The sequence below is a fragment of the Mesorhizobium kowhaii genome (genome assembly GCF_003253745.1).
GTDB classification, from domain to species: Bacteria; Pseudomonadota; Alphaproteobacteria; order Rhizobiales; family Rhizobiaceae; genus Mesorhizobium; species Mesorhizobium kowhaii.
This window is the reverse complement of the sequence record NZ_MZXV01000013.1, coordinates 57,672-173,014: the sequence shown is the minus strand read 5'-3', so window position 1 is coordinate 173,014 and position 115,343 is coordinate 57,672. Positions and strand designations below refer to the sequence as shown.

The following is a 115,343-nucleotide window of genomic DNA, read 5'->3' as shown; positions in this document are numbered from 1 at the left end:
GCAGCCGCTCGACCTTCTTGTCGAGCTCGGCGGTCCTTTTCTTCTCGGCTTTCACGGCGTCGCGCGCGGCCTTGCTTTCGGCCGCGATCTCCTGGCCGCGCCTGTCCGCCTCCTTGCGCTGGCCGCGCAGCAGCGCGATGTCGCTGGCGAGTTTCTGCATCTCGGATTCGCGCGCCACGAGTTCGATCTGCCGGCTGCTGGAGGAGAAGCTGGCGTCGTCATACATGCGCCCCAGCTTTTCGAGCTCGAGCGCGCGCTTCTCCAGCTTGCGTTCGGTTTCCTTGAGCCGGTCCGACAGACGGTGCAACTCCTCCTCGCGCTGCCGCAGCATTTCGCTCTTGGCACCCAGTTCGCTCAGCGCCTGGTTCTTGTCCATGCGCTCGATCGCCAGGCCCTTCATCGCCTCGTGGCCGCGACTGATCTCGACGAGCTGTTCGGCCGCCTTCTCGCGCAAAGCCTTGACGCTGATTTCGAGGCGGCGCGTCGACATGGCGTATTCGGCGCGGACGCGATCCTTGTCCGCCAGGATCTCGGTTTGCGTCAGAGGTATCGAGGCTTCGATGCGTTTGCGCGTCAGGGCGACGGCACGGCGCCATATCGCCGGAGCAACCATAACCGCCAGAAAGCCGGCGCAGAGAAAGCCGAGGACGAAGAACAGGACCGACTGAACCAAGTGACTACCCGTTTGTGGACGGCAACCGCTAATGCTGGATTGTGCCACGTTGGCATGGCGGAAATCCAGCGTTGCGGCAAGCGTTTGCCGCAACGGAACGGGTTTAGCTCAGAACGGATTCCAAGTGGCGCGTTCGGTAAGCTTCAGATAGCCGAGATTGACGCCGAGCCGGGCACCAACGCCGGTGCGGATCGGCACCAAAAGCACATTGTTGTTCTTCAGCACGTTGAAACCGACGCCGGCCACCACATAGGCCGAACCGGCGACGCCGCCATAGCGGTTGTAGAGGTTGCCCACATCGTCGAGATTGTAGACCAGCATCATCACCCGCGACCCCTCGCCGCCGAAATCCCAGCCGAGCGACGGGCCTTGCCAGAACACTTTGTGATCGCCGGCATTCTTGGTGTAGAGCGTGCCTTCGCCATAGGTCAGGCCGCCGATCAGCGCGCCCGAGCCCTCTTCGCCCAGCAGATAGCCGTTGGGCAGTCCGTAGGAAGCAAAAATCTTCTCGATAACCGTGGCCAGACCGCCCGATGTCGCGCCGAAGAACTTGTGACCGGAATCGACAATCTCTTGAGCGGTATATTCCTGGGCTCGCAGGGTCGAAGTCGAGAAGACGAGAACGCCCATGAGCGCGACCGCCATTGAGACGACACGGACAAATGTCCGGTCTGTGACACGGAAAAAAGTCCGGTCGTAGAATCGGGAAAACATGCTTCCAATCTCCGTCAGGGAGCACTTTCGCCGACGCCTCGCACCCGTACGGCTCTTTTAGCCGGCCGTTAAGGGTAACTGTTACGGGCAAACTATGCCGTAATCCTTTTTCAACCATTAAGCTCGCACATGAACATGGCGGTTCAAAGGCTGTTTTGGCTCGCTCAGGTGGGGTCGGCGGCCTGCGCGAACGCGCCATTTGCCATAACCACAATTTTGGATTTGTTGCTGCACGCACGGGCGCTGTGTATTCAGAAGGCCCGAGGGAGAGCGTGATTCGTGTGGGCGGCGACGAATCGATCGCTCGGCCATGAGTTATGAAATTTTGCAGGGATTTTTGCCGATGGCCGATCTGTTCACCCTTTCCGCACCCGATCTGGCAGCGCTTTTGTGCAGCCGGGTCTGCCACGACATCATCTCGCCGGTCGGCGCGATCAACAATGGGCTCGAACTGCTCGACGAAGGTGGCGCCGACGAGGACGCCATGAAACTGATCCGCCAGAGCGCCCGCAACGCTTCGGCCCGCCTGCAGTTCGCCCGCATCGCTTTCGGCGCCGCCGGCTCGGCCGGCATGCTGATCGATACCGGCGATGCCGAAGCGGTCGCCATCGCCTTCCTCAAGAACGAAAAGCCGGAACTGACCTGGAACGGACCCCGCGCGCTGCTGCCCAAGAACAAGGTCAAGCTGCTGCTCAACCTGCTCCTCGTCGCCAACGCCGCCATTCCGCGCGGCGGCAAGCTTTCGGTGACGTTGGAAAACCTCGAAACCGAGCCACGTTTCGCGCTTGCGGCGAGCGGCCCGATGCTGCGCGTGCCGCCGAAATTCCTCGAACTGCATTCCGGCCACAAGCCGGAGGAACCGATCGACGCGCATTCCGTGCAGCCCTATTACACTCTGCTTCTGGCGCGCGAAGCCAACATGACGATATCGATCCACGCGACGCCGGAAGAAATCGTGCTTTCAGCCGCCTGAAATTCACGCCAACGCCCTAGAGCAGCGAAGTATTTCAATTCGTAATACCTGCTGCGGCATCTCGATCGAGGTGAAATGAGCTTCACCGGGCGGGTCACGCCGAAGCATTGCGAAGAACAGCCCGCAAACGGCATCTTTGCAAAAATTTTACCTAAACGCTTTTCGGCTTCTTTACCAGATCGGCCTATGGTGCCTTTCGGATGCCCCCGACGCTACCGGATTGCCAACAGGCAAAAGGACCCGGAAATGAAACGCTGCATGTTCGTCGACGATTCAAGTGTCATCAGGAAGGTTGCAAAACGCATCCTGGGCGGCTCCGACATGGTTGTCATCGAGGCAGCCAGCGGACTTGACGCGCTGGAGATGTGCGCTGCCGACATGCCTGACATCATCGTCGTCGACGGCGCCTTGCCGGACGTGGCGGCGGTCGATCTCATCCGTCGCGTGCGCGCCATGGAGAGCCCGATAAAGCCGCAGATCCTGATTTCACTGGTCGAGCTCGATATCGCTTCGATCATGCGGGCCAAGCGCGCCGGCGCCCAGGGCTATCTCCTGAAGCCGTTCAACCGGCCGCAACTTCTCGAGCGTTTTCGCACCTTGAAGATCGCCGCCTGAGTCGGCGGCCTGGAACAATTCCAGGAAAAGTGTGTAACGGTTTTCCCGGGAAAGCGCGTAGCGCTTTCCCTTAGGGAATTGCGTAAAAACAAATAGTTATCAGCCCATCACGAAAAAACCCGGCCGGAGCCGGGCTTTTTTGTCGAAGAAAAGTTCGGACGGTGTTCGTCGCTCAGGCGCTGACGCGGATGTCTTCCGGTTCGCGCAGCACATAGCCGCGACCCCAGACCGTCTCGATGTAATTCTGGCCGCCGGATGCCGCGTCGAGCTTCTTGCGCAGCTTACAGATGAAGACGTCGATGATCTTCAGCTCGGGCTCGTCCATGCCGCCATAGAGGTGGTTGAGGAACATTTCCTTGGTCAGCGTGGTGCCCTTGCGCAGCGATAGCAGCTCCAGCATCTGATATTCCTTGCCGGTGAGGTGCACGCGCTGGCCGCCGACTTCAACGGTCTTGGCATCGAGGTTGACCACTAGGTCGCCCGTGGTGATGACCGACTGGGCATGGCCCTTGGAGCGCCGCACGATGGCATGAATGCGGGCGACCAGCTCATCCTTGTGGAACGGCTTGGTCATGTAGTCGTCGGCACCGAAGCCGAGGCCGCGTACCTTGTCCTCGATGCCGGCCATGCCGGAGAGGATGAGGATCGGCGTTTTCACCTTGGACAGGCGAAGCGTTCTCAAGACTTCATAGCCCGACATGTCAGGCAGGTTGAGATCGAGAAGGATGATGTCGTAGTCGTAGAGCTTGCCTAGATCGACACCCTCTTCACCGAGGTCGGTCGTGTAGACATTGAAACTTTCCGATTTCAGCATCAGTTCGATGCTTTGTGCGGTTGCACTGTCATCTTCTATCAGCAGAACACGCATTTCATTCCCCTTTTCTGCTGCCGGACCATTTCACGACCCGTCCGGACCCGGAGCAGTGGTTGCCTTGTGCAGAGGCTGCCATCAAATGGTTAACAAAACCTAATTTCCCGTCCACGACGGTACCAGATTTTTTAACCTCTTTCTACACCCTCTTGAATCTAATAACGAATCACAGAACCCAATTCCTAATGCAACACATTAACAACCTGGACTAAGCGACTCCAGAGACTCATCGACGCGGCTCCCGCATCGGCGGCCGGAATTTTTACCCGGCCTTAAGTCCTGACCCGTATGATTAACAATGCCCGTAAACGAATGGTTACCGCCGGCAAAAAACTTTAGGGTTTTGTTTCCCATAGTTCGGGGAAAGCCGGTGGACACGGGTGACGCTTGGGCCGTTCCAAGTGGTTTGGACGATATGTGCGGGTGTGCGTTTCCGGGAGTACCGAATCATGAAGTCACGTGAAAACCTCGTTCGGCTGAAACAGTTTCAGGTGAATGAGAAGCGGCGGCAGCTGCTGCAGCTCGACATGATGATCGCCGAGTTCGAGCGCATGGCCGTCGAACTGGAGCTTCAGATCACCGCCGAAGAAAAGAAAGCCGGCATCACCGACATCAACCATTTTGCCTATCCGACCTTTGCCAAGGCGGCGCGTTTGCGTCGCGACAACCTCAGAAATTCGCAAAGCGACCTCGCCCAGCAGCGAAGCACTGCCGAATCATTACTCGGCGAAGCTGAAGCGGAGCTTTCCAAGGCTGAAATGCTCGAATCGCGCGACACCAAGATTCGCGAATCCGAGGTCGGTGGCCGCAGCGCCATGATCGGCTGAAGTCGGGTCTGTCCGCGACGTCGGCGTTTGCCGGCGAGCGCAAAATTCGGCTTCCGGCCTTGGCCGGACGGCCACGAAAGGCTCGATTGAGCAGAGCTGAGAGCTCCGCTAAGCGGCCCAATCGCCTTCATTTTCGGCAGCCGCCCGCGCCCTGGCCTCTTTGATGTCGGGCGCATGCTGTTCCGACCAGGACCTGATCTGGTTGAGCAGTCCCGCCAGATTCTGACCAAGGTCGGTCAATTCATATTCGACACGCGGCGGAATGACAGGGAAGATCTCGCGCCGCACCAGGCCGTCGCGCTCGAGCACGCGCAGCGTCTGCGTCAGCATCTTTGGCGTGATGCCTTCGAGCTTGCGGGCAAGCTCGCCATTGCGCAGCCGGCCTTTGCGCAGCGCGCAAACCACCAGATAGACCCATTTGCTGGCCAGCATCTCGAGCACGGTGTGCGAAGCACATGTCCGCCGGTACGCATCATAGCCGAAAGGAGAACCGTCACCACTATCCATGGGGTACCTATATATCAAATAGGTACATACTGGACAAGAGACTATTACTATCCAAGTGATAGTGGCACCAACCAAGTAGGAGACATCCCATGCGTGCCGTTATCCAGAATTCCGTTGGCGGACCCGACGTCCTTGTCATCGCCAATCGGCCTGACCCCACACCAAAGGCCGGCGAGGTGCTGGTCCGTGTCAAGGCAGCCGGCATCAATCCGGTCGATGGCTCCGTCCGCGCTGGCTATTACTCCCTGCTCGGCGAGCCGCCCTTCATCCTGGGCTGGGATATCTCGGGAACCGTCGAGGCGCTGGGCGCCGGCGTCACCCGCTTCAAGGTCGGCGACGAGGTGTTCGGCATGCCGCGCTTCCCCAAGCAGGCGGCCCTTACGCCGAACTGGCGGCTGTGCCAGCCGATGAAATCGCGCTGAAGCCGAAGGGCGCCGACCAGGTCCAGGCAGGTGCATTGCCGCTGGCCGGCCTCACCGCCTGGCAAGGCCTCGTCCGCCATGGCGGACTGAAATCAGGCCAGCGCGTGCTGATCCACGCCGCAGCCGGCGGCGTTGGCCATCTGGCGGTGCAAATCGCCAAGGCGCGCGGCGCTTACGTCATCGCCACCGCCAGCCCGCAGAAGCTCGATTTCGCCCGCTCGCTCGGCGCCGATGAGGTTCTCGACTACACCAAGGGCGATTTCGCCGACAAGGTTCGCGACATCGATCTCGTACTGGAGCCTATTGGCGGCGACCATGCCAAACACTCGCTGAAGGTGCTCAAGCGCGGCGGCGTGCTGGTGTCGTTGCTCAATGTCAGCGACGCGACGAAGACGCAGGCCAGCGCGCGGGGCATCCGGGTCGAGCGCATGTCCGTCGTGCCAGACCGCGAAGGCCTGCTGGAACTCGCCCGGTTGATCGATGCGAACAAGCTCACCGTCCACGTGGCGAAAAGCTTCCCGCTCGAGCAGGCAGGTGCCGCTCACGCCTTTCTCGCCACCAGGCCGATCGGCAAAGTGGCGCTGACGGCCTGAGCGCCAAAAGATCGCCTCGAAAACAAAAGGGCGCGGATTGCCGCGCCCTTTGATCGTGTTTAGACCGACTCTAATGCCGGTATTGCTGGATGCGCGTCGTGCGCAGCCCGGCAAGGCCATACTCGTCGATCGACGCCTGCCAGGACAGGAATTCCTCGGTGGTGAGCTTGTAGCGCTGGCATGCCTCGTCAAGGCTCAAGAGCCCGCCGCGCACCGCAGCAACCACTTCCGCCTTGCGCCGGATAACCCAGCGACGTGTATTCGTCGGCGGCAGATCGGCAATCGTAAGAGGGCTGCCGTCAGGCCCGATAACATACTTGACTCTCGGTCTAATCAGATCGGTCATCGTACTCTCTACAAAAAACTCAAAGACCCAATCCCCGCCACGTTACCGCCACAGCTTTAAAAATTGCCTAAGCAGACCCTAATGACTAGGTAAGGATCATGAACGCCGCGTTAGTCTTTTCGTCGGCATTTGAAACATCAGCCTGGAAGCGCCGGCGCCACGCGGAAAAATCTCTCCATTCGCCAGACCGGTCGCTGCCTGTCGATCGGCCGTGCAAGCTGGCGTAGCCGGAAAGCTTGACCTATATTCCCGTCATTGGCATTCAGGCGCCGCGCAGAACGAAAGAACCATGAACAGCCTCGATCTTCCCGGACGTCCCGAAAACACCCGCATCGTCGTCGCCATGTCGGGCGGTGTCGATTCGTCCGTCGTCGCCGGCCTGTTGAAGCGCGAGGGCTATGACGTCGTCGGCGTCACCTTGCAGCTCTACGACCATGGCGCGGCGACGCACCGGGCCGGCTCATGCTGCGCCGGACAGGACATCGACGATGCCCGCCGGGTGTCGGAGACGCTTGGCATTCCGCACTATGTGCTCGACTACGAGGAACGCTTCCGCAAGGCGGTCATCGATCCCTTCGCCGAGAGCTACGTCGCCGGCGAGACGCCGATCCCGTGCGTTTCCTGCAACCAGACGGTGAAGTTCGCCGATCTTCTGGCCACCGCCAAGGAGCTTGGCGCCGACGCGCTGGCCACCGGCCACTATATCCGCTCCGGCGCCAATGGCGCCCACCGCGCGCTTTTCCGGCCGGTCGACGCCGACCGCGACCAGAGCTATTTCCTGTTTGCCACCACGCAGGCGCAGATCGACTATCTGCGCTTCCCGCTTGGCGGCCTGTCGAAGCCGCAGGTTCGCGCCATCGCCGAGGAGATGGGGCTGACGGTTGCCGCCAAGCAGGACAGCCAGGACATCTGCTTCGTGCCGCAAGGCAAATACTCCGACATCATCGCCAAGCTGAAGCCGACTGCTGCCAATCCGGGCGACATCGTCCATATCGACGGCCGCGTGCTCGGCCGCCACGAAGGCATCCTGCGCTACACGATCGGCCAGCGTCGTGGCATCGGCATCGCATCCGGCGAGCCGCTTTACGTCGTCCATCTCGACGCCGACCGCGCCCGCGTCGTGGTCGGCCCGCGCGAGGCGCTGGAGACACACAAGATCTATCTGCGCAACATGAACTGGCTGGGCGACGGGCCGCTGGCCGATGTCCCCGCCGGCGGCCTGGAGCTGTTCGCCAAGGTCCGTTCGACGCGCCCGCCCCGCCCTGCCGTGCTGCATCACGGCAATGGCGCCACATGGGTGGAACTGGTCGACGGCGAATCCGGCATCGCGCCCGGACAGGCCTGCGTGCTCTATTCCGATGACGGCAACGAAGCGCGCGTGTTCGGCGGCGGCTTCATCGAGCGCTCGGAGCGTGGCGCCGAGGCCGAAGCCATGCTGACCCGGCTTGCCGCCAGGCCGGCGCAGATCCCCGCCGAGTAAACCGCTACCCTCTCAGAGACTGTTTCGAAATTCGCTCTGGCGAGTCATGTGATGGTGGTTCCGTAGCGCAGCGGACACTTGGTCCGTGAGCAACGGAAGCGCAGAAAACGCCATCAGATGGCCGCGAGAGTAGAGTTTCCAAACGGGCTCTCAGGAATTGGACGTGGTGTGCGTGACCGTACCCGCGGTCAGGATACGCAACACCCTGATCGCTTCCTCGCCGCAGGTGCGCGGCTCGGCCCGCGTTTCGATGCACTGGATGAAATGCTCCAGCTCGCGCGTCAGCGGCATGCCTTGGGCAACCGCGACATAGGACGGCTCATTGGTGGTGAAGGCCCATTGGCCGCTGTCCTGCCACACAGCGTGACGGTAGACGGCAAGCTTGCGTTCCCATGGTTCGACGTCATCGAACACCGCCATCGCCTTGGTGCCGACCACGGTCAGCCGCCGCTCGCGATAGGGATTGAGCCGCGAGGTGAAGAGATGGCTGCGCAGGCCGTTGGGAAAACGCATGTGCAGATGCGCGAAGTCACTGAGATTGTCGAGCAGGGCAGCGCCCTCGCCGCGCACCTCGATCGGTTCGGTGCCGGTGATCGCCAGGATCATCGACAAATCGTGCGGCGCCAGGTCCCACAGCGCGTCGTTCTCGGTGTGGAACTTGCCGAGCCCGAGCCGATGCGAATGGATGTAGCGGACTTCGCCGAGCTCGCCCTTGTCGATCAGCCCCTTCAGCGTCTCGAAGGCGGGATGGAAACGCAAGACATGGCCGACCATGAAGACGCGGCCATTGTCCTTGGCCGCCTGCACCGCGCGCTCGGCGTCCGGCACCGTCAGCGCGATCGGCTTTTCCACCAGCACGTCCTTGCCGCTCTCGACGGCGCGCACGGCAAGGTCGGCATGGAATTGCGGCGGCAACGCCATGATGATGGCGTCGATATCGTCACGGACGAACAGCTGGTCGGGCTCGATCGCCAGGCAGTCCTGCTCGCTGGCGAAACCTTCGGCGCGAGCCCGGTTGGCGTCGGAGACCGCGTGCAGCGCGCCGAGCGCCTTGAGGGTGCGGATGTGGTTGCTGCCCCAGTATCCGCAACCGAGGACTGCAATGCGCGGTTTCATCTGTTTCAACTCTAAAAACTCGTGGCCGAGACATAGCGACGTGCCCCTGCGAACTCAACCCCGGCGGCAGCAACCAAATGTCTGCGCGGCAAAGCTTTTCGACAACGACAATAAGCCGGCACGGCGGTTGCTTCGAAGCTTGACAGGCTCACCCTCCCAACCTTATATCCGCGCGACCTTGGCGAACGCCCCGACATGCCTTTCGATTTGAGGCGGATTTCGGGCCTTTCGCCGTCCTGGCGGGGTAGCTCAGTTGGTTAGAGCACGGGAATCATAATCCTGGGGTCGGGGGTTCAAGTCCCTCTCCCGCTACCACCTTCAAAGTCCAAACAATTCTCCGGTCCCCTCACGGCTTCCCGAAAGCCCAGCGTTTGCGGGATGTTCCGCCGAAAGCCGGGGAGAGCGTAAACACCGTTCTCGCCCTAACTGCTCTCCGAATGTCCATCATTCTCCGAAGCTGGGGAGTAGCCCCAAAAATCCCCAGGTTTTGACCCCAGCAATATCAATGCTTTAGCGCCGGCCTTAATGCGAACAGTCTTGCGTTTCGCTCGCTTGTCAAAAACGAACCACAAACTATGCCATTGCTCGCCAGATCGGCTTGCGCCGAAAGCGGCCATCCACACGCGCGGTCTTCAATGACCTCGGTTGGCCGACAGCGGAATGGCGGCTCTTGGCGTCTGAAGAAGATAGCGGACGTTCAGCCCGTTACGGTTGCCGAACAGCGGACTGGCGCCGCATCCGCTTAACGGATGCGAAGGCGGCGCGCTGGTCCCGGCACGTCGATGGGTGTAGGGTTCTCCGCCATACCTTCGAAGTGGCGCGATCATGCCTGTCCCTCCGCTCAACCGTAAGCTGTTGGCGATCCTGGCGGCCGATATGGTCGGCTACTCAAGCGCGATGGAAGCGGACGAGGCCGGCACCATCGCGCGGCTGAGGGCCATTCGCGCCGAACTGACCGATCCCGCGATTGCCAGTCACCATGGCCGCATCGTCAAGCTGATCGGCGACGGCGCGCTCGTCGCCTTCGACAGCGTGGTTGACGCGGTAATATGTGCCGCGGAGATCCAGCAGGCAGCTGCGAAGCGTAATGCCGGCCTGCTGGCGGCAGAGCGGATCGTGTTTCGCATTGGAATCAATCTGGGCGATGTGGCGCTGGTAGAGGGCGATGTCTATGGCGACGGCGTCAACGTGGCAGCTCGGCTGGAGCAGTTGGCCGAGCCGGGCGGCGTGATGGTGTCGGGCACGGCATACGATCATCTCCAGGGCAAGCTTGATTGGCCGCTCGATTTCGCCGGCGAGCAGCAGGTCAAAAACATCAGCCGCCCAGTGCGGACATACCGGCTGAGACTCGACGGCAAACGGATGCGCCGCCCGCTTCTCGGAATGATGCCGCGCTGGACCGGGACGGCTGCGGCGGTCATCGGGGTGCTGGCTCTGGCGGGTGGAGGGACCTGGTGGTTCTTTCAGCCTGCACCACTGGGGGCCAAGCCGTCGGTCGCGGTGCTGCCCTTCAATAATTATGGCAGCGACGAGGCCACCGGGCGTTTGGCCGATGGCTTGACTGAGGATATCATCACCGACCTCGCGCGGTTTCCCGAACTTGAGGTCGTGGCCCGGAATTCGACGGAAGTTTACAAAGGTAAGCCGGTGGACGCCCGCCAGGTCGCAAGCGCGCTCCGTGTCGGCTTCGTGCTGGAAGGCTCTATCCAGCGGCAAAATGGGCGGGTGCGGATCACCGCGCAGTTGATCGATGCAAAAACCGGCAACCATCTTTGGTCGGATCGTTGGGACCGGCCCGCTGAGGATGTGTTCGCCGTCCAGACCGAGATTGCAGAGCAAGTCACCAACCGTCTGGGCGGCGGCGTAGGGTTGATTCAGGCGGCCGGGCGGGCCGCGGCCAAACGTAAACGACCTGAAAACCTGAATGCCTATGATTTCTATCTGCTCGGGACCGAGAAGATTGAAAAGCTCACAAAGGCGGATGAAGAGGAGGCCATCACGCTCCTCAACCGCGCCGTCGAGCTGGACCCCGCGCTGGCCCGCGCCTGGGTGGAACTTTTTCATGCTCATGTTCTATTGGGTATCTTTGGTGTCAATCCCGAGAGCAATTACAAGGCGGCTGCCGATGCGGCCGAACGCGCGGTGCAGCTTGATCCGAGCGACGCTGAAGCACACGTGGTGTTTGGTATGAGTCTTTCCGATAAGGGCGACAACGCCCGCGCCAAGGTTGAGATGGACACTGCCCTTCGTCTTGCTCCCGGTTCGTCTGAAATTCTGACTTTCTATTCCGGCTTTGCAGCACGCTTCGGTGAACCCGAACGCGGCGCTCAGATGGTCGATCAAGTAATGCGGCTCGACCCGAACTACCCGATGTGGACGTCCAACTTCTTCTCCGGTGCTTATTTTATGGCCGGCCGGTATGAGGACGCGTTGAAGATGCTGGAGCGCATGACGCCTAACAACTACCAAAAGTGGAATTGGGTGGTGCGTAGCAGTTCGCTCGCAGGCTTAGGCCGGATCGAAGAGGCGAAGACCTCCGTTATGGAAGCGCTCAAACGCCACCCTGACTTGACCGTCGAGAGCATCATCAACGAGCCGGGCATGAGCGCTACCGAGCGTCGGCGCTACATGGAGACAATGCCGCTCGCTGGCTTCCCGGCGTGCGCCAAGCCCGAGGCGCTGGCAAAGCTCGCCAAACCAGTGCGGCTGCCGGCATGCGAGGCAGCGCAGGCGCAGCCTCTCGGGCAGCCATAGAACGCAAAGGACGTGAGCCGCTGATCGCCGCGGGATTGGCGGGCCGCTGTCGCCGAGGGTTGGACGCGATGACGCATATGGTTGTGACGCCGCGCGAAGCTCCCGCTAGCGAACGAAGAACTTAGGGTCAAACGCTGAAGTGAGGATCCCTACAGTGGACGGCTCAGCAAGTGAATTCTGAGCGTTGCGGCTATGTCAGGAATGGGCCGACAGCGGACTGGCACCTTCAGGCTGCGTATCTTCAAGACCGGACATTCAGGTCGGCGCGGGCATCGTCGTGAGCTGACCCAGGGCAGACGTTCGCATTTTGACGGGGGAGGTCAGCAAAGGGTGGAAAAATGTCGTGCGAGAGGACTCTCGGAACGACTTGATCGCGTCCAGGAGCAGTCACCTATCCCACCGACTTTTCTCCGGCAATCAGTTGCTCTGCGAGTGGTGCCAGCGTCGCCTTCAGGATCTTGCCGGTCGGGCTGGCCGGAATCCTGTCGAGAATGAATATATGTTGCGGTCGCTTGTAGGCCGCAAGCCGGTCGCGAGCATGATCGCGCAGGGTGGTGGCCTGGAGACGCGAACCAACCCTGGCTTCGACGAATGCGATTACCTCCTCGTTGCCGTCAGCCTTACGACCGATGACAGCGCATTGAATGACATCGGGATGGGCATTGAGTGCTGTTTCAACTTCGGCTGGATAGACGTTGAAGCCGGAGCGGATAATGAGTTCCTTGAGGCGACCAACGATGAAGAGGTAGCCATCCTTGTCCCGACGACCCAGGTCTCCGGTCCGAAACCAGCCATCGCCAACCACGGCGGCGCGGGTTGCCAGATCGTCCCGATAGTAGCCTTGCATGAGATTTGGGCCCCTGATTCAGCTCTCTCCGATCTGGCCGTCGGGAACGTCCATGCCATCGGGCCCCACAAAGCGAACGTCGACGCCCGGTAGCGGCAGACCGATCGAGTCGTCGTCGCGCGGTGAATCGACACGCGTGATCGCCACGTTGCACGAACACTCCGTCAAGCCATAACCATTGTTGAGCGGCAGGCCGAAGTACCGCTCGATAGAGCGCTTCCAATCGATGTCCAGGGGCGAACCGCCAGCGGAAATGTAGCGAAGGCCCGGCGCGCGCAACCGCTGACCGGTACTCTCGATATGCTCAAGCAGCTTTGCATACATCGCGGGCACGCCCTGCAGGACGGTGATCCCGGACTGAAGCGAATCCGCGAGCCGGGCGGCATCGAATCGCGGAACCAGCGTGATCCGCGCACCGGCGTTGAGAGTACAGAGCAGGACGGAGGCCAGACCAAATACATGTGCGATCGGCACAAGTTGAATGACGTGATCGCTACGGCCAATTCGGCGCAGGCGGCCCGAGACGGAGGCCGTGAAGAGCAGGTTTCGATGGGTCAGCATCACGCCCTTGGGATCGCCCGTTGTTCCCGATGTGTAGATCATGGCGGCAACCTGGAACGCGCCGGATGATTTGACTGGCTCGGGTGTGGCCGGGAGTCCGGCAACGATGCGGACCGCGCCCGCGATGGTCATCACACTTGTCCCGGCACCGTAGCGGTCGGCATGAGCAGCCGCCTCCTGTGAGACCGTATGGGTAAACGCAATTGCTCGCGGCTGCGAATGCTGGCAGATGCGATCAATCTCGACGGGCGCGAGGCGCGCATTGACCAGGACAGCCCAGGCGTCCAGCCGGCTGGCAGCAAACAGAGCCGCGACCGTCACCGCCGAATTCTCGTTCACGATCAGAACACGGTCGCCGCCACGGACACCGGCGTCTGCCAGTGCAGCGGCCATCGCCGAGACACCGTCACGCAACGCTGCATAGTTCAGGGTCTGGCCATCATGATCGATCAGAGCCGGTGCACCGGGCGTCTCCGCAGCCCAACGATCGACAAGATGATGGATACGCTCCGGCAGCTCCGTCAGGTCGATCGCACCCTCATCCATCTAATCCACTCGCTGGCCGGTTGGCGACAATGAATACTGGGTCGGTTGTCGTCGTCGTCAGACTAGGCTCAACTCCCGTACAACTCCCCAATTCTCCACTCGCAAGCAGGCTTCGGTCGACAGCGCACTGGTCAGCAGCCGACATGAACGATGCTGAAATCATAGCGCCGGTGTTGCAACAACTTCGGAATGAGCGGCAATCCGCGCAGCAACCAGCTCCTGGAGACGCCACAGGTTTCGGTCGTGGACACCTAGGTTCTCTAGTTGTTTGACCGTGTTCATAAGATACTCTGCGCCCGAACCCCAATGACCGACCGCCCTCGAGAGAACCGCCGCTGTTTCCTCCATTGAAAAACTTCCGCTGTAATAGGGACTGGATCGTACGACTGAAAAAACAATGGCCCGGCGCTGTTGGCTACCTGATTGCACTGTAACCCAGCGTGGCCGATTGGTCGGGTGCTCCTTCGATGTTGTTTCGCGCCGCAGCAGTTGATCAAACCGAGCTCGTGCCGTCTTCGCCGCTAGACGCTGGACCACGGCACGGCACGAACCGCCACGGTCGAGTGCCATCATCAGACCCGGATTCTCAGGTGTGCCTCGCCAGCGTGAGATGCGAATGCAAAACTTTCGATGCCACCCATTCAGCAGTGCAATCTCTTGACCGTCGATCTCGCATTCGGGTCTCCACATCAGCGAACCATATGCAAAGATCCACAAGTCGTCGTGAGGTGGGTGGTCTTTCAGTATCTCGTCCGCTAGGCGCTCATAGTCCTCCTCTTCCATTGGCACAAAGCCGGGGTTAGGGCCCGTATCGGGAATTGACCGATGGACCAGAGCAACCAATTCAGGCGTCAGTTTCATACGGCGATTGACAGCCATCCTGGCCAGCCCCTCTTGCGGATGAACTTTTCGTCTAAAGGTTAGTGTACCACAGCTTGCTCGCCTCGACATGTGGGGCACCTCCGACGCCATCCGCCGTTCATTTTCCCAACGGGGTCCCATGGCTGATCCTGGGGCGCGAAACAGCGCATTCGTTCTCGAGAGTCGAACGACTGCTCTTGGCGCACCCACGACCTCCAGTGAGGTCGTCACTAACGTCCGCTTTTAGGCAGTGGCACAGCTAGCTTTAATGACTGAGATGCGGCGCATTGCTGCCATTCGTAGCGCGCACTATGAAGGTCGCCGTTGGGTCAGAGCCAGACCTTCACAAACCAGCAGGCATTGCGCCGTTGGCGCTCCCACTCAACGGGAAACCCGCGCATCAGCGGCTGCAATTGCATCGTCGGAGGCTGTCGCCCGTCGAGGATTGCCTCAACCAGATCCGGCGCCAAGAGCGTCAGTCGAAGCATGTGGGAAACGAACGATCGGTCGAGTTTCAAAGCCGCTGCGAGTTCGCTGATCGTCGCATGCTGCCCTGAGTCCAGCTCATGCTGCCAGTGGAATGCCTGGACAAGGGCTCTCAGCAGCGTGTTGTCGATGCGCGGTCGCGACAGGCCCCAAGGCTCTGCTCCAGCCGGGGAGACGACAAGTTTACGACCGCCACGCTTGCGGATCGCCATCGGAATGGAGACGGTCAGCAAGGTGCCGTCGCGGCTGATCTCGCGGCTGTTCTTCATGCTGCCCTGTCCAGGCTTGGTCGTTCCCGAAGCTCCGCTATGACGCTGGCTATGCCCTCGGTGCGAAGGCGGATAGAGATGCCCTCTACATCGACGTCGATGCGCTCGACTACCAACTGGATGATGCGCGCCTGCTCGGCGGGAAAGAGTTCTCCCCAAAGAGCATCGAACTGAACCAGTGCGTCGCGCACCTCGGTCTCGCTGATCTCGTCGCTGTTGTTGCGCGCGGCCGCCCAGGTCTTCACAATCATCTCTGGCGAGCGGAGCAGGACGCGGACCTGATCGATGACAGCGGCCTCGATCTCGCCGGCAGGCAGGCGCCGTACCGAGCAGGTTTCCGGCCCAAGCTTTTGCACGCTGGTGGTGACGTAGTAGCGGTAGAGACGACCTTTCTTACGCGTGTGTGCCGGCGTCATGGCATAGCCGCTGGGAGCAAAGATCAGCCCCTTGAGCAAGGCGGGCGTCTGCCTGCGGCTCTGTCCTGCCCGCTTGCTCGGGCTTTCCGCTACAATCGAGCGAACCTTGTCCCAGAGATCTTGTGGCACGATCGGCTGGTGCTCGCCGGGATAACTCGTGCCCTTGTGGACGGCGTCGCCGATATACACCCGGTTGCTGAGTAGCTTGTAGAGCAGGCCTTTGTCGAAGGCCTTCCCATTCTTGCGCCTGAGGCCCTCCGCATTCAGGATTCGCGCCAAAATGGTCGCGGAACCTACCTGCAGGAATCGCTCGAAGATCATGCGAATGATGGCTGCCTCTTCATCATGGATGAGAAGCTTCCGGTTCTCGACCCGATAGCCGAGGGGGACGTTGCCGCCCATCCACATGCCCTTGCGCCGAGACGCTGCGAACTTGTCCCTGATGCGCTCGCCGATGACCTCACGCTCGAACTGGGCGAAGGACAGCAGGATGTTCAGCGTCAGTCTGCCCATGGAGGTGGTCGTATTGAATGACTGGGTAACTGACACGAAGGTGACGTCGTTGGCGTCGAACACATCGACCAGCTTGGAAAAATCCATCAGCGAGCGAGACAGCCGGTCGATCTTGTAGACAACGACCACGTCGACTAGTCCAGATTCAACATCGCGCAGCAGCCGCTTCAGGCCGGGCCGCTCCAACGTGGCGCCTGAGATGCCGCCATCGTCGTAGCGATCTGGCACTAGCACCCAGCCCTCCGCCCGCTGGCTGACCACATAGGCCTCGCAGGACTCGCGCTGGGCGTCCAACGAGCTAAATTCCATGTCGAGGCCCTCTTCCGAGGACTTGCGCGTATAGACGGCGCAGCGCAGCTTTCGCACCAACGACTTTTTCTCGGGTGCATGCGTGTTCACTGGCCTTTGCCCCTCTGGCTCTTCAGACCGAAGAAGATCAGGCCGTTCCAGCGCGTGCCAGTGATCGCGCGGGCGATTGCCGAGAGCGATTTATAGGGCCTGCCATCATATTCGTAGCCGTCGGCCAGCACCGTCGCGCAATGCTCGCCCCCCTGCCATTCGCGCATCAGCCTGGTGCCGGCGATAGGTCGGTTATCGGAGCGAATTCCGCGCCCACCCGAGCGGGGTTCCAGATCTTCGGCCAGGATGGCCAGCCGCTTCAGCGTCTCCTGCTTCAGCCCGCCATAGGCGAGTTCCTGCACCCGGTAGGCCAGCCTGCTCTCGAGGAACTTGCGATTGTAGGGCGGCGGCTCCGCGGCAAACAGGTCGCGCCACATCCCCTTCAGGGCAACGATGTCCATCGTCTTGATAGCTGCCAGCCTGCCGATCACCGCGTCCGTCATGCCCCATTCTCCACCGGTTCGAGTTCGGCTGCATGACCGCTCTGGTTGGCGGTGAAGTCCACGAAACTATTCTCCCGCTCGACAGATATTCTCGTTGACTGTCGTGCCTGCAGACGTCTCACGCCGACAGCCAGGATGGTCGCGAGTTCAGCCAGGCGCTCTGCGGCTGTCATTCGTTCTGGAGAAAGAGCGTTCATGCTGTGCGCCGCCGCTGTTTGGAAACGGAGGTAAGCGCGTCTGTTTGAGAAGAACAGCAAGTTCAGAGACTTACGGAACAGTCTCTAAAAAGAAAGTATCCCAGCGAAAGGATTCGAAAACCATAAGACCCGGATTCCAATGATGCCGCGCAGCCGGCTGGCTAACCTGACCCGGTGAGCGATTCGCGCGCACTATTTAGTCTTGGGAACGGCCTGCCCGGAGATGCGCTCCCGCTGCCGGAGGCCGCGAAACGCTTTGTCCCGAACGACCTCTGGGAAACCTATGCAAGCGCGGACAAGCACCGCGCTTCGTTTCCCCAACGCACTGTCAGATATTCCACCTGGATGGAGGGAGAGGAGGCGGCTGCAAAAAATCGCCCGGCCGTTCAGGCGCGTGAAGCCCAGGCGGCGAAAGACAGCGCGTGGCTCACCATTCAACGGGTCTTCCAGACAAGGCTGCTCGAGGGCGTCCTGATCGCCTATGTCAGACGCGATTTCCCTTTTGGAAAATGGGATCCGCTCCCACCTGACTCATGGCGGGCGCTCCGTATCACTGACTGGCGCCGAGGAACAGCGGAGGGTGGAGGGGTGAGATTGACAGACCTTCGTATCGCCCCGGGGTTCCCGAGTGCTAGTAAGGAATTTGCTGCCCAGCTGGTCAACGCAGGAGAAACTTCCGCCTCGACACCCGCAGCTGTCTCGCATGCTGGACGCCAGCTGCAACTGACGATCGATGTCCGGACCTCGAAGATTAAGATCAAAGGTGTGGGCGAGCTGACCGGCGCCCACTACCGGCTTGTCGCAGTGCTTGCCGAAACAGCAAAACAGGACATCTTCGAACTTCTCCCACCAGAAGAGCATCGCTTTGTGAAGGTGCAGCAGCTGACGAAGCGATTGAAGATGGGCGATGAGAGCGTCTATCGAGGAGTGAGCAAGTGTCGCAGGGCATTCGGGGATATGGCCACCGCGGCGTTCGGCGAGCCCGTCTCCAAAGAACTCTTGATTGAGAACTTGCGAAGGCACGGGTTCCGACTCAACCCGAACATCCGCTTCATCGCTCCGAAGAGCGACTGACCCGGTCAACCATATTCCGTTAGACGGACGACCATGCTCCACGCAAACAAGGCTGATCTTGTTGGGTTTTTTCCGGCGAAATGGCCATGTCTATCTTTCCGGCCACCCATAATCCCAGGTGAGCCCATCTGGCAAAATCTTCGCGTCAGTACCCCATGTGCAGCCGAACGGCAGCACGCCAGGACGTGAAGGAGCCGCTACATGCCGGATCAAACGACTGCTTCTCGGCAGGAGAAGACGATACGCCACCTTAATCAGGTAGACCTCTCTCGGCGCTGGAGCCTCAGCCCGCGGACCCTGGAAAGGTGGAGGTGGTTGGGCCAGGGGCCGAGCTTCCTCAAGGTGGGCGGCCGTGTCGTCTACCGCCTTGAAGACATTGAGGCTTTCGAAGCACGCGGCCTCCATTTCATCGAGAAGGACCGCCCCTGATGGCTCGCGCCCACGAACGCGGCCGACTCGGGAGGGAGCTATGCCTTCTTCGCAGGGTTTCGCTGCAACGCGCAGAACCGACTTTGTTTGCGACGTGGTTCGCCATTCTTCGGCAGCGTGGCGGAGCGAAGGAGTTCGTAATGCGCGCTGCTCCGCTACTCGGTACGCCAGGCCTACAGGAGCCATCTCGGTTCGGCTCCCATAGAAAAGGCTGGAAGCGATGAACATCACACAGCGCGAAATTCCGACGGCGGTCTCAGAACCGGACTTCTGCAGTTGGCTGCAAACAGCCGCCCCTGGCAACGCTATCGAATACCACCGCGGCTTTCTCATACTCGATGCCGCCCAGCCATGCCGAGGGAAGCTTGCCCTGCAGAGACAACAGGAGCTTATCCAGCTGCGCCACCTCGCCTACTGGGCAGCCGAACAGGAGCTGGTGCTTCTGGTCCAGCGGCGGCTGGCGCCGGACACGTTCTCCTATTTGGCCGTAAGACGCGTCCGCCGTGACCGATGTGGCAATGCGCCGGCCCACCTTGCTTTGGCGATCGCGACATGAACGCCGACAGTAGAAAACCGTTTTACCGTGCGGGCACGATAAAACGCGATCGCCGCACGAAAGCCCGCCTCGATGTTCTCGACGAGCAGATCCTGGACGTGCTGCGCGAGGACCATCCACAGAGCGTTCGCCATGTCTTCTACCGGATGACCGATCCGCGGCTTGACGAGCCGGTCGAGAAAACCGACCGCGGCTACCGCCATGTCCAGGACCGGATGGTGAAGCTGCGCCGCGCCGGCAGGTTGCCGTTCAGTTGGGTGACGGACACGACCCGTCGCGGCTACCACACGCCGACCTACAGCGACGAGGCGCATTTCCTCCAGGCGATGAAGGGATTCTACCGCGCCGATCTCTGGCAGCATTCCGACTGCTACTGCGAGGTCTGGACGGAGTCGCGCTCGATCGCCGGCGTCATCGAGGACGACTGTCGCGAGCTCGCCGTCAGCCTTTATCCTGCCGGCGGCTTCTCCAGCATCACGCTTGCCTACCAGTCGGCGGAAACCATCAACGTCTACAGCGCCGGGCGGCAGGCCGTGATCTTCTACATCGGCGACTACGACCCCGCAGGTGTGCTCATCGACGTCGCGCTCGAACGCGAACTTCGCCAGCATTTGTCGCCGACGGTAGAGCTGGTGTTCAAAAGGCTGGGCATCACCGAAGAGCAGATCGCCAGGTTCGATCTGCCGGGCAAACCGCGCAAGGAAACGGACCGCCGTTCCCTGCACATCATGGAGACGGTCGAGGCTGAGGCGATGCCCGCCGGCATCCTACGCAGCATCCTCAGAACCGAGATTGAGAATCTGCTGCCACCCGACGCGCTTGCCGTTGCCAGAGTTGAAGAGCAATCGGCACAGGATTACTTCGCGCGGCTTGCCGAGATTACGGCAGGCGCATCATGATGGCCGCCGCAGTTGCAAAAGTGCTCGGCGGCGACGTTATCGGCCCGTGCCGCATCGTTGCACCAGGCCCGGGCCACTCGCGCGCAGACAGGTCGATGTCGGTCATGCTCGATTCTGACGCCGCCGACGGTTTCCGGGTCAACAGTTTTGCCGACGACGACTGGCGCATCTGCCGTGATCATGTCCGGCAAATGCTCGGCATTCCGGATAGCGAACACCACCGTCTGAACGCACAATTGTCCCGCCCGTGGCCGGCGACCACCCCCGCGTCCGACAGCTCTCGCATCGATATCGCACACAGGCTGTGGCGGGAGGCGGTGCCGATAGAAGGCACACTCGCGGCAGTCTACCTGCTCGATCGCGGGCTCGGGCTCGCCGATGAAGTCCTGGACGGCCACGCCCTCCGGTTTCACGGTGCCTGCCCTTTCCGGCTTCAGGACAAAACCGCTGTGCGGCTGCCGTCAATGCTGGCTGCGATGGTCGACATCCGCACGAATGAGCTCTGCGGCGTACACAGGACCGCCCTGAAGCCAGACGGAAGCGGTAAAGCCAATGTCCCCGGTCTCGGCAACGCCAAGAAGATGCTGGGGCGGGCCGCAGGCGCCTGCGTGAAGCTTTCCGCGGACGAGGACGTGAGCATCGGCCTCCATGTCGCCGAGGGGATCGAGACCACCCTCGCCTGCATGGCCATGGGCTTCCGACCGATGTGGGTGGCTTTGTCGGCAGGCGGAATTGCGAAGTTCCCCGTGCTTGCCGGTATCGAAGCTCTGACTGTCTTCACCGACCACGACGACACCGGGATAGCCGCAGCTGCCGAGTGTGCGAACCTCTGGGACGGCGCCGGCAAAGACGTGACCAGAATCATACCGGCGCTCGAAGGTTCGGATTTCGCGGACGGGCAACGGCGATGACTATTTCGCCGGAACAAGCCCTTGAAGCCATCAATGCAACACTGGTTGTTGGAGCGCCGGCCACCGATGTTATGCAGCGCCGCCCTGCCCTCAAGTGGTTCGCCTCGGACGAATTCACATCGATGAAGCTCAAGCCGCGTGACTTCATCCTTGAGCCAATCATTCGTACAGGAAGCCTGGCCATGTTGTCGGCGTTCCGAGGCGTCGGTAAAACTCAGGTAGCAATTGGCATCGCACATGCCGCCGCGACCGGAGGCTCATTCTTGAATTGGAGGGCGCCGGTGCCTCGTGATGTGCTCTATGTCGACGGCGAAATGCCGGGCGCAGACCTGCAGGAGCGGCTTCGCATGTTCAGCCAGGTCAGCTCTGGGCGCCTGCGGATCTTGCCAATGGACGAGCAGGAGATCGGTGTCAGTCTCAATCTTTCGCAGGCGGAGTCACAAGAGCGGTTGGAAGCCATTCTCGGCCCAACAGAACTACTCATTCTCGACAACCGCTCCACGCTGACGAGCGGCGGCCGCGAAAATGAGGCCGAAAGCTGGGACACGATGCAATCCTGGCAACTAAGGCTCCGCCGCCGAGGCATCAGCGTTCTTTTGATCGAGCATGAAGGCCGCGGTGGAAATCCGCGTGGCACAAGCAAGCGGGAAGACGTCCTAGACACACTCATCACATTGAAGCACCCGGACGACTACAAGATTGAGGATGGAGCCCGCTTCGAGGTTCACTTGGGCAAGGCGCGCGGCGTGTTCGGCGAGGCCGCAAGGCCCTTCGAGGCAAAGCTGGAAGTTCATAGCGGAGAGGCGTTGTGGACGATGAAGGATCTTCAAGATGTCGAGGCTGATCTCGTCATGACCATGACGCGCGACGGAGAAAGCGTACGTGACATCGCCGCAGCAACCGGTTTGAGCAGATCGAAGGTCAATCGCATTCAGGCACGGTTGAAAGCAATTCAGCCGTCGAGCAACAAGCCGTAAATTGCAGCTGTCCCACTGTCCCACGCCCTAGACAGTGGGACAGTGGGACAGCCGCGCGTCGATGCTGCGGGCTATAAGGGAGGAACGTCTTCGGCGACCTCGCAACGATGACGATGCCGACCAGGGACACGAGGAACAGTGTCTAATCACGATCGTGCCGGCTGGCGTGAGCCCTCCCGAGTCTACTCCGCCCCCTCGTTGCCGGCTCCATGGAAGAAGGATTGGATTTCCTCCATGTCGACGCTGCCATCGCCGTTCTCATCGACGGCGTTGAATATTCGTCCGACGAAATCCTTGACCTCGGTCTGCGAAAGCGCGCCATCGCCGTCGGCGTCGACTATGGCAAACATTATTCGCATCTTTGCGCCATGCATCATCTTGGCTCCCATACCGCCGTGGCCTCCGGTCATCCGCCGCCCTTCAGGCGGGCCCATTCTGTAGTCCCGATGCCAGCGGTCGCCACCGCGCCGCTCTGCTCGGGGACCGCGATCCTCCTGCATTTTTTCCTGAAGCATCTCACCCATCATCTGGCGCATCATTTCACGCATAGAGTCTTGGGTTTGTCCGGTCCCTTCGGGCGACTGTTCGGGACCATGATCCTGTGCCTTTACTGCGGGCACAGGTGTTCCGCTCGACTCGGCCAGCGCGGGCGAGCCCAACATGATCAACACGGCGGCAACTGCCGCGGTTTTGCTCGGAAGGGTCATGGTGTCCTCCTGTGGGTGAATGGCTACGCCGATCATGTCGGCATCCAAGCAAACCCGCAGCTGACCTCCTGGTTCCTGCCGAGTTTCGCAATGGTCTCGATCGAGCGCAAACATGCAAATTATTCGCGCTGACGTGAAAAAGAGCAGCGATTGCAGGGAGCTCGAAGCAGCGCTTGGAAACGGCGATGACTGCGCTCCTGGATCATGAGCGCATCAGAACTCAAGAAGTTGGGCCTCCTTCGAAACGACGCCACTTCCTCGTTTTGAACACGTGAGTCGGTCCTCCGAGGTCAGACGTCCAGCCAGCGGCCGGTTCCACAACATAGGACATGTGGACCAGTCCAGGTGCCAAATCTGTTTGGCGAAGTGGTACTCGATTTCGTGGATAGTTTGGCGGCTTAACGACGCGCCCCTGCCTAGCTGGTAGACCTCACTGTGTTCCTGAACGCATCCGTAATCCTGGCGATCGCAATCCGCTCGGCTTCGCTGATCGTTCCATCTGCCTGTGCGGTGGCCCGCAGCCGTGGCATGAAGGACGCACGGGAAATCTCATTGGCAGCAATGATCTCTGCAGCAGCGTCGATGGAAGAGTCGTCGGTCAGAAGTGTCATCAGGTCGGCGATCACGTCGATTTTTTCATTTTCGGACAACATTATCTCGCGCGCGAGTGCCTCGGCCTCCACGACCTCCATAAGCACCGATATTTCGCTATCGACTAAGCCGTCCGACTTGGCGAGATAGAGCATCAAGGTTCCAAGAGGGGATAGATCTTTGACCAGTCCAGCGAGCAGGGGGGTGAGCGCAGGTTTCGCGGTTCCCTTTGATCTTTTGGATCTTCGAGGGAGAGGGCCTTCTGGCCGGGGTGGAGGCACTTTAAAGTTTGACAGCGGCATTGCCGGGGTACCGATAATCGCGCGAGGCAACCCATTGAGCCAACAGTAGACCTGCATCGCCATCCAGGCGTCTTCAAACGCGCCGTGGATTCGGCCAGCCCGAGCAAGACCCATTTGTGAAAGAATTGCGTTTAAGCCGGACCGGCCACCAACTTGCTCACGGTACGTCCGCATTGTGCAGAAGTACTCGAGTTCCGGAAGCGGCATTCCAGCGAGGTCGAATTCCTGCTCGATGAAGCGCCGATCAAATTCGACATTGTGAGCGATGACGCAAGGAGAGTCCGAAAAAAGCTTGCTCAATGCGTGTGCGTGGACGTTGAAAGTATCCTGATGGCGAAGTGTCCAATCGTCATAGCCGTGAACTGCTTCGGCGCGCGGATGGCTCTTCTTACCCGGATCAAAGATCAGATGGGCCGCTTGGATGGGATAGGTCTCGGCAACAATATCCTGGGAGTCAACAGCGATCAGGCCAAGGCTCACCACGCGATCGGAGCTAAAAAAGCCCGTCGTTTCGACATCAACGAAAAGCAGACGGTTTGGCAGTTGCATTTTGTTCCCCAGCAAGAACATCGCGCAGCATAGGCTCTGACGCAAGCTCCTGGTCACACGCGGTGTCGGCTGCTTCCTGACATTCAGTCAGGGTCGGCTTCTGACCCAAAGGCGCCCTGGTTTGCTGCTTGGTGAACGGCAGCTCCGCGCCTCATATCGGCCATTGAGGCGAGCTCTGCCGCCGCCTGAAAGCAGACATTCCCGTCGACCACCAGGGAGGTCGCAGTTGCGCAATCTCCGGACGTTCGTCTGGAGCCGGATCATGATCGCTATGCGTCGAGGAACTGTCCTTTGCCCGCTAGCGGCTGCCTGCACGAATGCGCCATGAGCACGTCTCGCACAATCTGAGGCGAACCAGAGACCAGGCGGCGTGCTTTTGTGGAGCTGCACGGAAGCTGTGGACGATTGCCGGCGATGGAATGCAATCACTCGGTGAGGCCAGCTTTGCGCAGGCCGTCCACAATGCGCTCGAAATCGGCAGGGTTCTTGTAGGGCAGGACTTTGCGCCTGTGCTCCAGGGAATAATCGGGATTGATCCGGAACACTTCCTCCCACTCCCCGCGCGCCTCCGCGAAGCGGCCCAAGTGACCATAGCTCGCCGCCAGCAACACACGTGAGATGTCGGTGGCTGGATTGCGGACAAGCCGTCGCTTCAGGATGACAACGGCCTCCTCGTACCTGCCCACCTGGAACATCGCCTGCGCGTGGAAGTGCAGAAAAATGTCCGGATAATATGGGTTCAGGGCCATTGCCCGCTCGAAACAGACGAGGGCCTCGTCGGACCTGCCCGCATAGTGCAGCGCGTTGCCGAGACTCTCGTGGCCCTCGACAAGATTGGGAGCAAGCGCGATCACGCGTTCAGCCTCGCGGATGGCCACGTCAAACTGTCGCAGGTACACGTTGACGATGCCCAGCGCCCAATGTGCGTACGGATATCGATCGTCGAGCGCGACCGCCCGCGTCGCAGCCTCGATCGCCTGTTCCAGCGATTTCGACGGTGCTTGGCTCCACTGGTTGACGTACGCCAGCCCGTGCGTGACGGCGAGGAACGCGTGGGCCGGGGCGAATTTCGGGTCCAGATCGATGGCGCGTTGCAACAGTTGCCGGCCCTGAATGTTCTGCTCTCTCGTCAGCCGCCACATCTGTTCACGGCCCCGCAGGAAGCAGTCATACGCTTCCAGATTTTGGGTCTGCTCGGTCGCGAGCCGCTGCTGGTCCCCGGCCGTCAGCTTGAGTTCCAGAGCGCCGACGATCTGCTGCGTGACGTCATCCTGCACCGCGAAGATATCGGTCAGGTCGCGATCGAAACGCTCCGCCCACTGATGCCCGCCAGTGGTCGCATCGATGAGCTGCGCGGTGATCCTCACCTTGTTCCCTGATTTGCGGACGCTTCCTTCCAGCACGTAGCGCACGTTGAGGCTATGGCCCACCTCCTGCACGTTCACGTTCCGGCCCTTGAAGGTAAACGACGAGTTGCGAGCGATGACAAACAGCTGCGCCAGCTTCGACAGAGCGGTGATGATATCTTCGGAGATGCCGTCGGCGAAGTACTCCTGCTCGGCATCGCCGCTCATGTTGGCGAAGGGCAGCACGGCAATCGAGAGCTCCGGCGGCAATGCGGCCGGCGCACGAGCAACGGCGCCGGCGGTCACTGCTGGCTTTGCCTGCGCGGCGGCGCCGACCTGGAGCGAATAGATTCGGATCGGCTCGGCGATGTTCTTGAGCTGCGTGTTGCCGAGATCGCTGACGGAGAGATCGAGCCTCGCCCTGACCTGGCGATAGGCGTCCTCGGACAGGCAAATGGCGCCGGGGGCCGCGATACCCTCGAGACGCGAGGCGATGTTGACGCCGTCGCCCATCAGGTCGCCATCGCTTTCCTCTACTACGTCCCCCAGATGGATGCCGATCCGGAACTCGATGCGCCGATCCTGCTGAACTCCGGCATTGCGCTCGACCATGCCGTTCTGCACCTCGATGGCGCAGCGCACTGCATCGACAACGCTGCGGAATTCGACCAGCGCTCCGTCTCCGGTGCGCTTGATGACACGGCCGTTGTGCACGGCGATGGTTGGATCGATCAGGTCGCTGCGCAGTGCCCGCAACCTTGCCAGGGTGCGATCTTCGTCCTCGCTGGCGAGCCGGCTGTATCCGACTACGTCCGCGGCCAGAATTGCGGCCAGCTTGCGATTCTCGCTCATTGAGCCGTCCCTCATCTCCACGATAGCAGGAAGACAGAGACAAGGGGAACTTCTGCTCGGAGCGATCTCGGCTGAGATCAAGTCGGTCTTGGTTCATGGAAACGCAGCCGACGTGCTGCCCCAAGAAATGACCGCTCTGACGGGCGTTCAGGGGACCAGCGATGAGGGCAGTTTACCCGGCGACGGCACCCCACGGCTGGGGTACAATGCGGGTAGGCCGAGAGGAAACCTTGGCAGCCTGATCGTTCAGGAGAAAGGAGTCGAGATGTCTGAACAGATCGACGGCCACCCGGGCAGCCCCTCCGCTCGCCCTGCGACGTTCCCGAGTTCCACTCCCCTGCCCTCCGGGGTCGTCACGTTCCTCCTCAGTGATGTCGAGGGATCGACCCGCCTGTGGGAGGACGACGAAGACACGATGGGCGCGGCGATCGCCCGTCACTACGAGTTACTCGATGCCGCCATCACCCTCCACGGCGGGGTACGGCCGGTGGAGCAGGGCGAGGGCGACAGCGTGGTGGGGGCCTTCGCTCAGCCCTCCGATGCGGTCGCCGCCGCCCTCCACGCGCAGCGCACCTTTGGTGACGAGCAATGGCCCGGAGGCCAAGTGCTGCGGATTCGGATCGCCTTGCACACCGGTGAGGCCCAGCTGCGGGGCAACGACTACTACGTGGGGCGGACGGTGATCCGCTGCGCCCGCCTGCGGGCGGTCGCCCACGGCGGCCAGACCGTTCTCTCCGGCGCCACCCGCGACCTGGTCGCCGACCGCCTTCCGGACGACGCCGACCTGCGTGACCTCGGCTCGCACCGCCTGAAGGACCTCGGGGCTCCGGAGCGGGTTTGGCAGCTCTGCCATCCCGACCTGGCCGACGAGTTCCCGCCGCTGCGCTCCCTCAATGCCTTCGCCAACAACCTCCCGACCCAGCTCACGTCCTTCGTCGGCCGCGACGCCGAGCTCGCCGAGCTGCGAACGGTTCTGGAAGCGGACCGGCTCGTGACCCTCACAGGTGCCGGCGGCGCGGGCAAGACGCGCCTGGCTGTCCATGCCGCCGCCGATGTCGCCGAACGCCATCCGGACGGGGTGCGGTGGGTCGAGCTTGCACCGGTGTCGTCGCCCGACGCCGTGCCCTACGCCGTGCTTCGCACCTTCGGGTTCGTCGAGGAGGAGGACCGCCCGCCGACCCAGACGCTGTGCGAGCAGCTGGCCGGCTCCGACGCCCTGGTCGTACTGGACAACGCCGAGCACGTCCTCGAACCCTGCGCCCAGCTGGCCCAGGCATTGCTGGGGGCGGCGCCGAAGCTGCGGATCCTTGTCACCAGCCGCGAGCCGTTGGGGGTTCCCGGGGAGTTGACGTGGCGGGTGCCGTCCCTCGATGACGCCGCCGCCACCCGGTTGTTCTCGGAACGGGCCTCCCAGGTACGTCCGGGGTTTCAGGTCGAGGGCTCCGAAGGCACTGCGGTAGCTCAGATCTGCCGGCGTCTGGACGGGCTGCCCCTGGCCATCGAGCTGGCCGCCGCCCGGGTGCGCATGATGCCCCCGGCCCGCATCGCCGCCGCCCTCGACGACCGGTTCCGCCTTCTCACTGGCGGGAGCCGCACCGTCTTGCCCCACCAGCAGACGCTGGAGACCTCCGTGGCGTGGAGTCACGACCTCCTCGACGACGCCGAACGAGCGATGCTGCGCCGCTTGTCGGTGTTCGCCGGTGGGTTCACCCTCGACGCTGCCGAGCACGTGTGCACCGGCGACGTGGTGGATCGCTACGCGGTCCTCGACCTCCTCACCCGCCTCGTAGACAAATCCCTTGTTCAAGCCGACGTCGATGACCCGGACGGACGCTACTGGCTGCTGGAGACCATCAAGTTCTTCGCCCGAGCCCGTTTGGCGGAGTCAGGGGAGACGGACCCGATCCAGGAACAGCATCGGGACTACTTCCTGGCCCTGGCGGAGCAGGCGGAGCCCGAGCTGGTCAAGGCGGATGGCCTGGCCTGGCTCGACCGGCTCCAGCGGGAGTGGGACAACCTCAGCGCCGCCGCCGACTGGTGCGAGGCCACCGCTGCCCACCAGCCCTTCCTCCGCCTGGTCACCGCCCTCACCCTGTTCTTCGAACTCCGTTCCCACCTCGCCGCCGGCGGACGGTGGTTCGCACGGGCGCTCACCCACGACGAGGGCCCCTCGGCCTTGCGGGCCCGGGCCCTGTGGGGCGCGGCCCATGTGGCGCTGTACGGTGGGGACTTCGAAGCCTTAGGGCGCTACGCCCCGGCGGCTCTGGCCATGGCGGAGGAGGTCGGCGACGAGGCGGCCAAGTGCCGGGCCCTCAACACCAACGGCGTGGTGGCCATTTGGCTGAGCGGCGAAGTCGATCAGGGTCGGGCGGCGATAGAGCACAGCGTCACCCTCAGCCGCCAGCTAAAGGACAACTGGGCCCTGTGCAACGGGCTCAAGTTCGCCACCATTTCGAGGATGGTCGAGGAGGACTACGTCGGCCTCGCCCCGTTGCTAGCCGATTTCAAGGCGGTGTCCGAGGCGCTGAGTAACCGGTTCTTCATGGCCTGGTACCACACCACCGTGGGCTGGGTGGCCATGCACCGGGGCGATTTCGCTCTGGCAGAGCAGGAGATGGAGCTGGCCCTGGCGGAGGACAAGGAACTGGGCGGAGCCGCCACCGCCGGGATTGTGGTCGCCCAGCTGGGCGAGATCGAGGCCCAGACCGGCCGCTACGAGGCCGCCCAGTCCCGGCTGGTGCCCTTCCTGGGGCGGGTGGCCGCCACTGGTGACTACCTCGGGGCGCCATGGGGGGTGCCGGCGCTAGCCCGCCTCCTGATCGGCCAGGGGGCTGCGGCAGATGCCGTCGACATGATCGTCGGGTTCGTCGATTTGTTGCGCCCCCTCGGGATGCCCCTGAACGTCTCCGAGGGCCTCAACGCTCTCGGGGCCGCCCACCTCGCACTCGGCAACGAAGCTGCGGCGGCGGAAGCCCTCGCCGACGCCAAGGCCCAGGCCGCATCTATCAGCAACCCCTGGCTGGGGGGGCAGGCCACCTATCTCCTGGGCGAGCTCGCCCGCCGCCGCGGCGAGTTGGACGAGGCCGAGCGCCTCCACCACGATGCGCTGAGCATGCGGGCGTCAAGCGGCCTGCGGCCCGGGGTGGCAGAATCACTCGAGGCGCTGGCCGGCCTGGCAGTGCAACACGACAGGTGTGCGGAAGCCGCCCGCCTCTTCGGCGCCGCCTCGACGCTGCGGGACCAGATGGGCCTGGCTCGCTGGCCGGTCCAGATGGCCGGTTACGACAGCGATGTGACCAATACCCGGAAGGCTCTCGGCGAGGACGCCTTCGCCGCCGCCTGGGCCGAAGGTGCCGCGCTCTCCGTCGACGCCGCCGTGGCGTAGTTGCCGCGAGCCCCGCCACTCGGCGGCGCTGAGATAACAGGAGTCGGCAGCGAAAACCTGCCCTTTCAAATCCGACTACGGCCGATCCTAGGACGTCGGCGGACGTTCAAACATTTGCGGGCAATAACCGAGATGTTCAAACCTTCGCATTCGCGAACGTCGGGGTTGCGCCCAGTTCCTGACCTTCATGTTATCGCAGGCAAACGTCTCGAATGGGTCCAGTTCACCTCGATGCACGCAGGACGCCTGAAAAGTCCGCTTCTTAAGATGCGATCCTCGAAGCTGCCGGTCCGCTCTCGGCCAGTCCCGGTCGTTCAGAAATGCACGTCCGAACGGCTACTGCTGGCGCTTTCCTGACCTCCTGTCTGTAGACGCCTTGGGTCAGTCCGCGACCTTTGTGACGGCCATGCAAAGGGCCTGAAGGTAGCGCACGCGTTTGCGATAATATCTCGGAGCTGCTTCAGCTCGGCGGCGGAACTATCCGGTGGGGGCGGGACTCGGAAGTCCTTACCCGACGTGATCACCCACGTCTTCCAGGTTCCCGCGTCCGGCTCTATCAGGTTGTTGGACTGCGCCAAGGCGCATGTCGCGGACAGAAAGATGGCCAAACAAACGGTGCTTAGTGAACGAAGCATGTTGTCCTCCCGGATCTGTGGCCGAGTGTACCCGCCAGGCTAGAAGCCTGAGCTGATACCGACAGAGGTTCGGGTAGCCGTTTCGAGCGTTTTGCCAGACTGCCCCGAGAGACCTCGCCGCACGTCAATGCCCATGACATGCAGAGCGCCGGCCATTGCATTCAACATTGCACTTGTGGTCTGAACGCTGGGCATCAAGTGACCTGAATGCCTAGCATTATGATACACCTTCGCTGCCTCCCTCACTAGATATACTCCGCGATCGGATGGCTCAATCAGCCCCCTGGTCGTCCTTCCTGGCATTTGCGAGCGAAGACCTGCGCAAACAAAGGAACTGGCGCGAAACAATGTCATGATTCCAAGGGATTGGCGTATCTGATAGGCTCTGATCATTGACAAGAGCGGGTCAACACCTGAGGGGCGCAACGGGTCCTTCCGGGGGGATGAAGCCATGCCGGAGGGCGCAGCGCTGAGGTTCGCCAGCGTCAGGCATATTTTTTTGGGAAGCCACCCGGAGTCCAAATCCAGAGCCAGGTCCACGTAAGCCTTTGATCAAGCGTACAGAGTTGAAAGTGCCGCCGAATCCCGGTTGGACCCGGAGTCCAGTTCGGATCCAGATGGGTCCACCGACAGATCCATCGCCGAGTCCAGCAGCAGAGTCCGGAAGCCACATCCTCTTCGAGGAGAGAGCATGCCTGTCCAGTTCGCACCGGAAGCCATCGAGCACTGGCCGATCGAGCGGCTGAGGCCATATGCCGGGAACGCCAAGACGCATGCGCCGGACCAGGTGGCGAAGATCGCGGCAAGCATGGCGGAGTTTGGTTGGACGGTGCCGGTCCTGGTGTCTGCCGAAGGTGAGGTGATCGCAGGTCATGGCCGCATCCTAGCTGCCGGGGAACTGGGTCTGCCGGAGGTGCCGGTGATCATTCTCGATCATCTGAGCGAAGCGCAGCGGCGTGCCTACCGTATTGCCGACAACAAGCTGACGGAGCTGGGCGGGTGGGATGATGCCCTGCTCTCTCAGGAGCTTCATGCGCTGAATGGCGACGGCTTCGACTTGAGCCTCACTGGGCTCGACGAGGCGGAACTCGACCGGCTGATGGGCGAGCTTGGCGACGAAGCCGAAGGCCCTGCCGGTGAAGATGAGATCCCCGAGCCGCCGGTCGATCCGGTCACCTCCCTTGGCGATCTGTGGGTGCTCGGAAGGCACCGGCTGCTGTGCGGCGATGCCACGGTCGCGGCAGATGTCGAACGGCTGCTCTCGGGAGCGGTGCCGCATCTCATGGTGACCGATCCACCCTTCGGGGTGAACTACGATCCTTCCTGGAGGAAAGAAGCTGGCGTCTCGACCAGCAGCCGCACCGGCAAGGTCGCCAATGACGATCGTGCGGACTGGCGCGAGGCCTGGTCGCTGTTTCCCGGTGATGTGGCCTATGTCTGGCATGCCGGTGTCCATGCCTCGACGGTAGCCGACAGCCTGGTTTCTTCCGGCTTCGGCATCCGCTCCCAGATCATCTGGGCCAAGCCTCGCCTGGTGCTGAGCCGTGGCCATTATCACTGGCAGCATGAGCCCTGCTGGTATGCGGTCAGGGAGGGCGCGACCGGACACTGGCAGGGGGCGCGCGACCAGTCCACCATCTGGATGATCGGCAACGGCGACCAAGGTGAGGACGACGCCACGGTTCACGGCACGCAGAAGCCAGTCGAATGCATGCGGCGGCCGATGCTGAACAACAGCGCCACCGGCTCGTCAGTGTACGAGCCCTTCTCCGGCAGTGGCACCACCATCATTGCCGCCGAGACCACCGGCCGCTCGTGCTTCGCCATGGAACTCGATCCGCGTTACTGCGATGTCGCGGTGGATCGATGGCAGAACTTCACTGGGCGCAAAGCAGCTCTGGAAGCCAGTGGTCTCGACGTCGCCGATGTTCATTCCGGCCGATCCGCGGCCTGACCTTCTTTGGCGGGCATAAGCAAGAGAGGCCACCATGCGGGGGATGAGCGAGCGCCAGTATGCCGCCTATGCCGGGGTCTCCCGTGGCGCCATACAGAAGGCCAGGATTGCCGGACGGCTGGTGCTGTTTGAGGATGGCTCGATTGATCGAGCAGGGTCCGATGCACGCCGGGCAGCACTGACCGATCCTTCAAAGCAGAGGCGCTCCCCACCCCGGCCCAAACTGAAGGCCGTACCGGAGGAGGCGCTGTCGGCTGTTGGCGAGACATTGCGCGAACAGGGGCTATCGGCGCCTGTCGTCGGCGCATCGACCACCTTCCTGCAAGCAAAGACAGCCAATGAGGTGCTGAAGGCGCAGGAACGCCGGCTGAAGCTTCAGAAACTGAAAGGCGAACTTGTCTCGCTCGATCGCGCCAAGACCCTGCTGTTCCGGCTGGCGCGAGAGGAACGCGACGCCTGGGTGAACTGGCCCGGCCGCGTCGCTGCGATCCTGTCGGCCGAACTGGGCGTGGATACAGCCACCATGCACCAACTTCTGGAGAGCCAGGTGAGAGCCCATCTGGGGGAGCTGGCCGATGTCCGCACTGACTTCCGATGAGGTTCTGGAAGAAAGCCTGTTCCGCTTCGAAGGCGTCGATGAGCTGAAGTCCTCCTGGCGCGAGGGCCTGCGTCCGGACCCGTTCATGACGGTATCGGGATGGGCCGACCGGCACCGGATGCTGGCGGCAAGAGCCTCGGCCGAGCCCGGCCGCTACCGAACCAGCCGCACGCCCTACATGCGCGAGATCATGGACGCCTTGTCACCTGGCTCTCCTGTGCAGCGGGTCGTGTTCATGAAGGCGGCACAGGTCGGTGCAACGGAGGCCGGCAACAACTGGATCGGCTTCATCATCCATCAGGCACCGGGACCGATGCTGGCCGTGCAGCCGACCGTCGAGCTTGCCAAGCGCAACTCGCGTCATCGCATCGATCCGCTGATCGAGGAGAGCCCTGCCCTGCGCGACCGGGTGAAGCCGGCCCGCTCGCGCGATGCCGGCAACACGATGCTGTCGAAGGAGTTCAACGGTGGCATCCTGATCATGACCGGCGCGAACTCGGCTGTCGGTCTGCGCTCGACGCCAGCGCGCTACATCTTCCTCGACGAGGTCGACGCCTATCCTGCCTCCGCCGACGACGAGGGCGATCCTGTCGCCCTTGCAGAGGCACGCTCGCTGACGTTCTCGCATCGCAGGAAGGTGTTCCTGGCCTCGACGCCGACTATTCGCGGACTGTCGCGCATCGAGCGGGAGTATGAGGCGTCCGACCAGCGTCGCTATCATGTCCCCTGCCCCAAATGCGGCGTCATGCAGTGGCTGAAGTTCGAGCGGCTGCGCTGGGACAAGGGCAGGCCCGAGACGGCCTGTTATCACTGCGAGGCCTGTGAGGCCCCAATCGGCGAGCACAGCAAGACCGCCATGCTGCAGGAGGGGGAATGGCGTGCGAGCGCAATCGCTGCAGATCCTGCCACAGCAGGCTTCCACCTATCGGCTCTCTATTCTCCTGCCGGCTGGCTCTCATGGCAGGCGATCGCTCGCGCCTTCGAGGCGGCTCAGGGGTCGGACGAGTCGCTCAAAGCCTTTCGCAACACCGTCCTCGGCGAGACCTGGGTCGAGACCGGCGAGGCGCCGGATTGGCAACGCCTGCATGACCGGCGCGAACAATGGCAAGCGGGCAGCGTTCCTGCCGGTGGCCTGTTCCTCACCGCCGGCGCCGACATCCAGAAGGACCGTATTGAGGTTGACGTCTGGGCATGGGGCCGCGGTCTGGAAAGCTGGCTGGTCGAGCATGTCGTGCTGGACGGCGGACCGGGAGACGAAGCCTGCTGGAGGGCGCTCGATCAGGTCCTCGGCCGCAGCTGGCAGAGCGCGTCCGGCAACACGATGCGGATCTTGCGGCTGGCGATCGACACCGGCTACGAGGCGCCAGCCGTCTATGCCTGGGCGCGCAGGGCGGGATCGGTCCATGTCGCTCCGGTCAAGGGTGTCGAGAACTTCAATCGGGCAAGCCCGGTCACCGGCCCCACCTTTGTCGATGCGACGTCACACGGCAAGCGCCTGCGGCGCGGCGCAAAGCTGTGGACCGTCGCCGGCTCCACCTTCAAGGCAGAGACCTATCGCTTCCTTCGCCTGCCGAGACCAACGGACGAGGAGCTGGAGGCCGGGGCCAGACACGCGGCAGGCACTGTCCATCTCCCCTCCTGGATAGACAGCGAGTGGTGCAAGCAGTTCGTCGCTGAGCAGTTGGTCACGGTGCGCACCAGGCGGGGCTTCTCGCGCCTGGAATGGCAGAAGCTTCGCGAACGCAACGAAGCCCTCGACTGCCGTGTCTATGCCCGCGCCGCCGCCTGGATCATCGGTGCCGACCGCTGGCCGGAATCGACCTGGCGCGACCTCGAGGCGCAGTTTGGCAAGAACGTCGCTGTCCTGAGGCTGACAGCGACTGCCGCACCGGCGCCGCCGTTGGCCTCGGCTTCGAACAATCAAAACACGCGTCCTCAAAAGCGGCAGTCCTGGCTGAGGACCAGGCGTGTTCGCCTGAGCCGCTGGCTGGAGTAACGAAGCGCTTGCCGATACAAGGCGCCATCCCAAATAAATCAGTCTAGCAGACACAACAAAATCTTTGTCACTGGCTCGCCGGTTATTCACCTTGTTCCAAGTTACGCTGTATCTACCGGCAAATTTTGCTGCAATCGCCAGCGTTGCATGTCAAGATGGGCTGGGAAAAGGGTGGGGATTGCATATGCACACGGCAATGAGCCAGAAACTGGCGAGCTATGGCCAGTGGACGTATCGCGGTGCGTGGGCACTCGAAATCGTTGCGGCGATCATCGGTCTAACAACTGGCGTCGCTCTGAGTTACCGCGGCTTTGTTGCCAATGAGGCGGCGGACTCAATGGACCTTGTCCTTGCAAGTGCCCCGTTCTTTATGATCGCGATTGCTGAGCTGACGAAAATCCCAATCGCCACGCTTCTGTTCGGCGCCTCGTGGTTTTGGAAACCTGTTATCCTAGTGTTTCTACTCGTATTGGCCGGCATCACTTTTGAGACAGTCCTTCTCGGATTGGAGCGAGCCAGCACAATGCGCGAGGTCCAATATGCGAATTTCGCCAACCAAACTAAAGGACTCCAGCAAGAGTTCGAAAATCTCAAGGCAGCAGCCGAAAGCTTGCGAAACACTGACGACGAGGCAAAAGCCCGAAGCGATCTGGAGCAGCTCGGTGGATTGGCTGACACCGAGCGCGACAAATTGCGTGCACGGATAACAGAGGTTGACGAAGAGCTGCAGGCCGCAACCACCCTTTCACCAGCGGCGGCGCGAGCCAAAGAATTTCTCGAGGAGAAACAAGCAGCGCTAAGCGCACTGGTGGAACGGCGCGATCGAGAGATCAAGGACGCCGTGGAGCAGTTCGAGCGACAGCGGGATAGCTACGTTGATCGCATCAAGAGCGCGCGCGAAACGGGCGACCTTGCATCAGTGCAGCGCAACGAAGAAGGGCTGAACAAGCTGACTAATCCGCGGCTCAAAAAAGAGGCCGAATTCGCGCCGAAATTGGCTGAATTGGAGCCCGCAGTCGCCGCGGCCCGCGCGGAATATGAGAAGCTGCGAAAAGATAGTCCTCCGATGACCCCCCAAGACAAACAGCGCCTTGAGGCTAGGCGCAACGATCTGGAGAAACTCTACGACGGCACCGCTGCCGATTGGGATCGTAAACTTGACGAGGCACGTACTGGGCTAGCGGCCGCTCAAGAAGCCGCCACTCGCAAGTCAGAGACGCTCGCCAAGAACCAGCAGCGGCAAGAGGCCATCGCGACGGAACTGAGCCGCCTGGAAACAGAGCGCCTCCCGGTTGCTCGCAACGATCAGATCCGCAGGCTGGCAGCTCGCTGGTATGGGGTGAAGCCAGAAGACGTTACAGAACCTCAGGCCGGCACGGTTTCGACGATCTGGTTCGCCTCGCTTGCATTCATCGCCGCGTTAGCGGGGCCGATCACGGCGATGGTCGCGCTGGCCCTGCAACGCATCGGCGCACAGCCTGAAGTTCAGCGTGATAGTAAACTCTCGCGTTTGCTACGCAGAATGCTGCTCCGCTGGCGGTGGCGCCGTGTTCGGAAAGTACCCGTGCAGGTGCCGTTCGACAGAGAAGTCGAAAGGCGCGTCGAGGTTCCTGTCGAAGTCGAGAAGATCGTCAAAGAGATCCTCTATGTACCCGTCCTTACCGACGACCCGGAAGCGTTACGCCGGGCATTGGATCGGGAACTGCCCCCGGAGGTAATCGATCTGGTGAAGGTTTCTGCAAAAGGGCAACACGACCGCATAGAGAAAGCCCTGGAAGGTGACCTGCAATTAGATTTTGACGAGCCGGCAACGGGGGCGAAGCGGGGTACTAGACGTGCTCGTACGACATAACACCAAGCTGCTCGAACAAGCGATCGATCTGCAGATCAAACGGTCGGCAATTCCAACTCTGCAGGCAGAAGCGGCTGCGCACGACAAGATTGCTCGTGCCAATGCATTTCGAAGGATGGCTAGCGGCGCTGCCATCGCCATAGCTGCTGTCGGGATCGGTGTGGGTGTATGGCTGGTCTTTGATCGCGACACAACGGTGATCCAACCGGAGCCGCCGGTCGCCCAAAACCACCCGAACGAGAACCTACCAAAAGAGACGAAGAAATCAGAAGACAGAATTCCGGGTGAAGAAACAATCGCCGAAGAGGGAAAGACAGACAAGCTGAAGTCGCCGCCAATCGAGCAGCCGACGCCGCCGCCCGCAGACCCAGCCAATCCAGATACGTTCGATTTCGTAAAGTTCGCCAATCGCAAAGTGACCTACGCTGGCAGCACCTGGCAACTCGAGTCCGGTCATCATTTTCAGAGTGAGAAAAATCCAACCTGGGACACAGCTTGGTGCTACACGCGGAGGCTGGCAAACACCGGGGTCGAGGTTCAGGTAAGCCTTGTCAACAGACCCTCACCTACATCGACGCCGCAGGCACCGGTGTCTTCGAGCGAGACACTCGCATCGGTGGGCCTTGACGACAATTCGGCACGAGAACTCGCCAGCCGTTGTATCTGGCTCGACGAGGCCAGTTTCGCGCCAGGCGATTTCGACATGGGCCCTGAGCGGAAAGAAGCAGCCGCCGCGGCCGAAGAACTGTCTGTGCAGGACGGATGGGACGCGATGGGAAACGATCTGCCGGGCATGCCCGCTTGGAATGTTTCACTTGAACAGTGTCAGGCCCAATGCGAAGCAGATCGCCGCTGCTTGGCACTCACCTACGATAAGAAGCACGCCGCCTGTTTCATGAAAAATAATGGGTCGATTCTGGTTAGGAGTCCCGATGCAGTGATGGCGGCGAAGGGAGCCATCAAGGCGAATCTCCAGTATTCTAGCCTCGTTTTTGCCAAGGACACAGTAGTCGTTGGGGGCGCTTACGCGAATGTACGGAGCAACTATGCCGACTGCGTAGTGGCCTGCGCCGCTGATCAGAGATGTCTAGGCTTCAATTTTGACGGTCCGAACAAGATGTGCGCCATGCTCGACACCGTGACATCATCGTCTCCCTTCAAGGGCGTGGCGTCGGGCGTTAAAGCCACCCGCAGTTGAATTGGCACCGGCCCGAAAACTGCGCAGAGAACGGAGCCATGACCGACAGTGACTCGAACATCCGTCACCGAAGAGCTTGAAAGCGCCGCCAATCGCATTGCGAACATGTTGCGGGTGGACCTACAGGTTATCCTTCGACACGCGGCATTGATGCTCTTGTCCGCCGCCCTACTCGTTGTCGCCCAGCCAGCCACGGCTAAACCGATGGTTGGCGTTCCGTCTGTCGTTGACGGCGACACGATCGAGATCCATGGGCAGCGAATTCGCCTCAATGGTATCGACGCGCCCGAAAGTGCTCAACTCTGCCTGGACGCGGGCAGAAAGAACTACCGTTGCGGGCAAAAGGCGTCCCTCGCCCTTGCGGATTTTCTAAAAGCTCATCGTCCGACTTCGTGCATTGAGGTCGACCGCGATCAGTTTAGGCGCATGGTGGCCGTCTGCACTGCTGGCGGCGTCGATATTGGCGATTGGATGGTTCGGAAGGGCTACGCGGTTGACTGGCCGAAATACAGCGACGGGTTCTATGTCCGGGCTCAAAATGAAGCTAGGGCAGCAAAACGCGGCATGTGGGCCGGGTCGTTCGAAAGGCCTTGGGAATGGCGAAAGCAGATGACGGTCCAATAGGCTACTTGCGCAAATAGCTCTTGGCCCCACCGTCGGTGATGCAAAAGTGCCCGCCACGAGGTCCGGTACAGTAGTGCCCTGCCCGGCAGGAGCATTCGGCCTGATTGTCTGTCGGCGTCATGTCTGCGTCTTCGTTGCCCATCAAGCCAAGCGGCTGGCTGGAGCCACCGCCATTGTCGGCAGAGCAATCCCTTTTGCTGGCACTTACCGAGCCGTCATTGCAGATGAACGTGCGGCCCTGGCAGTGAGAGATTCCGCCCTTGCGGCCACTGCAAGGCGTATTCGCCGCATAGCAATATTGAGCCGGCAATACTGAAACGCCCGCGACAAACAGCACCACTGCAAGGAATTTCCCCATTTCCCAGTCCTTCACTCTTGGGGGCAATATTGCATTACCAGATTTGTTTGATGTTGCCGAAGTGCGCCCTTGCGATGGCGAACCGTTTGCAGTTCACTGCACGCAGGGGGAACAGATTCTATGCGCAAGCGATATCTATTCGTAGCTCTGGCTATTGCCGGCTGCCAGTCCACTCCGGCTTATATCGTCTTCAAACCTGGCGTTGATCTCAATACAACGCAGACGGCGAAAGACGAGTGCAAGATTGCTTCTTTCAAGGAGATTCCGCAGTCAATAGCGACCGACTATCATCCCGGCTACAACAACCCTGGGACAGTCCAGTGCAATACCATCGGGACAATCGTCTCCTGCAACACGATCGGAGCGGTAAACATTCCAGGATCAACGACGACATATGACGTCAACCAAGACCTCAGGGACCGCTACATGGTTCGGTGTCTGGAAAGCAAAGGCTTTGGCGTCAAGCTTGCAAAGACGTGCTCCACCAAATCGGAGGAAGCGAAAGCTGTTGCCGACAGGGCGGCCGGCCAGTTCCCGACATGCGCTGTTGCTACCGGGCAGTAGGCTAAACGCCTGGTAGCGGTTGGCAACGCCTAAAAAAGGGGCATTCGTTATGAGCGCACGCTGGATCTACACCCAAGAGGGTCAAGCTGCCTTTTATCAAGAGGGCGACAGCGTTTACACCGTAAACGGGGCATACGCCTACTGGGTCGATAGTGGTTGGTGGTATCGAGTTCCAGACGGACAGGCGTCCTACTACGTCGCCGATACTTGGGTTTACACGCCGAACGGCAAGTCCTCATTCTACTACGACAGCTGAGCGGTGCTCTACATCAGCCCGATCACCGCTTCGATGCTCGGCACGGCGGTCTGGCGCTACCGCCAACCGCGATATGCTTATACTGCCTGCGAAATAGGCAGCGAAAGGGGGGGCAAATAATGACAATGAAGCGTCGCGTGCCGGAGGAAATCGAGACTTGGATGACCGCGCCCTGGTCGGAAGCGAGGCGGATGCAACGCACCGCGCCCGACGATGCCCTTGTGATCGTCGACAAGCCGGCAACACAGATCAAGTTCCCGCAACAGGTGCCACCAACGCCGGCGCAGGGCTCATTGTTCTAAGCAGTGGGAGGTATCGTCATGAATTACATCATCACGCTGGACAGCCGCCAGGAGGCGGCGTTGCAGGCCGTCGCTGACAAGTTCGTCGCCAAGCACAAGGGCGACACGATGAAGGCGCTGAAGGAAATGATCGTGCTGAACGGCCGACTTCAAGATCAACTCGACGCGCTGAACGCCCCGCCCCTTGGCAAGCGATACGGATGAGCGACGAGCCGGCCAGACTTGCCGAAGGCATGACGGCAGTTCCGCGCGAGCGAGCGCGGATCGAAAACCATACCTGCGAGTTTGCTGGATGCGGAAAACGTGCGCCGTTCGGGTTCGCCAAGCCAAAGCATCTGCCGCACTGGTATTGCTTCGGACACCGTGAGCACGGCGATCGTCACCTTTGAAGGAGAAAGACCCATGCTAAAGAAACCTCCCTACATGCCGACCGGCATCAAAACCGGCACAATCAGCGACGACGACCGTAAGCTCGGCGTGCTCACATTTGAAACGGCAGAGGGCGATATCGACTTTGCCGTCAACCTCCAGGCGGTCGACGTCCTCAACAGGGCCATCAACACGATCGAGCAAGAACTCCGCTCGCATCGAGCGGCGGCTCACTGAATGTCAGACCACGTCCTGCCCGGCCAGAAGAAGCCTAAGCTGATCGTCGTCGTTGCGTTCGACCGCGGCGAGGATGGCGAGCTGTTCACCGCATACGGCCCGACGGATCAGCAGAGCGAGGACCGAGCTACCCGGACGGCAAAGGCGCTGGCGGGATAGCATGTCGGTGTCATAGCATGGAGTCGCGACGCGGATCCGGCGCTTGGCGACTATGGGCCGCCGACGGTGCTTTCACCAATGGTGATGTGCCTGACATGGAGTGAAAATGATCAATCCGCCGAAGCACCAAGAGGATTACGCAGATCGCCCGTTAGACTGCCAGGAGGCCATGGAGCCAGGCTTTCAGGCGATCATCGACTGCATGTTGGAAGTGGGCTGGACGCGCGGCGAGACCTTGCGTGCCCATTACAGTTCGGATTGCGGGTCGTACTTGAAGCTGCGAAGATTGGGCGCTCGCCTTAGCGATGCACAGGAAGGCAACTTATGCCAAATGTTCGGGTGGAGCGGCGGCTCGCTGCGATCATGGCCGCCGACATCGTGGCCTATTCACGCCTGATCGAAGCGGATGAGGCCCGTACACTCGCGTCGATCAGGACCCTTCGCTCCCAAGTGCTTGACCCGCTGATCGCAGACCACCGAGGCCGTATCGTTAAGCTGATGGGGGATGGCGCAATCGTGGAGTTTGGCTCCGTTGTCGATGCCGTGGCCTGTGCCGTCGCCGTGCAGGAGGGGACGGCGGCGCATCAGCGGGAGGTCCCGCCCGAGAGCCGCATCGTGTTCCGCATCGGCATCAACGTCGGTGACGTTGTCGTGGAGGACGGCGACCTGCTCGGGGATGGCGTCAACATCGCTGCAAGGCTTGAGGCACTGGCGGAACCTGGGAGCATTTGCATTTCCGACGCTGCGCAGAAGCAGTTGGCCGGCAAGACTGATCTTGCCTTCGAGGACGCCGGCGAGCGCACGCTGAAGAACATCGCGCAGCCGGTCCGTGTCTGGCGCTGGGCCAGGGAGCCGGGTCCGGCAATCGCTGCGCCGTTGGCCTTGCCTGACAGGCCATCCATCGCGGTGCTTCCTTTCGACAACTTGAGCGGCCAGCCCGAAGAGACATACTTCAGCGACGGGATCACCGAAGACATCATCACCGGACTTGCTCGCTTCCGTTCGCTCTTCGTCATCGCCCGCAACTCCTCGTTTGCCTTTCGCGGCAAGCCAACCAGCCTCGCCGAGATCGGACGGCAGCTTGGCGTGTCCTACCTTCTCGAAGGCAGCGTACGGCGGGCTGGCTCGCGCTTGCGGATCACCGCGCAGCTTATCGAGGCCGTGACCGGCGCGCACCTATGGGCCGAGCGCTACGATCGAAGCCCGGATGACATCTTCGTTGTGCAGGACGAAGTCGCGCAGACGATCGTGACGACGCTGGTCGGGCGAATTGAAGATGCAAGGCTCCAACAAGTGCTGCAAAGACCGACGGCCAGCCTGGCTGCCTACGACTGCTTGTTGCGCGGCTTGGCCCACTTTCGCAGTGACGCGGACACTGCCATTCAGCAAGCCCTTGAGATGTTCGAGAAGGCGGTTGCGCTCGATCCCAGGTATGCCGTCGCGCATTCGTATCGCGCATTCGTCAAGCTGGCACTGAGTGGTTTCGCCTCCGCACCGGTCGAAGTCCTGGACAGGGCATTCATCGAGGCAAAGCACGCGATCGAACTTGACCCCCTGGAGAGCCGCTGCCACCGCATACTATCGACTATCTGCTTCAACCGCCGTGAGTACGACCAAGCCGAGCAACACCTCGGAAGGGCATTCGAACTGAACCCCAACGATGCAGACGGACTGCTCATGAAGGGTCGCTTGATGACCTGTCGAGGGAGGCCCGAAGAGGCACTGACTTGTTTGGAGGCAGCCAATCGCCTTAACCCATTGCGTTCTCGCTGGTACCGTCCTTTCTCCGGCATTGCCCTTTTTTCCCTTCGGCGCTTTGAAGAGGCCGCCCAGGCGTTCAAGCAGACGCCGCTGCCAACCTCGTGGTCGTTCGCGCGGCTCGCGGCGTGCTACGCCCAGCTTGGGCGGACAGCAGAGACACAGGCAGCGGTTGCGGAGATCCTACGGTTGCAACCCGATTTCTCGACAGCCGAGTACATGCGCAAGAGCGTCCTCCTTGAACACGCCGAAGACAGGGAGCTTCTCCGCGAAGGGCTCATCAAGGCCGGATTGCCGGCGTGAGTTGGCCGTCCGCCGGAGCAGTTTGCGCTGCATAACCAGAGCCGCGCCGATTTGTCTCCGTCGTCCGGCCCGCTGCGCTGGTAGACGCCTGCCTGCCCGTTGATACGGGGTGGCCACATCGAGGAAGACCAGCATTGACGAATTGGACGGCCAAGCGTGAGCGCAAGGCCGAGGTGAAGGCTCTGAAGCGGCTGATTGCCGCCGACAACATGACCCGAAAAGAAAACGCAAGGACGGAAACGGAGCTTGCGATTGCGCGGGCCATGATCCGCGCCGGGAAGCCGCTGTAGCAGACCGGAAGTTTTTGACGAGTGTTGTCCTTCGCCGCGCAATTGCGACTGAAGTCCCATGAGGATGCGCAATGGTCCCAACAGCGCAACAGAAGGAATTCCCGCTCATTAACACGAAGCCGACGAACCAAGTCCCCTCATCGTCGGTTGACCAGGGTGCTCGCCATATTGGGTTGGGCGATATGGCGAGCGCTTCATTGGCGAAGACAGCATGCAGTTAGGCCGGATCACACCGCCCGCCCTCCTAGCGTGCCTGCTGGCGATGGTGTTGTTTCAATTTGGCCGACCGCTTTGGCCCGAGACTAAAGCCCGCTGGCGGTGCGCGACACGAACGGCAATAGCGGCAGGGACAGAGCGCGGGCTATCTATCTGGAAGGAAGAAGGATGCTAAACCTGACCCGCCGCTCCATTTGCGAAGCGACGGGTCCGCACCCCACCCCAAATCTGTCAATGCAATTGCGGTGCCAAAATCTATTGACCCATTACGGGTCACCACCGCACCTTGTATCGCTCTCGCTAGAGTTGTTGGAATACAGCCTTTTGGATGATGGCCCGCGGCGAACGCTGAAGGTTGCCTGAAAGGGCGCCTGCCAAGCGGTCGCCAGGTCCGACGCTGACTACTCAGCGCCTTTTCCCTCAAAGCGCCGCCGGTAAAGGCTCGGCGCCCTCTGTCAAAAAGAGTGCCGGACCACAGACTGCTTCCGCGATCCAGAATAGCGATCAGCGCCTCGTTGCCGGCGACCTTTGCGTTCCTTCACTAGGTGCTTCACTTTACATTAGCAAAGGCGCATAAATGCTCTCCAGCTGGCGGCGATGTTCCTCGCGAGCACATCCTGCCGGCTAGGCCCGGTGTCCTAGCCCCATCCCAACCCGCAGGGGTGCCGGGCCGCCCCATCCAAAGGCCCGCCACCTCATTTGCGAAGCGACGGGTCCTCGCCCAGCCCACATCTGTGCCTCTCTGCCTAAGCTATTCTCATATTAGAGATAGCTCAACTAAGACTGAAGTCCCTAGCCGGCTACCCAGTCTGCAGGCGGTCGCACTGGCCCTGTTCCGTTCCACATGATGAACGGCGCATCCTTGCCGGTGATTTCTCGGATCGACTTCAGCAGCGCTTCATGCGTCCTCTGGAGCGCTCGATAGTGTTCGCAGCTTGGCGATAACAGCGGCTGCACGATGCTCTTGTGAAGCCGCTCCGCCTCCGCCAGAAATCGGTCGATTTCAGCCTGGGAAAGCTGCTTTGAAAGTTTGGTCCTAGCCATCGCGACACCTTTTGAGAGTCGCCCCACCCAAGGACAATAGTCCTATTCTAGTGCGGGCTTGTAAAGCTCTCCAGTCCGCGTATCCACCGGCCCGGTGCGTATGGCGTGAAAAAACCCCCTTCGGTTCCGCGTCTTATTTTGCTGTTCGGTCAAGTAGGACAGCGAGCCCGCGAGACGCGGCCATCTCGATCACAAGTTCCTCGATATCAAGGTCGGTGAGCGCGGTTGTGTGCTCTTTGCGGATTTGCAGCACCGAATCCGCGAGCGAGACCGACGCCAGCTTTGCATGGTCGTCGAGCATCCGGCCAATGGCCAGCACCACGTCGGCATCGATGTTGCGTGGCAGTTCGCGCATCGTCCCCTTCCCCGTAAAAAATATTGCGCAGAAGGAGAAAGTTGACAAGCCGACCTGCTCAGTCTGGTTTGCTGACGCACCATTAGACGCTGAGGCTCCGATTAGGGCGACCAGGCCGGCGCCTGTGAAGGCGAGCGCTGACCTGCGGTTGACTTGGGCATGCCTTCGGCGGCTGCCCGAACATAGGTGTTCGGCATCGGATCTTCTCCAAAGCAAGAAACCGTGGTATCAAAGAAACGGCGGGGACCAGCCCCAACTGGAAAGGGTGTGCCGATCATGGTCCGCCTTCAACCGGACATGCTCGCGGGCGTCGATCAACGTCGTGGCCACGACCGTCCGCGGCGTCGCCGGTGCCCTCCTGCCAGCGGGTCCAGCCGCGGCCGGGATGCGTATGCATGGCGCGGGATATTAGCATCGGTGACAGAGTGGCGATCATCGCCACGGTGGGCAAACGCATCGAGGAGCGCGTGGCCCTGCGTATCCCGACCGCCAATTTTCCCTATTCGATCATCGATCCGAACGCCAAGCCAGGGGACAGAATGAGGTTCGAAGGTGAGGTTGTTCACGTCGACGACGATCTAGGCCGGGTAACGGTACAGGCGCTTGGCCGCGTCACGGTCGACGCTGAGACGGTCCATCTGGTGAGGAAGTTCCGTCGGCCGAAAGGCAAGGTGCCGCTGATCAACGAGCCTGGCTGAAAGGCCTGCCATTGGCTAGCAATTGCCGAAGTTACGGCTTGCGTGAAGTCATCCCCTCAAAGATGGTCGAACAATCGATCTCATCGTGAAACGGAGCATGAGGATCGAACACTAGCCAAGACGCATGAGATCGAAGCTCCCTCAGACGGGCGTTTTTTTCGAGGCGGGCGTGGCGTTCCGTTTCTATATGGAACGCAAGGGTAGGCTTTTCACGAAAAGAACTCATCCACAGCCCCACTTAGCGCGACTTCGGCCTGTTGAAACGCTCACGCTCCGAGTTGCGTTCCCGTTTGGTGGACTCCAAGCGGAAACAGTCGCATCCTGCCCTCGGGGAGTGAGGGACTTGGACAAATACAGATACGACAATCGGTCTGCCCAATGGCGCAAGCGGAGTGGCGCCAAGGTTCGACGTGCACGCCTCCTGGCAGGCATTCCGAAGCGGCTGGTCTTCGTGACGCTGGCCGCGGTGGCGGCCTACGTGGTGCAGTTCGTCCTGCAGCACACCGATCGCGTGCCCGATCTCAACATAGCGAGCTGGATCGGATCGAAGCCTGCGCCGATCCCTGGCGTCGCCTCCGTCATCGACGGCGACACGATCGAAATCCACGGCCAGCGTGTCCGCTTCAACGGCATCGATGCGCCCGAGTCTGCCCAGCAATGCGACGACGCCATGGGCTTTCGCTACCAGTGCGGTGCAAAGGCCGCGGCAGCACTCGACGGGTTCTTGGCCGCATCGAGGCCTGTCCAATGCAGCTTTGTCAGTTGGGACCGCTACGGCCGCTTCGTAGGCGATTGCAGGCGTGCGGACGGCGCCAGCGTGGCCTCATGGATGGTCGAGCACGGCCAGGCGCTGGATTGGCCCCGCTACAGCCACGGGGCTTTTGCCGGGCAACAGGCTGCCTACCGAAGCGGTAGACGGATCGACAATGTTTACTTGAAATTGGGCTAGAGTCCTTGTATATTATACAATCTTCTGCCTAGGTGCAGAGGTTTGCTTCGTTTTGGCGATGGGTGAGTGCCGGGACAAACTGAAGTCCCGCCTGTAGGTGCTTGGCGCGCAAGATGGTTCGTGCTTCGCAAGGTAAAACTTCCTAAAACTCTCATCTATTGGTCACCTATTATTGCAGAAAATAAGTGGGCCCTTGACTATTGGATATATTTCACCAGCGATAGCCTTGTTCTAAAGCGCGTATAGATTTCTTTGGGGGCAGGGATGATCTCAACTAAAAGAGTAGAACAACTCAAGTATCAATCTCGGCATATTGAGCTTTCGCGACCCAGGGATCCCGATCTCGGTGTACTTCAGGTGCTTCCAGGGACTTGGAGCAACGTGCCTGACATGATCGGTCGTGGTTGGAACGCAATCGCACTTCCGTTTGTGTCCGACATGAGCGGCATAGACTATCGGCTTCTGGTGAACCAATATAATGAAGTGCTGAAGTTCACTCTCGTGGACAAAGGGGTCAAGAACCGTGGCATCCAGCGCGGCTCTCCTTCTTTTAATACAGACCAGATTGTGGTAGCGCTCGACTACGAGCAGCGGATCGAGCAGATCGCTGCTGACGATTTTCCCGCTAGCGGTCTACAGGGCGAGCGGGACACCACCATTCACCATGAGCCTGGTCTATGGCTCTTCATGACCAATCAAGCCGAGCCGCACTGCAATATTTCGCGGTTGGGTACGATACCGCACGGCGATTCCCTGCTTGCCCTTGGCGCAGGCACTCGGTCGGTCGCGCCGCCCAAGATTCCGGCGATCAACGGGCTGCCAATTGGTGTCAACCAGACTCTGACGAACCCATATCTGGCGCCATACGCTCACTTCCACGCAAATCCATTCAAGGGAGTCTTTGATCCGACGGAACCGCACAAGCTTCTGGTCGGCGCCATACCGGGCACCGTGAAGTGGACGACGAAGCTAGAGGTCAGCACCAGGGTCGAAACGGGTGGCATCGTCAATATCCCGTTTATAGTCAGGCAGGCCAATGCCGCGGAGATGATATCGACGTTCTGGATTTACGAACTGGAAGAGACCGATACTTACGGCAATCCGCGCCTTATCATGCAGTATCTGCAGATCGTGCTGCTGGATTTCTTTACGCGGCGAGACGGACTGCCGGGACCGATCCGGTGGCCGCATGTGAGCATAAACACTATGGAGAAGACAGCAGAACCGGACGCGGAAAAGGCTGTTGTACCGGCCGCAGAAGTGGAAAAGACGCTCTGACCGTCGGGTGACACCATCCGGGCTTTCCCGGGTGGGATCGCGCCGCAAAAAATGATATAGTCGACGAGCCGTACGATCTCTTGTTCAAGCGATTGGAGATATGTCATGCCACACAATTGGGATGATTCTCAAAATATAAACGCCGGCTCGCAGGCGGTCGAGTGGCCGCAGGGTCCGTTGACAGACGACATGGGGTTGACATTTCCCCAAGCAGGCTGGACACCCCTGTGGCTCGAGGCTTGGGTTGTGCAGGACAGCACGGGCGCCAGTCAAAGGACCGCCCAGCGGTCAGGTTGGGCGCCGGGGCGCTGGACTGCTGACGGAATCCCGCCGGGGTGGAAAATCGGAAGTTTCCAGCCCGGGTTGGCTTTGGGAATTGCTCTCGTAGCTTATCAGGATGGCACCGGCGCTTTCAAGCAAGACTGGTGGCTCGACCCTATCGATCTGTATTAGTAGTTCGCGGAAACTGGCAAGCGAGGAACCCGCCCCGCATGGAAGTGACGTAGGCGTCAGTTTGCGCCTCGATGATTGGATGGAGAGATGAAATGGCCGCCGACAAGGAAGTCGACAAGAAACTTGAGGAGGAACTCCAGAACCAGATCAAGCTCCTTGAGAAGTTGCAGGTTGGGACGGTGGAGGCGATCAAAAGAGCCAACACGAAACTCGGGGAAGTGCAAGCCGGGAACTCTAGGGAGCAAGTGTTCCCGCGAAAGAAGTGAGTGGTGCCTAAGTCACGCGGCCGAAGCGACCCAAAGGCAGCCCTTGAGCTCCGTCGGGACAGTCGCACTTGGGTTCGGAATGAAACACGATCAAGAAGCGGCTGTTCATCGAACAGAAGGAAACGTGCGCTTGTGCCGGTTCAATCATGCCACACCTGTCAAGTCTGTTGGCATTACATCCCGGGCGGTCCACAAGGAGGTGCGGCGGTACCCCCTTGCCGCCTACGCAGTCACATTTTGACGAGTTTGCCTAGGCGGAGTTGGGTCGCGGCCGCGGCGACCACGTTTCCCTTCAGCTCGTAGAGACGCAGCGCTCGGGACGCGGCCTCGACCGCCTCGTTGCCTCGGCGGGAGGCCTCGAGCACGCGCGACAGGTCGATCAGTGCATCGGCCCGGTCGTTGATGAAGTCCGTCGCCTCGGCGATCGCTACTGCCTCGCGCGCCAGCGCCTCCGCCGCCTCGATCTCTGCCCGCCGGGCGAGCACGCGTGCACGCACGCGACGCCAGAGGATCTGCGTCACCAGGTCGCCGCTCGCAGCCAGCTGGGCGCTGAGCTTAGCGAAGTCCTCGGCCTCCTCGTCGCGTCCCTGTTCGAGGATCACCGCGGCAAGCGATGCGGCCATCGTAGAGCGGAAGGCGCGCTCGCCCATCTCCTCGAGCGCGCGATACGCCGAGCGCGCGCTCTTCTCGGCCGCCGCGGGGTTCCCGGCGAGCAGCTCGACGACGGCCTCGTGCTCGGAGGACGCCACGTAGAGCGTGAGGCCGAGGTCGGCGTAGGTGGCGTTGCTCGTTGCGATCAGCTCGCGTGCAATCGGGAAGCGGCCGACAATCGCGTTGAGGCATGCGAGCTGGCGCAGGATCGCTGCCTCGGACTCCGGGCTTTCACGCACCTCTGCACGCATCGCCTCGCAACGACGGATGCCCTCGGCGGCCGGGGTGGGGCCGAACCAGAGCGCGGACGCGATCCACGTGAGAATCTCGTGGTACTCATGCCGAGCCCCTGCCCGTCGCGCGTGGGCAGCCGCGCGCTCCCACGCCGCGGCGGCCGCCTCGCCGCGAGCCCCGTTAAAAAATAACCACGCCTGGAGCCGCCGTGCGCGGCACAGGCCCAGGTCGTCCCCGAAACGCTCGAAGACCGGGATCATCTTGGCCGCCGCCCGTGCCGCCTCCTCCAGCCCGCCTTCTTCGCCGCGGAGGACCCGGAGGAAGTGCCGCTGGACGAGCACATGCGCTGCCAAGCGCTGGTCGTCAGTGGCGATAGCCAGCCGCTCCGCCTCATCCAGCACGCGCCCGGCATCGTCCAGCCGGCCGCTTTCTATCAGCGCGGCGCCGAGCTCGGCCAACAGCGCGATCCGCTGTGGATCATCGGTGGGAAGCAGCCGGGAAACCCGCTCGAGCAGGCTGATCGCCGCCGGCAGGTCGCTGCGGACAAGCGCCCGCCGCCCGGCCGCCTCGAGCCGTTCGCAAGCCCGGGCGGCAAGCGAGGCCGCGCGCGCGTCACGCGGGCCGAGCGCGACACGGTACTGAAAGGCCTGTTCGAGGTGATAGCCGACAATCTGCTCGAACTCGCGTAGCCGGTCCGCGGCCGTTAGCTCGAGCCACGCGGCGAAGCGCTCGTGCAGGTCGGCGCGCGCGTTCTTCGGCAGGGAGCGATACGCGGCGTCTCGGATCAGGACGTGACGGAAGCAATAGGCCTTCTCGCCGGCGAACGACGGCGCCTCCGGGCGGATCAGATCCCGGTGGACGAGCGCGAGCAAACCATCCTCAAGTGCGTCGAGCCCGGGGCCGGCGAGCTCGCTGACGGCGCTCCGATGGAATACTGTGCCCTCGACCGCTGCGGCCGTCAGGATGGCTCGCTCGACGGAAGGGAGGCCCTCGAGACGGGCAGCGAGAAGCGCGTTGATCGTCGAGGGAACGGGCAGCTCGGCGAGGTCCGACGTGGCGACCCAGCTGTCGGGCGCGCGCCTGAGCAACGCATCGTCGACGAGCATCGCCACGAGTTCCTCGGCGAAGAGCGCGTTGCCCTCGGCCGCGCTGGAGATCCTCGATTCGACCGCCGGCGCCAGCGGCGCGCGGCCAAGCAGGTTGGAGATCAGCTCGCGGCATTCCGCGTCGCTGAGCCGCTCGAGGACGATCGACGTCGCGTTGCGTTTGCCGGTCCCCCAGCCAGGACGCGTGTCGAAGAGCTCCGGCCGCGCCACGCAGATGATCACGATAGGAAAATCGCGTGAGAAGTCGGCGACGTGCTCGACCAAGTCGAGGAACGTCGGCTCGGCCCAATGGATGTCGTCCACCACGACGACGAGCGGCCCAGCTCGCGCGAGCGCCTCAAACAGCCTCCGGACGGCCCAGGCGGTCTCCTCGGTTGTCCCTTGTCCCGCGCCGCCAAGCCCGAGCGCCCCGGTCACACGCTCGGCAATCAGCCCGGCCTTCTCGTCGCCTGCCAGCCGCGCCCCGATCACCGCTGCAAGCTGCTCGCCGGAGTCCGGTCCCTCCGCGCGCGTGAGCTCCCGCACGATTTCGGCCAGCGGCCAATAGGTGATGCCCTCGCCATAAGGTAGACAGCGGCCGTGCAAGACCGTGACATCCTCGGCAAGGTCGCTCGTGAACTCCCGTACGAGCCGCGACTTTCCCACACCCGCGTCGGCGAGAATGGTGACCAGGCGACAGGTCCTGTCATCGACCGCATTTCGGAAGACGGTCTCGAGCAAGGCTCGTTGGAGTTCGCGCCCGACGAAAGGCGAGTCGAAGCGGCGCGCAATTCCGGGAGCGTGGGCGAGGACTTCTACCACGACAAGGGCGCGGATGGTCGCGCCGTGCTTGAGTGTGCGCGGCCCACTCGGCTCGACGACGACCGCATCGCGCACGAGCTTGTACGTCGACTCCCCTATCAGGATCTCATCCGCCGTCGCTGCCTCCTCGAGGCGCTTCGCGACTATGACGGCCTCTCCAGCGACAGACGAATACCCCTGCGTTTGGTTGCCGGCGATCACCTCGCCGGTGTTGATGCCGATTCGGTTCATAAGGCGGACTCCCCAACCGGCTTCGAGCTCATGGTTGAGGATGGCGAGTGTGTCGCGCATCTCCACGGCCGCCCGCACCGCCCGCAGCGCGTCGTCTTCGTGGAGGAGCGGCACGCCGAACACAGCCATGATCGCGTCCCCAATGTACTTGTCCACGGTTCCGCCATGCCGCTGAATGACGGCGCTCAGGTCGCCGAAGTAACGGGTGAGCATATTGCGGAGCGCTTCGGGATCGAGGGAGAGGCTGAGCCGCGAGGAATCGACGATGTCGGTGAAGAGGATCGTGACCGTCTTGCGGGCGTCCGGTCTTGGCTCCCGCGCCTCCGGCGCGGCCGGCTTAGCCGGAGCCGAGGAAGCCGCCTCCGGCCTCGGCGGCGTTTCGGGTTGGAACGCTGCGCCCTGGCCGAGGATCGCTTGCGCCTGCACGCCATGGTCGGCTCTAACTTCGAGGGGTCCGAGGACGCCAGACTTCATCTGAGGCCTTCCGTTGGGTCAACTCACGGTGACCATAGCACTCGCTTCGGGCGCGCTCTAGCTGTGAGCGTCCCACAGGTTGTTCATTCGGACCAGACAGAGGAGACTGGAATTGCCTAGCTTCAGCACCCACCGGAGGGGCTCAATGAACATCCACAAGACTGCCCGTCTGAGAGGAGATGGCTCTTTCGGCCATCGAGGACGTCTTTCCCAAGCTCTTCGCAGGCCCCGTCACGGCGCATGTTGGTTGGCTGAACGGGGGATCGATTCTACGAGGCGTCGCGTATAGGGGTGCTGCGGGTCACCGATGACCCGCTCCGTCGGTCCCTCCTCGACGATCTCGCCAAGATAGAGGACATAGATGCGCTCGGCGATCTGGCGGACGACGGCAAGGTCGTGGGTGATGAAGAGATATGACAACCCGTGCTCAGCCTGCAGGCGCTTGAAGAGGTTGAGCACTTGCGCCTGCACCGAGACGTCGAGGGCTGATACCGGTTCGTCGCAGACGAGGATCGCCGGTTTGACGGCAAGCGCGCGCGCGATGGCGACCCGCTGGCGCTCGCCGCCCGAGAGCGACGCCGGCCGGCGCGTGGCGTACGCGGCGGACAAACCGACATCGGCCAGCAGCGCCGCGATCCGCTCCGGCGTCGCCGCGCTGGCTGCGCCCGCGGAGGCCCGCAGCGCCTCGCTGAGTGCCTGGCCGACGCTGTGCCTCGGATTGAGTGTCGAATACGGATCCTGAAAGATCATCTGGATGGTCCGGCGAACACGAGCGCGGTCGGCCTTCGCCATGGCGCCGAAATCTGCTGCCGCGATGCCGTCGATGCGGATGTCGCCCGCAGTTGGCGTTTCGAGGCCGACAAGGCAGCGCCCGAGCGTGGTCTTGCCCGAGCCGGATTCGCCGACAAGGCCGACGCTTTCACCGGGCATGATGCGCAGCGATACGTGCTTCACCGCACGGATCGGATGGCCCCGAGGACCGTCGAACGTCTTGACGAGCGCGTCGATGCGGACGAGCGCCCCCTCGGTCTCGTCCCGGCGCGGCGTTGCCGGCGCCGCGCAGAGCGCCGCCGTGCGCAGCGCATCGAGCTCGCCCTGAATCTCGTCCTGGCGAACGCATGCGGTGAGCCGGCCGATATCGCGGGCGACCAGCGGCGGCTTGCCGGCGCGGCAGATCTGCTTCGCCCAGTCGCAGCGGTCGGCGAAGCCGCATCGGCCGACTACATCGGCCGCTTGGGGCACGGAGCCCCGGATCGCGACGAGCCGCGGCACGCGAATATCGGCCGGCGGTTCCGACAGCAAAAGTCCCAGGGTGTAAGGATGGAACGGCTGGCGCTCGACGGCGGCTGCGTCGCCGACTTCGAGCAGCGAGCCGGCATAGAGCACATAGATGCGCTCGCAGGTCGAGAATGCCAGCCTCAGGTTGTGGGTAATGAGGATCAGGCTCATGTGCCGCTCGCGCTGGATACGTCGCAGCAGCCTGATGATCTCGGCCTGAGTCGTTACGTCGAGCGCCGTCGAAGGCTCGTCGGCGATGAGCAGCTCCGGGTCGCGAGCAAGGGCTGCGGCAAGCGCCACGCGCTGGCACATGCCGCCCGACAGCTGGAATGGCATGCGGCGGGCTACATCCTCTTCGACGATGCCGACTTCCGCCAGGCGGCGTTTCACCTCTGCCGCACGCGGCGCGCGCGAGGCGAATTCAGGCCGGCCGCGCAGCATCTCGTCGATGTGGTCGCCGCCTCGCATGAGCGGATTCAGCATCGTGAACGGATCCTGCATAAGCATCGACACGCGAAACCCGCGGATCCTGCGGAGTTCCGTCTCGGCGAGCCGCATCAGGGGAATGCCGTCCAGCGTGACGGTGCCCGTGGCATTTATGCCCGGCGGCAATATGCCGGCGATCGCTCGTGCGGTGAGCGATTTTCCGGATCCCGATTCGCCGACGATCGCAATGGTCTCGCCCCGCTCGACTGCGATGCTCAAGGGCGTCGTGATGGGCACCGCGCCGTGTGAGATTGCTAGCCCCTCGACCCTGAGGAGCGGGTTACCCGTGCTCGCCACGTGTGTGTTCACTTTGCAAACCGCTCGAACAGCCAGTCGCCGATGAGGTTCATGCTGACCGCGGTAAGGATGATCATTCCCGCGGGCAGGAGCAGCGCAACCGGATGGGAGAAAAGGATATTGCGGTTCTCGAACAGCATCCGACCCCAGTCGGGGGTCCCGGGTTCAACGCCAAGGCCGAGGAACGACAGCCCGGCGAGATTGACCAGCGCGAAGGCGAAGTCGAGGACGACATAGGCCAGAATGATCGGCAGCACGTTGGGAAGGATGTGGACGAACAGAATACGGGTCTTCGAGATGCCGAGCGTGCGGGCGGCGTCGATATAGGGAAGCGGCCGCTGCTCAAGGACCGCGCTCCGCACGATGCGCGTATCGGGGGCCGTGAAGAGGACGACCAGAACGAACACGGCGGTCCAGTATCCGCCGCCTACCACGCCGACGACGACGATCGCCACGAGTGGTCCCGGCAACGCTAACATGAAATCCACCCAGCGCATGATCGCCGAATCGACCAGGCCGCCGAGATAGCCCGAAAGAAGGCCAAGCAGGGTCGCGATCGCGAAAGCTCCGCTGGCGACGACGACCGGGCCGACCAAGGCAGTCCTTGCCCCGTAGATCACGCGCGACAGGACATCGCGGCCAAGAAGGTCCGTCCCCGCGATGTGGGCGGCGGAAGGCGGCGTATCGCCGACCCCGAGACGCTGGAGGAAGGGCGAATAAGGGGCTATCCCTTCCCCAAGGACGGCGCAGATCACCACCACCGCGATAATCAGCACAGCAATGAGAATGACGATCGGCAGGCGCTGCGGCAGCTTCGTCTTTCGCGTCTCGTTGATGGCTGGGGCGCTCATGACTCGACCCTGCCGAAGCGGATGCGCGGGTCGATCAGCATGTAGATCACGTCGATCGCCAGGTTGACCAGCACGACGAAGACAGAAAAGAGCAGCGTGGTGCCCTGGATCGTCGGGATGTCGCGCTTCTGGACCGCATCGATCGTCAAGGCGCCGAGACCTGGCAAGGAAAAGGTGACCTCGACGTAGATCGCGCCGGAGACGATCCCGACGACGATGAGCCCAGCGGCCGTGACCACGGGAATGAGAGCGTTCCTGAGCACATAGGCGAATGTGATGCGCCGCGAACTCAGCCCGCGTGCGCGCGCAAAGGTGACGTAGTCCCGGTCCAGCTCCTCGATCATCGCCGCGCGCGTGATCTTGATGACTATGGCCATGACCGAGATCGCAAGCGCAAGCGCCGGAAGCGTCAGGTGCCAAGCACGGTTGAGGAATCCGGTCCCCGGACCGAAGATCGGGAACCAGTGCAGCAGGGCGCCGAAGAAATAGAGAAGGAAAATGCCGGTGACGAAGGCCGGTGAGCTGATGCCGAACACCCCGAACATGACAACCGCCCGGTCGAGCCGCGTGCCGCGGCGGAAAGCAGCGACCGCTCCAAGCAGGACGCCAAGGCCGAGAACGAGAACAGCGCTCATCAAGCTCAGGAAGATGGTTACACCGAGCCGATCGGCGATGGTGCTCGTCACCGCCCGATTGCCCAGGATGGAGACACCCAGATCGCCTTGGACCACCTTCGACAGCCATTTGAAGTATTGAATGAGGAATGGATCGTCCAAGTGATAGTGCTCGCGGATGGCGGCAAGCGTTGCCGGGTCTGACGCGCGCGCGCCGAGCAGGGAACGCACCGGATCGCCGGGTGCGATGTGGACCAGCGCGAAGACGCCGAAGGAGATTATGAGGAGGAGTGGGACCGCCACGGCGAACCGCCGCATGACGAAGACGATAACTCCCGAGCCGGTCACCGGGGCGACCCGAGGTAGCGGTCGAACCAGCCGATCATGCGGCGCCATGCCTCGAGCTGATGGTCGCGCTCGCGCAGGCCGTGGCCTTCGCGCGGGTAGACGACCAGCTCGGACTCGACGCCGCGCTCGAGTAGCGCCGCATATAATTCCTGCGCCTGGCCGAGCGGAGTGCATCGATCGCCCTCGCCATGCATCATCAATGTCGGCGTCGTGGGTCTGTCGAGCCGCGTGATGGCTGAGCGGTCGACCGCTACGCGGCGATAGCGCTCCTCAGACAGCGGCCCGCCGTTGATGAAAGCATGGAAGTCTTTGCAGGAATAGTGGCTTGAGAGTTGGTTGGCGAAGCCGGAGACCATCACGGCGGCCTTGAACCGGTTAGTCGTCGCGACCGCCCAGGCCGTAAGATAGCCGCCGTAGCTGGCGCCGGTGATGCCGAGCCGGTCGGGGTCGCTAATCCCCGCTGTGACACATTTGTCGAGGCCGGCGAGGATATCCTGAAACTCGGCCCCCGCCGGGTCGCCGACATTCAGCATGCCGAACGCCTTGCCCCAGCCAACATTGCCACGGTAGTTGGGAAGGAAGACGGCGTAACCGGCGGTCGCGAACGGCAGCGCGTCACCCGGATTGTAGGCATGCCTGACCGCCCAGCTCGGGCCGCCGTGGATGTCCACGATGGTCGGCCTCGGCCCCTTGGCGCCGTCGCGTGGCAGCAGCACCAGCCCCTCCAGTTCTACGCCATCTGCCCCTTTCCAGGCAACGGCGCGGACCTCCGGGTAGGCGTTGAAGTCCCTGGCCACGTCGCCGTTCAGATTGGAGACCGCCGACCATGCGGAAGCCTTCGCGCCGGACGTGAATACTATTTCAGGCGGCGCACCGTCGCTCTCGCGCACCGCTGCGAACCCCTTACTGTCGGGCGCGGTCGTTATGCCAGCGCTGAAGCTGCTCGTGCCGATGATCGCGTCTTCTTGCGTCATCCATTCGACGCTGCCGTCGAGATGTGTGACGCCATAGACGGAGCCGAGCCGCGACCAGCCGGTGAACCAGAGGCTGTCGTCGTCACGCCACTTCATCGACGTAATGCTCGACATGCCGCTCGGGGCGACGGTGATGATCTTGCCTGTGGCGATGTCGAGGATGCTGATTTCGCTGGCGACAAGGCCACGGTCGCTGGACCACCCATCAAGGAAGGCGATGCGCTTGCCGCTCGGGTCTGCCGCGGGGGCCAGGAGCTGCCAGCGCGCGCGGTGCAGGATCGTCGCGGCACCTGTCGCAAGATCGATCCTGGTCAGTTCGGCGTGATACCAGCCGCGCTCGCTCGGGTCGACGGAGACGACAGCAAGGGCGGCATCATCGCCGACAAGTTCGAATTCCCAGACGCTGAACTTGGACGGCCCGACCTCGACCGTCGACCCGTCGTCGACCCTGACGCGGAACAGGCGGCGCCGCGCATTCGCCGGGCTCGTCACCGCGGGATCCTCGGGCTCTCCCCGGGTCAGGCGCTGCGCACCATTGGTCGCGCCACCGTCGAGGCCGCGATCCGCGGCCATGACAATGAGGCTCCCGCCGTCCGGCGCCCACCTCATGTCCTCGATGGTGCCGGCGAGTTCCCCTACTGGCCGCTCGCCGTGATCGTCCTTGAGGAACAGCGACATTCTTCCTTGCAAAGCCCGATCGGAAACAAACGCCAGCGTCCCGTCGACCGGCGACAGATGCGGCAGGCCGTTGCCGCCCGGCCCGTTGGTCAGCTGCACCGCTTCTGCTCCATCCAGTGAAAAGCGCCAAACGCGGCTCTGCGGGGATTGCCGCAGCTCGTGCGCGGCGGGGCGAACAGCTGCAACGACCGCCGTGCCATCGCGGGTGAAGGACAGATCCGAAGGAAAGCGCAGTTGGTGAAGTCGTGCGAGACTCGCTTCAAAAAAGTCCATCGGCCGACACCTTCAGCAATTCACGGGCTGACGCACGCGCGCGCAAGCGCCGGTCGATGCGAAAACGATGAGAATGTCCATGGCCAAGCGGCCCCGCGATCCCTTACTTTAGGCCAAAACCTCTGATCGCCCACGGGATACTGTACCAGAAGGCGGTGTAGCCGGTGAGCCTGTACTTGTTGTTGATCGCCATCGCCGAGGCGGGCCAGAAGATCGGCACGAGCGAGACGTCCTCGTTGGCGATCTTGAACACGCCCTTCAGTGCATCGGCGCGCGCCTTGGGGTCGGCGTTTTCGTTGGCGATCTTCAGGAAGGCATCGACTTCGCCGTTCTTGAAGTTCGAGGCGTTCATGCCCTCCTTCACTGCCGTCGCACTCGAGAAGAACAGGTAGGGATAGTTGGCCGCATCGGCAAAGTCCGGATAATACGCCGAGATCTGCATGCCAAGATTCTCATGCCGAAAGTACTGCGCGAGCCAGGTGTTGTTATCCATCTGCTGGATGCTTGCACGGATGCCGATCTGCTTCAGGTTTTCCACCACCGACTGCATGATGTTGACCATGTAGGGATCGTCGGTTGATGCGGGAATGGTGACGTCAAAGCCGTCCGGATGGCCGGATTGTGCCAGCTCGGCTTTCGCCTTTGTCAGATCAAATGGGTAGCTCGGCAAGGTAGCGTAGAAGGCGCGGACCTCGTCAGGAGTTAGAACTCCGGACCATATCTCGGGCGGGTTCAATGCCGTCGCCGCCTCGCCGTTGCCCTTGAGGAGCGCCTTGACCAGGCCTTCCCGGTCGACGGCATAGGCTACGGCACGGCGCACATGGATATCGTCGAACGGCGGCGCCGAGTGATCGAGAGTGAGCGCGAACACGCCGAGCGACGGCTTGGTGACAATATCGACGTTGCTTATCGCCTTCCACTGGTCGACGTCGGAGATGGCGAGATCGAAGGTGCCGTCGATGTCGCCGCTCTGCATGGCCAGCAGCCGGGCCTGCGGATCTGGGATCGCCTGGAAGGTGATCCGTTTCACCACTGGCTTCGGCCCCCAGTAGTCGTCGCGCGCTTCGAGGATGACATGATCTGTCGGGACGAATTCAACAAGCTTGTAGGGGCCAGTCCCCAGCGGCAGAACCTCGGGCGTTCCGATGTTCTTGTCTGCGAGCTGTTCTTTCTTGAAGACGAAACCCGCCATGTGAGCGGCCGTGTAGGCGAACTGGACATTCGGCGCCTTCAATTTGACGGTCACCTCATCGGGAGCCGTCGCCTCGACAGTCGCCACCGAACTGTAGAAGGAGGCGAGCTGCGAGCCGGAAGCCGGGTTCATGTGATACTTGAAGGTGGCGAGGATATCGTCAGCCGTGAACGGACTTCCGTCGCCGAATTTGACGCCGCTCCGCAGGTGATACTTGATCGTCGTCGGATCGACCTGCTCCCACTTGTCGGCCGATGCGGGTTCGAGAGCGAGATCGTCGCCGAAGGCTAGCGGTCCTTCCTGGACGAGCGACATGATCGCGCCAGTATAGGTCGTCCAGGCATGCGGAACGAAGAGCGTGTCGGGGATGCTGGGCAGCGCCCAGGTGATCGATTCGATCTGCTCTTCTGCCTTTGCCGAAGGTGCTATCGCGAATGCCCCAGTGATGACGAAGGCGGCGGTGAGAGCCACCCAGTTGATCATGGCGCTACGCCGAGTGAACCCCTTTGCCATTTGCTCCCCCCTTCGTGCAATCCTGTCGCACAGGCTGTCTGAATTGTACGCGATCATTGTCGCATACGCAAAGGAAGCAGCCGTTTATCGACTTAATCGAAATGTCGCGGATGGGGTCAAAATCAGACCTTCAGCATTAGCCGCCATTGCGCCGTTGGCGCTCCCACTCAACGGGAAACCCACGCACAAGCTGCAATTGCATCGATCCGGCGGAGAAGGTTGGATCCCGGTTCCTCTCCCTCTACCAAAAGGTCAATAAGATCAATCGGTTACGTGGGCATCCGCTACCGTTAGCCATACTGATTGCTCTCACTAGCATCGGCACACGAACCCGCCAGTCGCCCCGTGCAGACAAACGAGGCTCGGCAACGGTGCCCTACTCAGCAGCCATAACTGGTCGCATTTCCAGTTCCTCCGTCGAAACCTCATGGATTTCATCCGCAGTCGGCTTGATCCGGAACCACGCGGTGTAGAGCGCGGGAAGGAAGAGCAGGATCAACACCGTGCCAGCCGCCGTTCCGCCGATCAGCGTATAGGCCATCGATCCCCAGAAAACCGAGTGCGTGAGGGGGATGAAGGCGAGCACGGCGGCAAGTGCGGTCAGGATGACGGGCCGTGTGCGTTGCACCGTGGCCTCGATGACCGCGTGATAGTCGTCAATGCCGGCAGCACGGTTCTCCTTGATCTGTTCGGTCAGGATCAGCGTATTGCGCATCAGGATGCCAGCCAGTCCTATCATACCCAGAATGGCGTTGAACCCGAAGGGTTGGTGGAAGGTTAGCAGCATCGGCACGACGCCGACAAGGCCAAGCGGCGCCGTCAGCATAACCATGAACATCGTCGAGAAGGATCGCACCTGCAGCATGATGACGATCAACATGGCGGCTATCATAGCCGGGAAAACCTTGCCCAGCGCGGTGTTGGCCTTTTCAGCCTCTTCGATCGATCCGCCCATTTCGATGCGATAGCCGACCGGAAGGGACTCGATCAGCGGCTGAAGGGCCTTCATGATCTGCTTGGAGACCTCCGGAGGCTGGGTAGCCTCATTGATGTCCGCGCGGATCGTGACAACGGGCGTGCGGTCACGGCGCTTCAGGATTGGCTCCTCCTGACGGATTTCCGAATGCCCGATCTGGTCGAGCGGAATCGAGCGGCCGTCCCGGCTTATCAGCGAGAAATCCGCCAGACGCGCCGGATCCAGCCGCTCGCCGCCGGCGCTGCGTGCCACGATGGGGACGTTGCGGATGTCCTCGCGAACCTGCGTAACGGGGATGCCGGTGAGAAGGAATTGCAGTTGCTGAGCCACCTCCGCCGGCGAGAGGCCGATGAGGTTCAGTCGATCTTGATCGGGGACAAAGCGAAGCACGGGCGTGCGATTGCCCCAGTCGCGGTTGGCCTGCCGCACATCCGGGACGCTCCGCATGATGTCGAGAGCCTTTTCGGAAATGCTGTAGAGTTGCGTCGCATCGGGGCCCATGACCCGGAACTCGACGGGGAACGGCGTGTAGGGGCCGAACACGAGCTGTGTAACGCGGACATTCGCCTCGGGCGCAAGCCCTTGCGCCACTGCCTCTCGGAGCCGGTGCTTCAACGCCTCACGCGCCTCCGCGTCGGGGGTCAGCACGACGATCTTGGCGAAAGCAGGATCAGGCAGTTCCGGAGCCATCGCAAAGAAGAAGCGCGGAGCGCCCTGGCCGACGTAGCTCGTGACAATCTTGGCCTCGGGCTGGCTGTCCAGCCAATTTTCGAGCTTTTCGACCGCAGCGGTCGTTGTCTCGATGCTACCACCTTCCGGCAGGCGAACCTCCACCAACACTTCAGGGCGGTCGGATGTCGGGAAGAACTGCTGTTTGATGCCGGCCATACCGACGACGGAAAGCGCGAAGGCGATGCCAACGATACCGCAGGTTACGAACTTATGGCGCACAGCAAACGTGATGACCCGCCGCAAACGTCGATAGTTACGCGTGTCGTAAATAGCGTGGTGACCGCCTTCGACCGGTTTGATCGCGGGCAGCATCTTGACACCGAGATAGGGCGTAAAGACCACCGCGACGATCCAGGAGACGATGAGGGCGAACCCCACGACCCAGAAGATGTTGCCGGCGTATTCGCCAGCCGTCGAGCGCGCAAAACCCACCGGCACAAAGCCGGCGATCGTCACCAGAGTTCCCGATAGCATCGGCGCCGCAGTGTGGCTCCATGCATAGGCCGCCGCCTTAATGCGGTCCATCCCCTCTTCCATCTTCACCACCATCACCTCGATGGCGATGATGGCGTCGTCCACGAGAAGACCAAGCGCCAGGATGAGGGCGCCGAGCGTGATGCGATCGAAGAACCGGCCGGTTTCCAGCATGATGAGGAAGACCACGGCGAGCGTCAGAGGGACGGCAGCCGCCACGACGATCCCGACGCGCCAGCCCATGCTGAGCAGGCTGATCAGCAGCACGACGCCGAGCGCCATCGCGAACTTCAACATGAATTCGTCGACCGCCGAGGTGATGTTCACGGCCTGGTCGGACACCTTGTCGAGCGTCATGCCGAGCGGCAGTGTCTGTGTGATCGCGGCAGTCCTGTCCTCCAGGGCCTTGCCGAGCGCGCGACCATCCCAGCCCTCCTGCATAACGGCCGCGAGCATGATGGTGGGCTCGCCCTGGCGTCGGATGAGGTATGTGGGAGGGTCCTCATAGCCGCGGCTGACCTCGGCGATGTCGGATAGCTTCAGCGTCCGCCCCCCAGCGACAATCGGGGTGTCGGCGATCGCCTGAACGCTGTCATAGGCGCCGTCGACCCGAATGAAGAGGCGCGGCCCTAGGGTGTCGATCGAACCTGCTGGCGTGACGGTGTTCTGCCGCTGCAAGGCACCGACGATGTCCTGTGCCGACACGCCGAGGTTTGCCAGTTTGGCGTAGGAAAACTCGACGAATATCTGTTCAGGACGTTCACCAAGGATGTTGATCTTCTTGACGCCGGGCACGTGCAGGAGGTCCTGGCGGATCACCTCGGCCTGCCTCGCCAGCTCCCGCATCGGCATGCCTTTGGCCTTCAGCGCATAAAGGGCGAAGCTCACATCCGAATATTCGTCGTTCACGAAGGGGCCGAAGACGCCGGGCGGCAGGTTGCGGGCTTCATCACCGAGTTTCTTGCGAGCCTGGTAGAACTCCTCCTGCACGACGGATGACGGTGTGCTGTCCTTCAGCGTTACCGTCATATACGCATAACCTGGCCGTGTGGTCGTCTCCACCCTGTCGTACCAGGTCAGTTCCTGAAGCCGCTTCTCCAACGGTTCGGCGACGAGATCCTGCATCTCGCGCGCCGTCGCGCCCGGCCATGCCGTCGTAACCGTCATGGTCTTGATGGTGAAGCTAGGGTCCTCGGCCCGGCCGAGCATGAGGAAGGCGTAGGCTCCGGCAGCCACCAGCAAGAGGATGGAGAATAGGGTGACGGCGCGTTCGCGAACGGCGATCGCGGAAAGATTGAAGCTCATCAGTTGCTCCCGCTTTCGGACTCGGTTCGGACGCGAGCGCCCTCCTGCAGGAGGTGGGCGCCGAGCGACACAATGGGAACGTTCGAGTTCAATCCGGAGATCACAGCGGTTTCGCTGGTTACACGAACGAGTTGCACGGGCTGAAAGTGTACGGTTGAGGTGGCGCTGTCCAACACCCAAACGCCAGTCTTGCGGCCGTCATCGAGCACGGCTCCCAGTGGCACCTGAACCTCCGGCTGTTTCACCTGACTTGCGAGCCGAACGGTAACCGTCGCGCCAAGCGGTGCAGCGGCAGCTTCGCCGTCGAGCACATAGCGCGCCTCATACGTGCGGGTCTGGGCATCGGCGGAGTCCGACAGCTGCCGCAGATGCGCTGTATAACGACGCTCATCGCCACCATACACGCTGGCCTCAGCCGCCGAGCCGATCGCCGGCCGGATCGTTTCGGGAAGGGCGACAACCGCTTCACGCGGGCCTGCCTTGGCGGTCCGGATCACTGGCTGGCCGGCTGCGACGACCTGCCCCGGCTCGCTAAGCGTTTCGACCACCGTTCCATCCGCGTCCGCCAACAGGACTGCATAGGCCGCCTCATTCTCGGCAACCCGTGCGTCGGCTTCGGCGGCGGCAAGTTGCGCTTGGGCGGTATCCATCGCAGCCTTCGCCTGCTCGTAGCGCTGCGGTGTAACCCACCCACTGCCAAGCAAACTGGCGTATCGCCGTTCATCCGGCTGTGTCTGAGCGACTGTTGCCCGCGCTGCCGCAACGGCATTGCGCTTCGCCGAAAGCGCAAGGCGCAGATCGGTATCATCAATCCGCATCAGCGGCTGACCGGCTTTGACCTGCTGACCAACGTCCACCAACCGTTCCAAGATCTTGCCGGGAACCCGAAAGCCGAGATTGCTTTGCACCCTCGCCCCGATGATGCCGGTGAAGCCACGTTCTGATTCGGTGACCGGCGCTGCCGACACAAGTCTGACGAATGGTGCCTCCTGCCTTGGGTCGGTCACCAAAGGAGCTTCCTGCGCGGCAGTAGCAAACGTGGCGAATGCCGCCACCCATGACATCGCCGTCAGGGTCGATCCCAATACGATAACGGTTCTCTTTTTCACGCTCGTCGCCTCATCTCAAATTAGATTGCGTTCGATTTCTATATCTATTATAGATTACGAACGCAATCAAAAAAGAGCGATGATGCGCGTGAGCCGAATTCAAGCTGCGGAAAACTGCGAACCGTGATCAATGTGGCAAGCCGCTTTCTTCAGGAGCGCGCCAAGAACGGAGTCGAGCACATGGCAAGCTTCGTAGTGCTCGTCCACGCGAGTTCAGCGGGTCGATTCTGATAATCGAGGACCGGAGGACGCCCCCGGGTGGCAGGTCGCATTTTCCGAACAGATGTACTGGCGACCGCCCGCCTAGCGATGATGGCCACGGGTAGCGCACCAGCGGTCAAGTAACCAATGGGCCTCTGACTGCCCCTTCTGCTAGCTTACAATCTGTTCGGCAACAGCTTCTTCGAGGCCAGATGCACCTTGGGCGGCAAGACCGCGAGCCGCCGCTTGCGAATCGAAAAATTCCTCAATTGCATAGACTCTTCCCCACCGCAGGGTGAACATGTGGAGACCACGGTTGACGTACGACGTGTCGCCGTTGAGCAGCGTTGCGGTACCGTCCCAGTGGGCAAACACGGTGGTATGCCACGGCCAGCCCTTCACCCAGATGTGGTTGACCGTGAGATGTAGAGTGGGCAGGACACGGCCGAAGCGCTGAAACCAGCGGCGCAGAGCTTCTTTATCGTGGCGCTCACCGCCAAGTGCGTGGGCGCCGGAAACGCGGTGATGGACATGCGGCGCGAGTGCTTTCACCGCCGCATCCCAGCGATGGTTGTTGATGTGGTCGAAGCTCTGTCGGATCGATTTCTCGACAAAATAACTGTATAGCATTTCACCTCTCCTCCAAATTTAATGGATGGCACGATCGAGAGCACCGTGTGGCAAGCCGCGCGGACGCAAAGAACCCGTTGCCTGCGGTATGCGTGTAGGATCAACGCATTGTCGCGTCGGCCGGCAGATGCGTGTCAGTCTCGGTCGAGACCGTCACATCCTTGCCAGGCGAGCGATGCCCTCGGGGTTTTGCGGATCATCTCGTCTCTCTTCTTGATAGATTGCATTCATCCTCTATATCTATTATAGATTACGAACGCAATCAAAAAGGAGATCGACGATGCGCGTGAGCCGAATTCAAGCCGCAGAAAACCGCGAAACCGTGATCAATGTGGCAAGCCGCCTTTTTCGGGAGCGCGGCTTTGACGGCATCGGCCTCAAGGATCTGATGAAGGGCGCGGGGCTGACCCAGGGCGCCTTTTACAAGCAATTCGCGTCAAAGGAGGACCTGGCGGCGCAGGCGTCCAGGCGGGCGATGGAGAGCGCCACCCACAGGTGGTCGGACGCAACTGCGGCAAACCCTGAGAATCCACTCGAGGCAGTGATCTCATTCTATCTCAGCATGGACCATCGCGGAGAAAGGATGGACGGCTGCCCGGTCGTTGCGCTCGGCTCGGATGCTGCCAGGCAGGGCGCCGAGGTGAAGGCGTCATTCGAAGCCGGGATCAAGGAATACCTTGAGATGCTCGCTAGTTGGGTTGGCAAGGCCGACGGCGAGGAGACCGGCGGCAAGGCCATGGCCATTCTGTCGACAATGGTCGGGGCGGTGCTGCTCTCACGGGTCGTCAACGACCCCGACCTTGCGCAGGCTTTTCTGGATGCGGCGTCCGATCGGGTTCGCGAAGCAGTCGCCGCTTGAACGGCGTGGGCAGTGCTGTCGGCGCACCCAAGTGATAGGAGAATAGATGCGACGGATTGTTGTTACAGGCATGGGGGCGGTCACGCCCCTTGCTGCCAATGTCGAAGCGTCATGGTCGCGCCTGCTGGCCGGTCGTTCGGGCGTCCGTAGGCTTCCGGACGATGTGGTGGGAGACCTGCCGGCGAAGATTGGCGGCGTGGTTCCCTCCTTGAAAGAAGACCCCGACGCTGGCTTCGATCCTGATGGCGTCCTGTCCGTGAAGGATCAGCGCAAGGTAGATCGGTTCATTCTCTTTGCGCTGGCCGCGGCGGAAGAGGCGCTTGCGCAGGCGAAATGGAGGCCTGCCTCGGAAACGGATCGCCTGCGCACAGCAACGATCATCGCTTCAGGGATCGGCGGCTTCCCCGCCATCACCGAGGCGGTGCGCACGGTCGACCTGCGTGGCGCCCGCCGCCTGTCGCCCTTTACGGTGCCATCCTTCCTGGTGAACCTCGCAGCGGGCCAGATCTCAATCCGTCATGGCTTCAAAGGTCCATTGGGCGCACCGGTGACGGCGTGCGCGGCCGGCATCCAGGCGATCGGCGACGCGGCCCGTCTCATCCGCGCGAACGAAGCTGATATTGCCGTGTGCGGCGGCACGGAAGCATGCATGAACATCGTCAGTCTCGGTGGGTTTGCTGCCGCACGCTCTCTTTCAACCGGCTTCAATTGGGCGCCGGCGCAAGCCTCGCGTCCCTTCGACATATCGCGGGACGGCTTCGTCATGGGCGAAGGAGCCGGCGTGCTGGTCATCGAGGCGTTGAGCCACGCGCTGGCGCGCGGCGCAACACCGCTCGCCGAGCTCGTCGGCTACGGCACGACAGCGGATGCTCACCACGTCACCTCTGGCCCCGAGGACGGCGGCGGTGCGCGCCGGGCCATGGAGATCGCAATCGCGCAAGCAGGGATTTCGGCGCGCGAGGTTCGTCATCTCAATGCGCATGCGACGTCCACGCCAGTCGGTGACCTGGGTGAGATCGAAGCGATCAAGAGCGTATTCGGGCGCGATTTCGCGATAGCTGTCAGCGCAACGAAATCCGCGACCGGACACCTGCTGGGCGCGGCCGGCGGGCTTGGTGCCATCTTCGCGATCCTGGCGATCAGGGACCAGGTGGCACCGCCGACACTAAATTTGAGCGCTCCCGATCCGGCCGCCGACGGCATCGACTTCGTCGCAAACGAGCCCCGGCCAACGGAGATGGAGTACGCGATCTCCAATGGTTTCGGCTTTGGCGGCGTGAATGCCAGCGCCTTGTTCAGGCGCTGGACCGCCCCAGCGGCCCGACGCGAGCGCCAGGGGCGCTCATGATTGGCACCCTTCACACCGACCGTCCATGCTTCTCCAACTCCGGTTCAACACAAAGAAAGAAATAATTTCCATGAACAAGACCAATCCAGGCGTCGCCCTTGTGACAGGGGCATCTTCCGGCATCGGGCGGGCTACCGCCGACGCCTTGCTAAGCGCGGGCTATCGCGTATTCGGAACCAGTCGTCGCACTGCCTCCAAACAATCCGACGGCGTTACCATGCTGACGTGCGACGTGACCGACGACGCGTCCGTTTCGAGAATGGTCGATGACGTCCTAGCCAAGGCCGGACGCATCGACCTGCTTGTCAACAATGCCGGCATGGGTCTGTTTGGCGGCGCGGAGGAGTCCTCAATCGCACAGGCTCTGGCGCTGTTCGACGTGAACGTCTTCGGCGTCCTTCGCGTGACCAACGCGGTGTTGCCGGCAATGCGACGCCAAGGGAAGGGCAGAATCGTCAATTTGAGTTCGGTACAGGGGTTCATCCCCGCTCCCTATTTCGCGCTTTACGCGTCGACCAAACATGCCATCGAGGGCTATTCCGAATCGCTCGATCACGAATTGCGCTCGTTCGGCATTCGCGTTTCGTTGGTCGAGCCCGCCTATACCCGTACGTCATTCGAGGACAATCTCGCAGCCCCCGATCAGTTGCTTGATGTCTATGACTCCGCGCGCGCTGGCATGACTGTAGCCGTGCGGAAAGCGATGGAAAAAGGCGATGCGCCCGAAGTGGTAGCCGCGACCGTTTTGGCCGCTGCGATCGATCCCGCCCCCAAGAAACGCTATGCGGCGGGAAAAATGGCGCGCCAGGTCAGTTTCCTGCGACGCTTCGTCCCCGCGTCCGCATTCGACAAAAGCCTGCGAAAGCAGCTCGGGCTGCCGGTCTGATGATTTCGGCTGCAGACAATTCAAAATGAATCCTCATCCAAGACAACGGAGCAGGAACCGCCGATCCGATGAGTGGGGGGAAAGGCGGTAGCGCTCTCCCGCTACCAAAATCATATTAACTCACTGAAATATATACTAAATCTTCCCTTCTGTGGTAGCGCCCCCGGACGGAATTTCCCAATGAAATCAACGGAGCACCCCACTCAGAAGCAGCCTTGAGTTCACAAGTTGTGGCCTCGAGGATGTGAAGGGGCAGCCGTCGCGACGCGCTTAAGCGAATTGAGTCGTGGGTAGGCCCGGAGGATGTGCCAGGATCATTGATTTCATTGGTTTTCGGGGACCAAATCAGACAGCTTCCCCGATGGTTCCTTTCAGGCTGCCTTCACAGTCGTCCGTCAACGAAAGACCGGGCTGTTTTTCCACACAGTCCCAGCGGTGGCCTCGGTGTAGCCGAGCTTGTAGACGGTCCGCATATAGCTCGTGTTGAACGGATCGAGCATCGAATAGGGGACCTGGGCGTCGATCGACGCGAGATGGAAACGTGCCCCGGTCAGTTTGGAATAGTTATACAGGGCCGTCAGCGCGCTCTGTGTCTGCGACTTGACGAAGATCGCGTATGCCCTTGCGATCACGGAGAGCGTCTTGTCCGGGGTGCGGTCGCCGGTATTGTCCGCTTTAAGGCAGTGGCACAGCTAACTTTAATGACTGCTATGAGGCGCAAAGCAGTCATTCGTGATCGTCAGGTTTTGACCCCAAAGTAGCCCTTCGGCAGCACCCGCGATCGGACCATAAACCACGCCATGTGAGGAATGGCCAAAGGGACGTGGTGAGTTGATCGCTGCTGGCGCCGGCACTGCACGCTCGCATTCGAGCTAGGACTAGAATACGCTCGCCGCCCGGAGCTTCGACCTATGGAAGAGGCAGGACACAAGCATGGAGCGACGCCTCACCGCAATCCTTGCTGCCGACGTCGTCGGCTACAGCCGCCTCATGGGAGCCGACGAGGTTGGCACGCTCGCACAGCTGAAGAGGCTTCGCGCCGAAGTGATCGAGCCCAAGATCACAGAGTCTCACGGACGCATCGTCGGTTCCGCTGGCGACAGCCTTCTTGTCGAATTCGCCAGCGCAGTCCACGCGGTGCAGTGTGCGGTCGAAGCCCAGGAGGGATTGGCCGCTCACAACGCAAGTTTGCCCGAATACAAGCGCATGAGTTTCCGCATGGGCGTGAATTTGGGCGACGTGATTGCAGAGGACGATACGATCTACGGTGATGGCGTGAACATCGCCGCGCGGCTCGAGAAGCTTGCAGAACCTGGCGGCGTCTGCGTCGCGAGCAACGTCTACGAGCAGGTCAAAGGCAAACTAGACTATGCCTACACCGACCTCGGTAGCCATCAGTTCCGCAACATCGTGGAGGCGGTGCGCGCCTACCGGGTCAGTCGAGCAAAACCCACTTCGGCATTCTCGACAAGGGATACGCTGACGCTTCCCGAAAAACCGTCAATCGCGGTCTTGCCATTCGACAACATAAGTGGCGACCCCGAGCAGGGCTACTTCGCTGACGGCATGGTGGAGGAGATCATCACCGCGCTGTCCCGGACGCGCTGGCTGTTCGTCATCGCGCGCAACTCGAGCTTTACCTACAAGGGCCGGGCAGTGGACATTAAGCAGGTCGGACGCGAGCTTGGTGTGCGCTACGTGCTTGAAGGGAGCGTGCGCAAGGCGGCGAGCAGGGTGCGCATCACCGGGCAGCTTATCGATGCGGCAACGGGTGCACATCTATGGGCCGACCGTTTCGACGGCGGGCTGGAGGACGTTTTTGACCTGCAGGAGGAAGTGACCCGGAGCGTCGTCGGAGCGATCGCTCCGAAGCTGGAACAGGCAGAGATCGAGCGGGCCAAGCGCAAGCCGACCGAGCACCTTGACGCTTACGACTATTATCTGCGCGGGATAGCAAGCCTCCACCAGTTGACCAGGGAATCCAACGCAAACGCCCTTCAGTTGTTTTACAAAGCCATCGAGCTCGACCCTGAATTCGCCTCGGCATACGGCATGGCCGCGTGGTGTGCCGTCATGCGCAAGGCGAACGGCTGGATGGCCGATCGTGAGCAGGAAACCGTCGAGACAGAACGCCTGGCTCTGAAGGCAGTGGATTTGGGCAGGGATGACGCGGTTGCGCTCTCACTCGGCGGGCACGCGCTCGCCTTCGTCGTGGGCGACAACAATAGCGGGGCAGCGTTCATTGATCGCGCGCTCGCGCTCAATCCGAACCTGGCTACTGCGTGGCTATTCAGCGGCTGGGTCAGAGTCGACCTCGGCGATACGGAAACCGCCCTCCAGCACCTCGCGACTGCGATACGCATGAGCCCGGTCGACCCGCTCATGTTCGATATGCAGAATGCTGTTGCAGTGGCTCATCTCTTCGCTGGTCGATTTGAGGAGGCATCATCTTGGGCTGAAAGGTCGTTGCGGGAAAAGCCGGACTTTTTGGGGTCGTTGCGCTATGCGGCTGCAAGCTATGCTCACGCCGGCCGAACCGAGGACGCGCAAAAGGTGGTGAGCCGAATTCTCGCCCTCGATCCTGGCCAACGAATTTCCAATCTCGCCGACGTCGTTTCAGCCGTCCCAGCCCATATGGCTCTGCTTGCAGAAGGTTTGCGAAAGGCGGGGCTGCCGGAATAGCGCTGCCAGGCTGGCGCATCGATCGCGAGTTGGGAACGCGCTGCAGAGCCGCACGAATGCGCCGTGGTCGTCGACGTCGGCCGATGCGAGATAGCCGACGGCGACGAGGTAGGCCGGCAAAGCCACCTCGTCGACATCGATCGACAGTGGGATCAGGCCTTTATCCCTCAGTTCGCGCGAACGCCGCATCCGTTCGGCCGGGCTCACTCCTCGCGACCCTCCGGCCAGCCCTTTGCGACATAGCGTCGGACATCGGAACGAAAGGCGGATCCGCGAATTCTACTGCTAGATAATTGGAATCGTCGCCCATGAGGCTTGCGACCCTCCACCTTGAAACTGCGAGATACGGCGACGCATATCGCGCCGCAAGGCTCGCGCTGCTGCGGCAGCAAGTTGTGCGGCACATCAAGCGCACGGACGTTTCGGCACAGAAAGTCGAACAAGCGCTGGCCACGTTGGCCGAAGCAAACGCGCCCATGGATCGGCTCGCGCGGCATCAATAGGGCCGAGCGAAATGCGGCGCCTTTTTCTTCCGCCGAAAACTCGATTTCTGACGCTTTTGCACAACCGTGAAGCCCAGCGGTCGGCGCCCGTGATGCCTCGGAGATTGTTACCCTCGCCCCCCTAATGATTCGCTCGCGCGCGGAGGCAGTGCCCGACATCTGGGAACGAACCGCTCCGCCATGAGTTTCCAACCCATGATGAACACACTCCACGGACAAGGAATGGCGGCCGATATTTTGACGTCGGAAGTTGCCAATGCCAGGGAGCGCATCCACCGCACCGAGCTCGCGCTTCAACGCACAGAAGAAATGCTGGCCGAGAATATCGCGCTGCGCGGCCGGATACGAACCGCGGTCGAGGCCGTGGTGAAGATCGATCCCCCCAGCAATCGCGCGGGTTGAACCAGGCCGCCTCCGCCTGGTCATCGCTTCCGCGTCCTCAGCGCGCCGCCGCAGTGAGGGCAGGTTTCGACGTATTCCTTAGCCTTGCCGGTGCGTCGCTTGATCTCATCGGCAACAGCGGTTGTGGATGTCAGCCCCTTCGTGAGCCGGACATGATCCAAAACCGCTTCAAACTCGTCTTCCGGGATGCTGGCATAGGGCATGCAGCGGTAGACATAGGCGCGCGAAACGCCCATGACGCGCGCCGCCTCGGCGATGGAAAACTCCGCCTCGCCGCTGTTGCACATCGCAACGTAGTCATCGAGCGTGAAGTTCGGTCGATCGGAGTGAGAGTGTTCCCCCGGGGGAACAGTCGGAGCGCATCATGCTCGCCTCCGCATGGGCACGATGTGCGGCGGGTAAGCCGCGTGCTCGCACTTCAACCCGCGTCGCATCAAAAGCACGGCACGTTGCCGTCGGCCTGCTCCTGACCGGACCTATGCGGAGAAAGAACCTTCCATGCCCAGAATTCCTTGGGGAAACGCCCTCGCCTGGCTGCTTTCCGCGCTCTTCCTGATTGGCGCCTACAGCCAGGCGCTGGCGTGACGTTTGGCTTGGTAAGTTTTGCGCTCGCAACCTACGCAAATTGGGCGTACCGTTGGCATATCGTCGACTGCTAATAAATGAGCCGGCGACTGAGAGCGCAAGACTCCCGCAGCGGACTGGGCGCGCTAGGTTCCACAACTACTCGTCGCGCCCACGAGACCATCTGCCTCCGCCGAAACCGCTTTTGCTCGGTTCCGGCCAGTATTGCCTTTTGCAAATCGGAAGGGGAGTGTTCGGATGCAGATCATGCAAACCCGCCGCCGATTCCTGGCCGGCGCTGCAATGGCGGGCGCTGCCGGTATCGTCGGTCTTCCGGAGTCACTCCACGCGGAACCGCCGTTGGAAACGACCACGGTTCGTCTGCCGCGGTGGGTTGGTGGTGCCTACTGCTGGGCAGGCGCGTACATCGCCGGGGAACTGATGCGCGCAGATGGCTTCACCGACATTCGCTACGTAGAAGCCGACAAAAGCGTCGACCAATCGGAATGGATCGCACGCGGTGAGACGGATTTCTCTGTGAACTTTCCGCCGAATCAGATCGCGTCGATCGACGCCGGCGTGCCGATCAAGGTGCTAACCGGGTTGCACTCGGGATGCCTCGAACTGATCGCCAAGGAGAGCATCCGCAGCGTCACGGATCTGCGGGGCAAGAGGGTGGGAGTGGATGGTTTCAATAACTCGCGACACGTGTGGCTGTCCCTCATGTCCGCCTATGTCGGGCTCGATCCGGTGAACGATATCCAGTGGGTCTTGACTGAGGACGTCAAGCCCACTGAACTCTTCGTCCAAGGGAAGATCGACGCATTCCTCGGGACGCCGCCCCAGCCGCAGGAGCTGCGCGCCAAGAAGATCGGCCACACCATCCTCAACAATGCCGTCGACCGCCCATGGTCACAGTATTTCTGCTGCATGATCTCCGCGACGACGGACTATGTGAACAGGTACCCGGTGGCGACCAAGCGGGTCTTGCGATCCATCCTCAAGGCCGCCGACCTCTGCGTGTCGGATCCGGAAAGGGTGGCGCAGCAGGTGGTCGATCGCGATTTCGTCCCGTCGTATGACTACGCGCTCCAAACTCTGAAGGACATTCGGTACGACCGGTGGCGGGATTTCGATCCTGAAGACTCCCTGCGGTTCTACACACTGCGCATGCAAGAGACGGGCATGATCAAGTCGAGCCCGCAACAAATTATCGCCAACGGAACGGACTGGCGCTTCCTCGACGAGTTGAAGCGTGAGCTGAAAACCTGATCCCATTTGTCTCAAGGGGAGACGTGGAGATGCAAATCATCCAGAGCCGCCGGCGCTTCCTGGCCGGCCTTTCGGCAGCTGGCGCCGCGAGCCTCGTTGGGGTCCAGCAATCGCTCCCCGCAGAGCCACCGCCGGAAACGACTAGCGTCCGCCTTGCCAAGATCAGGGGCATCTGCATCGCGCCTCAATATGTTGCCGAGGAGCTGTTGCATGCGGAGGGCTTCACCGAGGTTCGCTATGTAATGACTGAGACAGCCGCGGGGCAATCTGACGCGGTCGCGAGTGGCCAGGTGGACTTTACTTTGAATTTCGCCGCGCCGCTCGTGGTGACGATGGATGCAGGGGGCCCGATCACGGTGCTGGCCGGGGTGCACCCTGGCTGCTTTGAGCTATTCGGAAACGAGAGTATCCGCGGGATTAGAGACCTGAAGGGCAAGAGTGTCGGCGTCCAAGCCTTGGGCTCGAGTCCGCATGTATTTTTGACGGGCATGGCGGCCTATGTCGGGCTGGATCCAGGGAAGGACATAAATTGGGTCACCAGCCCGACCATCAAACCAATGACGCTCTTCACGCGAGGGGAAATCGATGCGTTCCTCGGCTTTCCGCCCGAGCCTCAAGAACTGCGCGCCCAAAACGTCGGCCACGTAGTAATCAACAGCGCCGTCGATCGTCCGTGGTCGCAGTACTTTTGCTGCATGCTGGCCGGCAACGCCGACTTCGTTCACAACAACCCGATCGCGACCAAGCGCGTCGTTCGCGCCATTCTGAAAGCCGCGGACCTTTGCGTCTCTGAGCCACAGCGCGTCGCACGACAGATCGTCGATGACGGATTCACGGCCAACTATGACTACGCACTGCAGACGATGACCGACGTGCCTTACAACAAGTGGCGAGAATACGATCCGGAAGACACGATCCGGTTTTACGCGTTGCGACTTCAAGAGGCCGGCATGATCAGGTCGGGCCCCCAGAAGATCATCGCAGACGGTACTGACTGGCGTTTCCTTGACGAGTTGAAGCGCGAGTTGAAGACGTGAGGGGCAGCCAGCCTCGTGCCATTTTCAATGGGAGGGAGAACCCCATGCAGATCATCCAGAACCGCCGCCGCTTCCTGGCCGGTGCTGCGGCAGCAGGCGCTGCAGGTCTCATCGGCGCAACAACTGACGCTTGGGCCGAGGCACCCCCTGAAACGACCTCCGTCCGCTTGCCGCGGTGGATCGATGGTGCCTACTGCTGGGCAGGGATGTACCTGGCCGGAGAGCTCCTCAAAGCGGAGGGCTTCACCGACGTCCGCTATGTGCAGGGCGACGAGAAAGTCGATCAGGCGGTGTGGATTGCACGCGGCGACACGGATTTCAGCATGAACTACGCGCCGGTCCATGTCGCGTCGATCGACGCCGGCGTGCCAATCAGGGTGCTTGGCGGTCTGCACTCCGGGTGCCTCGAGCTGATCGCCAACGACAGCATCCAAGGCATCCCGGACCTCAAGGGCAAGCGGGTGGGCATGCACGACATCGATGCGCCGTCGCGCGTGCTGGTCGCCCTGATGGCCGCCTATATCGGACTGGACCCCGTCAACGACATCGAATGGGTCCAGGAAAGCAAGCCGGTGGAAGCCTTCGCCGACGGGAAGTTCGATGCATATCTCTTCACGCCGCCGGAGACGCAGCAACTGCGCGCCAAGAAAATCGGCCACACGATCCTCAACACGACCCTCGACCGCCCTTGGTCGCAGTACTTCTGCTGCATGACTTCGGCCGCTGCGGACTACGTGAACAGATACCCGGTGGCGACCAAGCGCGTGCTAAGGGCCATCGTCAAGGGCGCCGACCTATGCATTTCGGATCCCGCATGGAGTGCAGCGCAGATGGTCGATCGAGGTTTCGTCCCCAGCTACGAAATCGCGCTGCAAACGCTGAGCGACACGCGGTACGACGTCTGGCGGGACTACGATGCCGAAGCCTCGATGCGCTTCTACGCGCTGCGCATGCAAGAGACGGGCATGATCAAGTCGAGCCCACAGCAGATCATCGCCGATGGAACGGACTGGCGCTTCATCGAGGAGCTGAAGCGTGAGTTGAAAACCTGAGCCTGCTTTGTCCCAGGGAGGAAGCGTGACATGCGGATCATTCAGAATCGACGCCGTTTCATGGTTGGCCTATCGGCGGTCGGCGCCGCGGGCCTCGTCAGCGTGCCGACATCGGCTCATGCCGAGCCGGCGCCGGAGACCACGACAGTGCGTTTGCCAAGGACGTTCCGCGCCCTTTGCGAAGCACCCAAGAATATCGCCGGGGAGCTATTGCGCGCCGAAGGGTTCACCGATGTACGCTACATAGACTTGGCCGCCGACTCCGATCCGTTCGCTATGCTCGCAAACGGCGAACTGGATTTCGCCACCGACTTTCCGCCAGCGCACATCATGGCGATCGAAGCCGGCATGCCGATAAAGGTGGTCACCGGCCTGCACTCCGGCTGCCTCGAACTGATCGTCAACGAAAGCATTAACAGCATCTCCGACCTCAAGGGCAAGAGGGTGGGCGTGTTCGCGCTGACGTCAGCTCCGCACGTGCTCGTGACCCTCATGGCCGCCTATGTCGGTCTCGATCCCGCCACCGATCTCAAGTGGGTCGCGAACGCGGACGTCAGCTCGATGCAACTCTTTAACGAAGGAAAGGTCGATGCCTTTCTGGCGGTGCCACCCGAGCCGCAGGAGCAGCGCGTCCGGAATGTCGGCCACACGATCCTCAATACGACCGTCGACCGGCCATGGTCGCAACACTACTGCTGCATGCTTGCCGGCAGCGCGGACTATGTCGACAGACACCCGGTGGCGACCAAACGCGTGCTGCGAGCCATCCTCAAGGGCGCCGACATCTGCGTGTCGGATCCGCAACTGGCTGCGCAACTATCGGTCGATGGCAAGTTCACCGATCGATACGACTATGCATTGGAGGGCTTGCGCGAAGCGCGCTACGACGTGTGGCGGGAGTTCGACCCCGAAGACACAATACGCTTCTACGCACTGCGGATGAACGAAGTCGGCTTCATCGAGGCCGGCCCTAACAAGATTATCGCCAACGGCACGGATTGGCGCTTCCTCAGCGAGATCAAGCGGGAATTGAAAGGCTGACAAGAACCGGCACTGTGTGCCTTGATGCAAGGAGTGACCCCATGCCAATTATCCAGAACCGCCGCGGCTTCATGGCCGGCCTGGCAGCCGGCACCGTGGGAATTGTCGCAACCCCGAGATTGGCGTTTGCCGAGCCGGAGCCCGAGACGACCAGTGTCCGGCTGGGCCGGTGGGTCGGAGGCGCCTACTGCTGGGAGTCGCTCTATCTCGCTGGCGAACTGCTCCGCGCCGGCGGCATGACCGACGTCCAGTACGTGCAAGGTAATCAAAAGTACTTCGACAGCAGCGAATGGATTGCAGCGGGTGAGACGGACTTCGACTTCAACATGCCGCCGATGCACATCCGCAGCGTCGAGGCCGGGGTGCCCGTCAAGATCCTGGCCGGCGTGCATTCCGGCTGCTGGGAGTTGCGGGCGAACGATCGCGTCAACAGCATTGCCGACCTAAAGGGCAAGCGGGTGGGGGTCTGGGCGATGAACGACCACCCGCAGGTGTTTCTCCAACTGCTGATCAACTATGTCGGGCTCGATCCCAACCACGATGTTGAGTGGGTCGTAGGCGTCCAGGAGAACCGCTCGCTCATGCAGAACTTCATCGACGGCAAGGTCGATGCCTTCCTGCTAGACACCAGCCAATACTCCGAGGTTCGGAACAAGAAGGTAGGTCACACGGTCTTCAGCAATCTTATCGACCGTCCTTGGTCGCAGTATTTTTGTTGCATGCTCGCCGGCCGGACCGACTATGTCGATAAGTATCCGGTCGCCACCAAGCGCGTGCTGCGGGCCATCCTCCAGGCTGTCGAATTCTGCGTGTCGAACCCGAAATCGGCCGCCCGCGCGGTGGTCGATCGCGGCTTTCTGCCGAGCTACGACGTTGCGCTGACCACTCTGCAGAACACCGGGCACGACAGGTGGCGGGAATACGATGCTGAAGACTCGGTACGCTTCTACGCGCTGCGCCTCCTGGAGACGGGCATGATCAAGTCGAGCCCGCAGGAGATCATCGTCAAAGGGACGGATTTCCACTTCTTCGAAGAGATCAAGCGCGAACTGAAGACGTGAAAGGCGCAGCGCGAAGGACCGCTGAAGAGGAGAACGTCATGCACATCATCCAGAATCGCCGCCGCTTCATGGCCGGCATCGCGGCGGGTGCCGCGGGATTAGTCGCAGCCCCGAGGCTGGCGCTCGCCGAGCCGGCGCCAGAGACGACGAAAGTCCGGTTGCCGGTGTTCGCCAAGGTCTCGGACTGCCAATCGCCGATGTATGCGGCCACCGAGCTTCTGCATGCCGAAGGCTTGACCGACGTTGAGTTCGTGTCTTCGGGCACCGGCCCGGATTCGTCGGACTGGATCGGCCACGGCGAGATCGACTTCGACTGGAACTACCCGCTCGCGCATGTGCTTAACATCGCAAAAGGCGCGCCGATAAAAGTCTTGACCGGCTTGCATGTCGGCTGTCTTGAGCTGATCGCAAACGATCGGGTCGTTGGCATCCCTGATCTGAAAGGTAAGACGGTCGGAGTGGATGGCAGCACCATCCAGTATCTGTTGCTGAATGTGATGTCTTCCTATGTTGGCCTTGATCCGGCAAAGGATTTCGAAACTCTCGTAACCCCCGATGCGGTTCAAAGCCTCGCGGAGGGTAAGATCGATGCGTTCCTCGGCGGACCGCCCACGCCCCAGCAGGCGCGCGAGCGAAAGCTCGGCCATGTACTTGTCAGCACGGCGATCGACAAACCATGGTCGCAGTATTTTTGTTGCATGCTCGCGAGCACCGCAGATTACGCAGGACGTTACCCGATGGCGACTAAACGAGTCATGCGCGCCCTACTCAAGGCCGTGGACCTCTGCATAACCAATCCGGAAGCGGTTGCGAAAAGTGCGGTCGATACAGGCTACGCCAGTGACTACACGCTTCAGGCTATCCGTTCCGACATACGCTACGACAAATGGCGCGAATATGACCCCGAGGACTCCCTGCGTTTCTATGCGCTGCGTATGCAGGAGACAAATGCGGTCACGATGAGGCCACAGGAGGTCCTGGACCGCGGCACCGACTGGCGTTTCCTTAAGGAGCTCAAGCGCGAGATGAAGACATGAGCCGCTGGCCGACGCGCGCGTTGCTGCTCCTCGCCCTCGTCGCTGCGCCTGCGCATACCTCTGCGCACGAAGCGTCAGCGCACGCGGGGGACAGCGAGCGCCTGCCGATGATGGGCGCTGCACCGGATTTCACTCTGATATCGCAGGACCACAAGCCGGTGTCGCTGCGCGACTTCCGCGGCAAGGTGGTCGCCATTGCATTCATCTATACGTACTGTACCGACGTCTGCCCGATGCTGACCGCCCATATGGCCAGCGTGCAGGAGAAGCTGGGCTCTACGTTCGGATCGAAGATCGACTTCGTTTCGATCACTGTCGACCCGGAGCGCGATACGCCCGATGTCTTGAAGGAATATGCGCAGAATTTTGGCGCCGATCTGAAGGGCTGGTCGTTTCTTACCGGTGATCCGGCGGTCGTCCATGAGGTGGGACGGAAATACGGGGTCATCGCGAAGAAGGCGGCGAACGGAGATGTCGACCATACCTTGTTGACGTCGCTCGTAGACCCCAATGGCATCTTGCGAGTACAGTATCTTGGCGTCCGGTTCGACTTGGAGGAGTTCCGGGATGACCTTGTCAGCCTCTTGGACGAATCCAAATAGCATAACGAACCGGCTCGTTGGCTGGGTTGCCCGGCTGCCGGCGCGCGTCCAGACCAAGCTCTTGGTCGCGTTCCTGTCGATCGTCGGCCTGTTGATCGTGCTCGGGGCCGTTGGGTTGCAGGTGCTGAGTGGGGTCAATGATCAAACAAACGAGCTGATCAAGCTGCAGCGACGGATCGCAGCCTATCGCCAGGTCCAGCACGACACCACGAACCAGCTCTACAGCATCTCGACCGCACTTCTGCTTCAGGACGAGCGGATGTTGGATGCAGCGCTGCGCCAGCTCAACCAGTTTGGCTACGACCTCGACCGCATGGAGTTCGTCGCCGAAACTGAAGCGGAGGTGCTGGGCGAGGTCCGGCAGGAATACGAACGGCTCGCAGCCGGCGTGACGCACGTTGTGGAGCTTTTCCGCGCCGGTCGCACGGAGGAGGCGCGCAAGATCCAGCTCGATGAGATCATTCCGTCGGCTGACCGCCTTGAGCGGCTGACGAACCAGCTGGTCAACATGGCCGAAGCCGACATGGTCGCGGCGATCGAAACGACCGAGGGGGCGTACGGCACTTCTCGACTGATCGTGGTCTCTTTTGCTGTGGGCAGCATCCTGCTGGCACTGGGGCTTGGCTACATCATCTCTTGGTCGTTGATCGAACCGGTCAAGAAGATCGAGACGCGTCTCAGCCAGATAGCGGCCGGCGACTTCGCCCAACAGGTCGCCGTCGCCAATCGGGACGAACTGGGAGCGCTTGCGGACAATGTCAACCAGACATCCGAGCAGCTAGGGAGACTGTATCAAGAGGTGCAGGCGCGCACGGCCGAGCTTGCTCGGTCGGTCGGCGAACTGGAGGCGCTCGGGGAAGTCAGCAAGGCGGTCAATTCGACGCTCGATCTCGACACGGTGCTGAAAACGATCGTCGCCAAAGCGGTCCAGTTGTCGGAGACGGATGCTGGCACCATCTACGTGTTCAGCAGCACGCGGCAGCAATTCCGTCCGCGCGCAAACTTCGGTATGAGCGATGAGCTTATCGCCGCAGTCTCACACCAGACGATCGGGCTGGCCGACATGGGGATCGGCGACGCACCCGGGCGCTGCATGCCGGTGCAGTTTCCCGACCTCAGCGAGGAGACCTCATCCTTCCTTAGAAAGACGATCGTCGAAGCCGGATATCGCGGTATCCTGATCGTTCCGCTGCTGAGGCCCAACAAGATCGTCGGTGCACTGGTCGTCAGGCGCCACAAGCCAGGTGCCTTCCATGAGCAAGTTGTCCACCTGCTGGAGACCTTCGCGGCCCAATCGGTGCTCGCGATCCAGAATGCCAAGCTGTTCCGCGAGATCGAGGAGAAAGGCCGGGAGCTGGAGGCAGCTAGCCGTCACAAGTCCCAGTTCCTGGCGAATATGAGCCACGAGCTCAGGACACCGCTCAATTCGGTCTTGGGCTTCACAGAACTGCTGGTCGACGGCATCTACGGCGAACTCCCGGACAAGGCAAAGACGACCGTCGCGCGCGTGCAGGCAAACGGCCGTCACCTCCTCGGGCTCATCAATGACGTACTCGACCTTTCCAAGATCGAAGCCGGCCAGCTCACGCTGGCGATCGAGAACTACTCCGTCGCGCAGATTGTTCGATCGACCGTTACGGCTGTCGAGCCGCTGGCACGAGCGAAGGGTCTTGAGCTTTCAACGACTGTTGCCGAGAACCTTCCAATCGGCCGCGGGGACGAACGCCGTTTGACGCAGGTCCTGCTCAATCTTGCAGGCAATGCCGTCAAGTTCACCGAAACGGGTGCGGTCGACATTCTTGCCGGTGCGGTCGACGGGCACTTCGAGATCACCGTCCGAGACACCGGTCCCGGCATCGCGTCCAAGGACCAGGCTCTCATCTTCGAAGAATTCCAGCAGGTCGACAACAGCAGCACCAGGCAGAAGGGTGGCACAGGTCTTGGCCTGGCGATCTCGAAGCGCATCGTCGAAATGCATGGCGGAACCATAGACGTCGAGTCCGTGCTCGGGTCAGGGTCGACATTCCGTCTGAAGATACCAATCCAGGTGAATGAGGATGTGAGGGCCGCATGAGCAAACGAATCCTGATGGTGGAAGACACCGAGGACAACCGCCAGATCATCCGCGATCTCATTGCCACCACCGAATACGAACTGATCGAGGCGGCGGACGGCGCCGCCGGCATCGCTGCAGCCGCAGCGCACAGGCCAGACCTGATCCTTATGGACATTCAGCTCCCACTGATCGACGGGTATGAAGCGGCCCGCCGCATCAAGGCCGACCCGGCGCTCCGGCACATTCCGATTATAGCCGTCACCTCCTACGCGTTGTCGGGCGACGAGGCGAAAGCCCTTGCTGCTGGGTGCGATGGTTACATTGCCAAGCCATTCAGTCCGCGCCAGTTGCTTTCCGAGATACGCGGGTTCCTTTCTTGAGGGAGGCAGCGCCTTGCACGATCCGCCTTGCATTCTCGCGGTCGACGATACTCCGGAAAACCTCGAGATCCTGCGCATGCGCCTCGAGGCGAACGGCTACGAAGTTGCAACCGCAGCCGATGGTGAAGAGGGGCTTGCGAAAGCCCGCGAACTCACGCCGGATCTGATCCTGCTCGACATCATGATGCCGAAGCTCGACGGTATCAGTGTGGTACGCATGCTCAAGCAGGACAGCTCCCTGCAGGCGATTCCGGTTATCCTCGTCACCGCGAAGGCCGACACGCGCGATGTGGTCGAGGGGCTGGACGCCGGGGGCGACGACTATCTGACAAAGCCCTTCGAGCACCAGGCGCTGTTGGCGCGGGTGCGCTCGATGCTGCGCCAGAAGGCGCTTCACGACACTGTCGCGAGCCAGGCCAAGCGCCTTGAGGACCAAGCCGCGCAACTTTCCGGCTGGAACCGCTCGCTCGAGCAAACCGTGGCCGACCAGGTGACGGAGCTCGAGCGAATGGCGCGGCTCAGGCGGTTCCTGCCCGAACAGGTCGCCGACCTCATTGTTGCGGCGGGCAATGGAGACGCGCTCTTGCAGAGCCACCGTCGCGAGGTGACCGTTGTCTTTTGCGATTTGCGCGGCTTTACGGCCTTCGCAGAGACCGCCGAACCCGAAGAAGTCATGACAGTTCTTGCCGAGTATCATTCCTGTCTTGGTGAACAAATCGTCCGCCACGAGGGAACTCTCGAGCGGTTCGTGGGCGACGGTATCGTCGTGGTTTTCAACGATCCACTGCTATGCGCCGACCACAGCGAGAGAGCCGTCTCGATGGCTGCCGCGATGCGCGACGCGATTGACGAGCATTCAGAGCGATGGCGCAAGCGGGACTATTTGCTGGGCTTCGGGATCGGCATTGCCAGGGGTCACGCAACCATCGGGCGCATCGGTTTTGATCAGCGCTCGGACTATGCCGTCATCGGCACTGTGTCGAACCATGCCGCCCGATTGTGCGAGGAGGCCAAATCCCGCCAGATTCTTGTTAGCCAACGGGTCCTCGGCGCTGTCGAGTCGATGGTCGAATCCGTTCTTGTTGGCGAACTGACGCTGAAGGGTTTTCGCCGCCCGATGCCGGCCTATGAAATCGTGCGGTGGATCGGTCGGCCAAGCTAGCGTTAGACGCACTCCGGTCTCTTTCGGACGATATCGTTCCGCGAGTAACAACCAATGGCAGCCTCTGGCGCAAACGAGCCTTCTCGCCGGTTCACTCGGATGTCTGCTTTTGGGATGCAGCTATGGCCTGCTCAACGACCGACATAAGGCGCAGAGCGGTCGGCCTCCTAGCCCGTGGCAAGGAGCCCGGTGACGCGCCCGAGTTGGCGGATTATATGAGCCGACTGCCGTTCCCACCTCCGATGACGTGGTCGCGAAAGCGAACCGTTCCTTATGGGGCTTCGTAGAGTTCCAGCGGCAATCCATCTGGGTCGCTGAAAAAGGTAAACCGTTGGTTTGTATATGGGTCGATCCGGACTGGCTCAACGGCAACGCCGGCGGCTTCCAGGCGCATAATTACGGGATCAAGATTCGCCACGGCAAATGCCAGATGTCTCAGGCCTGTCGCCTCTGGGTGGGACGGCCGCATCACTGGTGCAGGGAAGGAGAACAATTCCAGCTGGGCGGACCCGATCCGCAGATCGGCCTTCCATGACTGCCGCTCCTCCCGATAGACCTCCCGGATCAGATCGAGGCCGAGGAGTTCGACGTAGAACCGTCGCGACCGGTCGTAGTCGGTGCAGATGAGCGCGACGTGGTGAATGGCGTTCAGCATGCCACGAACTCTAGCCAATCTGGGATTTGAGGCCAAGGTCACCATCGGGTACGCGGCACTTTGTTGATGTCGCCATTCGCGAGGTCGCCTCGTCCATACGGATTTTCATCTGCGCCTAATCGGCGGCATGATGTTGCCGCCAGAGCGCAACCAAATCCGTATTTCGGCTGGCCTCGCGATAGGCAGCTATCAACGCCGATCTTGCCAAAAGCTGTCGGGCGGAAATGTCCATGTTAACCGCCGGCCGAAGGTGAACGTACGGCATTTCCAGGATTGGCGAGGGGATCGGCGGACGGCGACTATGCGGCGCAGTCCCGACGTCCAGATGGCGAACCGCCGGACCGGCCGAGAAATCCCGGCGGCGCGCTTGAGATCACCTGCGCGCGGCTCTACTAGTCCGAAAACCTCACGCTCACGCCGCGCTGCCGAAAATAAGCCTGCATCAACTTGCGGCCCGAGCGGTTGTTCTGCGCCAACTTGGTCGGATCGAACACCGCCTGTTTTATCCCTTCTCGTCTCAGCGCCGCCTTAAGCGTCGCGATATGTGCGTCGATGTCGGCATTGTCCGCCCGGAGCGAGGCATAGATACTTTCGGTCGCCTGGGCCACGGTCGGTTCGCTCACAGGTGTCGTCCTTTGGTTGGTTGAGCGGCGGCTTACCACAGATTCGCGGCTCCGCCGATACCGATGAGACCGTCCGTCATCTCTTCCGGCATAGCAGGTTCCTGGCGCGACCCGACCTCCAAGGTGGTCGCTGGAGATGTCTGCTTTCGGGCAACCGCAAATTGGACTCTACGTCCAAGTTGCGGCGCAAAGCAGTCGTGCGCGCCTTCACCTGTGAAAATCTGCTTGGGGTCAGAAGCCGCCTTTTCAGTATCTCTTTGGCTGACTGAATGTCAGGAACGCGCCACTTACCGACCTCAGCAGCTCTAAGCGCGAACGTCTGGTGTGATGCCCGATACAAAAGCACCGCTACGGTGGCGTCAACCGGTTACACAGGGCAGGAAATATCTCCGGCCTTCTGGGAGTGGCGTGTCAGCGTCCCAGAGGCTGCGTGGGCGTGTCGTCGGTTGGCTGTTAGAGCGGCGAGTGGAACGCTCCACGCCCCGCAAGCGGGATAGCGAAATCTCGTGAAGGCAAGGTCAAGCCGCGTTCTCCGTTCTGTATCGGCGACGGGCGGAGACTGGGAGAGATGGATACCATGCACGTGGGTCGTCTGGAAGTTGGCAGGACATGGACGCGGGGCGGCCCGCGTGCAGGCGCTTGGCCGAGCGGTGCAATGACCACGCAGCGCCACCTCGCAGCGATCATGGCTTGCGACGTGGTCGGCTATTCGCGCCTGACGGAGCGCGACGAGCGCGGCACGCTCGAGCGGCTGAAGATCTACCGCAAGGACCTCCTCGAACCGCTGGTCTCCGAGCACCAGGGTCGGATCGTCAAGCTCACCGGCGACGGCATGCTGTGCGAGTTCGGGAGCGTCGTTAACGCGGTGACCTCGGCGATGGCGATCCAGCAGGCCCTGGCAGAACACGAGGCGGAGACGCCCAAGGAAGAGCGGATTCGCTTCCGCATCGGCGTCAATCTCGGCGACGTGGTCTGCGAGGAGGACGGCGACCTCTACGGCGACGGGGTCAACATCGCCGCCCGCCTCGAAAGCATCGCCGATCCCGGCACCGTGGTCGTCTCGGGCACCGCCTACGACCACCTTCAGGGCAAGCTCGACTGCGGCTTCACGCCGCTCGGCGAGCTGCGCCTCAAGAACATCGAGCGGCCTGTGCGCGCCTACCGCGTCGAGACCGACGCCAGCGCCTCGGTGGCTGCACCGCCTCCCCTGCCTGAGAAACCCTCGATCGCGGTTCTGCCTTTCACCAACATGAGCGGCGATCCCGACCAGGAATACTTCGCCGACGGGCTGGTGGAGGACATCATCACGGGATTGAGCCGGGTGAACTCCTTCTTCGTGATCGCCCGCAACTCGTCCTTCACCTACAAGGGCCGGGCGGTGGACCTGCGCCAGGTCGGGCGCGAGCTGGGCGTCCGCTACGTGCTCGAAGGCAGCATCCGCAGAGCAGGATCGCGGGTGCGCATCAGTGGGCAGTTAGTGGACGCGATCAGCGGACACCATGTCTGGGTCGATCGCTTCGAGGGCGACGTGAGCGACATCTTCGACCTGCAGGACAAGGTGACCGAGAGCGTTGTCGGCGCTGTCGAGCCGAGCATCCGGCTGGAGGAGATCAAGCAAGCGCGCATGAAGCCGACCGACTACATCAGCGCCTACGACCTCTACCTTCGCGCGCTGCCGCGCTTCTACAGCATGACGCGCGAAGGCTTTGCCGACGTGCGCCGGCTCACCAACGAGGCGCTCAGCATCGACCCTGGCTTCAACTTGGCGAAGGCACTCGGCGCCTATATCCGCAGCCTATCCGTGAGCCAGTGCTGGCACGAGCCCGACGATATCCGAGTCGCCGGGCGCATGGCGCGCGAGGTACTGGCGGAAGCGCGCGACGACCCCACGAGCCTACGCTTCGCCGCGCAGGTGATCGCCTACAGCGCGAAGGACTACGAGATGGCGCTGGGCACGATCGAACGATCCCTGCTGCTCAACCCCAATTCGGCGCAGGGCCATACGGGCAGCGGCTGGGTGAACGCACATTCCAGTCGCCCGCTCGTCGCGATCGAGCACTTTCACAGGGCAATGCGGCTGAGCCCGGTCGACCCTGAGAAGGGCATCGCGCTCTCCGGCATCGGGATGAGCTACCTGATGCTCGAGCGCTACGAGGAAGCGCTGGCATGGGGAGAACGCGCGCTGCACGAGATGCCGAACTACGGCTCCTCGCACCGGGTGGTGATCATGGCGCTGGTCAAACTCAACCGGCTGGACGAGGCGCAGGCGGCGGCGCGGCGGCTGATGGAGGCGTTCCCGACCTACACGCTCACCCTGCAGAGACAGATCAACCCGTGGCTGGACAAGGTGTTCGCCGAGCGTTACGTCGAGTCGCTGGGCATCTCCGGCGTGCCGGAGTGATCGTCGCGGTTGCAAAGATGCCCTCTCCTGCGCGTCACGTCCGGCCAGGCGACGTCCCTTGATCCCGCGTCGCTTCTGGACGGATAGTTGTCTGGTCGGCTTGTCCGAGGACTGAGCGCGTAGAGCAGCCGTGAACAGCCGGCGAGCTCTCTGTTGGGTTCGCGTCGAACTTCCAGTTTCCACCCTGACGAGAACTACCGACGGTCCAGACAAATGTCGCCGTTGGGTCAAAAGCCGACCGTGACTGAATGTAAGATTTGAAAACAATGGATATTAGGCTGAATTCCAGTCTGCATCTTATGGAGCTTTGGCGCCTGCGCTGACGGCACCCTTACAGATCGTGCTGATCGATAGGCGTCACGCGCTGGGCTAGCCTAAGTAGACTTCCTCATGAAATAGAGGCCTGGCAGGTTGTCCGTGAATCCCCATTTTTCATAGAACGGGACCATGTCCTCCAGGCAGTAAAGTTCTCGGTGCTTGACGTTGACGAGCGCCGGGTCGTTCAACACTGTCTCCATCAACAAGGCGCCTAATCCTGTGCCTCGCCACGATCTCGGACATGTCGTGGTAGACACCATCGTCGTCGGAATGTCGAAAGGGATCGGAGCCTGGCGAATGGGCGCTGCCACGTAGCATCCGTCGGCGTCAGCCGAACCTGCTGACGTGCGGAGTGCCCGCGCCGGTCGCTTGAGCGCCTCGGGTTGCTATTATAGCCAAAGTTATATTAGTTATTACTTGACAACCTGCCTAAGCTCTGGTTTCCTGATTTGATGGGTATTTAGACAAGTTTGTTGCGTTTCCGGACGGTGTTCGCATGTCGACCTTGGTTGTCGCGGACCCGCGGGGGGTGTATCTCGCCGGTCTGGATTGGGTTCTGCGGAAGGCTGGACACGATGTTGTCGCCCAGTGCCGCCGCCCTGTCGACATTGTCCCTCATGTGGAGCGCCATCGGCCTGATATCGTCATCGTCGGCCTGGATATAGCGGACCCGCGGATGGCCGGTCTTTCCTCCCGGCTGAGGGCTTGCGACAGCGCTCTCGGCATCATCTTCATCGTGCAGCCAAACGGCAGGCTCGGCATCAAGGAAATACAGGCGCTCGACGGCGACGGCCTGCTTCTGGACGGCATCAGCCACCGCTATCTCATCGAATGCGTGAATGCGGTGGCGGCAGGCAAGAAGTGGATCGACCACAAGATCCTCCAGCATCTGCTGATGCCAGAAACGCAGCACCAGCCGATGTCCAGCCTGACCGGGCGGGAGACCGAGATCGCCGATCTCGTCTCGCGCGGGTTGCGCAACAAGACCATCGCGCAGCGGCTGCATGTATCCGAAGGCACGGTGAAGATGCACCTGCATCACGTCTACGAGAAGCTGCACCTCGGCAGCCGGGCGGAGTTGGCCTGGGTGGCGCATGGCAAAGGCGCCGAGCGTCCAGGAACCGGCCTGATCTGACCATCGCCTTCCATTAGCATCGATATCGTGCGGCAACAGAACGCAAAGCCGCCTGATGGCGTCGGCCTCGATGCCGGCGCGACCGCCCGCGACGCCCGCGCCGGGCCTGGTCTATCGAAGGATATATATCGTTCGATCAGGTGCGGACATTCACCACAACACTATCGAACCGGGAATGGACGCGTCCTCGGCGTCGGCGGCACAATGGAGGATTAAAGGCCGCAATTCAGCGCGACCGGATGCACTTGGGTAGGGGCATCCGGCATCACCGGATGTGCGGATCGTTAGAAACAACCTCACCGAAGGGGACAGCGATCATGGCTATCATCACCATCAACGGCACATTGATTTTGGATCAGAGCTCGGGGCTGACGGATAACGATACTGCGATCACCAACACTCTCAGCGGGCTTTCATCCGCTTTCCAGACTTTCCTGAACGGCCTGGCCGGCGACCTTGCATTGTCGGCCGCCCAGCTTGCCTATGCCGACGACGTCGAGGCTGCGAAAAGCGCCGCCAATCTTGTCACGGTCAATCCGGAGGGCGCGACGATCAGCAAGCTGTCCTTCTCCGATCCCAGCGGCGCGCCGCTTGACGGCGACCAGGTCATCTTCAATGGCAGCCCGCTGCAGACGGTCGATGGCGACGCCATCTATCTGCATTCCTATGCGAACGGCACGATCGTACTCGCCACGACCAGCGCCACCGAAGGCGTAGGCGATGTCGTCGCTGCTTTCTACCTGAACGCGGCCGGCGACAAGCTCAGCGCCAGCGTCGAGATGGTGACCTTCGAGGCCATTGCTCATCCCAATACCGCGAATCCTGATGACCAGATCGACTGGACCGACCTGCTCAATGTCTCTGCTTCGGGATCGACCTCATTCAATTTCGACAATCTCGACTCCGGCAACCATCTGTTCGTGGCGGTCGGCACATCGGGCGCAGGATTGGTGGTGAGCGGCATACATCCGGTCATCAAGGCAGACGGAACGCTCGACAATTCAGGCGACAACATCAAGACCAGCCAGGGCGGCATCGGCGCCACGATCGGCGTCAACAACCAGATGTTCGATCCGGGTGAGACGGCCGTGTTTAGCTTCGTCAAGGGCCAGGCACCGGGCACTTATGGCGACATCGACAACATGAGCTACACCGACTTCATCGATGTCACCGACGCCAAGCTCTTCATCTCCCAGACCGAGGGCAGTCCGGGCACCAACTTCACCGTGAAGATCGGCGCCTTCAGCGCCGGCGGCGCGACAACCTCTCCCGAGCAGGGCCGCAGCTACATCGACAACAATCTGGCCAGCGGCGCCAATCTTGGCAATGATGCCAACCAAAGCGCGCTTGCCGACGATGCGGCGGTGGCGATCGTTCGCGTCGTCATCAGGGATGGCAACGGCCAGCTAGTCACCGACACGACGTTGTCGAACAGCTTCGTCACCTTCAACGTGGACGGAACCATAACCGCCCAGCACCTCAACGATGCCTATACGGTGCAGTGGTTCACCGACAACAGCAGCACACAGGCAGTGGAAACCTTCAACCGCTTCCAGGCGACGGCGGTGGTCGGCAAATTCGACGTCGGCCGGGTCGACCTGTCGCAAGGCGTGACGGTGACCCAATCGGTCGGCGACAAGCTGTTCACCGACGACGACGGCCCGAGCATTTCGACGACCGGCACGGAGCCGACACTGACCGTCGACGAGACGGTTCTTGCGACCAACGCCACGGCGAGCTTTGTAGCCAACTTCAGCTCGGCCTACGGCACTGACGGGGCCGGCACGCTGACCTACGCGCTCGGCATAACGGCAGGCGTAACCGGCATCGTCGACACGGCGACCAATGAGGCGGTCGTCCTCTCGGTCAATGGCGCCGGCGTCGTCGAAGGCCGCACCGCCACCACCAACCTCCTCGTGTTCACGGTCTCCGTCAGCGCCACGGGCAGCGTCACCCTCGATCAGATCCGGGCAGTGGTGCATCCGAACGCAAACGACCCCGACGACAGCAAGACCCTGGCCGCGGACAACATGGTCAAGCTCACCGCGACCATCACCGACAAGGACGGTGACCACCTATCGGCCACCCTCAACATCGGCCAGAACCTCGTCTTCAAGGACGACGGACCGAGCATTTCGACGACCGGCGTGGAGCCGACATTGACCGTCGACGAGACGGTTCTTGCGACCAACGCCACGGCGAGCTTCGCGGCCAACTTCAGCTCGGCCTTCGGCGCCGACGGGGCCGGCACGCTGACCTATGCGCTGGGCATTACGGCGGGCTCAACCGGCATCGTCGACACGGCGACCGGTGAGGCGGTCGTCCTCTCGCTTAATGGCGGCGTCGTTGAAGGCCGCACCGCCACCACCAACGTCCTCGTGTTCACGGTCTCCGTCAGCGCCGCGGGCGCCGTCACGCTTGACCAGATCCGGGCGGTGGTGCATCCGAACGCCAACGACCCCGACGACAGCAAGAGCCTGTCCGCGGACAATCTGGTCCAGCTCACCGCGACCATCACCGACAAGGACGGTGACCACCAATCGGCCACTCTCAACATCGGTCAGAACCTTATCTTCAAGGACGACGGACCGACGATCTCCACCACCGGCGTGGAGCCGACGCTGACCGTCGACGAGACCGTGCTGGGGCCCGACGCCACGCAGAGTTTTACGACCAACTTCAGCTCGGCCTTCGGCGCCGACGGCGCCGGCACGATCACCTATGCGCTGGGCTTCAATGCCGGTGCAACCGGGCTGGTCGATACGCTAACCGGTGAGGCGGTCGTCCTCTCGCTCAATGGCTTCGTCCTTGAAGGCCGCACCGCCACCACCAACGTCCTCGTGTTCACGGTCTCCGTCAACGCCGCGGGCGCCGTCACCCTCGACCAGATCCGGGCGGTGGTGCATCCGGACGCCAACGACCCCGACGACAGCAAGACCCTGTCGGCGGACAATCTGGTCCAGCTCACCGCGACCATCACCGACAAGGACGGTGACCACCAATCGGCCACTCTCAACATCGGCACGAACCTCGTCTTCAAGGACGACGGGCCGACGATCACGAAGCAGTTCGACGGTGACCAGGACAACCTCTCCGGCATCCCGCCTATTGGGACCCACGAGAGTCTGACCAACGTCAACCCGTCATCGGCTACCGGCGACTTCGGTTACAATATCGGCAGCGACCAGTTCGCAGTCTACGACGCCACGCACTCGGACTTTGTCGATCAGACCGGCTTGGCCGGCATCCAGCTCAGCCTTGGTGGTAACCTCACCGGTCTTGTGCCGGCACCAGGCACGACCGCGTTCATTAGCTCGTTCGCGACGCTCCAGACGGAAAGCGCCACCTCGGCGTCGTTCAACTGGCAAATCTCGTACGACAGCGACCCGAACACGGCCGGCGACCAGACGGCCACGGCGGGTGGTACCCTTGTCTTCAACAAGGTTGCCGACACCTACACCATCACCTTGAACGACGCGGCGGAGGGCTTCACCAAAGACATCCTGCACACCAGTGAGCTTATATCCAAGGAGCCCACGAGCAACACCGGCCACCCGAACATCGTGGTGGAGAAGCTCTTCGACGCGAGTACCACGCCGGAAACGACCGACCGGGACTTCTTCGTGCAGTTCACGGCGAACTCGACCACCAACACCATCAAGTTCGGTCTTAATACGACCGGCGACAGCGACGGCGGAACACCCGCTGACACCGCGTGGAACCCCGGCGATCTGGTCACCAACAACCACGAGGATTGGGTGTCTGCCACCAAGAGCACGAACGGGGTCGCCGGTGACACCATCCAGAAAGGCGAGTTGCTGACGCTACGGTTTTTCGACCACAGCCCCACTATCCTTAACGAGGACATCACCCCGAACCAGACGGCCAACGACATGGCCATCAAGTTCGACGGTATCGGCAACAGCGAGGACCTGATGGTCATCCTCGACCTCGTCAGCGCCGACGGTACGCAGCACACCTCGAAGGCGGTCTACATCTCGAACGCCGACATCTTCAAGACGGGCCAGGTGCCTACCGCCTACGCCGCTGACTTCCCACTCGATAACAACGACGGCCTCGTTATCATCGAGAGGAACGACTACAACGGTGCCGGCGAGAACTGGGTGATCGAGGGTGCCCAGATCATGCAGTCCGGCAACGGGATCACCGGTCCCGATAGTGACCCTATCCTAGCCGGCCTTCAGGAGACGCCGACGGCGATCGACCTGAACCGGACGACCGGCTCGGGCGGTAGTAGTTCTCAAACCACACTGGTGAACTGGGACCCGACCGACAACGACGTGTTGAAGATCGTGGACATCGGCTTCACCTCGACGCAGACCACGACACCGGACGCGCACCTCGACTTCGGCGTCCAGTTGCACGACGCGGACGGCGACACGACCACCCTCCAGCACATTCTGGTGGACGTCGTCTGACCAACGCAGTTGGGGGGCAGTTAACGCTGCCCCTCAACTGACAGACCGGCCCCAACCTGCTGTGGGCCGGTCTTTGTAGCTGACCCGCACACGGTCCAGAGACAACAAAAACGATGAAAACGGCAAATCCACAGCCCTCTGCACTGCAAGTGGCGATTAAGGAAGCCAAGCGTGCTGTCCGACCGCTTATCTGGTTCAGCGGCGGCATCAACGTGCTGATGCTGACGGGGGCGCTTTACATGCTCCAAGTCTACCACCGCGTACTCGGCAGCCATAGCCTGGAGACGCTGGTGATGCTGTCGCTGATGGCGGCGGGGGCACTCGCGACAATGGCGGGGTTGGAAGTGGTACGCGGGCGTCTGTTGGCCAAGGTCGGGTCATGGATGAACGCGCGGTTGGCCCCGGTCCTGCTGACCGCATCGGTGGAATACGCCGCTTCTGCCCCCGGTCAGGTCAACGCGCGACCACTGCGCGACCTCGACCAAGTACGAAATTTCTTCACCAGCCCGAGCATCTTCCCGATCCTCGACGCGCCTTGGGCACCGATCTTCTTCGCCGCTATCTTCCTCATGCACCCTTGGCTGGGCTGGCTGGCATTGTGCGGTGGGATTGTATTGTTCGCACTGGCGTTGCTGAACGAGTACATCACACGCAAGCCGCTGACAGAGGCCACAAGCGCACAGTCGCGGGCCTACACGCAGGCAGAGGCAGCGATCCGCAACGCCGAGGTTGTGCAGGCGATGGGCATGTTGAAGCCCCTGCTGGAGGGCTGGAAGGCCCACCAGGACGAGGCAAACAAAGGACAGGTACTTGCCGCCAACCGGGGCGGCGTCATCGCGGCCATCGCACGTTGCCACCGCCTGGCCCTGCAGATGGCCATCCTCGGCCTCGGCGCTTATCTGGTATTGCAGAACGAGGCCTCACCCGGCATCATGATCGCCGCCTCGATCCTGATGGGCCGCGCATTGGCCCCAGTCGAGCAAGCGATCGCCACGTGGAAGGCGACGGTCGGGGCACGCGCCGCTTACAAGCGTCTTACCGCGGTCGCCGGTCAATACCCAGAAGTCAAGCCGGTGCTGCCGTTGCCTCGCCCGAAGGGTAAGTTCGAGGCCGAGAACATCACGCTCGGCCGACAGGGCGGTGAGCCGATCTTGAAGGGGATCAGTTTCCAACTCAGCCCCGGCGAAACGATGGCACTGATCGGCCCGAGCGGGGCCGGCAAGACGAGCCTGGCGCGAGTACTGGCCGGCGCCTGGCGTCCATCTGGTGGTCGCGCGCTGCTCGACGGCATGAGTGTCGCCGAATGGGCGGCGGAGGACCGGGGCCGGTACGTCGGCTATCTGCCGCAGGACATCGAGCTCTTCGCCGGTACAGTCTCAGATAACATCGCCCGCTTTGCGACGCTCAACCCAACGGTCTTCAAGCACGTGGTCAGGGCCGCGCAGTTGGCGGGCGTCCACGAACTGATCAAGGGACTGCCGAAAGCCTACGCCACCGAGATCGGCGAAGCGGGCGCAATACTGTCAGGCGGGCAGCGCCAACGCATCGGGTTGGCGCGGGCACTCTACGGCGACCCGGCGCTCCTTATCCTCGACGAACCCAACTCCAACCTCGACAAAGAGGGCGAAGACGCACTGGTCGCCGCCATCGGTATCGCCAAGGCGACGAAAACGACCATCATCTTGATCGCGCACCGCCCGAACATCATGGCGAAGGTTGACAAGATATTGGTCCTCAACCGGGGCCAGCAAGTCCTCTTCGGCCCGCGCGACTATGTCTTCAACGAACTCGCCAACCGCGCCCGCAAGGTGACCCAGATGCCAATGGCAGCCCAACCGCCAACCCTCGAAGTGGTCAAGGAAGTCAAAGAGGTCAAAGAAGCATGAGCGGTTCCCCAGAATTGAACGTCGTGCCGTTTCCCGTGCCGCAACCCTCCCTGCTGGAACCGGCACCCCTGCGTCTCACCGGCCTGACGTGCACCGGGTTCGCGATCATGTTCCTGTTCTTCGGCGTGGCCGGGGGTTGGGCGGCGCTGGCGCCGTTGGACAGCGCCGCAGTGGCACCGGGCGTTATCAAGGTCGCCGGCGACCGCAAGCTCATCCAGCACCTCGAGGGCGGCATCATCGCGGAGTTGAACGCCGCCAACGGTGATATCGTCAAGGCGGGCAAGGTCCTCGTCCGACTCGACAACACACAGGCGAAGGCGCACCTCGACCTTATCCAGAACCGGATTGCAACGCGTGATGCGCTGGCCGCTCGTCTCAGGGCTGAGCGTGACGACAAGGCCGAGATCGAGTTTGATCCGGCGTTGCTCGCAAACTCGGCCACCGCCGCAAAGGACGCGGTGGCCGCGCAGCGTGACGTGTTCGCGGCGAAGCACCACAATTTGAAGGACGAGCGGGAAATTCTCAGCCAGCGCCTTCACCAGACCGAGGAAGAGATAACGGGACTGGAAGGGCTTATCGTCACCGAGGACAAGCAGATCGAAGCGATCGAGGGTGAAAGCAAAGACCTTGAGGGTCTGCTCAAGAAGGGGCTGACCACCCGCGAGCGGAACCTGTTGCTCAGACGACAACAGCGGGAGCTCGAAGGGGAGCGCGCTACCAACGTCGCGGCAATCGCTCGTGCCAGAAGCGCCATGGCCGAGATTGACATGCAAATCCTGAACCTCAGCACAGTGCGGCTGAACGAGGCCGTCGAGGAGTTGAGCAAGGTAGAGGCGGAGTTGTTTGACCTCAGGCAGGAGGAGCGTTCCGCCAAGGACGTGCTTACCCGTACCAATGTCGTCGCACCGGTTGACGGCATCGTCATGGACCTGAAGGTCCACACGGCGGGCGGCGTCGTGAAACCCGGTGAGACATTGATGACAGTCGTGCCGCTCGGACAACAACTCGTGGTCGAGGCAATGGTCAAACCAGAGGATGTCGAGACGATCGCCCCCGGACAGCCCGCGCGCGTCAGCTTCCCGGCCTTCGCCCGCTACAACCTGCCACCACTCGACGGCGTCGTGGAGATCGTATCGGCTGACCGAATGGTGGAGGAGCGCAGCGGGGCACCGTATTTCGCCGCGACCGTGTTGATCGACAAGAGCGAACTTGCCAAGCTGGAGGGCCGTAAGCTGCTGCCCGGCATGTCGAGCGAGGCGATGATCCGGACGGGTGCTCGCACCGTGCTTTCTTACCTCGCCGAGCCGATCACGCAGAACTTCCGCCGAGCGATGCGGGAAAAATAGCCGCAGGCTGCCCGAAGCGTGTCAGCTGTGGAGATGCTTCAATTCAAACCCGGCGTCATCCTGTGCGTCGGATATGCGCTGTTCGGCGGACTGGAACATATCCGCGAAATCCACCTCTTTTTCAAACACCACGCCGCCGACTTTGATGGTCAAGGCATCCTCGGTTCCTCTTGGTGCGAAATAGACTTGCGCGACACGCGCGCGGATACGCTCGCCAATTTCCTTGGCTTCTGCTTCGGTCGCGCCTGAGAGGAAAACCCCGAACATCGAAGTCCCTATGCGTCCAATCAGGTCCTCCGCGCGCACCGATGATTGTATGGTTGTGGCTATGAGCCGCAAGGCCTCGTCGCCCCATTCAAGACCAAAGCGCAGGTTGATGGACCGTATATGTTCCGAATGAATGACCAGGAAGGCGCCCGAGCGTGGCCCCGGCGCCGATGGCCTTATTGTTCTTCTTTCGACCATCGACGTGAAGACCGGCCCATTCAGGCAGCCTGTTAACCTGTCATAAGTTCCAGACCTGTTGAGTTCCTGCCGGTAGCCGCGGATTTGAAGCTGCTGCCAGCCGATCAGCGCGAAAAGCGGCAGACCAATGATCACGGGCACCAGCACAGCGGTCATCATGCTGCGCCCGAACGGCGTGAGCGCGTCGCTGAACAGAAGCAGGTAGTTGAGGCCCAGGGAAAGACCAAGGCTCACGGCCGTCCCCAGAAAGGTCAGCCATGCGACGCCTCTCCATGCCCGCGCAGAGGCGGTCGCTTCGGTTTGTGCCATTGGCTAATCTCCTGTCAGATCAGCCAGCATAGAGCCGGCGTACAGCATTTTCGGTTTCCGCAAACCATACAATTTGATCAATGGGACCCAATGACTGTTCGCGCAACCGGCTTGCCCAGGAAATCTGCGCCGTAAAGGTTAATCAATGGAATGCCAGCGGCCGCTGAACGGTCGCTTACGGACTTATCCATCATTCCAGCACGGCTTCGGCAACCGGACTGTTCCGGTTCTTGAGCCTCGCAGCCTATCGCGGCGGACCGAAAATGCCCATCTCCGCGCCCTGGGCAGTCACTTGCGCCTTGCCATAGATGCTACTCGGCAGCGCGGTGGCCCAGCCGTTGGAGACAAGCCAGGCGCCGACATCCTGCCTGCCCAGCCTGCATGGCGCGGCGATGGCAAAACGCTCGACGTCCGGCGGCACCAAACAGCTCAGCGCGCGTCCCCTTAACCAGGAATTGAAGGCGGCACGTGCGTGCTGCCCGCAAGGCCAGGTGACGTGGTGAAACGAACAGGTTCTGTCGAGGTCGATGCCTTGCACCCCGCTGATGATCACTGTCCGGCCCGTGGATTCGAAGATCGCGGACGATGCGGCAACCGGGCGGAAGAGCAGGATCTCCCGCCAATCTTCCGGCATCGGTGCCTTCGGGGGTACGGCCAGACCAAGATCGGTGAGCGGCGGGCGGGGCTCCACCCGTTCGAGCTCCATAGGATCAAGCTGTGGCGGAGCGATGAGGTTCTGAGCAATCTTGCGTGCGGGTTCTCGTCGGTGTGCTTCGACGATGGGCATAGCCAGTCGGGTTGGCTGCGTGCCGCTATTTCGCGAAGGGGCAAGGACCGGCTGGTCGACCGAAAGCAAAACCCCGGCCTGAATGATCAGCAGAACCCCGGCCAGAAGCAGGAGGCTTCCGAGCGCGATGGCCAAGCGGCTGCGGCCCAGCCTACCCATCAGCCAGTCTACCCATCAGATTGACCGGTTCCCAAAGCCGATCAGAAACCCGACGTCGATTTCGCAACCTGTTTGAGAGCACCCTTTTGAATCTGGTAAAACGGCATCGATCGTTCACTGGATCCGTCAGCCCGAAACCGAAACAGGCCCGTCGATCCACGAAACCCGCTTGGATTTTCGAGAACCTTTTTGCTGAAGCCATCGGGCCCGACCGCACTAGCAATCCCTGCTGTCAGGGCAACCATATCATAAGCATAGGCCACATTGACGTCGGCCGGATAATTGTATGTCGTCCTGAAGCGGTCTGCGATCGGTCCGGTCTCGCGCGAATCGAGCGTGGCGATATATGCCCCCTCAAACAGCGGATCCATGGGGTGCTCCAGCCAACGGTTGGTTCCGACGACGGAAATTGCCTTTCCCGGAATGCCCTTTGATTTGAGGGCGGCAAGGATAGGCGATGGGCTGCCATCGCCATTGGCGACGATCACGGCGTCGGGAGCGTCCACGAGCGAGCCCATTTCGTCGACTGCCTTCGCGCCACCGTCGCTGGCCGAATACGGAACGGTGACCGCGAGCGTCGCACCATAGATGCTGAGGCTGTTCGCGACCCGCTTCTCCACGGCGCTGGCGTTTGAGCCTTCCGCGACAAGCAACACGAACTTCTTGCTACCTTTGGCAGCGAGTCCCGCGGCGCCTGCCGCGGCACTGTCGGCTTCACTGAGGAGCACGGCATAAACCCCGGCGCCGCCGGCGAAATTGTCGGCAAGCGCCAGAACCGGTGGACGCTTCGATCCCGACAGCGTGGCAATATGCTGGGCTGCCGACAATTCGGTTGGGCCGATGACCACTTTCGACCCCGTCGTTATCGCACTTACCGCCAATTTGCTGGCCTGTGCGCTGTCGCCTTTCGTGTCCTCTATCGTCAGCGAAAGCAATCCATTGCCAATGTCTGTCATCGCCAGCTTGGCGGCATCGAGCATCTTCCTGCCGTTTTCGCCCGCCGTTCCGGGAGCGGACAATGGTAGCAACATCGTGATTTTTGTCGAACCGGTGCCCAGCGACTGGGTCGCCTGGGCCGGACCGGCACCAGCGGCGCCTTTCTGCCCGGCAGGCGCGGTAATCGCCGCCGGATCGAGCACTTCTGAAACGCCGCCTTTCGACTGGCAGCCTGACAATGTCATGGCGAGCGCAAACGCGATTGCCCATGTCCGCGGACCGCGGCCCTGTCGGCCAGCTTCCATGATTGCTCCACCCTCTCTGCCGCCGAGTATTCTTCCCGGTCTGGTCTCAACTCATGTTACGGCGGAGTTGCTGTGCCGTCTGTAGTGTTTTAGCCGTCGAAAAGCCTGGCTCTGAGCGCCTTGATCTGTCTCGCTTGCCCGGCAGTCCGATAGTCGGCGCATTTCATGTATCGTGGCCCGGGCACGAACACACGGCGCACGCAAACGCCTTTTCCCTGGGCCGGAGCCCCATCCTCTCCCCCCGACGAAAATGCGGCAAAGCCGAATGTCGCCACCGGCAATGGCCCGGTCACTTCAATCCCCTCCTTGGCCAGGATCGCCCGCGCCCGCTGGCAGTAGCGGACCGAAAGTTCCGAGAACCGGCTTTCATTGTGCCCGGCGCGATATTTCATCACGGTGGTACACAGATCGCCCGCGGCCAGCTTGTTGGCCTGGGCCAGATATTTGACCCCAAGCGCGATGTTGGTCGCCGGCGCGCCCAGATCGTCGAGGGAGCCTCGAAAGCCAAGCATTCGCGCCGTCGCCGGCATCACCTGCATCAGGCCGACTTCGCCGTCGGCGCCCTGCACGTCAGGATCGAAGCCGCTTTCGATCTCCATGACGGCATGCGCCAGCACCGGCTCCAGGCCATAGATCGATGCCTGACAGCTCGCAAACGCCTTGAATGTCTGCCGGGTCCACTCCGTGGCCGCGTCACAGTGCGTCGGCCGCGTCAAATCGGACGACTGCCGTTCTTCCACGGAAGGTCGTTCCAGCCAGTTGGCGCGGGCCGGCGTGACAGTTTGGCCAAAACCGGCCAATGCGATCGCTGCGGCGATCGCCCTCAAAAATGATCCGTCGGCTATCATGATGGCCAACAGGCGTCGGTTCGCTTATCCGGTCAGTGCATGTACTCGACCATGCGATCGTGAAAACACTCGCATTTGTTGAGGGTATCTTCGTCGCGATAGTTCGTTTTCAGGTAGCCGTAAGCCATGCCGCAAGCGACCTTGGCTTCCGATGCCCAGACGAAAACCGGCCGGGAAGAGTTGATCCACTCCGAGCTGTTGGCGGCGGCAACCGATTCGTCCATCAGCTTCACCACCTGCTCCTTGAGGTCGACGATGTTGTCGGTCAGCACCAGGTTGGACGTCCCCACGACGCGACAATAGTCGGCCGAAGGACCTTCGATGATGTCGGCGGCGTAGCCCGTCGACCCGACTGCCAGCAACAGCGTCGCAGCGGAAACCAGCAGTCTTGCAGAACGTTTCATAGTGAGCTCCCCTCGATATCCCTAATTCATGGTTCACTGATACATAGCATGGTTGTGCAACTGCGCACTATGTTGTTGGGCTACCAGTTTGTGGCCCTCGGTGCGTAGATCAACATCGTCAAGCGACGGTTTCGGTATGAGTCGGCAGGTTGTGATCATAAAGTATGGTAATCGCAGAACCGCTAGCAACTCCCGTCAGCGATGCCACTTCGACCATGGTGCCGCCGGCAGCAGTGCCATTGTTGTCAACTATTACGTGAGCGGCGCCGCTTGAGACGGTAACGTCGATCGAAGCACCTGCCTGGGCATCCGTAGTCGGCGCGTTGCCTCCGAGGGAGCGGAGCAGATCTGACAGGTCGATAACGTCGTGGCCCGGAGTATAATCCGCGATGACATCGACCATGGCGACCGCTGCAAGTTTGGACGGGTCGATGACAAAGGTATCGTTGCCGCCGCCGCCGGTCATGGCGTTTAGTCCCGAGCCGCCATAGAGCGTGTCATTGCCTGCTCCGCCAATGAGGGTGTCATTGCCGGCGCCACCCCACAGTGCACTCCCGGTGTTGTTGGCGGTCAATGTATCTGCGAAATTCGAGCCGATGGCGTTTTCGAAGTTACTGATGTGGTCGCCCGCTGCCCCCGCTCCGCCCACGAGCTGAGTTAGCAGGTTAATCGTGACCGAGTCCAACGCGTTGCTGTAGTCGACTGTATCGCCTGGGCCGGTACCACCGTTGAGCGTGTCGGCTACGGAACTCGCGGCGATGACTTCTGCGGTCGTGTCGGTGCCTGTCTCGGAGCCGATGTGTGATCCGACCAGAGAAACAGACAGATTGTCGGAACTGGTGACGGTGTCGCCATCATGATCGGTGATGCCGAGCGCGAAGTTTAGCGTGGTGTCACTGACGACTACCTGGGAGTTGTAGGTAAGCGACAGCAGGACGACTTTGGTATCGTCGCCGGCGGCGCTCGCAACGTTCGTTACGTCCACCTCGCCGAAATTGAAGAAGGCGCCGGTCGTTGTTCCGCCGGTACCCCAGTGGGCTGCGTCAACAACCAATGGCGTGCCGTCAGCCTGCGTTACGTTCCAGCTTGCTGACGTGGTATGCGCGGCATTCCAGATGGTCACCTGGAAATGTTCGGTCGTGTCGTTCCCGCCCTTTCCGATGCCGATGGTGACCTGGCTCTGGTCGAGAGCAAACTTGAAGGTCAGGGTTTCGTTCGTATCCAGGTTGCCGTTGCCGATACCCATGCCGTTGGCGTTCTTGAACACGTTGTTATGCGTCGGATCGGTGTCTGACGACTTGAAGCCGTCGATAAGAACATCATAGCCGGTGGCTGGAGCCGGATCGTTGGTGAAGCTGGCGGTGCCGCCGGTGATTTTGACGAAGTTACCGTTACCGTTGGGAATTCCCGATACCACATCGAACGTGCTGCTCGACTGCAGGCTGTTCGTCACGAGGTGGAAATCGTAAGTGCCTGCCGCCGAAGCAGTCAGCGTGAAGTACTCGTTGGCACCTGACGCGGCCAACGCGCTGCCGAGCGTCGTGTATGCGAACATCTCGGACGAATGCGTGGCGGTGTCATAGTGGGTGTATTCGTAGAACGTGTAGAGTGTCGTTGTTCCGCTCTTCACATCGACCTGGGTCACCGCATCGCCATTGGCATTGTTCCCCTGGCCGGTAAACGCATAGGTCAGCCCGCTCGGTGCGGCTCCCATCGCGATGCCGATTGCCGAAGTGAGGCTTGGCCCATCCGCTCCGAAAGACGGCTGCCAAGTGCCATGAACGTCGGTATTGTTGACGTTCGGCATGATCGCGTCCTGAATGCCGGTGATCGTCGGGGTGTCGTCGTCGACGTCGATCGACAGCGAGCCGGTCGCCGTGTCGCCGTCATGGTCGGTGGCCACATAGTTGACGGTGAACTGCAGGTTGTTCTCGTCCTGCCCGGCGGGGTGGTCGATGGCATGCAGCTGGGTCACCGTGTAGGCGCCAGAGCTGGTGTCGGTGAGCTGGATCTGCAGCACCGCCGTGGCGCCCTGGCTGATGATCAGCGTCTGGCCGCCATTGCTGGCCAAGGCCGTGAAGCCGGACGGCAGGACAATGCCCGCCGCCGTCAGCAGCGTCGTGCCGGCGCCGTCGGCGCCATAGCTGTGCGCCAGAACCCCGGTCGTGTTGGCCGAGTTCGCATCGTCGCCGATGCCGCCTGGATTGCCGCCAGCCAGCGCGTCGTCGTCAAGCTGCACCAGAGTGTTGGCCGACACCGTCGGGGTGTCGTCGTCGACGTCGATCGACAGCGTGCCGGTCGCCGTGTCGCCGTCATGATCGGTGGCCACATAGTTGACGGTGAACTGCAGGTTGTTCTCGTCCTGCCCGGCGGGGTGGTCGATGGCATGCAGCTGGGTCACCGTGTAGGCGCCCGAGCTGGTGTCGGTGAGCTGGATCTGCAGCACCGCCGTGGCGCCCTGGCTGATGATCAGCGTCTGGCCGCCATTGCTGGCCAATGCCGTGAAGCCGGACGGCAGGACAATGCCCGCCGCCGTCAGCAGCGTCGTGCCGGCGCCGTCGGCGCCATAGCTGTGTGCCAGAACCCCGGTCGTGTTGGCCGAGTTCGCATCGTCGCCGATGCCGCCTGGATTGCCGCCAGCCAGCGCGTCGTCGTCAAGCTGGACGGCGGCGTTGGCACTCGCCGTCGGAGCATCATCATTGAAGGTGATGGTCAGCGTGCCCGCTGCTGTCGAGCCATCGGCATCGGTGATCACATAGCCGAGACCGACCGTCGCATTGTTCTCATTGTTCGGGCCCTGGGCCTGAAGCACGTTGTCGAGCAGCGTCACCGTGTAGGCGCCGGTGGCCGGATCGGTCACATGCACCGTGAACAGATCGCCACGTGGACCCGTCGCCGTCAGCGTGTCGGTGCCGGCGTTCCAGCTGTAGGTGACGTTCTCCTGGCCGACCGTCCCGTTGGTGCCGTTCAGCGTCGCAAACGAGAAGCCGTTGGAACCGGCGCCATCGCCGCCGACGCTGCCGCCAAGCGTGCCGTTGTAGATCGCCTCGCTGGCGCTGAGCGGAACCTCGCCCGCATTGGCGTTGATATCGCCTGTCGTGCTCGCCGCATTGCCGCCAGCAAGGCCGTCGTCGTCAACCGCGGCCGCAGCCGTGCCGGTCGTCGGAACGTTGGCGTCCGTCACCGCAAAGCTGATGCCGGCCGTCGCCGTGTCGCCGTCGCCGTCCGTCACCGTGTAGGTCGCCGAAGCCGCACCCGCCCCGATGACCGGATTGTCGGCGGTGAACGAGTAGTGGCCGTCAGCCATGACCTTGATCGAGCCGTCGCCGATGTCGATCGCCTGCGAGTAGCCGTCGTTGCCGAACACCAGCGCCGTGGCGCCGATATGCGTCACCGTGGCGCCGTCGGCGCCGGCGACGAAGTCCAGCGTGCCGGTCACCGTCGTGCCTTCGGCGACATTCTGCGAGGCCTCGGTCGTAGCCGTCGGTGCATCATCGTTGAAGGTGATGGTCAGCGTGCCCGCTGCTGTCGAGCCATCGGCATCGGTGATCACATAGCCGAGACCGACCGTCGCATTGTTCTCATTGTTCGGGCCCTGGGCCTGAAGCACGTTGTCGAGCAGCGTCACCGTGTAGGCGCCGGTGGCCGGATCGGTCACATGCACCGTGAACAGATCGCCACGTGGACCCGTCGCCGTCAGCGTGTCGGTGCCGGCGTTCCAGCTGTAGGTGACGTTCTCCTGGCCGACCGTCCCGTTGGTGCCGTTCAGCGTCGCAAACGAGAAGCCGTTGGAACCGGCGCCATCGCCGCCGACGCTGCCGCCAAGCGTGCCGTTGTAGATCGCCTCGCTGGCGCTGAGCGGAACCTCGCCCGCATTGGCGTTGATATCGCCTGTCGTGCTCGCCGCATTGCCGCCAGCAAGGCCGTCGTCGTCAACCGCGGCCGCAGCCGTGCCGGTCGTCGGAACGTTGGCGTCCGTCACCGCAAAGCTGATGCCGGCCGTCGCCGTGTCGCCGTCGCCGTCCGTCACCGTGTAGGTCGCCGAAGCCGCACCCGCCCCGATGACCGGATTGTCGGCGGTGAACGAGTAGTGGCCGTCAGCCATGACCTTGATCGAGCCGTCGCCGATGTCGATCGCCTGCGAGTAGCCGTCGTTGCCGAACACCAGCGCCGTGGCGCCGATATGCGTCACCGTGGCGCCGTCGGCGCCGGCGACGAAGTCCAGCGTGCCGGTCACCGTCGTGCCTTCGGCGACATTCTGCGAGGCCTCGGTCGTAGCCGTCGGCACGTCGTCAACGATGTTGACAGACAGCGTGCCGTTGACGCTCTGCGCGTCCTGGTCGGTGAGCGTGACGGTGAAGTTCTCGAACAGGCTGTTGGTGCCCTGGACGGCCGCATGCGCCTCGTTGTCGAGGAGCGTATAGGTGTAGCTCACCTGACCGGTTGCGGCATCATAGGCCGTCACGTTCAGCGTATTGCCCAGCGCCGTCGTGAACGAGCCGGCGGTGAACACCCCGTTGGTGATGAAGGTGTGGCCGTCGATCGCCAGCGAGGCGATGCCGTCTGGCGACGAGATGGCGAAGGTACCTCCCTGCGTCGTGCTTTCCTTCGAGCTGTCGGAGCCGGCCGATTCACCAGCCCCGCGGCTGGCCAGCAGATCGTCCTCGTTGACCGTCACGTCGCCGCCGCCGGCTGCCGGCGTCAGGTCGCCGATCGTCGGTGTCGAATTGCCGATCGAGATCGTCAATGTCGTGTGCGACAGATCTCCGTCGCCGTCCTTGATCGTGTAGGTGAACACGTCGTGGACGCCGCCGGCCGTGCCGGCATCGCGCACATAGCTGTAGGAGCCGTCGGCCTGCAGTGTCAGCGTGCCATAGGTGCCGTGGATCGGCGTATTCAGCGTGGCGCCGCTGTCCAGATCGGCATTCGTCGCGCCGGCGGCAACGCCCGCAACCGTCGCGTCATCGGCGCCCCTGGTGTCGGCGCCCGCCGCATTGCCGTCGCTGCCGGCGCCGCTGATCACGTTGCCGCCGACCGGCGCGTGCGAACCCGCCGCCACCGCATCGGTGTCGGCAATTGCCGTCGGCGCGTCGTCGATGATGTTGATGACCAGATTGCCGGCCGGTGCCGGATCGCCATTTGCGTCCGTTACCGCAACCGGGAAGCTCACATTGGTGGCGTTGCCAGCGGTGTTGTCGAGAAGCGTGTAGGTGTAGTGGATGGTGCCGATGCCGGTCGCCGCATCGAACACATAGCTCGCCGTCAGCGAGCCGGTCCCATCGGTGAAGGTTTGATCCACCGCACTCAGCGCATGGCCGCCGAGCGAGACCACCGACACGCCGTCCGGCGAGGTGAAGCCGATGTTGCCCGAGGTCGTCTCCGAGGCCGCAGCCTCGTTCGAGCCGGCAGGCTCGCCGCCGCGCGCCGGCAAGCCGGCCTCGTTGACTGTTGCCGAGCCTATGAGGTCGATCGAGGGGGTGGAGTCCTCTTCCCTGAGCCCGATCGTCAGCTCACGCCGGTCCAGCAACCCAAACTGCAAGTCTGTCGGGGGCAACAAATCCGAAAGGCCAAACCCGTCGCCGATACCGCCTGCGGGAATTTCGAAATTCCCGCCTGCACTCGAGGGCGAACCGCCAGGACCGGCCGATATGGAGCCGTCGGCACCAAAGGCAACGTCGACATGACTTGCCTCGAGCGCTGCCAGCAAGGCCACGCGCGGCACCTCGACGTCGCCGATGACGAAGGTCGGCACGTTCAAGGCGCCATCCTTGATCACGATCACCGAGCCGTCGGCCTGTTCGAGCACAAGGTTATGGCCGTCGACCTTGATGTTGTCGATGGAAACGCTGGACGGAAGTTTTACGATGTTGCTGGCGTCAGCCACATATTCATGAGGTGCCGTCGCCGCGGGTGCGTTTGCTGTCGCCGGCGCTTCCGGCTTGACGGGCGCTCCGCCGCCAACATCGACCGGCACCGGCTCGGCCGCTGCCGGCGCGGGCTGCTGCGCCGAAGTTGCTTGTGCGACCCGGATCTCCGCCGGCGATGCCTGGCCGTTGTGTTCATTGGACGCGGAATGCTCGTCCAAGGAACCCGAGAAACTGTCCAACTCGTTATTGGTCGTCATGGCTGAAACCCCTCCGATATTTCCCGGATAGAGACAGCGGCCACTTCTGCTTTGCAACAGTCCCGTAATCTATTTCATATATTCCGATATGCTTGCCTCAGCATTTTTTACACGTGGTAAACCACGAACATATACCCCGGTATATGTTTGCTTCCGTACGGCTTGCTTGGCGGAGGGTTGAGCGAGCCTTCTTGGTAAATAGAAATATAAAATTAAATAAAATTTTAGAGAAAATAGACAAAGCCATTTCTCAGAAAGTTATCCACCTTCCTTTCCAATAATTTGAGACAAGATTGGTAGCGTCCACAGTCAAAGGTGGGCGTTATGAAAAAAGAAAAATCAGTCCTGGGAAAAACCAGGCTCAAGGTGCTCCTGCTGGCAATCGGCCTTGTCGGCCTGGCAGGACCATCATTCGCGAATGCCGTTTCCAGGGAGGTTGCCGCTACCGGCACGCCTCTGGAAAAGGTTCTGACGCCGCCCTCTCTCGGCGGTGTTTCGCTGGCGAGGCTTCAGCCCTGGCAGCCTGCGGCCCCTTACCGGATCAGCATGGTTTTCGGCAGCTATGGCCCGGCCGTTGCTGATCGCGGGGATGGCTCGTCAACGGCGCGAGCTGATGCCGGGATAGATCCGGTGCAGACGGCGTCGATTATTCCCGGCGTATTCGGATCGGTCGCCTTGTCGATGCGCAATTTTCCCGTCTCGGCTCGTTGGGCACCCGTCTACCGGGCAATCACTAGCTGCTCGGCAGGCAGTGCCTGCGAGCGCAAGAGTGCGGCTTTTGCCAACATGGTCTCCGCCGCTCAGGGCAAGGGTTTCAGCGAGAAACTATCCTTCGTCAACAGCAGCGTAAATCGCCTGATCGCCTACAGGAAAGACAGCGTTGTCTACGGCAAACTCGACTATTGGGCAAAGCCGTCGGAAATTCTCGAACGGCGGGCCGGCGACTGCGAGGATTTTGCCATCCTCAAGATGACGGCTCTGCTGAGGGCCGGCATTCCGACGCAAAGCATGGCGCTCGTTGTTCTCCAGGACCGCAAGAGAGGCTTCTTTCACGCGGTGCTGTCGGTGAGCACAGGCAGCGGCACCTTCATTCTCGACAGCCTCAGCAACACCGTTGTGCGCGATAGCGATCTTCCGGACTACGTTCCGCTCTATTCGTTCAGCACGGACCGGGCCTGGATCCACGGCTCAAAACCGGGCGCAGCCCAGATGGCTGACATCAAAGGCGGCTTCGCGACCGTCGCGCCGGGCGAAGGTTTTCAGCCATAGGGTTCCGGCAAGATCGTGCGGCGTCAAAAGTGCGCAGCGATTTTGGGACAACGGCATGCGTGAAACACAGGCGTGAGCGCATCGGGTGAATCCGGTTCAATGCGACACGCTTTAGCCGCCGAAGACGAACGCCATCAGCAACTCCGGCTCGACCACCGGGGCTCGCACCGCATTCAACTGACCGCGGTATCGACGTTCACCGGCGCCGATGACAAAACCTGTAGCCACCGGCGATTCGCCATTGGCGTCGAGCCGCGTGAATATGTCGGCTACATTGAGGTCCAGCGCCAGCTTGAGGTCATGGCGCGCATCATCGTTTGGGGCTATCGGCAATTGACGCTTGACCAGTTGCTGGAACGGCGAGTTGAACGTCAGGATCTTCTTCGACGATGCCAGGGCAAAGGCTGGTGACGGGCAGGCGACCAGTATGGCGTTGATGGTGTTGATCGACGCAAGCCTTCGCAAGGTCAGGTTTTCTTCCGCCAATCCACGCATGCAGGCCACCCTGATCGCAGATGTCAGGTTACCTGTCTGTGGCTGACTTTCGGCGATCTCATCGATGAGCATGCCGATGGTGCACTTCCTGTTTTCGGCCATCTGCTTCAGCGACATCCAGAATGCCCGTTCCAAACGGATGCCGCGTCGTATGCCGCCACGTGCCACAACCCGAAATTCCAGCCCAAAATCCTCTGCCGTGACGGGAGGCAACAGCCGCTCGTGACCGGGAGAGCTGGCGCTACCGCTCACTCATCGCCTCCTGACGTGCCTTGTTGATCGGCTTCAAGAGGTAGTTCAGGATCGTCTTGCGCCCGGTCTTGATGTCGACTGAACAGATCATGCCCGGGATGATCGAATAGGCCTTGCCGTCTCTCTCAAGTGTCGATTTGTCCGTCGACACGCGCACTTGGTAATAGGGTTCGCCTGTCTTCTGATCGACCAGGCTGTCGGCTGTAATGTTGGAGACCTTGCCTTCGATGCCGCCGAAGATCGAGAAATCGTAGGCGGTGACTTTGATAAGCGCGTCCTGGTCGGGGCGGATGAACGCGACATCCCGGGGCGACACCCGCGCCTCCACCAGCAAAGTCTCGGAGGTTGGTACGATGCCGGCCACGACCGCGCCAGGTTGGACGAAGGCACCGACCGTGTTCAGCTCCAGCGTGTTGACAATCCCGTCCACTGGAGACCGGATATCCGTGCGGGCGACCTTGTCGGTCGCCCCCCTTATGGTTTCATCCACCACCGAGAGGTCGGCCAGCGCCTCCGTCAGGTCGCTCAGAGCTTCCTGCTGCAACTGCAGGCCGAGCTCGTTGACCTGAAGCTGGGCTTCCGTGATAGCCCCCTTGGTTTTCTTGATGGTTTCACCGGCGAGGTTCAACTGCCCTTGCAGTTCGGTCTGCTCGCGGTCGACGCGGATCTGCTCGGTCCTCGCCATCAGCCCCTTCTTGACCATGGAATCGACCAGTGCCTTTTCCTGGTCGCTAACGGCCAGATTCTTGGTGAGGCGATCGAGATTGGCGGTGGCCTCGTCCAATTCATTCTCGCGCTGATCGAGGCGCGACTTGAGAACCGACAGCTTGACTTCGAAGTTTTCGCGGCGCGCGATGAGCAGCTTCTGCTCGTTTTCGCAGATTTCCGGCGCCATTTTCTGTATCTCGGGCGGACAGGGAAATGAGCCTTCGAGATTGCCGCTCTGCTCGAATTGGAGCCGCGCAATGCGCGCCTGCAGGGCCCGCGCCTTGGCCTGCTGCTCGCCAAGGCTGGACGTGTTGAGCGTGTTGTCCAGCCGAATGATGAGATCATTCTTCTTGACGACCTGGCCAATCGTCACTGCGATTTCCTGGACGACACCGGCTTCACTCGCCTGAATGATCTGGGTCTTGGACGCGGGTATCACCTTGCCGTCGCCCCGTGCGATCTCATCGACTTCGGCAAAGGATGCCCAGGCGACAAAAACGACAAAGAGCGCTCCTATTATGAATATGGACGCCGACGCAAAGAGCGGCGGTCGATCTTCCCTGGCCAGCATTTCCCACGCCCCAACGCATTGGATGCATTCAATTTATTTATCAGGCGCTTGTTTTCTGCAACGCCTGTATGACTTGGTCCTTCGGTCCGTCAGCAACGATCCTGCCCTGTTCGATAACGATCAGGCGGTCGGCCAGTTCAAGCATGCTGAAGCGATGTGTGGAGACGATCAACGTCGTATCGCGGTCAAAGGCGACCTTGAGCTGCTTTATCAACTGGCGTTCCGATGCGAGATCCATCGAGCCCGATGGTTCATCCAGAAAGACGATTTTCGGTTTGGTCAGCAGCAGGCGTGCGATCGCCACCGTCTGCCTCTGGCCGCCTGAAAGATTGGTGCCACGCTCGCCGACATTCATGTCGTAGCCGCGCGGGTGGCGTGAGACGAAATCGTCGACGCCAGCCGCCTTTGCCGCTTCGATGATCTGCTCATCGGTAGCCTCCGGACATGCCATCAGGAGATTTTCCTTGATGGTGCCCGAAAAAAGATCGCCGGCCTGCGCAACGATGCCGACAGCGGCGCGAACCTCTGACGGGTGATACTGGCGAATATCGATCCCATCCAGCAGCAGCTCACCGGAGGTCGGCAGGAAAAGCCTGCCGATCAGCCGACCCATCGTCGTCTTTCCCGATCCTATGCGACCGATGATGCCGATCCGCTCTCCCGGCTTCACCGAGAAATTCAGACCGGTCAAAACCTCGTTCTCCGAGCCGGGATAGACAAACCCGACATTCCTGAACACCATCGCCCCGTTGCGAATGGGGCGGTTGACGAAACCCACCGTGTCCGGTCGGTCCTCCGGTTGAGCCATGATCGAGTTCACCATTCTCAACGAGAGCATGGCCTGGCGAAACCGGGACAGCGTGATGGCGATCTGGCCGAGTGGAGCCACGGCCCTGCTCGCCAGCATGACCGTTCCTATGATTGCTCCTGTCGAAACATGGCCTTCCGAGAAGGCGTAAGCGCCGGCCACCACCAGAGCGACGGTCACCAGCTGTTGTATGGACTGGGTTATGTTGCCTGCGGCCGCCGAGAGTTGCTTGATCTTCTCGGAAGTGTTGGCGGCGTTCTTGGAGTGCTCTCCCCATTTGCGCAGCAGATACGCCTCGGCGCGCAGCGACTTGATCGTCTCCAGCGTGGAGATGGATTCGACCAGCAGGGCCTGGCGTTGCGAAGCTTCGTTCATTGAGGCGGCGACGCGCTTGCCGATGCGGCGCTGGGTAATCAGGCCGACGATGACGGACATCACAAAGGCCAGCGCCGGTATGATCACCAGCCAGCCGCCTATCGCATAGATGACAAGAAGAAAGACGAAGACGAAGGCCGTGTCGATGAACACGCTGATGGTGTTCGAGGTGAAGAACTCCCTGACGAACTCATATTGCGTGACCCTGTTTGCGTATTCACCGGTCGAGCCGGGACGCGCCGACAGTGACGAGTTCAGCACTTTTTCGAACAGAAGATACGATATCCGAAGATCCGCTTTGCGCCCGGCATAGTCGATGAGGGAAGCCCTGGACGTCTTCAAAAGCAGGTCGAACAGAATGACGGCACCAATGCCGATTGCCAGAACCCACAGTGTGGATATTGCCTTGTTCGGCAGAATCCTGTCGTAGACGTTCATCGTGAAGATGGGCGAGGCGATGGCCAGCACATTGATGAATATCGCTGCCAGGACGACTTTCGAATAGGTGCGCCAGAAGGCGCCCATCGTCCCCGTCAGCCAATGGCGCCTTTCGATCTTCTGCGCCGAGCCGACCTTCATCCCCTCGGTGGCATTGGCATAGGTGATCGAGAAGGACGCGCCGCCGCTGATATAGCTGGCAGCCAGCTCGGATCTGCTGATCGTGGTGCGGCCGTTCTCCTGGGGCGCAGTCAGGTATTCGCCGGCTTCAATCTCCGCGAGCAGGGCAACAGGCAGCTGGCTGGTGCGAAACAGAATGGCGGGAAGATCGACGCGCCCGCGCAGGAAATCGCGATGATTGACTTCCTTGACCTCGAGGCCGATGCGCTCGGCAAGGTGCCGAATGTCCTCTGCCTCAATTCGCGTCTCTGAAATCGGCACCCCGGCAAACAGCACTGTCTCGGCACTCGGCCTGCCAAGATAGCCGGCAACCGCTGAGAAGCAGGCCTTGAATGCCTCCTTGGGGGAGAGGATGTTGGGTTGCTGGTTCACGATATGCCCGTAAGGACCCTCGCTGGACCTTGTGCCGTCCTACTTCTTCCTCACTGGCGCAAGGATATCGAAAGGCAGGTCGTTCTTCTGCTCCGATGGCGTGCGCGCATAGGTTTCAGTGTCTGCGGTTTCTGGTGTGTTGAACTCGGCTCGTGCATATGCCGTCGCTTGCTTTGCCGGCTGAAGGTCCATCGTTTTCAGCAACTGACCTGTCGCGGCCAGAAGCCGGTATTCGGCAAACAGCGATGCATAGGATGCTGTGTCCGCCAGCGTTGCCGTGTTGAACCGTGTATTCTGCGCATCGAGCACGTCGAGCAGCGATCGTTGCCCTACCTTGAATTGCTCGCGGTAAGACGAAACCAGCTTTTCACTGGAAGCGGCTTGCAGCCTGAGCGTCTTTGCCAGGTCGGCTTGCCGGAAACGGCGATCCCATGACGTGCGGACAGCCTCCTCGATCTCACGCAACACCTGGTGATAGGCAAGCCGCTGTTCGCTGGCACGGCGGATCTGTTCCTGCTCATTGGCCTTGTCTATGCCGCCTCGATACAGGTTCCAACGCAGCACCAGACGCGCCTGCAGGTCACTGGCGTCGCCGTTGTCGCCGTCAATATCATACCCTCCCCTGGCACGGCCTTCGGCCAGGACTTCAGGGCCATATTTCGCCCGGGCCGCATCCACCATGGAAGCAGCAGCGGCGATATCGCTGGTGGCCATGTGAACGCGCGGATTGTTCTGTCGTGCCAGGCCGAGCGCGTCATCGAGTGACCTCGGCAGCGCGGCAGCGACATCACCAGGCCGCGAAGCATTGACCAGCGGTTTCCCGACGGTCTTGAAGAACCGTATCTTGGAGGCCTCCAGTTCTTCGGTCGCCTCCTGCATGCGTGCCTTGGCTGCGAACAGACGCTCCTCGGCCTGTTGTCGGTCGGCCTCGTTCAGCGCCCCGCCTGAGATGCCTTGCCGGATGTCACCGAGTATCGCCTGATGGAAACCCAGGTTCTTCTTGGCTTCGGCAACAATCGAAGCCTGCAGCATGTATTCAAGGTAGTCTTGGACGACCGACAGCCCGATGAATTCCGAGCGCTCCAGGACCCGGAAGGACGCTCCGTCGACTCGCGATGCCTGGCGGTTCAATTCCGCCCGCCGCGCACCGCTGTCAAATAGCTTCTGCGTAACCACCAGATCCGCTTCCGCCGGATAGAGCGAATCGTCCTCTATCGACAGTGCACGCCGGGACGAGTTGTCGAGACGACGAGCTCCAGCCGATGCCTCGACATCGACACTGGGAAGATAAAGGCCCTTGGCCTGCCGCAACTCGAACTCGATTGCTTCGCGGTTTTCGATTGCCTGTCCAATCTCGGGATTGGATTCCACCGCAACAGCCATCGCCTCCTTGAGCGTGAGCGCATGAGCGCTCGCGCAGGTCAGCATGGTCGCCGCCATCAAAAGACCAAGGCGCTTGCCCATGGTCGAGATGCTTATTGTATTCATTAAACCCACCCTAACGTTCCCCAGCACCCTTATTCGCGAGTGCTACACCCAAGCCAAGGCCTGCCACCGAGAATTATCCACAGTTTCACGAAAAGTGTGAGAAATTATTGAATTAGCCCCTGCTAAAAGGGGAATTCAGGCCACAAGGTTGTGAAATGTAGCAAAAATGGCACATAAGCATCGACCCCGCTGCGATTGTATCCGGACGCTGCCAAGTGGGGAAAAGGACTAAAAACAGCAGGCGGTGGGCCAATGCGGGCAGAATCAAGCGCGGATAGCCGCTGTTTGCGACTGAATCGGAGCTGGATCGCTATTGCGGCTAATTTTCGGAAGATGGATCGGCGTCGAGAGCTGACCGGTTTTCACAACCCAGGGTGCCTCATTTGAAACAACAGCGTTTGCTGGGCCAAGGCGGGCGACACCAATGAGAATACGATTGCCCCGCCCGCGGAGACGGCCGTGAGGCCAGGCTTCATGTACAGACCCACTCGCGGATCTTGCATTTGTCTCCTGCCGCCTGGCAGGCCTGCAAAGCGAGGTCTTCCGCTTCCCGGCGGGTCTGGGCAGACTTTGCGCCCCACGGCGTGAGCCGGTCGGCTGGCTTCTCGGCCACGGCCAGGGCACCGCAATGATTGTAAGGAAAGCCGGTCTGGTCGTCGTCATCCCAATGGCGGTGATTGCGGAACACGGCCACGACGGTGCAATTCTGTCCGCCCGCGTTCTCGCAATGCTTGAGCGCGATGTCCGACGCCTCTTGCCGCTTGTCGGCGCCCCAGAAGAAGCCGTATCTGACATCGGCACTGGAATAGGCGATTGCCGCCCAGATGCCTTTTTCCTCCTGAGGTGGCGGAGCCGGCGGCTCCGGCGGTCCTTCCGACAGATCGGCCGAGATGACTCGCCCGGTCCAGAGCAAGGCGATGCCGAGAACGGCAGCCACAGGTCTATATCTCATAGTCAACAAGCCTCCGCGGGATTCGTCGCCATCAGCTTCGCGTCCTCACTTCGCCGCCGAAGCAACGGAGATCACCACACAGCTGTTGCCTGTCGGCAGGAGAAGGGCTTCCCCCGCGTTCCCGCCAAGCTCGTAGACCTCGACCTGGCCAAGGTGGTCGGTGATCTTGCTGCCTGGCGGAAGCACGGACGGGATGTCGGCACACGGGCTGGCGAACGGCGCCACCCGCACCATCGCCCCCTCGCAACCGGAAGCGGTGGGCGATGCGAAAACAACGCCGGCGGCCGGCCCGCTATATCGTTCCGTCGCATAATCCATGCCGACAAAGGCCTGAACGGCATGTTTGTCGGCAGCCTGGTCGTTCCACAATGATTTGACGCTGTATTTCGTGCCGGTCGTCAAAATCTGTCCGAGCACCGGAAAGACAGTCGAACAGGCCTGCACACCGGCTTGCTTGACGTGCTGCAGGAATGGCGTGTCCGGAAGTGCTGGGTTGGCTGTCTCAGGCTGCGCGGCCGTCGCGCTGCCGACCAGGTTGGCGATCGCGGCATAGTTCCCGGCGACGAAGCCAAGGCCCGCCACGACCAGCCCCAACAGTGAAAATCCGACGAGGCGCGGCCACCGCCGCCGCCCGGGCTCGACGAGTCTCTGCCGATCCGCCTCGACGGTCGGGCTGCTGCGTTTTGCGGACATGAACTGGTCCTGTTGGCTCATGGTGCTGCCCCGGTTATTTGACTGGCGAAAGGGCGTCTGTCAGCCCCTTGAGTGTTGCGGTCACGGTGATCGTCCCACCGTCGACGGTCGAGTAGGAGATCGCCGGCGTCGCATTCTGCGAGATCTGCTGGCGCATGACGGGCCCGACCGGCAACATGCCGACACAGACCATTTCGTTGCAGCCGTTCAGGTGAACGTCGATCGCCTGGCTTCGCCCCTCGAACTTCAGCGACACCAGGCCGTCGCTCTTGGCGTTCGGCGCGGTGCGCAGGATCATGTACGGCTTGCCGTCCTGCGTGGCGGCCAGCGACCAGCTGAAGGCCATCTTGCCGGACGTGTCCTCGATCACCTGCGAGACATTGCAGACCTTCTTGCGGGCCTTGAGGTTCTCGTCGCAGATCAGCGTCCAATTTTCGAAGGGACGAATGGTGCGCTGGTAGTCCCCCAGTTTCACCTCGGGAGGCACCACCACGTCCGAGGGCTTGATCCT

At 61.6% G+C, this 115,343-nt stretch carries 98 protein-coding genes, 1 tRNA gene and 2 pseudogenes (2 of these 101 cut by a window edge); 55 read left to right on the top strand and 46 right to left on the bottom strand.

The annotated features are described in order from the left end of the window. Both B5V02_RS03210 and B5V02_RS03205 read right to left on the bottom strand, forming a co-directional pair. Positions 1-673 carry the 5' portion of a coiled-coil domain-containing protein gene (locus B5V02_RS03210; RefSeq protein WP_111542799.1) on the bottom strand. 464 nt of this gene lie to the left of the window's left edge, so only the first 673 of its 1,137 coding nucleotides appear in the window; its start codon is at positions 671-673; its stop codon lies beyond the left edge, outside the window. A gap of 108 nt (positions 674-781) precedes the next feature. Continuing rightward, a complete protein-coding gene (locus tag B5V02_RS03205) occupies positions 782-1,318 on the bottom strand; it encodes a DUF1134 domain-containing protein (protein ID WP_245445784.1) in 537 nt (178 codons plus the stop codon). Between the two features lie 412 nt (positions 1,319-1,730). Between B5V02_RS03205 and chpT the strand changes: the two genes are divergently transcribed. Together chpT and B5V02_RS03195 are read left to right on the top strand one after the other, a co-directional pair. Then, positions 1,731-2,360, top strand: a complete 630-nt coding sequence (gene chpT, locus B5V02_RS03200) for a histidine phosphotransferase ChpT (RefSeq protein WP_111542797.1) — start codon at positions 1,731-1,733, stop codon at positions 2,358-2,360. Positions 2,361-2,606: 246 nt separating this feature from the next. After that, positions 2,607-2,975, top strand: coding sequence for a response regulator (locus tag B5V02_RS03195; RefSeq protein ID WP_111542796.1), 369 nt, complete (start codon positions 2,607-2,609; stop codon positions 2,973-2,975). Positions 2,976-3,147: 172 nt separating this feature from the next. Here B5V02_RS03195 and ctrA read toward each other — a convergent pair whose 3' ends face one another. Next, complete coding sequence (gene ctrA / locus B5V02_RS03190; RefSeq protein ID WP_006203583.1) at positions 3,148-3,843, bottom strand: response regulator transcription factor CtrA; 696 nt, start codon at positions 3,841-3,843, stop codon at positions 3,148-3,150. Between the two features lie 452 nt (positions 3,844-4,295). Here ctrA and B5V02_RS03185 point away from each other — a divergent pair, with 452 nt between their 5' ends. Next, positions 4,296-4,673: a flagellar export protein FliJ gene (locus tag B5V02_RS03185; protein ID WP_111542795.1), complete on the top strand. Its 378-nt coding sequence runs from the start codon at positions 4,296-4,298 to the stop codon at positions 4,671-4,673. Positions 4,674-4,781: 108 nt separating this feature from the next. Here the strand turns inward: B5V02_RS03185 and B5V02_RS03180 are convergent, their stop codons facing one another. Beyond that, positions 4,782-5,180 (bottom strand): winged helix-turn-helix transcriptional regulator, encoded by a 399-nt coding sequence (locus B5V02_RS03180; protein ID WP_111542794.1) that lies wholly within the window; start codon positions 5,178-5,180, stop codon positions 4,782-4,784. A gap of 89 nt (positions 5,181-5,269) precedes the next feature. Between B5V02_RS03180 and B5V02_RS41400 the strand changes: the two genes are divergently transcribed. Together B5V02_RS41400 and B5V02_RS03175 are read left to right on the top strand one after the other, a co-directional pair. Then, on the top strand, positions 5,270-5,602 hold the full coding sequence (locus B5V02_RS41400) for a quinone oxidoreductase family protein (RefSeq protein WP_245445659.1): 333 nt from the start codon (positions 5,270-5,272) through the stop codon (positions 5,600-5,602). Next, positions 5,578-6,195, top strand: coding sequence for an NADP-dependent oxidoreductase (locus tag B5V02_RS03175; RefSeq protein WP_245445657.1), 618 nt, complete (start codon positions 5,578-5,580; stop codon positions 6,193-6,195). Before B5V02_RS41400 ends, B5V02_RS03175 begins: the two co-directional genes overlap by 25 nt. A 70-nt stretch (positions 6,196-6,265) precedes the next feature. On the opposite strand, the gene sciP is transcribed toward B5V02_RS03175, so the two are convergent. Continuing rightward, positions 6,266-6,541 carry a CtrA inhibitor SciP gene (gene sciP, locus B5V02_RS03170; protein ID WP_111542793.1) on the bottom strand — a complete coding sequence of 92 codons (276 nt, stop codon included), beginning with the start codon at positions 6,539-6,541 and terminating at the stop codon, positions 6,266-6,268. 289 nt (positions 6,542-6,830) lie between these two features. Between sciP and mnmA the strand changes: the two genes are divergently transcribed. Further along, positions 6,831-8,021, top strand: a complete 1,191-nt coding sequence (gene mnmA, locus B5V02_RS03165; protein ID WP_111542792.1) for a tRNA 2-thiouridine(34) synthase MnmA — start codon at positions 6,831-6,833, stop codon at positions 8,019-8,021. Between the two features lie 150 nt (positions 8,022-8,171). Here the strand turns inward: mnmA and B5V02_RS03160 are convergent, their stop codons facing one another. Then, positions 8,172-9,137: a Gfo/Idh/MocA family protein gene (locus B5V02_RS03160; RefSeq protein ID WP_111542791.1), complete on the bottom strand. Its 966-nt coding sequence runs from the start codon at positions 9,135-9,137 to the stop codon at positions 8,172-8,174. A gap of 238 nt (positions 9,138-9,375) precedes the next feature. Between B5V02_RS03160 and B5V02_RS03155 the strand changes: the two genes are divergently transcribed. Together B5V02_RS03155 and B5V02_RS03150 are read left to right on the top strand one after the other, a co-directional pair. Continuing rightward, positions 9,376-9,452, top strand: a tRNA-Met gene (locus B5V02_RS03155). A 510-nt stretch (positions 9,453-9,962) separates the two neighbouring features. Next, positions 9,963-11,891: an adenylate/guanylate cyclase domain-containing protein gene (locus B5V02_RS03150; protein WP_111542790.1), complete on the top strand. Its 1,929-nt coding sequence runs from the start codon at positions 9,963-9,965 to the stop codon at positions 11,889-11,891. A 391-nt stretch (positions 11,892-12,282) separates the two neighbouring features. Here the strand turns inward: B5V02_RS03150 and B5V02_RS41395 are convergent, their stop codons facing one another. The 7 genes from B5V02_RS41395 to B5V02_RS03120 form a co-directional block, all read right to left on the bottom strand. Next, positions 12,283-12,738 carry a class I adenylate-forming enzyme family protein gene (locus tag B5V02_RS41395; protein ID WP_208647037.1) on the bottom strand — a complete coding sequence of 152 codons (456 nt, stop codon included), beginning with the start codon at positions 12,736-12,738 and terminating at the stop codon, positions 12,283-12,285. A gap of 18 nt (positions 12,739-12,756) precedes the next feature. Further along, positions 12,757-13,845: a class I adenylate-forming enzyme family protein gene (locus tag B5V02_RS03145; RefSeq protein WP_208647036.1), complete on the bottom strand. Its 1,089-nt coding sequence runs from the start codon at positions 13,843-13,845 to the stop codon at positions 12,757-12,759. 159 nt (positions 13,846-14,004) lie between these two features. Then, entirely contained in the window at positions 14,005-14,724 is a 720-nt protein-coding gene (locus tag B5V02_RS03140; RefSeq protein WP_111542789.1) for a gamma-glutamylcyclotransferase, read from the bottom strand. A gap of 311 nt (positions 14,725-15,035) precedes the next feature. Beyond that, entirely contained in the window at positions 15,036-15,461 is a 426-nt protein-coding gene (locus B5V02_RS03135; RefSeq protein ID WP_111542788.1) for a hypothetical protein, read from the bottom strand. Next, entirely contained in the window at positions 15,458-16,789 is a 1,332-nt protein-coding gene (locus B5V02_RS03130; RefSeq protein WP_245445655.1) for a recombinase family protein, read from the bottom strand. The genes B5V02_RS03135 and B5V02_RS03130 overlap by 4 nt, the downstream gene beginning before the upstream one ends. Next, entirely contained in the window at positions 16,786-17,232 is a 447-nt protein-coding gene (locus B5V02_RS03125) for a DUF2924 domain-containing protein (RefSeq protein ID WP_111542787.1), read from the bottom strand. Before B5V02_RS03125 ends, B5V02_RS03130 begins: the two co-directional genes overlap by 4 nt. Beyond that, the gene (locus B5V02_RS03120) at positions 17,229-17,429 is read right to left on the bottom strand and encodes a hypothetical protein (RefSeq protein ID WP_111543701.1); all 201 of its coding nucleotides are present in this window, start codon (positions 17,427-17,429) and stop codon (positions 17,229-17,231) included. The genes B5V02_RS03125 and B5V02_RS03120 overlap by 4 nt, the downstream gene beginning before the upstream one ends. Before the next feature lie 174 nt (positions 17,430-17,603). On the opposite strand from B5V02_RS03120, the gene B5V02_RS03115 reads away from it, so the two are divergent. From B5V02_RS03115 to B5V02_RS03090, 5 genes are all read left to right on the top strand, one after another. Then, positions 17,604-18,503 carry a hypothetical protein gene (locus B5V02_RS03115; protein WP_146606012.1) on the top strand — a complete coding sequence of 300 codons (900 nt, stop codon included), beginning with the start codon at positions 17,604-17,606 and terminating at the stop codon, positions 18,501-18,503. Positions 18,504-19,152: 649 nt separating this feature from the next. Further along, positions 19,153-19,488, top strand: a complete 336-nt coding sequence (locus B5V02_RS03105; protein WP_111542784.1) for a hypothetical protein — start codon at positions 19,153-19,155, stop codon at positions 19,486-19,488. Further along, a complete protein-coding gene (locus B5V02_RS03100; protein ID WP_111542783.1) occupies positions 19,485-20,387 on the top strand; it encodes a hypothetical protein in 903 nt (300 codons plus the stop codon). Before B5V02_RS03105 ends, B5V02_RS03100 begins: the two co-directional genes overlap by 4 nt. Beyond that, the gene (locus tag B5V02_RS03095; RefSeq protein ID WP_111542782.1) at positions 20,384-21,298 is read left to right on the top strand and encodes a DUF7146 domain-containing protein; all 915 of its coding nucleotides are present in this window, start codon (positions 20,384-20,386) and stop codon (positions 21,296-21,298) included. Before B5V02_RS03100 ends, B5V02_RS03095 begins: the two co-directional genes overlap by 4 nt. Then, positions 21,295-22,275, top strand: a complete 981-nt coding sequence (locus tag B5V02_RS03090; RefSeq protein WP_146606011.1) for an AAA family ATPase — start codon at positions 21,295-21,297, stop codon at positions 22,273-22,275. The genes B5V02_RS03095 and B5V02_RS03090 overlap by 4 nt, the downstream gene beginning before the upstream one ends. 182 nt (positions 22,276-22,457) lie before the next feature. Here B5V02_RS03090 and B5V02_RS03085 read toward each other — a convergent pair whose 3' ends face one another. The 3 genes from B5V02_RS03085 to B5V02_RS03075 all read right to left on the bottom strand — a co-directional run bounded on the left by B5V02_RS03085 (position 22,458) and on the right by B5V02_RS03075 (position 26,622). Then, entirely contained in the window at positions 22,458-23,018 is a 561-nt protein-coding gene (locus B5V02_RS03085) for an EF-hand domain-containing protein (RefSeq protein WP_111543699.1), read from the bottom strand. 380 nt (positions 23,019-23,398) lie between these two features. After that, complete coding sequence (locus tag B5V02_RS03080) at positions 23,399-24,424, bottom strand: exonuclease domain-containing protein (RefSeq protein WP_167458355.1); 1,026 nt, start codon at positions 24,422-24,424, stop codon at positions 23,399-23,401. A gap of 425 nt (positions 24,425-24,849) precedes the next feature. Further along, positions 24,850-26,622, bottom strand: a complete 1,773-nt coding sequence (locus tag B5V02_RS03075) for an adenylate/guanylate cyclase domain-containing protein (RefSeq protein WP_111542780.1) — start codon at positions 26,620-26,622, stop codon at positions 24,850-24,852. Positions 26,623-26,887: 265 nt separating this feature from the next. Between B5V02_RS03075 and B5V02_RS03070 the strand changes: the two genes are divergently transcribed. From B5V02_RS03070 to B5V02_RS03035, 7 genes are all read left to right on the top strand, one after another. Beyond that, complete coding sequence (locus B5V02_RS03070; RefSeq protein WP_167458354.1) at positions 26,888-30,007, top strand: ATP-binding protein; 3,120 nt, start codon at positions 26,888-26,890, stop codon at positions 30,005-30,007. A 1,326-nt stretch (positions 30,008-31,333) separates the two neighbouring features. Continuing rightward, the gene (locus B5V02_RS03060; protein WP_111542778.1) at positions 31,334-32,596 is read left to right on the top strand and encodes a site-specific DNA-methyltransferase; all 1,263 of its coding nucleotides are present in this window, start codon (positions 31,334-31,336) and stop codon (positions 32,594-32,596) included. A 34-nt stretch (positions 32,597-32,630) separates the two neighbouring features. Then, positions 32,631-33,194, top strand: coding sequence for a hypothetical protein (locus B5V02_RS03055; RefSeq protein WP_111542777.1), 564 nt, complete (start codon positions 32,631-32,633; stop codon positions 33,192-33,194). Continuing rightward, positions 33,172-35,190 carry a phage terminase large subunit family protein gene (locus B5V02_RS03050; RefSeq protein WP_111542776.1) on the top strand — a complete coding sequence of 673 codons (2,019 nt, stop codon included), beginning with the start codon at positions 33,172-33,174 and terminating at the stop codon, positions 35,188-35,190. The genes B5V02_RS03055 and B5V02_RS03050 overlap by 23 nt, the downstream gene beginning before the upstream one ends. Before the next feature lie 196 nt (positions 35,191-35,386). Further along, the gene (locus B5V02_RS03045) at positions 35,387-37,042 is read left to right on the top strand and encodes an ABC transporter permease (RefSeq protein WP_146606009.1); all 1,656 of its coding nucleotides are present in this window, start codon (positions 35,387-35,389) and stop codon (positions 37,040-37,042) included. Beyond that, positions 37,026-38,240, top strand: coding sequence for a PAN domain-containing protein (locus tag B5V02_RS03040; RefSeq protein ID WP_111542774.1), 1,215 nt, complete (start codon positions 37,026-37,028; stop codon positions 38,238-38,240). Before B5V02_RS03045 ends, B5V02_RS03040 begins: the two co-directional genes overlap by 17 nt. Before the next feature lie 48 nt (positions 38,241-38,288). Next, positions 38,289-38,864: a thermonuclease family protein gene (locus B5V02_RS03035; protein ID WP_245445653.1), complete on the top strand. Its 576-nt coding sequence runs from the start codon at positions 38,289-38,291 to the stop codon at positions 38,862-38,864. 1 nt (position 38,865) lies between these two features. Here the strand turns inward: B5V02_RS03035 and B5V02_RS03030 are convergent, their stop codons facing one another. Then, positions 38,866-39,222, bottom strand: a complete 357-nt coding sequence (locus B5V02_RS03030; RefSeq protein ID WP_111542773.1) for a YdcA family protein — start codon at positions 39,220-39,222, stop codon at positions 38,866-38,868. A 120-nt stretch (positions 39,223-39,342) separates the two neighbouring features. Here B5V02_RS03030 and B5V02_RS03025 point away from each other — a divergent pair, with 120 nt between their 5' ends. The 9 genes and pseudogenes from B5V02_RS03025 to B5V02_RS40410 all read left to right on the top strand — a co-directional run bounded on the left by B5V02_RS03025 (position 39,343) and on the right by B5V02_RS40410 (position 43,460). Further along, positions 39,343-39,786 carry a hypothetical protein gene (locus tag B5V02_RS03025; protein WP_111542772.1) on the top strand — a complete coding sequence of 148 codons (444 nt, stop codon included), beginning with the start codon at positions 39,343-39,345 and terminating at the stop codon, positions 39,784-39,786. Positions 39,787-39,835: 49 nt separating this feature from the next. Beyond that, on the top strand, positions 39,836-40,042 hold the full coding sequence (locus B5V02_RS03020) for a hypothetical protein (RefSeq protein WP_111542771.1): 207 nt from the start codon (positions 39,836-39,838) through the stop codon (positions 40,040-40,042). 119 nt (positions 40,043-40,161) lie between these two features. Next, positions 40,162-40,344 carry a hypothetical protein gene (locus B5V02_RS03015; RefSeq protein ID WP_425374348.1) on the top strand — a complete coding sequence of 61 codons (183 nt, stop codon included), beginning with the start codon at positions 40,162-40,164 and terminating at the stop codon, positions 40,342-40,344. Between the two features lie 18 nt (positions 40,345-40,362). Further along, positions 40,363-40,548: a hypothetical protein gene (locus B5V02_RS40415; protein ID WP_167458341.1), complete on the top strand. Its 186-nt coding sequence runs from the start codon at positions 40,363-40,365 to the stop codon at positions 40,546-40,548. Beyond that, complete coding sequence (locus tag B5V02_RS03005; RefSeq protein WP_111542770.1) at positions 40,545-40,733, top strand: hypothetical protein; 189 nt, start codon at positions 40,545-40,547, stop codon at positions 40,731-40,733. The genes B5V02_RS40415 and B5V02_RS03005 overlap by 4 nt, the downstream gene beginning before the upstream one ends. Before the next feature lie 13 nt (positions 40,734-40,746). Continuing rightward, positions 40,747-40,950, top strand: a complete 204-nt coding sequence (locus tag B5V02_RS03000; protein ID WP_111542769.1) for a hypothetical protein — start codon at positions 40,747-40,749, stop codon at positions 40,948-40,950. Further along, positions 40,951-41,213: pseudogene (locus B5V02_RS02995) on the top strand (hypothetical protein). A gap of 259 nt (positions 41,214-41,472) precedes the next feature. Continuing rightward, on the top strand, positions 41,473-43,170 hold the full coding sequence (locus B5V02_RS02985; protein ID WP_245445651.1) for an adenylate/guanylate cyclase domain-containing protein: 1,698 nt from the start codon (positions 41,473-41,475) through the stop codon (positions 43,168-43,170). Positions 43,171-43,304: 134 nt separating this feature from the next. Then, positions 43,305-43,460 carry a hypothetical protein gene (locus B5V02_RS40410; RefSeq protein WP_167458340.1) on the top strand — a complete coding sequence of 52 codons (156 nt, stop codon included), beginning with the start codon at positions 43,305-43,307 and terminating at the stop codon, positions 43,458-43,460. Between the two features lie 1,008 nt (positions 43,461-44,468). Here the strand turns inward: B5V02_RS40410 and B5V02_RS02980 are convergent. Next, positions 44,469-44,720: a hypothetical protein gene (locus tag B5V02_RS02980; protein ID WP_111542767.1), complete on the bottom strand. Its 252-nt coding sequence runs from the start codon at positions 44,718-44,720 to the stop codon at positions 44,469-44,471. 133 nt (positions 44,721-44,853) lie between these two features. Next, positions 44,854-45,075, bottom strand: coding sequence for a hypothetical protein (locus tag B5V02_RS02975; RefSeq protein WP_111542766.1), 222 nt, complete (start codon positions 45,073-45,075; stop codon positions 44,854-44,856). Between the two features lie 395 nt (positions 45,076-45,470). On the opposite strand from B5V02_RS02975, the gene B5V02_RS02970 reads away from it, so the two are divergent. The 4 genes from B5V02_RS02970 to B5V02_RS40405 all read left to right on the top strand — a co-directional run bounded on the left by B5V02_RS02970 (position 45,471) and on the right by B5V02_RS40405 (position 48,719). Beyond that, on the top strand, positions 45,471-45,773 hold the full coding sequence (locus tag B5V02_RS02970; RefSeq protein ID WP_146606008.1) for a hypothetical protein: 303 nt from the start codon (positions 45,471-45,473) through the stop codon (positions 45,771-45,773). Between the two features lie 343 nt (positions 45,774-46,116). Continuing rightward, a complete protein-coding gene (locus B5V02_RS02960) occupies positions 46,117-46,722 on the top strand; it encodes a thermonuclease family protein (protein ID WP_245445649.1) in 606 nt (201 codons plus the stop codon). Between the two features lie 264 nt (positions 46,723-46,986). After that, the gene (locus tag B5V02_RS02955) at positions 46,987-48,000 is read left to right on the top strand and encodes a heme-binding protein (RefSeq protein WP_111542762.1); all 1,014 of its coding nucleotides are present in this window, start codon (positions 46,987-46,989) and stop codon (positions 47,998-48,000) included. A gap of 545 nt (positions 48,001-48,545) precedes the next feature. Further along, entirely contained in the window at positions 48,546-48,719 is a 174-nt protein-coding gene (locus B5V02_RS40405; protein WP_167458353.1) for a hypothetical protein, read from the top strand. A 230-nt stretch (positions 48,720-48,949) separates the two neighbouring features. Here B5V02_RS40405 and B5V02_RS02945 read toward each other — a convergent pair whose 3' ends face one another. From B5V02_RS02945 to B5V02_RS02905, 9 genes are all read right to left on the bottom strand, one after another. Next, complete coding sequence (locus B5V02_RS02945) at positions 48,950-52,216, bottom strand: ATP-binding protein (RefSeq protein ID WP_111542760.1); 3,267 nt, start codon at positions 52,214-52,216, stop codon at positions 48,950-48,952. Between the two features lie 231 nt (positions 52,217-52,447). Continuing rightward, positions 52,448-54,277, bottom strand: coding sequence for an ABC transporter ATP-binding protein (locus tag B5V02_RS02940; RefSeq protein WP_111543697.1), 1,830 nt, complete (start codon positions 54,275-54,277; stop codon positions 52,448-52,450). 8 nt (positions 54,278-54,285) lie between these two features. Beyond that, positions 54,286-55,128: an ABC transporter permease gene (locus tag B5V02_RS02935; RefSeq protein WP_111542759.1), complete on the bottom strand. Its 843-nt coding sequence runs from the start codon at positions 55,126-55,128 to the stop codon at positions 54,286-54,288. Next, positions 55,125-56,060 carry an ABC transporter permease gene (locus tag B5V02_RS02930; protein ID WP_425374382.1) on the bottom strand — a complete coding sequence of 312 codons (936 nt, stop codon included), beginning with the start codon at positions 56,058-56,060 and terminating at the stop codon, positions 55,125-55,127. The genes B5V02_RS02935 and B5V02_RS02930 overlap by 4 nt, the downstream gene beginning before the upstream one ends. A gap of 26 nt (positions 56,061-56,086) precedes the next feature. Beyond that, positions 56,087-57,841: a S9 family peptidase gene (locus tag B5V02_RS02925; RefSeq protein ID WP_167458351.1), complete on the bottom strand. Its 1,755-nt coding sequence runs from the start codon at positions 57,839-57,841 to the stop codon at positions 56,087-56,089. A 277-nt stretch (positions 57,842-58,118) separates the two neighbouring features. Then, positions 58,119-59,720: an ABC transporter substrate-binding protein gene (locus tag B5V02_RS02920; protein WP_111542756.1), complete on the bottom strand. Its 1,602-nt coding sequence runs from the start codon at positions 59,718-59,720 to the stop codon at positions 58,119-58,121. A 376-nt stretch (positions 59,721-60,096) separates the two neighbouring features. Beyond that, complete coding sequence (locus tag B5V02_RS02915; RefSeq protein ID WP_111542755.1) at positions 60,097-63,207, bottom strand: efflux RND transporter permease subunit; 3,111 nt, start codon at positions 63,205-63,207, stop codon at positions 60,097-60,099. Then, on the bottom strand, positions 63,207-64,271 hold the full coding sequence (locus tag B5V02_RS02910) for an efflux RND transporter periplasmic adaptor subunit (protein ID WP_111542754.1): 1,065 nt from the start codon (positions 64,269-64,271) through the stop codon (positions 63,207-63,209). The genes B5V02_RS02915 and B5V02_RS02910 overlap by 1 nt, the downstream gene beginning before the upstream one ends. A 417-nt stretch (positions 64,272-64,688) precedes the next feature. Continuing rightward, entirely contained in the window at positions 64,689-65,147 is a 459-nt protein-coding gene (locus B5V02_RS02905) for a nuclear transport factor 2 family protein (protein WP_111542753.1), read from the bottom strand. Between the two features lie 280 nt (positions 65,148-65,427). Here B5V02_RS02905 and B5V02_RS02900 point away from each other — a divergent pair, with 280 nt between their 5' ends. The 3 genes from B5V02_RS02900 to B5V02_RS02890 all read left to right on the top strand — a co-directional run bounded on the left by B5V02_RS02900 (position 65,428) and on the right by B5V02_RS02890 (position 68,240). Further along, positions 65,428-66,006, top strand: a complete 579-nt coding sequence (locus tag B5V02_RS02900) for a TetR/AcrR family transcriptional regulator (protein ID WP_111542752.1) — start codon at positions 65,428-65,430, stop codon at positions 66,004-66,006. Positions 66,007-66,052: 46 nt separating this feature from the next. Further along, the gene (fabF, locus tag B5V02_RS02895; RefSeq protein ID WP_111542751.1) at positions 66,053-67,354 is read left to right on the top strand and encodes a beta-ketoacyl-ACP synthase II; all 1,302 of its coding nucleotides are present in this window, start codon (positions 66,053-66,055) and stop codon (positions 67,352-67,354) included. 70 nt (positions 67,355-67,424) lie between these two features. Then, positions 67,425-68,240: an oxidoreductase gene (locus B5V02_RS02890; RefSeq protein ID WP_111542750.1), complete on the top strand. Its 816-nt coding sequence runs from the start codon at positions 67,425-67,427 to the stop codon at positions 68,238-68,240. A gap of 395 nt (positions 68,241-68,635) precedes the next feature. Here B5V02_RS02890 and B5V02_RS02885 read toward each other — a convergent pair. Beyond that, positions 68,636-68,893: pseudogene (locus B5V02_RS02885) on the bottom strand (patatin-like phospholipase family protein); the annotation flags it as partial. 280 nt (positions 68,894-69,173) lie between these two features. Between B5V02_RS02885 and B5V02_RS02880 the strand changes: the two are divergent. Beyond that, positions 69,174-70,922 carry an adenylate/guanylate cyclase domain-containing protein gene (locus B5V02_RS02880; protein ID WP_111542749.1) on the top strand — a complete coding sequence of 583 codons (1,749 nt, stop codon included), beginning with the start codon at positions 69,174-69,176 and terminating at the stop codon, positions 70,920-70,922. On the opposite strand, the gene B5V02_RS02875 is transcribed toward B5V02_RS02880, so the two are convergent. Further along, the gene (locus tag B5V02_RS02875; protein ID WP_146606007.1) at positions 70,857-71,129 is read right to left on the bottom strand and encodes a hypothetical protein; all 273 of its coding nucleotides are present in this window, start codon (positions 71,127-71,129) and stop codon (positions 70,857-70,859) included. The genes B5V02_RS02880 and B5V02_RS02875 overlap by 66 nt on opposite strands. Before the next feature lie 101 nt (positions 71,130-71,230). Here B5V02_RS02875 and B5V02_RS02870 point away from each other — a divergent pair, with 101 nt between their 5' ends. Both B5V02_RS02870 and B5V02_RS02865 read left to right on the top strand, forming a co-directional pair. Then, complete coding sequence (locus B5V02_RS02870; RefSeq protein WP_111542747.1) at positions 71,231-71,425, top strand: hypothetical protein; 195 nt, start codon at positions 71,231-71,233, stop codon at positions 71,423-71,425. Between the two features lie 195 nt (positions 71,426-71,620). After that, a complete protein-coding gene (locus B5V02_RS02865; RefSeq protein WP_245445643.1) occupies positions 71,621-71,827 on the top strand; it encodes a hypothetical protein in 207 nt (68 codons plus the stop codon). 20 nt (positions 71,828-71,847) lie between these two features. Here B5V02_RS02865 and B5V02_RS02860 read toward each other — a convergent pair whose 3' ends face one another. Continuing rightward, complete coding sequence (locus tag B5V02_RS02860; RefSeq protein WP_111542745.1) at positions 71,848-72,114, bottom strand: hypothetical protein; 267 nt, start codon at positions 72,112-72,114, stop codon at positions 71,848-71,850. A gap of 535 nt (positions 72,115-72,649) precedes the next feature. Here B5V02_RS02860 and B5V02_RS02855 point away from each other — a divergent pair. The 10 genes from B5V02_RS02855 to B5V02_RS02810 are packed head-to-tail and all read left to right on the top strand — an operon-like array spanning position 72,650 to position 83,091. Then, a complete protein-coding gene (locus B5V02_RS02855; RefSeq protein ID WP_111542744.1) occupies positions 72,650-73,663 on the top strand; it encodes an ABC transporter substrate-binding protein in 1,014 nt (337 codons plus the stop codon). 29 nt (positions 73,664-73,692) lie between these two features. Then, positions 73,693-74,700: an ABC transporter substrate-binding protein gene (locus tag B5V02_RS02850; protein WP_111542743.1), complete on the top strand. Its 1,008-nt coding sequence runs from the start codon at positions 73,693-73,695 to the stop codon at positions 74,698-74,700. A gap of 44 nt (positions 74,701-74,744) precedes the next feature. Further along, positions 74,745-75,752 (top strand): ABC transporter substrate-binding protein, encoded by a 1,008-nt coding sequence (locus B5V02_RS02845; RefSeq protein WP_111542742.1) that lies wholly within the window; start codon positions 74,745-74,747, stop codon positions 75,750-75,752. Positions 75,753-75,782: 30 nt separating this feature from the next. Beyond that, positions 75,783-76,793: an ABC transporter substrate-binding protein gene (locus tag B5V02_RS02840; RefSeq protein ID WP_111542741.1), complete on the top strand. Its 1,011-nt coding sequence runs from the start codon at positions 75,783-75,785 to the stop codon at positions 76,791-76,793. A 41-nt stretch (positions 76,794-76,834) separates the two neighbouring features. Next, the gene (locus B5V02_RS02835; protein WP_111542740.1) at positions 76,835-77,854 is read left to right on the top strand and encodes an ABC transporter substrate-binding protein; all 1,020 of its coding nucleotides are present in this window, start codon (positions 76,835-76,837) and stop codon (positions 77,852-77,854) included. Positions 77,855-77,892: 38 nt separating this feature from the next. After that, on the top strand, positions 77,893-78,891 hold the full coding sequence (locus tag B5V02_RS02830) for an ABC transporter substrate-binding protein (RefSeq protein ID WP_146606006.1): 999 nt from the start codon (positions 77,893-77,895) through the stop codon (positions 78,889-78,891). Next, positions 78,888-79,493: an SCO family protein gene (locus B5V02_RS02825; protein WP_111542738.1), complete on the top strand. Its 606-nt coding sequence runs from the start codon at positions 78,888-78,890 to the stop codon at positions 79,491-79,493. Before B5V02_RS02830 ends, B5V02_RS02825 begins: the two co-directional genes overlap by 4 nt. After that, complete coding sequence (locus B5V02_RS02820) at positions 79,459-81,567, top strand: ATP-binding protein (RefSeq protein WP_167458349.1); 2,109 nt, start codon at positions 79,459-79,461, stop codon at positions 81,565-81,567. The genes B5V02_RS02825 and B5V02_RS02820 overlap by 35 nt, the downstream gene beginning before the upstream one ends. A gap of 14 nt (positions 81,568-81,581) precedes the next feature. Further along, the gene (locus tag B5V02_RS02815) at positions 81,582-81,929 is read left to right on the top strand and encodes a response regulator (RefSeq protein WP_245445640.1); all 348 of its coding nucleotides are present in this window, start codon (positions 81,582-81,584) and stop codon (positions 81,927-81,929) included. A gap of 13 nt (positions 81,930-81,942) precedes the next feature. Continuing rightward, on the top strand, positions 81,943-83,091 hold the full coding sequence (locus B5V02_RS02810; protein ID WP_111542735.1) for a response regulator: 1,149 nt from the start codon (positions 81,943-81,945) through the stop codon (positions 83,089-83,091). A 271-nt stretch (positions 83,092-83,362) separates the two neighbouring features. On the opposite strand, the gene gloA2 is transcribed toward B5V02_RS02810, so the two are convergent. Both gloA2 and B5V02_RS02800 read right to left on the bottom strand, forming a co-directional pair. After that, entirely contained in the window at positions 83,363-83,746 is a 384-nt protein-coding gene (gene gloA2, locus B5V02_RS02805; protein WP_111542734.1) for an SMU1112c/YaeR family gloxylase I-like metalloprotein, read from the bottom strand. A gap of 392 nt (positions 83,747-84,138) precedes the next feature. Then, entirely contained in the window at positions 84,139-84,369 is a 231-nt protein-coding gene (locus tag B5V02_RS02800) for a hypothetical protein (RefSeq protein WP_111542733.1), read from the bottom strand. A 655-nt stretch (positions 84,370-85,024) separates the two neighbouring features. On the opposite strand from B5V02_RS02800, the gene B5V02_RS02795 reads away from it, so the two are divergent. The 5 genes from B5V02_RS02795 (at position 85,025) to B5V02_RS02770 (ending at position 95,894) form a co-directional block, all read left to right on the top strand. Then, entirely contained in the window at positions 85,025-86,770 is a 1,746-nt protein-coding gene (locus B5V02_RS02795; RefSeq protein WP_111542732.1) for an adenylate/guanylate cyclase domain-containing protein, read from the top strand. 994 nt (positions 86,771-87,764) lie between these two features. Beyond that, a complete protein-coding gene (locus B5V02_RS02785; protein WP_245445638.1) occupies positions 87,765-88,223 on the top strand; it encodes a response regulator transcription factor in 459 nt (152 codons plus the stop codon). Between the two features lie 317 nt (positions 88,224-88,540). Beyond that, entirely contained in the window at positions 88,541-92,662 is a 4,122-nt protein-coding gene (locus B5V02_RS02780; protein ID WP_111542730.1) for a DUF5801 repeats-in-toxin domain-containing protein, read from the top strand. 113 nt (positions 92,663-92,775) lie between these two features. Then, positions 92,776-94,548 carry a type I secretion system permease/ATPase gene (locus B5V02_RS02775; RefSeq protein ID WP_111542729.1) on the top strand — a complete coding sequence of 591 codons (1,773 nt, stop codon included), beginning with the start codon at positions 92,776-92,778 and terminating at the stop codon, positions 94,546-94,548. Next, complete coding sequence (locus tag B5V02_RS02770) at positions 94,545-95,894, top strand: HlyD family type I secretion periplasmic adaptor subunit (RefSeq protein ID WP_111542728.1); 1,350 nt, start codon at positions 94,545-94,547, stop codon at positions 95,892-95,894. Before B5V02_RS02775 ends, B5V02_RS02770 begins: the two co-directional genes overlap by 4 nt. 21 nt (positions 95,895-95,915) lie before the next feature. On the opposite strand, the gene B5V02_RS02765 is transcribed toward B5V02_RS02770, so the two are convergent. From B5V02_RS02765 to B5V02_RS02740, 6 genes are all read right to left on the bottom strand, one after another. Continuing rightward, complete coding sequence (locus B5V02_RS02765) at positions 95,916-96,668, bottom strand: GGDEF domain-containing protein (RefSeq protein ID WP_111542727.1); 753 nt, start codon at positions 96,666-96,668, stop codon at positions 95,916-95,918. 244 nt (positions 96,669-96,912) lie between these two features. Next, positions 96,913-97,590: a thermonuclease family protein gene (locus B5V02_RS02760; protein WP_245445636.1), complete on the bottom strand. Its 678-nt coding sequence runs from the start codon at positions 97,588-97,590 to the stop codon at positions 96,913-96,915. A gap of 65 nt (positions 97,591-97,655) precedes the next feature. Continuing rightward, a complete protein-coding gene (locus B5V02_RS02755) occupies positions 97,656-98,855 on the bottom strand; it encodes a type 1 periplasmic-binding domain-containing protein (protein ID WP_111542725.1) in 1,200 nt (399 codons plus the stop codon). An 89-nt stretch (positions 98,856-98,944) separates the two neighbouring features. Beyond that, entirely contained in the window at positions 98,945-99,703 is a 759-nt protein-coding gene (locus tag B5V02_RS02750; protein ID WP_111542724.1) for a lytic transglycosylase domain-containing protein, read from the bottom strand. Between the two features lie 32 nt (positions 99,704-99,735). After that, entirely contained in the window at positions 99,736-100,107 is a 372-nt protein-coding gene (locus tag B5V02_RS02745; RefSeq protein WP_111542723.1) for a hypothetical protein, read from the bottom strand. A 118-nt stretch (positions 100,108-100,225) separates the two neighbouring features. Beyond that, on the bottom strand, positions 100,226-106,231 hold the full coding sequence (locus B5V02_RS02740) for a DUF5801 repeats-in-toxin domain-containing protein (protein ID WP_111542722.1): 6,006 nt from the start codon (positions 106,229-106,231) through the stop codon (positions 100,226-100,228). Positions 106,232-106,555: 324 nt separating this feature from the next. Between B5V02_RS02740 and B5V02_RS02735 the strand changes: the two genes are divergently transcribed. Next, positions 106,556-107,500 carry a transglutaminase-like cysteine peptidase gene (locus B5V02_RS02735; protein WP_111542721.1) on the top strand — a complete coding sequence of 315 codons (945 nt, stop codon included), beginning with the start codon at positions 106,556-106,558 and terminating at the stop codon, positions 107,498-107,500. 111 nt (positions 107,501-107,611) lie between these two features. Here B5V02_RS02735 and B5V02_RS02730 read toward each other — a convergent pair whose 3' ends face one another. The 7 genes from B5V02_RS02730 to B5V02_RS02695 all read right to left on the bottom strand — a co-directional run. After that, positions 107,612-108,247 carry a ribbon-helix-helix domain-containing protein gene (locus tag B5V02_RS02730; protein WP_111542720.1) on the bottom strand — a complete coding sequence of 212 codons (636 nt, stop codon included), beginning with the start codon at positions 108,245-108,247 and terminating at the stop codon, positions 107,612-107,614. Next, complete coding sequence (locus B5V02_RS02725) at positions 108,237-109,526, bottom strand: HlyD family type I secretion periplasmic adaptor subunit (RefSeq protein WP_111542719.1); 1,290 nt, start codon at positions 109,524-109,526, stop codon at positions 108,237-108,239. Before B5V02_RS02725 ends, B5V02_RS02730 begins: the two co-directional genes overlap by 11 nt. Positions 109,527-109,566: 40 nt before the next feature. Continuing rightward, positions 109,567-111,699 (bottom strand): type I secretion system permease/ATPase, encoded by a 2,133-nt coding sequence (locus B5V02_RS02720; protein WP_111542718.1) that lies wholly within the window; start codon positions 111,697-111,699, stop codon positions 109,567-109,569. 39 nt (positions 111,700-111,738) lie between these two features. Beyond that, a complete protein-coding gene (locus tag B5V02_RS02715; RefSeq protein ID WP_111542717.1) occupies positions 111,739-113,187 on the bottom strand; it encodes a TolC family protein in 1,449 nt (482 codons plus the stop codon). 472 nt (positions 113,188-113,659) lie between these two features. Then, entirely contained in the window at positions 113,660-114,139 is a 480-nt protein-coding gene (locus B5V02_RS02705) for a DUF4189 domain-containing protein (protein WP_111542716.1), read from the bottom strand. A gap of 45 nt (positions 114,140-114,184) precedes the next feature. Next, a complete protein-coding gene (locus B5V02_RS02700; RefSeq protein ID WP_111542715.1) occupies positions 114,185-114,853 on the bottom strand; it encodes a hypothetical protein in 669 nt (222 codons plus the stop codon). Positions 114,854-114,866: 13 nt separating this feature from the next. Continuing rightward, positions 114,867-115,343, bottom strand: partial view of an invasion associated locus B family protein gene (locus B5V02_RS02695; RefSeq protein ID WP_111542714.1) — the 3' portion only. 99 nt of this gene lie beyond the right edge of the window; the window shows 477 of its 576 coding nt (coding positions 100-576); its start codon lies off the right edge, out of view — the gene reads right to left on this strand; the stop codon is at positions 114,867-114,869.

Coding starts and splice junctions, on each gene's coding strand:
- B5V02_RS02865 (WP_245445643.1), top strand. CDS start 71,621: ATGATGAACACACTCCACGGACAAGGAATGGCGGCCGATATTTTGACG.
- B5V02_RS02705 (WP_111542716.1), bottom strand. CDS start 114,139: ATGAGATATAGACCTGTGGCTGCCGTTCTCGGCATCGCCTTGCTCTGG.
- B5V02_RS41395 (WP_208647037.1), bottom strand. CDS start 12,738: ATGCAAGGCTACTATCGGGACGATCTGGCAACCCGCGCCGCCGTGGTT.
- B5V02_RS03090 (WP_146606011.1), top strand. CDS start 21,295: ATGACTATTTCGCCGGAACAAGCCCTTGAAGCCATCAATGCAACACTG.
- B5V02_RS03070 (WP_167458354.1), top strand. CDS start 26,888: ATGTCTGAACAGATCGACGGCCACCCGGGCAGCCCCTCCGCTCGCCCT.
- B5V02_RS03195 (WP_111542796.1), top strand. CDS start 2,607: ATGAAACGCTGCATGTTCGTCGACGATTCAAGTGTCATCAGGAAGGTT.
- B5V02_RS03025 (WP_111542772.1), top strand. CDS start 39,343: ATGCGCAAGCGATATCTATTCGTAGCTCTGGCTATTGCCGGCTGCCAG.
- B5V02_RS02855 (WP_111542744.1), top strand. CDS start 72,650: ATGCAGATCATGCAAACCCGCCGCCGATTCCTGGCCGGCGCTGCAATG.
- B5V02_RS02850 (WP_111542743.1), top strand. CDS start 73,693: ATGCAAATCATCCAGAGCCGCCGGCGCTTCCTGGCCGGCCTTTCGGCA.
- B5V02_RS02735 (WP_111542721.1), top strand. CDS start 106,556: ATGAAAAAAGAAAAATCAGTCCTGGGAAAAACCAGGCTCAAGGTGCTC.
- B5V02_RS02840 (WP_111542741.1), top strand. CDS start 75,783: ATGCGGATCATTCAGAATCGACGCCGTTTCATGGTTGGCCTATCGGCG.
- B5V02_RS03135 (WP_111542788.1), bottom strand. CDS start 15,461: ATGAAGAACAGCCGCGAGATCAGCCGCGACGGCACCTTGCTGACCGTC.
- B5V02_RS02845 (WP_111542742.1), top strand. CDS start 74,745: ATGCAGATCATCCAGAACCGCCGCCGCTTCCTGGCCGGTGCTGCGGCA.
- B5V02_RS03120 (WP_111543701.1), bottom strand. CDS start 17,429: ATGAACGCTCTTTCTCCAGAACGAATGACAGCCGCAGAGCGCCTGGCT.
- B5V02_RS03075 (WP_111542780.1), bottom strand. CDS start 26,622: ATGAGCGAGAATCGCAAGCTGGCCGCAATTCTGGCCGCGGACGTAGTC.
- B5V02_RS02945 (WP_111542760.1), bottom strand. CDS start 52,216: ATGAAGTCTGGCGTCCTCGGACCCCTCGAAGTTAGAGCCGACCATGGC.
- B5V02_RS02780 (WP_111542730.1), top strand. CDS start 88,541: ATGGCTATCATCACCATCAACGGCACATTGATTTTGGATCAGAGCTCG.
- B5V02_RS02775 (WP_111542729.1), top strand. CDS start 92,776: ATGAAAACGGCAAATCCACAGCCCTCTGCACTGCAAGTGGCGATTAAG.
- B5V02_RS02980 (WP_111542767.1), bottom strand. CDS start 44,720: ATGGCTAGGACCAAACTTTCAAAGCAGCTTTCCCAGGCTGAAATCGAC.
- B5V02_RS02765 (WP_111542727.1), bottom strand. CDS start 96,668: ATGGCACAAACCGAAGCGACCGCCTCTGCGCGGGCATGGAGAGGCGTC.
- B5V02_RS02755 (WP_111542725.1), bottom strand. CDS start 98,855: ATGGAAGCTGGCCGACAGGGCCGCGGTCCGCGGACATGGGCAATCGCG.
- B5V02_RS40415 (WP_167458341.1), top strand. CDS start 40,363: ATGAATTACATCATCACGCTGGACAGCCGCCAGGAGGCGGCGTTGCAG.
- B5V02_RS03080 (WP_167458355.1), bottom strand. CDS start 24,424: ATGCAACTGCCAAACCGTCTGCTTTTCGTTGATGTCGAAACGACGGGC.
- B5V02_RS03100 (WP_111542783.1), top strand. CDS start 19,485: ATGAACGCCGACAGTAGAAAACCGTTTTACCGTGCGGGCACGATAAAA.
- B5V02_RS03180 (WP_111542794.1), bottom strand. CDS start 5,180: ATGGATAGTGGTGACGGTTCTCCTTTCGGCTATGATGCGTACCGGCGG.
- B5V02_RS02835 (WP_111542740.1), top strand. CDS start 76,835: ATGCCAATTATCCAGAACCGCCGCGGCTTCATGGCCGGCCTGGCAGCC.
- sciP (WP_111542793.1), bottom strand. CDS start 6,541: ATGACCGATCTGATTAGACCGAGAGTCAAGTATGTTATCGGGCCTGAC.
- B5V02_RS03045 (WP_146606009.1), top strand. CDS start 35,387: ATGAGCCAGAAACTGGCGAGCTATGGCCAGTGGACGTATCGCGGTGCG.
- B5V02_RS02785 (WP_245445638.1), top strand. CDS start 87,765: ATGGCCGGTCTTTCCTCCCGGCTGAGGGCTTGCGACAGCGCTCTCGGC.
- ctrA (WP_006203583.1), bottom strand. CDS start 3,843: ATGCGTGTTCTGCTGATAGAAGATGACAGTGCAACCGCACAAAGCATC.
- B5V02_RS02795 (WP_111542732.1), top strand. CDS start 85,025: ATGACCACGCAGCGCCACCTCGCAGCGATCATGGCTTGCGACGTGGTC.
- B5V02_RS03085 (WP_111543699.1), bottom strand. CDS start 23,018: ATGATCGGCGTAGCCATTCACCCACAGGAGGACACCATGACCCTTCCG.
- B5V02_RS03095 (WP_111542782.1), top strand. CDS start 20,384: ATGATGGCCGCCGCAGTTGCAAAAGTGCTCGGCGGCGACGTTATCGGC.
- B5V02_RS02915 (WP_111542755.1), bottom strand. CDS start 63,207: ATGAGCTTCAATCTTTCCGCGATCGCCGTTCGCGAACGCGCCGTCACC.
- B5V02_RS03050 (WP_111542776.1), top strand. CDS start 33,172: ATGTCCGCACTGACTTCCGATGAGGTTCTGGAAGAAAGCCTGTTCCGC.
- B5V02_RS02870 (WP_111542747.1), top strand. CDS start 71,231: ATGAGGCTTGCGACCCTCCACCTTGAAACTGCGAGATACGGCGACGCA.
- B5V02_RS02880 (WP_111542749.1), top strand. CDS start 69,174: ATGGAGCGACGCCTCACCGCAATCCTTGCTGCCGACGTCGTCGGCTAC.
- B5V02_RS02745 (WP_111542723.1), bottom strand. CDS start 100,107: ATGAAACGTTCTGCAAGACTGCTGGTTTCCGCTGCGACGCTGTTGCTG.
- B5V02_RS02905 (WP_111542753.1), bottom strand. CDS start 65,147: ATGCTATACAGTTATTTTGTCGAGAAATCGATCCGACAGAGCTTCGAC.
- B5V02_RS02860 (WP_111542745.1), bottom strand. CDS start 72,114: ATGTGCAACAGCGGCGAGGCGGAGTTTTCCATCGCCGAGGCGGCGCGC.
- B5V02_RS02890 (WP_111542750.1), top strand. CDS start 67,425: ATGAACAAGACCAATCCAGGCGTCGCCCTTGTGACAGGGGCATCTTCC.
- B5V02_RS02830 (WP_146606006.1), top strand. CDS start 77,893: ATGCACATCATCCAGAATCGCCGCCGCTTCATGGCCGGCATCGCGGCG.
- B5V02_RS02930 (WP_425374382.1), bottom strand. CDS start 56,060: ATGCGGCGGTTCGCCGTGGCGGTCCCACTCCTCCTCATAATCTCCTTC.
- B5V02_RS02750 (WP_111542724.1), bottom strand. CDS start 99,703: ATGATAGCCGACGGATCATTTTTGAGGGCGATCGCCGCAGCGATCGCA.
- B5V02_RS02700 (WP_111542715.1), bottom strand. CDS start 114,853: ATGAGCCAACAGGACCAGTTCATGTCCGCAAAACGCAGCAGCCCGACC.
- mnmA (WP_111542792.1), top strand. CDS start 6,831: ATGAACAGCCTCGATCTTCCCGGACGTCCCGAAAACACCCGCATCGTC.
- B5V02_RS02820 (WP_167458349.1), top strand. CDS start 79,459: ATGACCTTGTCAGCCTCTTGGACGAATCCAAATAGCATAACGAACCGG.
- B5V02_RS03015 (WP_425374348.1), top strand. CDS start 40,162: ATGACAATGAAGCGTCGCGTGCCGGAGGAAATCGAGACTTGGATGACC.
- B5V02_RS02975 (WP_111542766.1), bottom strand. CDS start 45,075: ATGCGCGAACTGCCACGCAACATCGATGCCGACGTGGTGCTGGCCATT.
- B5V02_RS03185 (WP_111542795.1), top strand. CDS start 4,296: ATGAAGTCACGTGAAAACCTCGTTCGGCTGAAACAGTTTCAGGTGAAT.
- B5V02_RS03160 (WP_111542791.1), bottom strand. CDS start 9,137: ATGAAACCGCGCATTGCAGTCCTCGGTTGCGGATACTGGGGCAGCAAC.
- B5V02_RS03145 (WP_208647036.1), bottom strand. CDS start 13,845: ATGGATGAGGGTGCGATCGACCTGACGGAGCTGCCGGAGCGTATCCAT.
- B5V02_RS02910 (WP_111542754.1), bottom strand. CDS start 64,271: ATGTCATGGGTGGCGGCATTCGCCACGTTTGCTACTGCCGCGCAGGAA.
- B5V02_RS03020 (WP_111542771.1), top strand. CDS start 39,836: ATGAGCGCACGCTGGATCTACACCCAAGAGGGTCAAGCTGCCTTTTAT.
- B5V02_RS02955 (WP_111542762.1), top strand. CDS start 46,987: ATGATCTCAACTAAAAGAGTAGAACAACTCAAGTATCAATCTCGGCAT.
- B5V02_RS41400 (WP_245445659.1), top strand. CDS start 5,270: ATGCGTGCCGTTATCCAGAATTCCGTTGGCGGACCCGACGTCCTTGTC.
- B5V02_RS02825 (WP_111542738.1), top strand. CDS start 78,888: ATGAGCCGCTGGCCGACGCGCGCGTTGCTGCTCCTCGCCCTCGTCGCT.
- B5V02_RS03060 (WP_111542778.1), top strand. CDS start 31,334: ATGCCTGTCCAGTTCGCACCGGAAGCCATCGAGCACTGGCCGATCGAG.
- B5V02_RS02970 (WP_146606008.1), top strand. CDS start 45,471: ATGGCGCGGGATATTAGCATCGGTGACAGAGTGGCGATCATCGCCACG.
- chpT (WP_111542797.1), top strand. CDS start 1,731: ATGGCCGATCTGTTCACCCTTTCCGCACCCGATCTGGCAGCGCTTTTG.
- B5V02_RS03105 (WP_111542784.1), top strand. CDS start 19,153: ATGAACATCACACAGCGCGAAATTCCGACGGCGGTCTCAGAACCGGAC.
- B5V02_RS03005 (WP_111542770.1), top strand. CDS start 40,545: ATGAGCGACGAGCCGGCCAGACTTGCCGAAGGCATGACGGCAGTTCCG.
- B5V02_RS03030 (WP_111542773.1), bottom strand. CDS start 39,222: ATGGGGAAATTCCTTGCAGTGGTGCTGTTTGTCGCGGGCGTTTCAGTA.
- B5V02_RS03125 (WP_111542787.1), bottom strand. CDS start 17,232: ATGACGGACGCGGTGATCGGCAGGCTGGCAGCTATCAAGACGATGGAC.
- B5V02_RS02900 (WP_111542752.1), top strand. CDS start 65,428: ATGCGCGTGAGCCGAATTCAAGCCGCAGAAAACCGCGAAACCGTGATC.
- B5V02_RS03150 (WP_111542790.1), top strand. CDS start 9,963: ATGCCTGTCCCTCCGCTCAACCGTAAGCTGTTGGCGATCCTGGCGGCC.
- B5V02_RS03055 (WP_111542777.1), top strand. CDS start 32,631: ATGCGGGGGATGAGCGAGCGCCAGTATGCCGCCTATGCCGGGGTCTCC.
- B5V02_RS02935 (WP_111542759.1), bottom strand. CDS start 55,128: ATGAGCGCCCCAGCCATCAACGAGACGCGAAAGACGAAGCTGCCGCAG.
- B5V02_RS03000 (WP_111542769.1), top strand. CDS start 40,747: ATGCTAAAGAAACCTCCCTACATGCCGACCGGCATCAAAACCGGCACA.
- B5V02_RS02920 (WP_111542756.1), bottom strand. CDS start 59,720: ATGGCAAAGGGGTTCACTCGGCGTAGCGCCATGATCAACTGGGTGGCT.
- B5V02_RS02715 (WP_111542717.1), bottom strand. CDS start 113,187: ATGAATACAATAAGCATCTCGACCATGGGCAAGCGCCTTGGTCTTTTG.
- B5V02_RS40405 (WP_167458353.1), top strand. CDS start 48,546: ATGGCCGCCGACAAGGAAGTCGACAAGAAACTTGAGGAGGAACTCCAG.
- B5V02_RS02770 (WP_111542728.1), top strand. CDS start 94,545: ATGAGCGGTTCCCCAGAATTGAACGTCGTGCCGTTTCCCGTGCCGCAA.
- B5V02_RS02740 (WP_111542722.1), bottom strand. CDS start 106,231: ATGACGACCAATAACGAGTTGGACAGTTTCTCGGGTTCCTTGGACGAG.
- B5V02_RS02985 (WP_245445651.1), top strand. CDS start 41,473: ATGGCCGCCGACATCGTGGCCTATTCACGCCTGATCGAAGCGGATGAG.
- gloA2 (WP_111542734.1), bottom strand. CDS start 83,746: ATGCTGAACGCCATTCACCACGTCGCGCTCATCTGCACCGACTACGAC.
- fabF (WP_111542751.1), top strand. CDS start 66,053: ATGCGACGGATTGTTGTTACAGGCATGGGGGCGGTCACGCCCCTTGCT.
- B5V02_RS03205 (WP_245445784.1), bottom strand. CDS start 1,318: ATGGCGGTCGCGCTCATGGGCGTTCTCGTCTTCTCGACTTCGACCCTG.
- B5V02_RS03140 (WP_111542789.1), bottom strand. CDS start 14,724: ATGGCTGTCAATCGCCGTATGAAACTGACGCCTGAATTGGTTGCTCTG.
- B5V02_RS02815 (WP_245445640.1), top strand. CDS start 81,582: ATGGTGGAAGACACCGAGGACAACCGCCAGATCATCCGCGATCTCATT.
- B5V02_RS02725 (WP_111542719.1), bottom strand. CDS start 109,526: ATGCTGGCCAGGGAAGATCGACCGCCGCTCTTTGCGTCGGCGTCCATA.